Raw genomic sequence first — 113,897 nt, 5'->3', positions numbered from 1 at the left:
GGACCTCCCTGGCGTGCCGGTCTACGGTGCCGGGTTCATCGCCGCGATCGACCTGCTCTCGGATGCGCGCAGTCATCTCGCCTGGTGGCAGGGTGCGGAGCGCAAGCAGCTGGTCCTCGCATCACAATCGGTGAACAAGGAGAACATCGACTACAGCGCCCTCGAGTGGTATCGGGTGCCGATGTCGACCGGCGACCCTCACGTCGCCGGTCCCTACGTCGACTATCTCTGCAGCGACGAGTACACGATCACCATCGCGGCGCCCGCCGAGGTGAACGGCACCCGCATCGGGGTGGCCGGCCTCGATCTGCTCGTCTCCGCCGTCGAGCGCGAACTCACACCGAGGTTCACCGCGCTCGGGCACGAAGTGACGCTGACGAACGGCGTCGGCCGGGTCGTCGTCTCCACAGACCCGAGATGCGCCACCGGAGATTCAATCCGCGGCAGCCGACTCGAGGGGCTGCCTCGTATCGCCTGCGAAGGCGTCGCGCTCGACGTCATCGTCGAAGAGATCTGAGGGGGAATTCCGGATCTCTCTTGACACCCCGATCACGCGGGTGCACCCTGTTTACAGATCAACTCAGCGCCCGGGCGTCATGCAGGCATCGCCGCAGCACCGGGCGCTGAGTCTTGCTACGACCAGCTCTCAGTACGCGAGCAGCGCCGCCCTCGTCGCACGGGTGCGGATGAGCAGCGCACGTTCGTCCTCTGCGGCGAGCGGGTCGCGTCCGCTGATCGCCCGCTGACGGACAGCGGCAAGCGCCGCCGAATCCTTGATGAACTCGCGCATCAACGGGCGGCGATCGCCGCGCAGAGAAGCCGCCCACTGCAATCCGGTCTTGCGTCCGGCAGGGGTCGCGAGCATGGTCACCTCTTCCGGGGTGAACCATCCGGCAGCCGCGTACTCCCCCAGCCGCATCCGCGTCAGCCGGGATTCCTCCCGTCGCAGCGCGATGATCCCGAGGATGAAGCCGATGAACAGCGGCACCTGCAGGGTGAAGTACAGGCCGAAGAAGTCAGCGAAGGTCGCCGAGCCGTTCCAGAAACCGTGCAGCAGGATGGCGCCGAGCATTCCGAGCAGGCCGGCGCCGAGCGCCGCGCCCACCGGAGCATGCCGCCGCGCGGCCAGACCGATCGCGAAGCCGGTGAGCGCGGTGAACATCGCGTGGGCGAACGGCGACAGCAGCGCGCGCATCACGAACGTCACCGTGAGCTGCTCGCCGCCGCCCTCGATCAGGCTGATCGCGAAGTACTGGACGTTCTCGGTGAACGCGAACCCTGCGCCGACCAGAGCCCCGTAGACGACGCCGTCGACCGGGCCGTCGAAGGCACGGCGCGCGGTCAAGTAAATGAGGAGGACGCCGAGGCCCTTCCAGAACTCCTCGACGATCGGAGCCTGGATGACGGCAGCCACGGCGTCGGATCGCTGGCCGAAGAGAAGGGTCAGTCCGAGATCGAAGAGCAGAGTAAGCCCGATGGCGGCGATCGCGCCCCAGGCGACGGCGAAGAACAGGATGCGCTTCGGCTCCGGCTCCCAGCGGTCGATCAACCGCACCCCGAGGAAGACGATCGTCAGCGGAATGAGCGCGAGCACCATGCCGATACCGGATGCCAGCGCACCAAGCGCCCAGACGAAATAGCCGATCAGGGCGATCAGCAGAAAGCCGAGTGCACCGAAGAGCCAGATCGAGACCGTGCGGCCTTTCCTCGCCGGGACCGGCAGGCTCGGCAGGGACGGCGCCGGAGACGGGGCGGCGGGCGCCGGAGGTGCATAGTGCGTCGGCTGCGCGAGTGCCGATCCGTACTCCGGCTGCGGAGACCTCGGGGGCAAGTACGGCGACTGCGCATACTGCTGCGCAGAGTACTGCGCTGCTGCCGGTTGCGCCGGCGGCGGTGTGTACGACGGCGGCTGCTGCGGCTGGGACGGTCCTCCGGAACTCATAGCCAAAGCATATGGGGAACAAGCATTGCGCCCGCGGTCTGGCGAAGTCCTCCAGGAAGTTCGCGCTCGTCACCGGTAGCGTAGAGGTATGCGGTTCGCTCATCTGCGCCGTGCCGATTCCTCTCACATTGCTCTTGCAGTGGTGGAAGACGCCGATGCCATCCTCGTCTCCGATCTGATCCCCGACGCACCTGCGACCCTGCAGGAGCTCATCGAGGGCGGTGCTGACGCGCTCGACGCGATCAGGAGCGCTCTCCGCTCGAGCACCGCTCCGCGGCATCCGCTCGGCGACTTCGGTTATGCATCTGCCGTGCTCGCTCCCCCGGCCGTGCTCGCCGTCGGGCTGAACTATGCCGCGCACTCCAGCGAACTCGGTCTGAAGACCGACAGCGCGCCGACGGTCTTCACCCTGTGGCCGAACTCGCTGACCGGTCACGAACAGACGACGTCCTGGCCGCGGTCCCTGAGCGAATCAGTCGACTACGAGGCCGAACTCGGCGTGCTCATCGGCACACCGGCCAAGGATGTGTCCGCGGACCAGGCGCTGTCGTACGTCTGGGGTTATACGGTCGTCAACGACATCACCGCCCGCGACATCCAGTTCTCCGAGGCGCAGTGGTCGCGATGCAAGTCGTTCGACGGCTTCACTCCGACCGGCCCGTTCGTGGTCACCGCAGACGAGGTCGCCGACCCGCAGGATCTGCATATCTGGACGATCGTCGACGGCCATACCGTGCAGGATGCCTCCACCGGTCAGATGGTCCGCTCGGTCGCGACCTTGATCGCACACCTGTCCCAGTCGCTCACGCTGCTGCCTGGCACCTTGATCTCCACCGGCAGCCCCGGAGGCGCCGGCTACTCGCGCGATCCGCAGATCTTCCTCCGTGATCGCTCGACGGTCACCGTGGGCATCGACGGCATCGGCGAGCTCACAACGCACTGCCGCATTCTCGGCTGAGAACTTCGACGCACTCCGAGGCGGAAACGAAGAAGGGCGGATGCTGCACGCTGCAGCATCCGCCCTTCGTCATCGGGCCACTCAGATCTCGGTGAGATCCTCGGCAGCGATGATCGGGATCGCCGCCGTCACCGCTTCGAGTCCGGAGAGTCGGGCCGGCGAAAGCTGCTTGATGACCTCTTCGCGCGACATGAGCCCTGCTTCGACGACGAGGTCGGCGACGTTGCGATTCGTCAGCAGTGCCGCCTTGGCGAGTGCCGCCGAGGCCGCGTATCCGATGAACGGCGTCAGGGCGGTGATGACGCCGACCGACGCACCGACCATCGCGCCCAGACGGTCGCGGTTGGCGGTGATGCCGTCGACGCAGTTGACGCGCAGCGTCCACATCGCCTGACGCATCCAGGTGATCGACTGGAAGATCGAGTGCGCGATGACGGGTTCGAAGGCGTTGAGCTGCAGCTGACCGCCCTCGACCGCCATGGTCACGGTCATGTCGGCACCGACCACCGCGAACGCCACCTGGTTGACGACCTCCGGGATGACCGGGTTCACCTTGCCGGGCATGATGCTGGATCCTGCCTGCCTCGCCGGCAGGTTGATCTCGCCGAGACCTGCCTGGGGGCCTGAGGAGAGCAGTCGGAGGTCGTTGCAGATCTTGGACAGCTTGACCGCATTGCGCTTCAGCGACGAGGAGAAGGACATGAACGAGCCGGTGTCGCTCGTCGACTCGACGAGGTCGGTGGCTGTCTCGAGGTCGAGGCCGCTGATCTCGCGGAGGTGCTTGAGCACGACGGGCGCGTAGTCCACGTGCGTGGTGATGCCCGTGCCGATGGCGGTCGCGCCCATGTTGATCTCGAACATCAGCGACGCGTTCTCGCCGAGGCGGCTGTGGTCCTCGCCGAGGGTGGTCGCGAAGCCGTGGAACTCCTGGCCGAGCGTCATCGGCACGGCGTCCTGCAGCTGGGTGCGGCCCACCTTGAGAACGTCGTGGAACTCCACGGCCTTCCCGAGGAAGGAGCGTCGGAGGAGGTCGAGTTCGTCCAGCAGCGACTGCAGCGTCAGCGACAGGCCGATCTTCACGGCCGTCGGGTACACGTCGTTGGTCGACTGGCTGCGGTTGGTGTGGTCGATCGGCGACAGGAAGGCGTAGTCGCCCTTCTCGCGTCCGGCCATCTCGAGCGCGATGTTGGTGATGACCTCGTTCGCGTTCATGTTCGTCGAAGTCCCGGCACCGCCCTGAATCACGCCGACGGTGAACTGATCGTGGAACTCGCCGTCGATGACGCGCTGCGCTGCCCGGTCGATGAGATCTGCCCGCTCCGCGTCGAGGACGCCGATCTCCCTGTTCGCGCGCGCACTGGCCTGCTTGACCATCGCGAGGGCCCTCACCAGGTCGGGGTAGACCGAGATGGGGCGCTTGGTGATCGGGAAGTTCGCGTCGGCGCGGGCGGTGTGAATGCCCCAGTACGCGTCGACGGGGATCTCCATGCTCCCGAGGGAATCGGTCTCGGTGCGGGTCAGGGCAGGCGCGGCAGAAGCCATGTCACATCCTTGTGGGTGGTGGCGGGTGAGAGGAATTCGGGGGATGCTTCTATTCTACGTCGCTCCGCGAGTGGGTCTTGCGGGAGAACGCTTCGAGGCGCTCGGCAGGCGTCAGCCCGGACATATGCTCGAGCCACGCCTCGGAGAAGTAGTCACCGGTGGGAGCATCCGTCACCGGCACCACGGTGTGCGTGATCGTGTCCGGGTGCACGTGCACCAACTGGAACGACTGCGCGGCATCCATTCCGTTGACCGCGGATGCCGGCAGCGCGACGTTCATCGTGTAACAGGTGGCGGACGCCACGCTCACGGGAACGCCCGCGAAGGTGCCGTGTGCGGAGTAGTGGAGATGCCCCGCGAGGATGCCGCGGACGTCACTGCCGCGGATCACCTCTGCCAGTTCATCCTGATGCTGGAGTTCGAGGATGTCGAAGAGCGGGATGTGGCTCGGCAGCGGCGGGTGGTGCATCGCGAGAAGCGTGCCGTGCGGGGCGGGCTGACGGAGCTGCGCGGCGAGCCACGCCCGTTGCCCGCCGTCGAGGTCGCCATGGTGCCAACCGGGCACACTGGTGTCCAGGGCGATCAGCCGCAGCCCATCGAGATCCCAGACGCCGGTGACGGGTTCTTCGGTGGGAGCGAGATCGAGCAGCCCCTCCCGAAGCGCCGGGCGTTCGTCGTGGTTCCCTGCGACCCACACGACGACCGCGCCGAGCTCGGCAGCGACCGGTTCGACAGCATCGCGCAGCCGTCGATACGCCTCGGGCTCTCCCAGGTCGGCGAGGTCACCGGTGATCACGATCGCGGCCGGATTCGGATGCACGACCCGGATCGCTTCGAGCGTCCGTGCGAAATTCGCCTCGACGTCGTACCGTCCGGCGAGGCGGACTCCCCCTGCGAGATAGTGCGGGTCGCTGACGTGGATGATCACGTGGGATGCCGGCTCGTGACGACCGAAGACGTGCTCGCTGGCGGAGGGCGCAGACATGGCATCAGCCTAGGCGGCGAGACGGACGATCGCCTCGCCGCCTCCGGAATCACGCCTCGTGTCGACGAGCGTATTCCGAGAACACGACCCCTGAACCGAACACCGTCGTACTCACCTCCTCGAACTGCGCGGGGTGGTACGGACGGGGCCCGAACAGGGGGATGCCCTCACCGAAGAGCAGCGGGTACCTCTTCAGGACCAGCCGATCGATCTCGGGCGCCAGAGATGCAGCGAGCCGGCCGCCACCACAGAGCCAGATCGCCGCGCCTTCCTCCGATTTCAGCCGCCGCACCACCTCGGTCGGGTCACCTTCGGTGACCTCCAGGTTCTCCCCCGCTGCGGTGCGCGTCCGAGAGAAGACGATCTGCCTCAGGTGCCGATACGGGCTGGCCATTCCGCCGACCGCGTAGGTGTTCCATCCCATGAGCACAGTGTCGAACATCGAGTTCCCTTGAGGGATCCCCAGCGATTCGGCGAAGTCGGTCGGGATGGTGTCGGCGAATCGCCTGTTGATCTCGTCCACATGATCACCCACGACAGGGAATGCGTCGAACTCGCCGTTCGGCCCTGCGATGAAGCCGTCCAAGGTGACGGCCGCGTAGTACACCAGATCTCGCATGATTCTCCATTCACGACATGTGTAGTGAATAAAGAGATTACAGCACCTGTAGTGGTTGCGCTAGGGTGAGCTCATGGCAAAGAACGAGGCGAGACGCCGCACGATCACGGATGCTGGCCTCCGGGTGCTCGCGCACGACGGCTCCCGCGGACTCACCCATCGCGCGGTCGACCTCGAAGCCGGCGTGCCCACCGGGACGACATCGAACTATTTCCGCACCAGGGACGCCCTCATCGAGGGGCTGGTCGAACGCATCGGCGAGCGGCTGGCGCCGACCCCGGAGGATCTCGCCGCGCGCGCGTCATCCGTTCCGAGCCGAGCACTGTTCGCGGACTACCTCCGCGACATCGTGCGTCGGCTGAGCGACGATCGCGACGTGACGCTTGCGTTGTTCGAGCTCCGCTTGGAAAGCAGCCGACGTCCGGAGCTGGCTGCTGTGCTGGGCGCCTGGCAGCGATCGGGTCTGGATGCCGACGTCGATTTCAATGCACAGGCAGGCCTCCCCGGCGGGCGGCGGGAGATCGCGCTGTTCCACTATGCGATCGACGGGCTCCTGCTCGACCGTTTGACGACGCCGATCGATCCTGAGACATCGACCGACGATGTGATCGATGACCTCGTCGCGGGGCTCCTCGGCTGAACGCCGCAGACTGACCGTCGCTCAGTGCCCGAGGACGATGATCAGGATGCCGGTGACCACAGCGACGGCGCACAGGGCGAAGCATCCGTAAGCGCCGACGAGCGACAGACGTTTTTGCCCATCCGTGAGCGGGCTCTTCTTGGCGGCCTTCGCCGCCTGCTTCGCGGCGCGCTTGAGCTCTTTCTCGGAGATCACGGTGATCGCGTCGGTGAACTCGGCCGGACTCACGACCGGCGCGTGCCCGCTGCGCACCAGGAGGCGCAGTCCCACGGCATAGAAGGTGACGATCGCCGCGGCGCCGATGAGCGCGGCCGCGAACACTTGGATGAAGGCGAACCAGTTGATCACTTCGACTCCTCGTTCGTACCGTCGGCCGTGTCCGTTTCAGCCGGTGACGCCGCACGTGCGTCCGATCGCGCGGCGGCCTTGGCCTTCTTCGCTGCCGACTTCGCCTTCTCCCTGGCGTGCGCCCTGGCCTTGGCCTCGGCCTTGGCCCGCTCGAGGCTCTGCTGTCGACGAGTCGGCGGCGGGGCATCGGGAAGGTCGACGGCCATACCCGACTCGGCCACATCGCTCATCGCGTTCGCGTGGGTGACCACGTTGCGACGAGAGCGCAGGAAGAGGCCGATGATGATGGCGACCGCGATCACGGCGTCGATCGCAACACCCCAGTTGCCCAGCCACTGCACCAGCAGCGCGGCCATCGCCCCGACCGCTCCGGCAGCCGGGAGCGTGAGCAGCCAGCCGATCCCGATGCGTCCGGCGGTCCGCCAGCGGACGGTGGAGCCGCGGCGGCCGAGCCCCGAACCGATGACGGAGCCGGACGCGACCTGCGTCGTCGAGAGCGCGAAACCGAGGGCGCTGGAGGCGAGGATGGTCGCGGCCGTCGAGCTCTCCGCGGCGAAGCCCTGCGCAGGCTTGACGTCGGTCAGCCCCTTGCCGAGTGTGCGGATAATCCGCCAGCCGCCGAGATAGGTGCCGAGGGCGATCGTGAAGGCACACGCGACGATGACCCAGAATTCCGGCTCATGATGCTCGTCGGACTGCCACCCGATCGTGATGAGCGCGAGTGTGATGATGCCCATCGTCTTCTGCGCGTCGTTCGTGCCGTGCGCGAGGGCGACGAGGGACGACGTGAAGATCTGCCCCCAGCGGAAGCCGTCGCGACCGTCAGGCTTGCCGTCGTAGCGCCGCGTGATCGAGTACGCGATCTTCGTGGCGATGAAGGCGATGAGTCCCGCCGTGAGCGGCGCGATGAGCGCCGGCAGGATGATCTTCGACAGCACGATGCCGAAGTCGATTCCCGTGAATCCGACCCCGACGAGGGTCGCGCCGATGAGGCCGCCGAACAGTGCGTGCGAAGAGCTCGACGGCAGGCCGAGCAGCCAGGTGAGCATGTTCCACGTGATCGCGCCGATGAGTCCGGCGAAGATCAGCGGCAGGAACACCTCGGCGCCCATCTCGCGGATCGCGTCCTCGCGGACGATCCCGCCGGAGACGGTCTTGGCGACCTCGGTCGATAGGAATGCGCCGACGAGGTTGAGGACGGCGGCGAGAAGGACTGCCGTTCTCGGCTTGAGAGCACCGGTCGCGATAGGCGTGGCCATCGCGTTCGCGGTGTCGTGGAAGCCGTTCGTGAAGTCGAAGAAGAGTGCAAGTGCAATGACAAGCACGACGATGAGGGCTGCGGTTTCCACCGTTCACTTTCGGTCGATTCGAAGAAGAAGGGTGTCGACGTGATCGACGTGATGAACGAAGAGTTCACCGTGGGTTTGCCTTCCGTTAACCGGCCCCGGTAGATCCTCCCACCCTCCCCGATGCCGGTCAACTCGACCTGGGATAGCGTGGAGCGGTGACCAACGCTCCGATCGCAGACCGCCGCTCGCACATTCGAACCCACCACGGCCACACCTTCGAGGATCCGTACGAATGGTTGCGCGAGAAGGAGTCGTCCGAGGTGACTGCACACCTCGAGGCGGAGAACGCCCACACGGATGCCGAAACCGCACACCTGGCAGACCTCCGCGAGACGCTGTTCCAGGAGATCAAGGGCCGCGTACTGGAGACCGATCTCTCCGTGCCCACCCGACGCGGAGACTGGTGGTACTACGGCCGCACCGAGGAAGGCGCCCAGTACGGCATCCAGTGCCGCGCGGCAGCCGCACGCGACGACTGGACTCCCCCGCTGCTGGAGCCCGGGGTACCCGTGCCCGGCGAGGAGGTGCTGCTCGACGGCAACGTCGAGGCGGAGGGACATGAGTTCTTCGCCCTGGGGTCCTTCGCCGTCTCGGACGACGCCACCCGGTTGCTCTGGTCCACCGACTTCGAAGGCGACGAGCGCTACACGGTCCACGTGCGCGACCTCGTCACCGGCGAACTGCTGGCCGATGAGATCCCGAACACCGGCGGCGCTTTCTTCACGCCTGCCGGCGACGGCATCCTGTACACGACGCTCGACGATTCCTGGCGGCCCGACACCCTCTGGCTGCACCGCATCGGCACAGCGGTCGACGACGATGTGAAGCTGTTCCACGAGCCGGACGAGCGGTTCTGGCTGGGTGCAGGCATCACGCGCAGCCGGCGCTATCTCGTGATCGCCGTGGGCTCCAGCATCACCAGCGAAGAGCATCTCGTCGATCTGCGCGGTCCGATCACCGCTGAGCCGCGACTGGTGTGGCCACGCCGCGAGGGAGTCGAGTACTCCCTCGAGCACGCCGTCGTCGACGGTGACGACCGCCTGTTCATCCTGCACAACGACGGCGCGCTCGATTTCGAGCTCGTCTCGGTGCCGGCATCCGCCCCGCAGGGAGAGCGGCGTGTCATCGTCGCGCACGAGGCCGGCCGCCGCCTGCTCGGCATGGACGCGTTCCGTGATTTCGCGACGGTGGAGTACCGCAGCGAGGGGCTGGAGCGCGTCGGCCTGCTCGACTACACGACGGATGCCGTGGACGAACTCTCCTTCGACGAACCGCTGTACTCGGCCGGCGTCAGCGGGAACCCCGAGTGGCACTCGCCGTTCCTCCGTCTCGGCTACGCCTCGTTCGTGACGCCGGGCACGGTGTACGACCTGGACCTCGCCACCCGCAAACTGGTGCTGCGCAAGCAGCAGCCGGTACTCGGCGGGTATGACGCGGCCGAGTACGGGCAGAAACGCGAATGGGCGGTGGCATCCGACGGCACCCGGGTGCCCATCTCCCTGGTCTGGAAGCGCTCGTTCGGTGAGCCGGGCGCCGAACTTCGACCGCTGCACCTCTACGGCTACGGGTCGTACGAGCACTCGATCGATCCTGGGTTCTCGGTGGCGCGCCTCTCCGAACTCGACCGCGGCGTGATCTTCGCGGTGGCGCACGTGCGCGGCGGTGGCGAGATGGGCCGGCAGTGGTACGAAGACGGCAAGAAGCTGTCCAAGCGCAACACGTTCACGGACTTCGTCACCTGCGCCGAACATCTGATCGCCGCAGGAGTCACCTCCGCGGACCGCATGGTCGCCGAGGGCGGCAGCGCCGGGGGTCTCCTCATGGGCGCGGTCGCGAACCTCGCACCGGACAAGTTCGTCGGCATCCTGGCATCCGTCCCCTTCGTCGACGCGCTGACCTCGATCCTCGACCCCTCGCTCCCCCTCACCGTCATCGAATGGGACGAGTGGGGCGACCCGCTGCACGATGCCGACGTCTACGAGTACATGAGGTCGTACACGCCGTACGAGAACGTGCGATCTGACGCGACGTACCCGCGCATCCTAGCCGTGACATCTCTCAACGACACGCGCGTGCTCTACGTCGAACCCGCGAAATGGGTGGCCGCGCTGCGCGAAGCGGGTGCGTCCGATGTTCTCCTGAAGTGCGAGATGGTCGCCGGGCACGGCGGCGTCAGCGGGCGCTACAACTCCTGGAAGGAAAGGGCGTTCGAGCTGGCCTGGCTGCTTGACACCCTCGGCCTGGCGAAGGCCTGACCCCGGGCTGCTGAGATCAGGAGTTCCGCCCGAGATCAGGAAGATTCAGCAGGAATCATCCTGATCTCGGGACATTGTCCTGATCTCGGGCTGCGGCGACTTCTCCTCCACAGACGACTGTCGGGCTAATTTGATGCACATCCCGCCCGTTCAGCCCCGCGGAGTCGCGAGTACGCGGAGAGTGTACGGATGCTCCTCGAGGAATGGCTCCGCGCTCACGATGGCGCTGCGCACTCGTCAGACATATACGCTGCCGGGTTCAGCAAGCATGCGATAGCGGCGGGAGTCCGATCGGGGCGGATGCTGCGATTCCGACGATCCTGGATCGCGCTGCGTGAGTGTGACTCGGCGATCCTGGCCGCGATCGGCATCGGCGGGCGACTGACGTGCGTGAGCGCCGCGCGGAAACTCGGGCTTTGGGTCCCCACGCACGCTGGCGTCCACGTCGCGGTATCGCCTGGCGCGGCCCGGATCAAGACCGAAGGACTGCGTGTGCATTGGTCGACGGGCCCTGCGCCCGCTGCTGCGCGCGCAGTCGTCGATCCGCTGATCAATGTGCTCCACCATGTAGCGCGATGCCAAGAACTGGCTGCCGCCTTGGCGATCTGGGAATCGGCGCTCAACAAGAAGCTCGTCGACGCCGCGGTGCTCGAGCGCATTGAATGGCACAGTGAACGCGCGGACCACATCGTCGCCCTCTGCACGAACTTGTCCGACTCGGGACTGGAGACCCACTTCGTGGACCTGATGCGCGCGATCGGCGTCGCCGTTCAACAGCAGGTATGGATCGACGGGCACCCGATCGATGCGCTGATCGGCGATCGCCTGGTCGTTCAGCTGGATGGTTTCGCGCACCACAGCAGCCCGGCCGATCGCCGTCGTGACATTGAAGCCGACGCCCGCTTGCGCCTACGCGGCTACACCGTCGTGCGCTTCGACTACTACCAGGTGCTTTTCCAGCCGGACTTGGTCCAGAACGTCATCCGTGCGGCGATCGCACAGGGGCTTCACCGCGCCGCCTGACGGTATCCGTCCGCCTGAGATCAGGAAGACCGTCCCAGATCAGGAAGAATCCGCGGGAAACGTCCTGATCTGGGGACGTCGTCCTGATCTCGGCCGGGGCCAGGATCAGCCGAAGAGCGCCGCGGCCTCGTCGTAGCGGGCGCGGGAGACGGTGTTCAGCTCACCGAGGGCCTCGGCGAACGGCACACGGACGATGTCGGTGCCACGCATGGCCACCATCTGCCCCCAGGACTCCTCGACCAGCGCATCTGCCGCGTGCAGGCCGAGCCGAGTCGCGAGCACTCGATCGAACGCCGACGGCGAACCGCCGCGCTGGATGTGGCCGAGCACGGTGGAGCGGGTCTCGATGCCGGTGATGCGCTCGATCTCGGGGGCGAGGATCTCGCTGATGCCGCCGAGGCGCGGGCGGTTGAAGGCGTCCAGTCCCTTATCGCTGTACGCCTCATCCATGCCGGTGAGCGTGAAGCCCTCGGACACGACGACGAGCGGAGCCCTGCCGCGGTCGAACGCGCTGGTGACCAGAGCGGCGATCTCATCGATCGACATCGGGACCTCGGGGATGCAGATCACATGAGCGCCCGCGGCCATTCCGGCGTGCAAGGCGATCCAGCCGACATGACGTCCCATCACCTCGGCGACCATGCACCGCTGGTGCGAGTCGCCGGTGGTGCGCAGGCGGTCCATGGCATCGGTTGCGATGTTGACCGCGGTGTCGAAGCCGAACGAGTAGTCCGTGGCCTGCAGATCGTTGTCGATGGTCTTGGGGACCCCGAGCACGTTGATGCCGTCCTTCGACAGACGATCGGCGGCGGCCAGAGTGCCCTCGCCGCCGATCGCGACGATGCCGTCGATCTTGTGGCCGTACAGGGTCTTCGCGATGTTCTCGGCGCCGCCGCGCGCACCCTCGTAGGGGTTGGTGCGGCTGGTGCCCAGAATCGTGCCGCCGGCCTTGGAGAGCCCCTTCACCTCGTGTCGCGTGAGCGGGAAGAAGTCACCGTCCACGACGCCGCGCCAGCCGTTACGGATGCCGACGAACTCGATGTCGTACGTCGTCGTGCCCTTGAGAACGATGCCGCGGATGACCGCGTTGAGTCCGGGGCAGTCGCCGCCGCTCGTCAGGATGCCGATCTTCATGCTGCTGCCTTCTGACTTCGGGAAAGGGGAAAAGGCGACGCTGCCTGCCTCGACACTAGTGCCGAAGCGCCATCAGGCGCCATTCGAGACGCGCGAAAACCCCGGATCTTGCCGGCCAAGATCGACCGAATCGCCGATCTTCCCTCGAAGGGGATTTTTCGAAGGCATCCGCCCGTTAAGAAGCGTGCTTCTTAACGGGCGGACTGAGGTGTATTTCAGGAGGCGCCGAGCGCCTGACGCAGCAGGTGCATGAGCGCCGCGAGCTGCACCGGCTCGGCAGCCGCGTCATCCACGGCCTCGCCGTCGAGCGCACGCGCTGCCAGCCCCTGCTTCTGATCGATGAGCTCAGCGATCTTGGTGTCGATCGTGTGCGCGGCGATGATGCGCCAGGCGGTGACAGGTTCGTCCTGCCCGATGCGGTGCACTCGGTCGATCGCCTGCGTCTGTTCGGCGGCCGTCCAGCTGAGCTCCGCGAGGACGACGTTCGACGCCGCCTGCAGGTTGAGGCCGACGCCGGCCGCGGTGAGCGAGCAGACGGCGATGCCGACGGCAGGATCGCCGTTGAAGTCGTCGATCGCCTGCTGACGCGCAGTGGATGTCTGATCGCCACGGATCGACACCGAGCGGATGCCGACCGAGGCGAAGTGCGCCTCGGCCCGATCCATCACATCGATGTGCTTCGCGAAGAAGACGACCTTGCCGACCGAGCGCTGCAGCTGCGCCGCGTAATCGGCGGCGAGCTGAGCCTTGGCCTGACCGATTCGGCGCACCATCGTGAAGACGTTGTCTCCGCCGGTACCTGCGGCTTTCGACTCCTCGAGCTCGTTGTGCGCGACCAGGCGGACGATGTCTTCGTCGATCTCGCCAGGAGTACCGGTCCACAGGCTCTTCGATGCGGACGAGGTGCGCGCTTCGATGATGCGGCGGTACTTCGCAGCCAGCCGCTCCCCCAGTTCGCGCTCCGCCTGACGGATGCTGCGCCCGAACTCGTCGTCCAGCTGCACGGGGAGGTCTGCGATGAGCTTGTCCGGCAGGTCGGCCGCGACGTCCTTCTTCTTGCGGCGGACGATGCCCATCGAGATCACGGCCTCGCGAGCCTCCGGGTAGAAGGCTTTGTCCGCGGGAGTGAGGCCGGTCGCGTCCAGCTTCTCCATGAGCTCCGGACCCGGCTTCTCACCGGTGGTCCAACCGAGGAACCGCCAGATCGCGTCGAAGTCCTCGACGTCGTTGATCAGCGGCGTTCCGGTGAGCGCCAGCATCAGCGGGTTGCCGCCGGGCGTGCGCTCGCGGACACGGGAGGCCAGCGCCAAGACGTTCTGCGAGCGCTGCGACGACAGGTTCTTGATGAAGTGCGCCTCATCGACGACCATGCCCCGCAGTCCGAGCGAGCCCAGCCAGGACATGTGCCGGTCGAGGATCTCGTAGTTCACGATGAAGACGTCCGCGAAGGCATCGATGTCGTCGCCGTCACCTTGGATGACGGTGGCGCGACGCTGCGGTGTCCAGCGCTCCACTTCGCGCGCCCAGTTCATCTTCACGACGTTCGGGACGACCGCGAGCAACGGGTAGGCCCCGGCGACGGATGCGGCGAGTGCGGACTGCGCGGTCTTGCCGAGTCCTGGCTCGTCCGCGAGGAGGAAGCTGCGGTGGCCCGCTCGCACCTCTTCGAGGAAGCGGGACTGGTGCACCATGATCTCGAGGCCCTTGGGCGACAGGTGGTCGAACTCGGGTGCCGGCGGCAGATCCATGCTCGCCACGACTCCGCCGGCTCCGGTCTCGAACGACTTGTAGAGCGGCCCCATCAGCTCCCAGCCGTCGAGGCGGCGGCGCGGAGTACTCGTCGCCCGTGGCGTGAGGTCGGGCTCGAGGAACGGGTTGGCGAGCTGACGCGCTTCGACGGAGATCGGCGTGACCTGGCGCTCGGCGATCCCCGCCGGCACGACGGGCGCCTGCACGGGGGCGATGTCAACGATGATGAGCTCTTCCGGAGCGAGCTCGGCTCCGGATTCGAGGAGCCAGTCGCGCCGCATCCGCTTCGCGACCGGCGATGTCGCCTGATCAGCCTCGAGCAGCTGGATGAGGGACGTGTCCCGCGCTGCGGTCTTGGCGAGGATGGTCGCGACGCCGTCGAGCCGCTTGAGCAGTTCTGCGCGTGCGGGATCGCCGAGCTCGGCATCCGCCTTCACCCTGGCCCGCTCCTCGCGCACCAGGAACGCGATCACCTGGAACTTCACCCGGTTCGTCGGACCCAGCTTGCCGCGCTGCGACTTCGCTTCGATCTCGCGCACTTTGCGCGCGAGGATCGGGATGAGGGGGGCGTCGTCGTCGCGACGGGATGTCTTCTTGCGCCGCGTGGCGGCAGTTGCCGTAGTCGGCATGCTCCTCCTGAGCGTGAATGCCGAGGCGCCCGGGGCGCCTGAGCCGTTCTCGATGTCCGCGTGTGGCGTGTGCCAGGACCGTACGAACAGTAGACCTCATTCCCGCCGACGCACGAGTGACGTGCGATGTTCGCCGGGAACGATCGACAGTCTACGCCAGAATCGCCGTCCACTGCCGAGCGACGAGCCGAATCACGGCTGGCGGGCGAGCAGCACTTCGGCCTCGGCGACATCGGACGCCATCTGCGCCTTGAGCTTGTCGATGCCTTCGAACGCGACCATCCCCCGCAGGCGCTCGACGAACTCGACGCTCACGTCATGGCCGTACAGATCGAGATCGGTCTCGCCGAGGACATGAGCCTCCACCTGGCGTACGAGGACGTCGTCGAAGGTGGGGTTCGTCCCGACCGAGATCGCAGCCCGGTGGCGGATCCCGGTGTCATGGTCGACGAGCCAGCCCGCGTACACGCCGTCCGCCGGCACGAAAGCGTCGACGATCGTCGAAAGATTCGCAGTCGGGAATCCGAGTTCTCGCCCCCGCTTCAGTCCGTGCACGACCTCGCCGCGAACATCGACATTGCGGCCGAGGACGCGCGTCGCCGTCGCGACGTCTCCTTCGATGAGCAGCTCACGGATCCACGTCGACGACACCCGACGCTCGGATCCGGGCAGATAGACGTCGTCGACGACATGGACGGTGAAGCCGTGCTGCGGGCCGAGCGCGCGCAGGAGTTCGGGATCTCCCGCACCACCGCGACCGAATCGGAAGTCCTCGCCGACGAGCACCGTCGACACCCGGAGCGCTGCGACGAGGATCTCGGCGACGAACGCCTCGGCGCTTCGCGCAGCCATATCCTCGTCGAACGTGAGCAGAAGCGTCGCATTGAGGTCGAGCTCGCCGAGCAGCTCGAGCTTGCGTTCGACGGTGACCACGTTCTCAGGACAGCGATCAGGGCGCAGCACGGCGAGCGGGTTCCGGTCGAAGGTGACGGCGACAGCGCGGGCGCCGGATGCCGCAGCCTCCTCCTTCAGTCGACGGATGACCGCGCGGTGACCGGCGTGCACGCCGTCGAACTTCCCGATCGCCACGACGGAGCGACCGAAGTCGGCGGGAATCTGAGCGGGGTCACGGAAGACGATCACGCCGCCACCCCCGAGAGCTGCGGCGACGACACTGGTCGGTGCGTGCGCAACCACCAGATCCCGAACACCGGGAGAACCAACGGGATGAACAGGTAACCGACACCGAACATCGACCAGACGGTCTCGTGCTGGAAGAGCGCCGGCATCAGCAGGCTGAGCGTCCCGACGACGAGCACACCCGTGAGCTCGAACACGATTGCCACCCAGGCCACGGCGTACCAGCCGCTTCGTCCGGCGAGCACCAGCGCGAGAGTCGCCAGGATGTACACGACGGCCGCCACGGCGGACAGTGTGTAGGCCAGCGGCGCCTCGTCGAAACGGCGGATGATCTGCACGACGCTCCGCCCGGTCGCGGCAAGCGCCATCACGGCGTAGACGATCACGAGGACACGGCCGATACCGGTCATCCGAGGGGTGGGAACGGAGGAGCTCATAGCGCATTCCATCCTAGGTGCGCAGAGAAGGACTGGTCTCCGCGTCCTCGCCAGAGGTCAGGCGATCTGGATCGTCCAGATGACCTGCATCCGCCAGAGCATGATCGCGATGGCCAGGCCTGCGACGCCGAGGATCACGGTGCTCCAGCGGCTGCGCTCCATCAGCGCCCACAGGACCGCGCCGATCGGCAGCAGCACCGCGGAGACGAGATAGACCCAGTACTCGAGCAGATCACCGGTGGGCGGATTGCCTGCCAGGGGCGCGACGATCGCGATGACCACCTGTGCGACGAGGAGGATCTCGACGAGAGCGAGAGACCCGACCGAGAAGTCGCTGGGACGGCGACCGACGAGACCGAGAACGATGCAGAACACTCCGGCCGCGACGGCGACCGCGATCTGCGCGACGGTGAACCAGAGGATCACGACGCGACGTCCGGCATGTTCATGGCGCTCTTGAGGTCGGCGCCGCGCTTCTCGACGATGCCGACGAGCGCTCCATCCGGATCGATGGCCGCTGCGAGTGCGCCCGTGAGCCGTGCGGCCTGATCGGCGAGCCGTTTGCCGTGGCGCAGATCGCGGGCGTCGTCCGCGCTCACCGGGAGCGCCTCGAGGATGCGCGCGGCAGCATCGGCGGGGGTGAGCGTCGATGCTCCGGCCAGATCTTCGATCGCGACGGCATCCGCGACGTCGAAGGCGCCTACTCGAGTGCGGCGCAACGCCGTGAGGTGACCGCCGACGCCCAGTGCAGCGCCGAGATCGCGCGCCAGCGAACGGATGTAGGTGCCGGAGGAGCAGTCGACGACGACATCGAGGTCGAGGGTGCCGGAGCCTCTGCGCTCGGCGATGACGTCGAAGCGGGACACGACGACGTCGCGTGCGGCGAGGACGACCTCCTCCCCCGCACGAACCCGGTCGTACGCCCGGCGACCGTCGACCTTGATCGCCGACACCGAACTGGGGACCTGCGAGATCGCACCGGTCAGCGCGGCGACGCCCTCGGCGATGCGTTCCGGGGTGACGGCGGACCAGACCGACTCGTCGGCGCTCGCGATGATCTCGCCGTCGGCGTCGTCCGTGCCGGTCGTCTGGCCGAGCCGGATCGTCGCCTCGTAGGTCTTGTCCGCGCCGACGATATAGGTGAGGAGCCTCGTGGCCCCTTCGATCCCGATCACCAGCAGTCCGGTCGCCATCGGATCGAGTGTGCCCGCGTGCCCGACCTTGCGAGTGCCGAAGGCCTTGCGCGTGCGCGCGACCGCGTCGTGGCTGGTGATGCCCGCGGGCTTGTCGACGAGGAGGATGCCGGGCGAGACCATCCTCCCAGCCTATCGAGACCGCACCCCGGAGCCGTTCCTGTTCACCCGCAGACCTCGTACGACGGTTCTTCGCCGATCGTGACGGCGACCGACGATGCGCCAGTGACGCCGTCGCGGAACTCGAAGAAGACGTGCGCCTCACCGTCACCGGCGAGTCTGATCCAGCTCCCGTTGCCAGCCAGCGCCGCGCCCTCCTCCGCGTCGGGATACACGGCCAGGATCTCCTCCTCGGTGGAGCCTACCCCCAGCCCGTCCGCTGTCCGAGGACCGTCGACCGCCGTCGGGGTTTCGGCCGCTGTGTACACGGAGATCTCCCTGATCGGCGCCGTCGGGCTCTCCGGCCCCCGCACCAAGAACAGGCCGTGGCTCGAGTCAGCAGCGTTCCACCAGGCTGTCCATGAGCAATTGGCAGCGTCGTTGCTCCACGTGTCGGGAAGGGCACCGAGCGTGGTCGCAAAGTCCCCGCCAATCACGATCGGACCGATCCCGGCGTCACTGATGATCCATGTGCTCGGGTCCGTAGGATCGACTGAGGGTGTTGTCGTGTCCGCGCTCGCGCTCGCGCTCGGGCTGGGCTCTGGTTTCACGGTCTGGGATGCAGATGGCGTTTGCGTCGGCGTAGGCGCGCATCCGGTCAGCGCGAGGCCGAGGCCCGCCGCCATGACGAAAGCGATTCGCGTACCAATTTTCATCTTCTACCTCTACTTCTCCGGTCGTGGAGTGCACGGCGCACTCGCTTAGGCTGTCGGCATGCCTCCGACGTTGCACCGCGCCCCCACAGGTGTGCTGCCTCTGGCCGAATGGTATCGATGGAATGCCCGCGACCTCCCTTGGCGCCGCAGCGAATTCCATAACGATTTCGGCGCCTGGGGCACGCTCGTCAGCGAGTTCATGCTGCAGCAGACCCCTGTCAACCGGGTGATCCCGCATCTGGACGCCTGGTTGACGCGCTGGCCGACGCCCCGTGCCATGGCTGCCGCCACGGGGTCAGAGGTGGTGCAACAGTGGGCGAACCTCGGTTATCCGCGCCGCGCACTGTGGCTGCACCGCGCGGCGATCGAGATCGTGGAACGGCATGACGGAATCGTGCCGCGAGAGGTCGATGCTCTGCTCGCTCTCTCCGGAATCGGCGACTACACCGCGAGGGCCGTGGCTGTCTTCGCCTACGGCGACCGGCATCCCGTCGTCGACACCAACACACGCAGAGTGCTGGCGAGGGCGATCGAGGGAAAGGCGCAACCGGCGGCGGCCTCACGTCGTGACCTTGCCCTGATGGATTCCCTGCTGCCGGCGACGGATGCCGAATCGGGCGTGTTCAACGCCGCAGCGATGGAGCTGGGCGCGACGGTGTGCACCGCTCGCGCTCCGAAATGCGACCGGTGCCCGCTTCGCACGGGGTGCGCCTGGGTGGCGGCCGGCCGGCCGGAAACGCCGGACACTCGGCGGCGGCAGGCGGCGTACGAGGGTTCGGACCGGCAGGCCCGCGGCGCGGTGCTGCGGATGCTGCGCGAAGCGCTGCCGTCCGCAGTGCCACTGTCGTCCGTGATCGCTGATTGGCCGGATCCTCGGCAGCGCGACAGGGCGATCGACTCGCTCATCGCAGACGGCCTCGCCGAGGCATCCGAGGATCTGCTCTCGCTTCCGCGCTGATCGGCCGGGCGCCCGGGACCGCTCCGTCAGAGAAACTGATCCGTCCGGTGCGCCAGGGCGGTGAGCTCCACTCGGGTGCGGACGTCGAACTTCGCCAGCACCCTCCCCACGTGCACCTCGACCGTGCGGACCGAGACATTCAGTCGCTCCGCGATCTCCCGATTCATGGTGCCGCCGACGACCAGCATCGCCACCTCGAGCTCCCGCACCGTCAACTGCGTCTCCCACGCGCGTCGGCAGGCAGCCAGATGATCGTCCTCCGCACCGACGCCGCCATCCGCCGGTCCGAGCCTCTCGATGCGTCGTTCCATGGCGGCCGCCCAGGCGGCTGCGCCCGCATCCTCGAACAGGTTCCGTGCCGTTCCCAGGTGCCGTCGCCCGGTCATCCGCTCGCCGTGGATCACGGTGTGGATGCCGATCAACGCCTCCACCCTGGCTCTCGCGAATGGCGAGCGCAAGGCCCGCGCCTCGACGTGAACCTCCGCGAATTCCGCACGCCATCGTCCCTCCGGCGCGTCGATGACACGCGCGCATAACCGGCGAGCGCTGTCCTCCTCCCCCGGCTCGACTCTTCTGGGCGTTCGTTCTCGTGCCGCAGGGGCGACCTCGTCAAGCCCGGGAATGCCGAACACCGCCTCCGGAGCACCGCGATCCTGCCACAGCCGCAGGAATGCCGCGGCCTTGGCGAACGCACCATCCAGATACGCCTCGATGCCGCGATCCACCAGACGTTCCACGCGGAGTCCGGACGGCAGCGCAGCGGTCAGGGAGCGTGCGAACGGGCTCAGGGTGCCGAGAACGGCGAGGTCGAGGCGACGAGCGAGTGCCACGGCGAGTCCCGCGAACGGTATCGCCACCGGAGACACGACCGCTGCGGCGATCAGACACTGCCTGGCCTGTGATATATCCCCACGCCACGTCAGGAGGAGCGTCTCCGTCACCGCCCGATAGGCCTGCACGAGCGGGCTGTATTCGAACCCGGCGACGAAGGGATCGATCTCAGCGCCCATCGTGCCTTCTCCGTTTGCGAGGATCCGCAATCCGCCATCGATGTCGTCGTCCAGGGCAGCGCGCAGAGCGCCGAGCACACTGCCGGAGACCGGGCCGGTGCCTTCGGCGGCCGTTGTCTCCCGCTCCCCGACGAGCAACCAGCTCAGGGCGACGACCGGGTCGCGCAATCGGCTCTCCGCACCGACCCGCGCGCATCCGTCGCGCAGCGCATCCAGCCAGGACCGCATTCCGCTGCGGTCTCCTCGCTCGGCGCAGAGCACCGAGGCAAGGGCCGCCGCTCTCGTCCAGGCGTACCAATCGTCGTGATCATCCGTTCGCGGCCGGAGCGCCGTCGCATCGATGTCGGGCACGTCGCCGTGCAGATGCGCCAGGGCCACGACGAGGCCGCCCAGCCCCTGAAGACGGTAGCGCTCCGTGCCATCGGGGAAGAGGCTCCCCAGCCACCCGCTCGCCTCCGCCGCATAACCCGCTCCGATCGCCGCCGCGCCGGCCACCAGGCGTGCATCGTCGCGTTCGACCCCGACCGCGTGCGATGCCGCCTCAGCGGCGAGGAGGAGAGCGCGATCGGCGTCGCCGCCCTCGGACAACTCGCGCGCGATTCGGATCAGCTCGGATGCCGTCGAGGGATCGCCGCGCAGTGATGACCTGGCCCGATGCCAGTCCGCACTCACCTGCTCGCCCCTGCGGCCGAAGATCGCGCCCAGCCGTTCGTGCACATCCACCTGAACGGCCGATGCTGTCGTCTCTCGAAGCCAGATAGCGAGTCGCGGGTCCGCGAATCGAAATCGGCCGGCGTGGATGCTCAGATGCTGCCCCACCGGACCGGCGACGATCTCATGCGCGGACCGAGCCGCGAACTCGAGCACCGGATCGAGGCGATCCTCCAGACACAGTGCCGCCGCCAGCAGCAGATCCCGATCGAGGTCGGTGAACCTGAGGTCGGCGTACTCATTCGCGATCGGCGGCACCAGCGGAAGCGGCGCAGGAAGCGGCCTCAATCCGTGCCGTTGCTGGGGTGCGAGATGGGCCACGACTTCACGGACGGTCGGCAGGTCGGCGTTCAACTCGACCACGAGCGTTCTCAGCACATGCGGTGCCGTGCTCAACTCATGTTCGAGCAGATCATCGAGCATGTTCTCGATGATCTCCAGCGAAACGACCGTTCCTTCGGACGGGCGCCGTCGCCACATCTCCGGTGTCTTCACCTTGTCGACTCCCCCGGTGCGAAGAGTACTTCGCAGCTAGGCACAGGGTAGCAAAGCAGTCCCGTGCCTCTTCGGCACTGAGAAGAGCGCCCTGGACAGGTGTCCAGGGCGCTCGTCTCGTCAGGTCAGGCGGCTAGCACGCACCGACCAGACCCCATGCTCCCCATTCGACCGAACCGGGTGCCTCTCCCTGAGTCCACCACTTCGCGGTGTACTCGGACCCCTGGTACGAAGCGGTCGCGCCGCCCGTGTAGACAGCGGTCGGCGACCAGGCCGCGGCATCGCAGGCGCCAGGATCCGTCGGATCGGTCGGATCGGTCGGATCTGTCGGATCCGTCGGATCGGTCGGATCCGTCGGATCGGTCGGATCCGTCGGATCGGTCGGATCGGTGCTGCATGCCTCGACGAGCGCCCACACGGCGTTCGTGCCAGGAGTGTCACCCTGTGTCCACCACTTCGCGGTGTACTCCGATCCCGCGTGCGAGACCGTGGCGCCGCCGGTGTAGACGGCTGTCGATGACCATGCCGCGGCGTCGCAGGTGCCGGGATCGGTCGGATCGGTGGGATCCGTCGGATCCGTGGGATCCGTGGGATCCGTCGGATCGGTCGCTCCACCGGGTGCCGCAGCGCGGAGATGGTCGGCCAGGGTGCCGATGAGCTCGCCCTGGCGGTCGCCGGAGAGCTCCCACCACATACCGCCGCCGAGCTTGTGCTCCACGATGTACGCGGCCTTCTGCGCGACGCTGCGGGTGTCGTCGTAGCTCCACCACTGGTTGCCGTCGTAGCGCCACGAGGCGCCGATCGTCGCGTCGTAGTGGCCGGTGCCGAGGTTCTTCAGCTTGTCGTAGTCCTCGTTGCCCTTCTCCCACGTGCCTGGTCCGGCGCCCGTCGCCGGGCCCCATGCGTTGACCGAGGTGGCTCCCTGCCAGCCACGCCCGTACGCGGCGAGGCCCATGCCGAGCTGGGTCGGATCGATCCCGGTCTTGAGGTACTCGCGCACGCTCTGATCGACGCTGAACTGTCTCGCCTCCGCCCGGGTATCGGCCGGGTCGTCGTACAGGTTGCCCTGATGACCGGTGAGTCCGGCATCCCATGCGCCGTGCAGGTCGTAGCCCTGAATGTTGCCGAAATCGAGATAGTCGAACAGTTCGGGATCGTTCCAGCCTCCGGCCTCGATGTCGGCAGGATTCGCCGGCAGGAAGGCCGACAACTGATAGTCCTTTCCGGTCGTCACGGTCAGCGCATCCAGCTGCGTACGGAACTCCTTGAGCAGAGCCTTGAAGTTCGCCCGGTCGTTCGCCTCGTCGACGATGTTGCCGACCTCGCCGTTCTGCGAACCGGGCCACTCCCAGTCGATGTCGAATCCGTCGAAGACTCCCGCTGCCGCTCCCGGTCCGCCGCGCCCGTCGACGACAGGCAGGTTGCCCTTGATGTACAGATCAATGCAGCTGGAGACGAACGTCTTCCGGGTGGCGTCCGTGGCTGCTGCCGCCGAGAAGTTCTTCGACCAGGTCCAACCGCCGAGCGACAGCATCACGTTGAGGTCGGGGTTCTTCTGCTTCAGCTGCTTGAGCTGGTTGAAGGATCCCGCCAATGGCTGGTCCCAGCTGTCGGCGACGCCGGAGACCGAGTTCGCGGCCGTATAGCCCATCCCGAAGTCGGCCCAGGCGTCGCCTGCGCCGTCGGAGCCGTTCGGTCCTGTGCCCTGCGCCTTGTTCGCGATGAAGCACTTCAGCGTTTCGTGGTGGATGTTGCCGAAGGCATAGTTGATGTGCGTGAGGTCGGCGGCAGCACCGGAGACGTCGAGCTGCTTGGCCTGGAAGCCGCGCCCGTACACCCCCCACTGCGCGAAATAGCCGACGGTGCGATACCCGTTCAGGGCACTCGGCGCCTCGGCGGCCACGGTTTGGGGCACCGTGGCCGCCGCTGCCGGCACGGTGGCGACGGCGGCGAGCGCGGCGACGGTTGCCGCCGTCGCGAGCGTCGCCAGCGCGGCGGCGATGCCGCGCCTGGGTCGTTCAGGTCTCGTCATGATCTTCCTTCGTCTGGCGGATGCCGGAGCATCCGCATCCTGTCTTCTCCCGCCCTCGATGCTGAGATGCAGGAGGAGGTGGGGCGGCTGGGGGCCGCCCCACCAGGTCTCAACAGCGGATGCCGGCTCCCCAGACGTCCGCTGATCCGGGTGTGTCGCCCTGGGTCCACCATTTCGCGGTGAACTCGGAACCGCCGTGTGCGACCTTCGCCCCGCCTGTGTAGACAGCCGTGGCGCTCCACGCAGGAGCAGAGCACGTGCCCGGTGTCCCGCCGCCTGGCCCACCGATGCCGGGCTCGACCACCGTCACGTTCCGTGGCAGGTCGTACAGCGTCGCGTAGACGTTCTCGCCGATCGTCAGGCGCAGGTTGGAGATCTGCGCGATCGGAAGCCGCCAGCTGAGCTTGCTGAACGCGGATGCGCCCGGGGCGATCCCTCCGGAGGGAACCTTGATCGTGTAGGTGTGGAAGTTCCCGTCGAGCCCGCCGACGTTGTCGCCGGTGTGGTCGCTGTCGACCTTGACGATCCCCCAGCCGTTCTGCTCGCCCATCGCACCGGTGTCGCTGGTCGCCGTGTCGAACGTGATCGTCGCACCTGCCGGAATCGCCGTGGCGGAGTTGTTGGTGAACGTCACCTTCGGATTGATCGGATAGTTGTTGTCGCCCAGCGCGAAGTCGCTGAACTCCACGCCCAGATCGACGGCTTTGGTCGGCATCTGCTCATCTGCCTTGGCTGCACCGTATGGCTGCGACGCGGAGAGGCGATCGTGGAGCAACCCGACGAGAGTGGATCCCATCTCGTACTGTCCGGCCGCCTCGTCGTAGCGGTAATCGCCGGCGAGTTCCCAGATCATGACCCCGCCGATGCCGTTGTCCGCGACATAGTCGGCCTTCGCCTCGATCGCCTGGTCGGCATCACCGGAGAGGAAGGTCTTCGTGGTCGGGTTCCACCACCACTCGACCTTGGTCACCGGATCGAAATGCCGGGTGTAGGTGCCGGTGATCGTGGTCGGCGCGCCGTAGGACGCGGTGTAGTCACCGACGATCCCGCGCTCGAGGTTGAGCACATGCCAGATCGGGTTCGCGCCGGCACCCACCTCGCCGCCGCTCTTGTCGAGGTCGTGCCAGAGGTTGTTGATGCCCACGGCGCCGGCGCCGCACTTCGTCGTCCCGCCCAGACTCGGTCCGGTGCCTGGCGGACACTTGGTCTGGTCGGCCAGAGGCGCCGAACCGTAGAGTCCGTTGGTCCCGCCTTGAACGCCGTCCCAGCCGCGCGTGTAGAAGGGCACTCCGAGGTTGATGCGCCCAGCCGGCATCGCGCCGCGGAAGTAGTGGTACGCCCAGTCGGCGTTGAGGTAGCCGATTCCGCTGTAGGCGTTGTACACACCACCCGCGGCGAGTTCGGGGTCTTTTCCATCGTCGAACAGGGCGCCGTTGCCGCCGACGTAGTTGTTCCAGGACCCATGTAGGTCGTAGCTCATGATGTTGACGTAGTCGAGGTACGGCAGGATCTGGTGCACCTCGGCACCGCGCAGCAGCCATCCCGACGCCGGGGCGGCGACAGTCAGCAGATAGTGTCTGCCGTCCGCGGCACCGGCCGTGTCGAGTTTCTCGCGAAGCGTCTTCATCAGCGCCTCGTAGCCTGACCACAGCGTCGCTCGACGCGGCTCGGAGAAGGCGAAGTCATCAGGGTTTCCGGCCTTGCCGTTGCTGTTGGCGTACTCGTAGTCGATGTCCACGCCCTCGAATCCGTAGGTGCGGATGAACTCGACAGCCGAATCGGCGAAGGCATCGATCTTCGCCTGCGAGTCGGTCAACGCGTAGAAGCCTCCGTCCGCCACCCGATCACCCGCGGCATCGAAATGGCCACCGGTCTCCGCCCAGCCGCCAACCGAGACGAGCGCTTTGACGCCGGGGTTCTGCGCTTTGAACTTGTTCAGCAGGTTGAAATGGCCGTCGTAGTCGTAGGCAGGGTCCATCTCCGCTCCGGCGACACCCGGCCACGTCATGTCGGTGGCCGCGTTCCCGGCGGCATCCTGGTTGACCGAGACCTTGCCCTGCCCATCGATGTGCGCGAACGCGTAGTTGATGTGGCTGAGCTCGGTCCACGGAATGTCGCCGGCGAGGTACCGCGGGGTGCCGCCGGTACCGGTGCGCCAGGAGGTGAAGTAGCCGATCACTCGGTGCTCGAGTCCGTTGGGCAGGCGCTCGCGGCCGGCCTCGTCGTAGATCGTGCAGTACGGGACGTCGACGCCCGGCGTCTGGTAGAGCCCGTCCGGGCGGCACTTCTCGTCGGGGTTGTCCGTCCACACCGTGCCCTCATCGACCGGGTCTGTCGGATCAGTCGGATCGGTGGGATCGGTCGGGTCGGTGGGATCGGTCGGGTCCGTGACGCCGCAGGCACCCAGCGACTCCCAGGGTCCCCAGGCCTCGGTACCCGGCGTGTTGTTCTGCGTCCACCACTTCGCGCGGTAGTTGGCGCCGTCATGCGAGACCAGAGCGCCGCCGGTGTATGCCGACGCCGATGCCCACGCCGCCTCGCATTCGGTGTCAGCGGCTCCCGCCGGTCCGGCGGCCGCGAGTCCGGCGATCACCATCGCCGCGCTCAGTAGAGCCAGCGTCCTGAGCCGCCGCGGTGTTCTGTCAGTGCGCATGAGGCGTTTCCGTTCTTCGTCGGACAGCGATCCGCGGGTGATCGCGGTGATCCGACGCTATTGACCCCGCTCAGCGCCTCGCATCGGGGTTAACCACATGCATCCCTGATTCGCATCGACGGGACGGGACGTGTGCGCGAAACCAGCGCTCAGGCGTACTGGTTGGTGCGGTGCGCGAGGACCGTGAGCTCAGCCCGGGTTCGCACATCGAACTTGGCGAACAACCGTCCGATGTGCACCTCGACGGTCCGCACGGAGACATGCAGTCGTAGTGCGATCTCTCGATTGCTGTTGCCCTCGGCGACGAGCATCGCGACCTGCAGTTCGCGATCGGTGAGTACCGGTTCCCACGCCGCTCTGCAGGCCGCCAGCGGATCGGCGGCGCACACAGGAATCGGTGCGGTCGGCAGGCTGGAGCTCTCGGCCACCAGCTCTCCCAGGCGCACCAACCGGGCGTCAGCCGCAGACTTCCATGCTTCCGCGCCCGCTGTCGCGAAGAGACTCCGCGCTGCCTGCAGATGTCGGACGCCCGCTCCCAGATCGCCACGCGTCACGCAGGTCGTCCCGAGAAGCGCCTCGACCCGTCCGCGCTCGAACGGGGATCTGATGGTGCGGCTGGCATCGGCGGCAGCCTGATAGTCCTGTCCCCACGCGTTCGCACGCGCTGCACGGATCGCAATGCGGATGCGGCGTGCCGAGGTGATGTCCGGAGGCTCGATGAGTGTCGGAAGCATGACCGGACCCACCTCCTCCAGACCAGGAAGACCGAGGCATGCGCCGGGAGCGCCGTACTCGGCCCACAGTCGCATCTGCGTGGCTGCCTCATCGAAGCGACCAGCCAGATACGCGGCGATTCCGTCTTCGACGAGGTGATCGGTGTGCAGCGAACGAGGCAGAACCACCGTGAGAGCGGCCGACATGGCGCCGCGTCGTCCCGTCGTGGCAAGCTCCACCAGACGCGTCAACATGACGGCGAGACCGGCGAAAGGGAGCGCGAGCGGCACAGTCAGGGCTGCCCGCACGAGGACCTCGTGCGCAGCACGCACATCTCCCGACCAGAGTCGGAGCAGCGCCTCGACCGTCGCCCGATATGCGCCCACCACCGGACTGCGCTCGAACCCGCGCACGACGGCGTCGCCGCTGTCGATCCGATCGTCGCCTGCGAGGATGCGCAGGCCGCCGTCGGTGTCCCCCGAGACTCCGGCGCGCAGCGCCAGAAGGATGCTTCGGATGGGCTCTTCCCCGACGATGCCCGCGACGGCCTCGCCGGCGAGAAGGGTCGCCCAGGCGTCTGCCGGCCCGCACAGTGTGCCGCCGGCACGGCATGCGGCATCGGCCTCGCGGGTCAGCTCCGCCCACTTCAGACTCTCCGCGTCGGAGTTCCGCTCTGAGCTCAGCATCGCCACGATCGCGGTGAGACGCCCCCAATCGCGCCACGCTTCGGGGCTGCCGCCGGTCGGCCGGAGACGCTCCGTGTTGACGGGGGGCACCTCCCCGAATCGAAGCGTGTTCGCCACGACCAGCCCCGCTGCCGCCACGCTGTCGGGGCGCTCGCCGTTGCGAGAGTCCTCTTCGACGACGGCGCCGAGCAGGTCGGCTGCGTCGTCCACCCAACCGCCACGGAGGGCGGCAAGCCCGGCAGCGGAACGTGCCGCGACGAGGCCCTCCGGATCGGCGTGCCCTGCGGCTTCCCTCGCGACCGCGAACGCGCGCACGGCGTCGCCGCTCGCCGCAGCATGCCGTGACAGCTCCAGGAGCGGCCGCGTCAGGGCGGATTCGCCCTGCATCGTGCTCAGCGAGAGGTGCCAGAGAGCACGCCGATCATCGCCGAGCTCTTCGTACACGGTGTGCAGCGCTGCATGGATCTCCGTGCGCTCGGACAGGTCCGCGGTCTCATGCACCCAGATGCGCAACCGCGGGTCGATGAAGGCGAAATGTCCGGCGACGAGGAGCAATCGTGCGCTGAGCTCGCTGCTGATGATGTCCTCGATGGTGCGCCTGGAGACAGCGCGAAGAACGTCGGTGCGGTCGTCGACGCACACGGCGGCGGCGAGCAGCGCCCGTCGTTCCCACGGCGCCAGCACGACGTCCGCGAACCGTGCGGCGACGACCGGCGTCAGCGGAAGCGGGTCAGGCAGCGCGCGCGTTCCCCGTCGCTCTCCCGGGGAGAGCAGACGGGCGACTTCCGCGATCGTCTCGAAGTCGCCGTCGAGCTCGGCGAAAAGGCACGCGGCGACATGCGGGGCGATCAGCAGGCCGCTCTCCTGGAGAGACTCCAGAAGTTCCACGACCGGAGCCGATCGTCGACGCGAACGCGTCGCCCCTCCGGTTTCCGGGTATGTCGCAATCACCCTTGCCTCCGCTCACCTCATCGTCGCGTAGGACAAATGTTAGCAGCGCTTACAAAGGTGCGGTGGTGCGATCAGCCTTCTTCTTCGTCCAGCTCACGCGGCTTGACGTACGGGTCGGCATCTCCGGCATGTACGGCCGAAGCGGCGATTCCGGCGACGGCCGCGTCGCGCTCGCGCGCTTCACGCAGCAACGCCGCGATGTGGTCGGCGTTCTCCGGAAGTGCGTCCGGGATGAACTCGAGCGTCGGCACCAGGCGGGTGCTCAACTGCCGCCCGACCTCACTGCGCAGCATCCCCGTCGCTGATGCGAGCGCCGCACCGCTGGCGATGCGCTCCTCCTCGGTGCCGAGCACCGTGTAGAACACGGAGGCATGCTGCAGATCCCCGCTCACGCGGACGTCCGTGAGAGTGACGAAACCGAGCCGCGGATCCCGCAGTCCCTTCTCCAGCCGCTCGGCAAGGATCACACGGATGCGATCGGCGAGACGGGCCTGTCGTTCACCAGCCATTGTTCTCTTCCTCTCCACGAAGCCTTCGGGCGAGGATGCTCAATGCATCCCCGCCCGAAGCTATCGAACTGATCAGCCGCGAGGCTTCTCGACGAGTTCGATGGTCTCGATCTCGTCGCCGATCTGAATGTCGTTGAACTTGCCGAGGCCGATACCAGCCTCGTAGTCCGTGCGAACCTCGGTGACGTCATCCTTGAACCGCTTGAGCGACTCGATGGCGAGGCCGTCCGCGAGGACGACACCATCGCGGATGACGCGGGCCTTGGCGTTTCGCGTGATCGTTCCCGATCGCACGATGACACCGGCGATGTTGCCGAACTTCGAGGAGCGGAACACCTCGCGGATCTCGGCGACGCCCGACTGGACCTCTTCGTACTCCGGCTTGAGCATTCCCTTGAGGGAGCTCTCGACCTCGTCGATCGCGTTGTAGATCACCGAGTAGAACCGGATGTCCACGCCTTCACGAGAGGCGCGCTCGCGCGCCTTCGTGTCGGGGCGGACGTTGAAGCCCACGATGATCGCGTTGTCGATCGTCGCCAGGTTCACGTCGGACTCGGTGATCGCACCGACACCGCGGTGGATGATGCGCAGCTGCACCGAGTCATCGACCTCGATCTTGAGGAGCGACTCCTCCAGCGCCTCGACGGCACCGGACACGTCACCCTTGATGATGAGGTTGAGCGACTCGACCTTGCCCTCTTCGAGTGCACGGGTGAAGTCCTCGAGCGAGATGCGCTTGCGGGCCTTGGCCAGCTGCGCGTTGCGCTCGACCGCTTCACGCTTCTCAGCGATCTGGCGGGCCAGACGGTCCTCATCGGTGACGAGGAACACGTCACCGGCGCGGGGCACGGAGTTCAGACCCTGCACCTGGACCGGACGGGACGGGTAGGCCTCTTCGACCGCATCGCCGTTCTCGTCGAGCATCGCGCGAACGCGGCCGTAAGCCGTACCGGCGACGATCGAGTCGCCGACACGCAGCGTTCCGGACTGGATGAGCACCGTCGCGATCGAACCGCGGCCCTTGTCGAGCTTCGCCTCGATGGCGACGCCTCGTGCGGACTTGTTCGGGTTCGCGGTCAGGTCGAGACCGGCGTCGGCCGCGAGCAGCACGGCGTCCAGGAGTTCCTGGATGCCGGTACCGGCACGCGCCGAGACGTCGACGAACATGACGTCTCCGCCGTACTCCTCAGCGACGAGACCGTACTCGGTGAGCTGCTGGCGCACCTTGGCCGGGTTGGCGTCGGGCTTGTCGACCTTGTTCACCGCGACCACGATCGGCACGTTGGCCGCCTGGGCGTGGTTCAGCGCCTCGACCGTCTGCGGCATGATGCCGTCGTCGGCCGCGACCACGAGGATCGCGAGGTCGGTGACCTGGGCACCACGTGCACGCATGGCGGTGAACGCCTCGTGACCCGGGGTGTCGATGAAGGTGATGGCCCGCTCGATGCCCTCGTGCTCGGTCCAGACCTGGTACGCACCGATGTGCTGGGTGATGCCGCCGGCTTCACCCTCGATGACGTTGGTCTGACGGATCGCGTCGAGCAGTCGGGTCTTACCGTGGTCGACGTGACCCATGACGGTGACGACTGGCGGACGGATCTCGAGGTCTTCCTCGTTCTCCTCCTCCAGCTCCTGCTCGAGGTTGAGACCGAAGCCCTCGAGGAGCTCCTTGTCCTCGTCCTCGGGCGAGACCATCTGGATCTTGTAGCCGAGCTCGGCACCGAGCACCTCGAACGTCGCCTCGTCCAGCGACTCGGTGGCCGTAGCCATCTCGCCGAGGTTGAAGAGGATGGTGACGAGGGTTCCGGGCTGCACCGTGTAACCGGTCAGCGTCTCGATCTTGTCGGCGAAGTCCGCGATGGAAGCTCCGCGGCGCATGCGAATGATCTCGCCGTTGCCACGGGTGACGTTGACGCCACCGACGACCGGGGCGCTCCGCATCTCGAATTCCTGCCGCTTCGCCCGCCGCGACTTGCGCTGCTTGCTCTTGCCGCCACCCTTGCCGAAGGCACCAGCGGTACCACCGCCGGGACCACGGCCACGGCCACCGCCGCCACCGGGACGACCGGCGAAACCGCCGCCGCCACCGGGACGTGCACCGGGGCCGCCTGCGCCACCGGGGCCGCCTGCGCCACCGGGACGACCGGGGCCGCCTGGACGCTGCTGGAACGGTGCGCCACCGGGACGACCGCCACCCTGTCCGCCGCGCGGAGCGCCGGGACGAGCGGGACCGCCGGGGCGGGGTGCACCCGGACGCGGAGCGCCGGGACGCGGAGCCTGCGGACGCGGGATGTTGCCGGGCGTCGGACTCGGACGCTGGCCCATCCCCTGCGCCGAGGCGAAGGGGTTGTTGCCAGGACGCGGACCTGCCGGGCGCTGCCCCATCCCCTGCGCAGAGGAGAACGGGTTGTTACCGGGACGCGGGCCGCCGGGCGTCGGAGCTGCGCCGTCAGACTTCGGCGTCGCAGTGTCTGCCTTCGCTGCCGACGGAGCATCCTGCGCAGCCGGAGCGGCCGGAGCAGGGGTCTCAGCGACCGGAGCGGGCGCTGCGGGGGCGGGAGTCTCCGGAGCCGGCTTGGGGCCAGGCTTCGGTCCCGGGGTCGGGCCGGTCGGCTTTGCCGCACCGGGCGTTGCTGCACCGGGCTTGGCCGCGGCAGCCGGCTTGGCCGCGGCGGCCGGCTTGGCCGCTGCAGTCTCCGCAGGCTTGGCAGCACTGTCGGCTTCGATCGCCGCGCGCAGCTTGCGCGCCACCGGCGGTTCGATGGTTGAAGAAGGGCTCTTGACGAATTCGCCGAGCTCCTTGAGTTTTGCAAGAGCGACCTTGCTGTCGACGCCAAGTTCGGCGGCGATCTCGTGTACGCGTGGTTTTCCAGCCACAATTCTCCTGTCAGGGTCGGTCCACCCAGACAGGGCAGACCACTAGTCGCGGACGGGTCTCATTTCGAGCCGTTCACTTTGTTTCCATAGCCATTCAGCCGTTTCTCGATGGTCTGCGTGTCCAGTGGTGCGGACACACGGAGGGCTCGTGCGAAAGCGCGGCGCCGCAGGGCGGCATCCATGCATTCCCGCGTCGGATGCAGCCACGCGCCTCTCCCCGGCAGAACCGCACGCTCATCGATGATGAGGATGTTGTTCTGGGAAACCACCCTGAGAAGGGCGGAGCGAGAAGCACGGGTGCGACAGCCGACGCACGTTCGTACAGGTTCCATCTTACACCGCGCCGCCGAGGGTCTCCGCGCAGGCCATCGACTCAGTCCAGGACGCTGTCCGGCTGGATGTCGATCTTCGCTCCGGTGAGCTTGGCCGCCAGACGCGCGTTCTGGCCTTCCTTGCCGATCGCGAGCGACAGCTGGTAGTCGGGCACCAACGCGCGTACCGCCTTGGTTCCGGCATCCAGGATGAAAGCGCTGGTGACCTTCGCCGGCGACAGCGCGTTGGCCACGAAGGCCGCGAGTTCCGGGTTGTAGTCGACGATGTCGATCTTCTCCCCCGCCAGCTCCTCGGTCACTGCGCGCACCCGTCGACCGAGCTCGCCGATGCAGGCGCCCTTGGCGTTGATGGAGGGGTCATCCGACTTCACCGCGATCTTGGTGCGGTGACCGGCTTCACGGGCGAGTGCAACGATCTCGACGAGGCCGGCCGCGATCTCCGGGACCTCCAGCGCGAAAAGCCTGCGGACGAGCCCGGGGTGCGTGCGCGAGACCGTGATCTGCGGACCCTTCATCCCCTTGGCGACGCTCGTGACGTAGACGCGGATGCGAGATCCGTGCGTGTACTCCTCGCCGGGCACCTGCTCCTCGGGCGGGAGGATGGCTTCGACGGATCCGAGGTCGACGTGGATCATCCGCGGGTTCGGACCCTGCTGGATGACGCCGGCGACGATGTCGCCTTCTTTGTCCTTGAAGTCGCCGAGCACGACGTCGTCGGCGATGTCGCGCAGCCGCTGGCTGATGACCTGCTTCGCCGCGAACGCCGCGATGCGGCCGAAGTCGTCGGGGGTGGCGTCTTCTTCACCGATGATCGCGCCCTCTTCGTCCTTGACGACCTGGAGCACGGCGACGTGGCCGGACTTGCGGTCGAGTTCGACGCGGACGCCCTCCGGAGTGGTCCCGTCGGCGGCGACATGCTTCGAGTACGCAGTCAGGACGGCCTGTTCGATGATCGCGACGAGTTCATCGAAAGGAATCGCCTTCTCTTTCTCGATCCCACGCAGCAGACTCAGTTCGATGTCCATGACGACTCCCTATTCAGCTCTCGTCGGCGCTTGTTCACGCGCCGACATCCGTACAACGATACCCTGTGGCCACGACCCGGCGCGACGGCTGGGGCCGCTGCTCGCGGCGTCGACACCCCAGGAGGATCCGTGACCACGTTCGACACCATCGTGATCGGCGCCGGTATGTCGGGCACGACCAGCGCACGGATACTGGCGGACGCCGGCCACCGCGTGCTCGTCCTGGAAGCACGCGACCGGATCGGCGGTCGCATGCAGAGCGACCGCTCGGCGGGCTTTCCGGTCGATCTCGGCGCCTCCTGGATTCACGGGATCACCGATTCCCCGCTCTCGGATCTCGTCCAGACGCTCGGGATCCCCACGATCGAGTTCACCGTCGGGAGCTTCCAGGCCGGCGGGCGGCCGATCGAGAACTTCGACGGCGAGAGTGCACCGATGGATGCCGACGCCTCTGCTCGGTGGGTCGCGGATGTCGAAGCGGCCGACCTCGCGCTGGTCGACGAGATCGCACGGTCCGAGCCCGGCGACACGTATCTCGATGTGACCGAGCGCGTCCTGGACCGTACCGGATGGGCACCGGAACGCATCGACGAGGTGCGCGAGTTCTTCCGGCATCGGGTCGAGGAGCAGTGCGGGGCGTGGATCGGCGATCTCGATGCGCACGGACTCGATGAGGACGCGATCGACGGTGACGAGGTGATCTTCCCTCGCGGCTACGATGAGCTGCCGCACCGCATCGCCCAGGGACTCGACATCCGGCTCGGCCACGTCGTCACAGCGGTGAACCGCTCAGCCGACGGGGTGATCGTGTCGACCGATCAGGGTGAATTCACTGCCCACAACGCGATCGTGACCGTTCCGCTCGGTGTTCTCAAGGCGGGCGCGATCGAGTTCACACCCGCGCTGCCGGAGCACGTCGCCGGACCCATCGCACGACTCGGCATGGGCGTCTTCAACAAGATCTTCGTGCAGTTCCCCGAGCGGTTCTGGTCCGAGGACAGCTATGTGCTGCGCGCCCTCGGCGACGCCGGTGAGCACTGGCACTCCTGGTATGACGTCTCGGCGATCAGCGGGCACCCGACGCTGCTCACCTTCGCCGCCGGACCCTTCGGGCGGCATGTGCAAGGGCTCTCGGACGGTGCGGCGATCAGTGATGTGCTCGCCAGTCTGCGCGCCATGTACGGCGACGCCGTCGGTCAGCCGGTCGCGCATCGGATCACGCGCTGGGGCGACGATCCGTTCTCGATCGGCTCCTACTCGTACCTCGCCGTCGGTTCTTCGCACCACGACCACGACGCGCTGGCCGGTCCGGTCGACGGGGTGCTTCATTTCGCGGGCGAGGCGACCTGGGGCGATGAACCGGCGACGGTGGGCGCTGCGCTGTACTCCGGACGCCGCGCGGCGGAGAGGATTCTCGGCCGCACGATCGATCTGAACGAATTCGCCGCGCGCATCATCACACGCGAGCAGTCCGACGCCCGCTGAACTTCAGGGGGCGGTAGGCAGGGCGTTGATCGCGCCGATCAGCCGGTAGAGGGCGCCGACCTCGCGCCGCCGCAGCCGCAGGGCGAGCCGGGGCAGGTCAAGACGGTCATGGTCGAGCACCTCGGCCTGCACCGGCTCGATGCGCTCGATCGAGCCGTCGAGCAGCAGGTCGCTGAACTCCTCGTTGAGCGCGGCGACGTCGGCATCCGACGGCACTCCCCGCAGTCGCAGCACCAGCCGATCTCCGACCCAGCGCAGTGAGTCGTAGTTCCTCCAGAACCCGGTGATCTCAGCGGCAGCAGCATCGACCGAATCCGTCACCAGCACTCTGTCGAAATCGTTCGGCGAGATGACGCCGGCCGGTACCATCTGCTCTTTGATGAAGCGCTCGAGCCCCTGCCAGAAGTCGCCGCCGGGTTCGTCGAGGAGCACGATCGGCATCGGTTCGGCCTTGCCGGTCTGCTGCAGGGTGAGCAGCTCGAACATCTCGTCCATCGTTCCGAATCCGCCAGGGAGGCAGATGAAACCGAGGGACTCCTTGATCAGCATGAGCTTGCGAGTGAAGAAATACTTCATCTGCACGATGTGCGAGTCATCCGCCATCACGTCCGAGGGCTTCTCCTCGAACGGGAGACGGATCGACACTCCGATGGCGCGCTCCGTGCCTGCACCTTCGGCGGCCGCCTGCATGATCCCAGGACCGGCTCCGGTGACCACCATCCACCCCTGGTCTGCGAGGGCGGAAGCGACACCTCGAGCCTGCTCGTAGAGCGGATCGTCGTGCCGCGTGCGCGCAGAGCCGAACACCGTCACCTTGGGGATCTTCGAGTACGGCTGGAACAGGCGGAACGCATCGCGCATCTCCGCGAGCGCGGCCGACGCGATCTTCAGGTCGAGGCGCGATGTGCCGTCCTGGCCGAGCAGCACTCCGCTGCGCAGAATCCTGGTGATCAGGGACCGGTTGGTGCGGATTCCTGCTTCGTCCAGGACCTTCGCAAGTTCAGCATCCAGGGCATCCGAGGTCAGCGCGTCGCTCATGACCCCAGCCTGTCACGTCCTCCGGCGACAGGAGCGAGCGACCCGCAGACCCTCGGCGCGATGCCGAGGGTCTCGCCCTCAGCGCGCCGAGAGCCCGGCGACAGCCTCGGCGACCGACACGGTCTCCCGCTCGCCGGTGCTGCGATCCCACAGCTCGACCTGGCCGTCTGCAGCACCTCGTCCGACGATGACGATCTTCGGTACGCCGACGAGCTCCGCATCGCCGAACTTCACGCCGGGCGAGACCTTGGGGCGGTCGTCGTAGAGCACGTCGAGGCCCGCCGACTCGAGCTGGGCCGCGATGCCCTCCGCGACGTCGAATGCGACCTGATCGCGCCCTGCGGCGACCACGTGCACATCGAACGGGGCGACGGACGCCGGCCAGATGAGGCCCTTGTCATCGTTGTGCAGCTCGGCGATGATCGCGAGGATGCGGGTGACACCGATGCCATACGAACCCATCGTGACGGTGACCAGCTTGCCGTTCTCGTTCAGGACCTTCAGGCCCAGGGTCTCGGCGAAGAAGCGTCCGAGCTGGAAGACGTGGCCGATCTCCATGCCACGGGCGAGCTCGACCGGACCCGATCCGTCGGGGGCCGGGTCGCCGGCGCGGACGTTCGCGATCTCGATGATGCCGTCGGCGACGAAATCGCGGCCGGCGATGACCGAGTGCGCGTGCTTCTCGTCCATGTTCGCGCCGGTGATCCAGCTCGTCCCCTCGGAGACGCGGGGGTCCACGAGGTAGCGGATTCCGGTGGCGGACTCCTCGCCGAGCACGGCGCCGGTCAGCGACCACGGACCGATGTAGCCCTTGACCAGGAGCGGGTTGTTCTCGAAATCGTCTTCGTTGGCGGTGGAGACCTCTGCGGGAGCGAAGGCGACCTCGGCTCGCTTCTCGTCGACCTCTCGGTCGCCGGGGATACCGACGATCACCAGCTCACGCGTGCCGTCGACATGGGTGAGGGCGAGCACGACATTCTTCAGCGTGTCTGCCGCGGTGTACTCCCCCTCGAGGTTCGCGTTGCAGTGCGCGACCAGGGTGTCGATCGTGGGAGTGTTCGGGGAGTCGAAGATCACCGGCGCGGCATCCGCGTCGAAGGCGATCGCGTCAGGCACGGCTGTCGTGAAGGCCTCGACGTTGGCGGCGTAGCCGCCGGCGGAACGCACGAAGGTGTCTTCACCGACGGGAGTCGGGTGCAGGAACTCCTCGCTGCGCGCGCCGCCCATCAGACCGTTGTCGGCCGCGACGATCACGTATTCGAGGCCGAGCCGCTGGAAGATCCGCTCGTAGGCATCGCGCTGAGACTGGTAGCTGACCTCGAGCCCGGCATCCGATGCATCGAACGAGTAGGCATCCTTCATCGTGAATTCGCGCCCGCGCAGCAGACCGGCGCGGGGGCGCGCCTCGTCGCGGTACTTGTCCTGGATCTGATAGATCGTCAGCGGCAGATCCTTGTAGGAGGAGTAGAGGTCCTTCACCAGGAGGGTGAACATCTCCTCGTGGGTCGGCGCGAGCAGGTAGTCGGCGCCCTTGCGGTCCTGCAGACGGAAGATGCCGTCGCCGTAGGACTCCCACCGGCCGGACTGTTCGTAGGGATCGCGGGGCAGCAGCGCGGGAAAATGCACTTCCTGTGCGCCGGCATTCGCCATCTCATCACGGACGATGCTCTCGATCTTCGCCTTGACCTTCAGCCCCAGTGGAAGCCACGTGAAGACGCCGGGCGCGGCACGGCGGATGTAGCCGGCGCGCACGAGCAGACGGTGGCTGGTGACCTCCGCATCGGCGGGGTCTTCACGGAGCGTACGGAGAAAGAAGTTCGAAAGACGAGTGACCACGGGCCAAGTCTAGTGACCCGTGGCACCCGTCCTCGTTGAGTGCGGAGCGGCCGTAGCTCAGTTGAGCGCGGGGAGCCCTGTGGGCACGACGCCGCCTGCGTACAGGCTCGAGGCCAAGTCCTGAAGAGCAGTCAGGGCGACGCGTTGCGGAAGCGGACCGAACGAGATCCGCGCCACTCCGAGCGTTTCGTACGCAGATGCAGCGAGAGCGCCGGGGACACCGATCACACTGATCTTCCGCTCCCCGATGCCGTCGACGAGCTGGCGGGTCACATTCGCGTCCAGCAGACCCGGCACGAAGATGCAGGTCGCACCGGCGTCGAGGTAGGCACGTCCACGCTGGATCGCGTCGGCGATGCTCTCCTCGATCGGGCGGTGACCTGCGCGGACGAAGGCGTCGGTGCGGGCGTTGAGCACGAAGGGAACACCCTCGGCCTCCGCCGCCTTGACGACCGCTTCGACGTTCGCCACGGACTCGTCCAGCGGCTTGAGGCGATCCTCGATGTTCGCACCGACGACTCCTGCGGCGATCGCCAGGCGTGTGGTCTCCCCCGCGTCACCGTAGCCGTCGTCGAGGTCGGCCGTCACCGGGAACTCCACGGCCGCAGCGATACGGCCGACCATGTCGAGCATGATGTCGCGCGGAATGTTGCCGTCGGCGTATCCGAAGGTCGCGGCGATTCCGTGGCCCGCCGTGGCGATCGCCGTGGTCTCGGGAAGGCCGGCGACGGCTCGCGCCGACACGACATCCCACACGTTGATCACACGGAGGATCTCTGGTGCCTCATAGAGTCCGACAAGGGCCTGAGCTTTGGATGCTGTGGTCATGCGTCAACGCTAACGCGGCTCGGCGGGTTGCGGGGTGGATGACCGGTCTTCAGCCGGCAGCCTCGGTCTGCGGTCGTCGGCCTTCAGCCGGCGGTCAGCGGCGTGCCCGGCGGACCAGCGCGCCATACGCGCGCATGAGCTGCGGCACGACGAGATAGACGGCCAGCGGAACGACGACGATCGTCAGGACGAACGCGCGGAGCACGGGGTGCCATCCCTCGGCGAAGGGCGCGATGGCGAAGAAGCCGAGGGTGACGAGCGGGAAGATGGCGAGCCAGGTGATGATCGCCCGTACATGCACGGACGGCGGGCGTGGGGCATCGACCGGGGGCGCGATCTCGGTGGGGGCAGACTGGGACATGGGGGCCTTTCGGTGGTTGTCGGAGTTCACGCCGCGGCGGCGGCGTCGAGATTCAGTTGCAGAAGCCATCCGTTGATGGCGATGGCGGCGGCGCTTCCGGCACCCGCTGCGGTGATGACCTGAGCTGTGGGGGTGACGACGTTGCCCGCAGCCCAGATGCCGGGGACGCTGGTGTGGCCGAAGCCGTCCGTGCGGATGAGTCCACTGGTGTCGTCGACGTCGCAGCCGAGGGTTCGCGGGAGTCCGTCGCGTGGGCGTTGACGCGGTGCGATGAACACCGCGTCACAGTCGACGACCTCACCATCGGTGAGGGCGATCCCATCCAAGCCCCCATCATCACCCGTCAGATGAGACACGGTTTCGTCCACCACCTGCACGCCGAACGATGCGAGTCGATGCCGCTCCGTCTCGGAGAGTTCGATTCCGTTCGTGATGAACGAGACGCGGTCGCTGTAACTGCGCAGCAACGCCGCCTGCTTGATCGACATCTCGCGGATAACCCCGCCGACGACGGCGATATTCCGCCCCAGGACCTCATGGCCGTGGCAGTACGGGCAGTGATGCACGAGGGTGCCCCACCGCTCACGCACCCCGGGGAGGTCGGGCAGCTCATCGACGAGACCAGTGGCGATCAGGATCGCCCGCGCTTTCTCGCTAGACCCATCGGTCGAAACCACGAAGGTCCCGTCGCTTTCACGATCGATCCTCGTCACGTCGGCATGGCGAACGGATGCGCCGTACCGTGCCAGTTCGTCACCGCCTGCCGCGAGAAACTCGGCGGGAGAGAGGCCGTCGCGAGAGACGAAGCCGTGCATGTGAGGCGCCGGCGCATTCCGCTGTTCCCCGCTGTCGATCAACAGCACATCCACCTGCGCTCTGGCGAGCACGAGTCCCGCGCTGAGGCCGGCCGCTCCGCCCCCGATGATGATGACGTCGTGGCGATCGTTTGTTTTCATAGGGCCAGATTGGCCGCGCTCACCCTGAAGTCGGGAATTCTGTTGCCGAAAGTGGAACGGCGTGCTTTGCTCGACGGGTGAGCACGACGCAACGCATCGAGACCGAACTCAGCCAAGTCGCTCCGAGGCTTCGCCAGGCGCGTCAGAAGAGAGGCATGACGCTCGAGGAACTGGCGGTGGAGACCGGTATCTCCAAGAGCACACTCTCCCGTCTCGAATCAGGCCAGCGCCGACCGAGCCTTGAGCTCCTGCTTCCGGTCGTCGCAGCCCTGTCGGTGCCGTTCGACGAGATCGTCCGCTCCCCCCGCGTCGAGGACCCGCGCGTGACGCCGCGAGCGACTCGAGCGGACGGAAGAACTCTCACTCGATTGTCTGCTTCGAAGGGCGAACCGCAGGCGTTCAAGATCACCATCCCCGCAACAGAACGGCAACCGGTGCTTCGCACGCACACCGGCTACGAGTGGATCTACGTCTTGGACGGTCGGCTCCGACTCATCCTCGGTGACCACGACGTCGTGATGGGTCCCGGTGAAGTCGCGGAGTTCGACACCAAGAACCTGCACTGGTTCGGCTCGACCGGCGCAGGACCCGTCGAGATCCTCAGTTTGTTCGGCAAGCACGGGGAGCGGATGCACGTACGAGCGCGCACCCGCCCGGCTTCGGCCTGATCTGGGAACGGCGACCTCAAATGGTCCTCAAACGGACGCGCCGCGGGGCGTAAGTTGAATCGCCGTTCGGGAACTCACATCCTCTATCTCAGTGAGTGTTGTTCCTGGATGCCGTTAACCGCTCGCCCTAGTCAAGTTAGAGTCGCTGCATGCGAGCGCGTCCGACCGACCCAAGGGACCAGACGTCTCAAGTCGACGATCCGAGCTACCGTGTGTATTTCTGGGCTGATGATGCTGGCACAAAAGAGGAATGGGAGCTATCGGAGACTGACATCTCCGAGGTGCTGGACTGGATCTCCACGCGCGCAAATGGTCGCTCTCACAGTCTCTGGGCGGTGACGAGATCGGCGGGCCGTGTCTGCTTGATCCGTCTTCGCGGCATCGATCTTGATGCCCGTCGCGACTCCTGGCCGGCCTGGGCTGACGAGGCTCGCTAGCCGTACTATCCGACGGACTCTTCCTGATGCCGTACAGGCACAAGACGAAGGCCGGCGCGAACGGTCCGGTGCGCGCCATGTCGATCGGTCCCGCCTGAATCCCAGGCGCTATCGAGCCGCAGCCGTGCCCATGCCCGTGCCTCTCGATCGCGCCACAGACGATCGTTATGACCAACTCGTGTGGCCGACGCGCAATGCGAGACGGTGAGACGGGTGACCGGTGACGGGCGACGGGTGACGGGGTCGCATGATGGACGGCAGCGCGTCGAAACGTGGTTCCGGAGCACTCGTTCTCCTCGAATTCGAGTCGTTATCCAGCCGTGATCTGCTGCGCTGTTTTCTAGCCCTGATCTGGGGTTGGAATGTCGGTGGCCCCTGGTGTACTGGGGTTATGGCGGCGTTGATGGATGCGACAGTGGAGCAGGTGGCGACGCTGGGCGCGCTCACTGATTCTGTCGTGGAGATCGAGCGCACGATCAGTAGTCTGCAGGCGGCACGGGATGGTCTTCTCGCTCTCGGCTCCCGGGTCGCTCTTGATGTCGCCCAGCAGGCCGGGCACCCCGATTACGGCGACATGGCGTTGCGGGCGGTCGCGGCGGAGATGGGGGCGGCGCTGCGGGTCAGTGACCGGACGGTGCAACGACGGATGTCTGAAGCGTCGTTCCTGGTGGAGCAGTTCCCGTCGGTGTGGCAGGCGCAGGGTGCCGGGCGGATCAGCGCTGGACATGCCCGAGTGATCATCGACGCCGGCGCACACCTGGACGATCCCGCGGATCGGGATGCGTATGCGGAGCAGATGATCGGGTTCGCGGAGACGGAGTCCCCGAACCGGGTGGCTCGGATGGCCCGCCGGGTCGCGGAACGTTTCCAACCGCGGTCGATCGATGAGCGACACCAGGACGCCCGCGACCGGCGCGGCGCCTGGATGAAAGACCGGGCGGATGGGCAGGCGGAGTTCGGGCTGGTCGGCCCGGCCGCGCTCGTGCACGGCGCCTTCGACAGGCTCACCGGGATGGCGAAAGACGCGCAGGGTGCTCCGTCCGGCGACGGCGAGGGCATCGGAAACAATGAGGGTGCCGCCGATCCGCGGACGATCGATCAACTCCGTTGCGACCTCGCCCTTGACCTGCTGCTCACTGGGGCGCCCGCCGGTCACGACACCTCTGACGGGCTGCTCGCCGCGATCACCGCGCACGTGTCCGTGACCGTCCCGGTGACCACGCTGATCGGCACCGGGACCACCCCGGCGGAGTTGGATGGGCGGGTCCCGATCGACACCGCCACCGCTAAGGCACTTGCCGGGGCGGCATCCGGGTGGGATCGCATCCTCACCCACCCGATCACCGGAAACCTCCTCGCCGTCGACCGCTACCGGCCCAGTGCGCACCTCAAACGACACCTGAAAGCCCGCGATCAACGCTGCCGGTTTCCGACCTGCGGGCTCCCCGCCCGAGACTGCGACATCGACCACCATCAAGACGCCGCCCTCGGCGGTGCGACCACCGTGGACAATCTCGGCGACCTCTGTCGCCGACACCACGTCCTCAAACACCACTCCCCGTGGCACGTCGAACAACTCGACACCGGGGTCTACGCCTGGACCAGCCCCACCGGCAAGGTCTACCTCGACCGACCCCCACCCCAGAACACCGTCACCTTCACCGAAGACGACACCCCACCACCCTTCTGACGTCGAGTCGCGCATTCGCGCGCTTCGCCAGGGCATATCGTCGGGGCACATAGTGTGGGTTTCATGCCTCAACGCCGATCACATGTAGCTCCCTCCGCCGCACAGACCGAGCTGGCGGCGGCGCTCGCGACGCTGCGCGAGTCGCTGGATGCGCCCGTAGAGTTCCCTGCATCCGTTCTCGCTGAGGCCGAAGCCGCAACGGCACCGGTACCGGAACTCGATTTGCGTGACATCCCCTTCGCTACCCTCGATCCCCTGGGCGCGCGCGATCTGGATCAGGCGTTTCACCTCGAGCGCCACGGCTCCGGTTACACGGTGAGGTACGCGATCGCAGACGTGCCCAGCTTCATCACGCCGGGCGGAGCGGTGGATACCGAAGCACGCCGGCGCGGCCAGACGCTGTACGCCGCGGACGGCAGGATCCCCCTGCATCCGCCCGTCCTCAGCGAGGACCGGATCTCTCTGCTGCCCGAAGCCGACCGACCGGCGCTGGTGTGGACGTTCGAGCTCGACAGCGCCGGCGTCGTCACCGATTTCCGGCTCGAGCGCGCCCTCATCCGCTCACGCGTGCAGCTGGACTACGTCTCCACCCAACAATCGCTGGACCGCGGCGAAGAGGGGCCAGCCTCGCTCCTCCCGGAAATCGGTGCGCTGCGCCTGGAGCAGGAACGTCTGCGCGGTGGCGCGAGCCTGAATCTCCCGGACGACGAGGTCGTGCGAAACCCTGACGGCCGATACGCCATCGAACGGCGCCACCCGCTGCCGGTCGAGGAGTGGAACGCCCAGCTCTCGCTGATGACCGGGATGGCCGCAGCCTCTCTGATGCTGGAAGCCGGCGTCGGAATCCTGCGCACGATGCCAGAGCCCGATGAGAAATCGTTCGAATCCTTCCGCCGACAGACCGAGGCGCTCGGTCGCCCATGGACCACGGGCACCTACGGCGAGTACCTCCGCGCACTGGACCGGAACGATCCGATGACCCTGCCGGTGCTCGAAGCGGCCGCCATGCTGTTCCGCGGCGCCGGATATCTGCCGTTCGACGGCACATCGCCGACGGATGCCGAGCAAGCCGCGATCGCCGCCCCCTATGCGCACGCCACGGCACCGCTGCGGCGTCTCGTCGACCGCTGGGTACTGACGATCTGCCTCGCCGTCTCGAACGGGAAAGACGTCCCCGACTGGGCACGGGAGTCGCTCGACGAGCTGCCCGCCCTGATGCAGGCATCCGGGCAGCGCGCGTCGCAGCTGAACAACGCGACGATCAACTGCGTCGAAGCCGCGCTGCTGACGCCCTTGGTCGGGTCCGTGATCGAAGCGACAGTGATCGAGCTGCGGGAGGATCGAGCGACGATCCAGATCGCGGACCCTGTGGTGACGGCATCCGCTCCGGTCCCCGCAGGCGCAGCGCCCGGCGATGCGATCTCACTGCGACTGGTGCGCGCCGACATCGCGCGCGGAGAAGTGGAGTTCGCCCTCCCGAAAGATGGTCCTGGTGACCTGCCTCGTTGACTGGCAGGTGACTGGCGGGTGACTGGCGGCACAGTGGCGGGTCGATGACGTGGCCATGGCGGCAGGAGCTGAACGAGCATGATTTCCATGAACACGACACGAATCATCGAACTCCGCCAGACACAGGGCTGGACGCAGGAACGGCTCGCGAACGAGAGCGGCGTCGGCCTCCGCACCGTTCAGCGGCTGGAAGCAGGACAGGACGCGAGCCTCGAAACGCTGTCCCTTGTCGCCGAAGCGCTGCACGTCTCGGTGCGGGAACTGTTCACCGTCATCGACGACGCCGATCTGAGCAACCGTGTCGACTCGTTGGAGGACCGCAGAGTCGAACAGCAGACGGCACGTGACCGGATCAGCGGCGCCTGGCGATGGCTCTACATCGGTATCGGCATCGTCCTCACCTTCGTGAGCTTCACCTTCTCGTACGGACTGGTGCTGTTCCTCTCCTACTGGATCGGGGGCTACATCATCCTGGTCGCGATCCGCCGGATCTATCTCGAGCCGCACCTCGACATGAAGTTCCCCCTGTCCCGCGGGAAATCGAAGACGAAGGCCGCCGTCCGCTGAGCGCTGAGCGCTGAAGCCAGGGACGTAGGCTCGCATTCATGCCGAAGTCACCATACGTAGAGAAGCTCCGCGCACACATCGGCCATGATCTGCTGCTTCTCCCCGCTGTCACCGCCGTCATCCGTGACGGCGACCGGTTCCTGCTGGCACGGCCGCACGGGTCGAAGCTCTGGGGTCTGATCGGCGGTGGCATCGAGCCTGGAGAGAGCCCGGAGGATGCCGTCGCTCGCGAGGTCCTCGAAGAGCTGGGTGTCAGGCCCGTTGTCGGCAACCTCGTCGGAGCGTTCGGCGGGGCCGACCTGATCATCGACTACCCCAACGGCGACCGCGTCGGATACACCACGGTCGCATTCGAGTGCGAACTCCCTGCTCGTACTGAGCTGATCCTCGAGGAAGATGAACTCGTCGAAGTCGGCTGGTTCGAGCGATCCGCGATGGCAGATCTCCCAATGCAGCCCGGCGTCATGCGGATGCTGGGTGACGCGACCCGCAGTCGTGCGACTCCAGGCAGAGCGATCATCGAGAAGGCAGTCTGCTACGTCGTCTCCGACGACCACCTCCTGGTGTTCACCCACGACGACGTACCGCTCACCGTGACCGGCGTGCAGGTTCCTGCAGGCACGGTCCGAGCCCGAGAGTCAGCGGGCGACGCTGCCGTGCGAGAGCTCTTCGAGGAGACCGGACTGCGAGGGAGCGTCGTTCGTCCACTCGGGTCAGCGGACTATGACCTCGCCCCGACACGGTCTGAGATCGCCCGGAGACACTTCTTCCTGATGCGCGTCGATGCGACAGACATGCGCGCTTCGTGGGTTGCCGGAGAGACCGATCCGGAGGGCGGAGGTCCGGCCCAGACGTGGACCTGCCGCTGGATCCCGCTCGCGCAGGCACACGTCCTCGCCGCCGGCCTCGGCGCGAAGCTCGGTGAAATCATGACCCTGTCGAAGGACGAGCTCACGCCGCAGGCACCGCTGTCGTCGTCATCACCAGCATCTGCGGATCGTTGAGATCCAGCGACACCGAGATGGCCGAGAACTCCGCGAGCGACGCCACGTGCGTTCCGCCGCACAGAATCACAGCCTCACCCTCGGGGAGGTCGCAGTGCCACCGGCGGCGATCGACGATGGTGGGCCCATCGACCTCGATCCGGCTGCGGGCCGCGGATGCCACCCACACGGCGAGCTGCGCGTTGATGCGCTCCTCGCGCTCCAGCAGAGTCGCCGCGAACGTCTCCGTATCGAATCCGGCCCTGCGCAGGCTCTTGCCGAGCCGATACTCGTCGACGCTGCCATCATCGCCAATGCGGCTGGACTGATTCGCTCGACCCTCGAAATCGGGAGATCCCAGAGCGTCGACGCCCGGGTCCTTCCGCCACAGATCAGCGACGGCCAGATCCAAGGCGAGCGACGCCAGATGGCAGGCCGTGTGGCCGCGGCTGAGCGCAGCGCGACGCGCAGCATCCACTTCCGCAACAACCGTTGATCCCACGGTCAGCCAGTCCGGAGCATCCGTCGCGTCGATGCGATGCGCGACGAACCAGCTCCATCCCTCGCTCCCCCGTTTGATCGGGATCTCCGCACCGACGGCGAACTCGCCTTCATCGCTGCGCGCGGCCATCTCCGTCTCGGTGACGGACACTCGACCCACCTCGCCGACCAGCACACCTGTATCCCCCGGCTGATCGGGCCAGGTGTGATCGACGGGGTGGAAAGGCGTCGCATCCACGATGATCACCGCGCCATCCGGACGGCTTTCAGTCAGGACGACTTGCGCCTCGCCTCGCAGCTCTCCCGCGGCGAAGGTCACGATCGTATCGGTCACGGCACTGCTCTGCGTCATCGAATCCTTGCTCCACTCGTGGTCAACCGCCGCCGATCCAGTGCTCGAGCTGTTCGATCGGGGCATACCAGCCCAGATCCAGGATCAGTGTCTGCAGAGCCTTGTCGAGCCCCGCGATCACGGCGATTCCCACGATAACGAACAACACGCCGATCACCCGACGGAACCAGCCGCGGGGATCGGCCAGCCAACCGAGCCGACGCACCATGCGCCGGCCCAGCAGGCCCACCAGAAGCAGGGTGCCGGCCAGCCCTACCGCGTAGGCGACCACGTAGACCAAGCCCTCGGCGAACGAAACCGGCAGCACCGCGGCGACGATGAGCGCGTACGTGGGGCTGCAACTCGAGAAGACGGGACCGAGGGCCGCTCCGGTGAGCACGTCGCCCGCGATCCCCCGCCGTGATTGCGAGCTCTCGAGCATTTCGCCGCTGCGCTGCTGCAGGCGCAATCGCGCGGAGAGCCGGTCCCAGAGCACCGGAAAGAGCAGATCCACGCCGAGCAGGATGATGATCGTTCCCGAGATGATCTGCCAGACCGACGGCGGGATGCCGAGCAGCGCGGTCGTCGCCTTCAACGCAAGAGTGAACACGATGACACTCACGGCCAGGGAGGCGGCGATCGTGTACGGGCGCAGCCGGCTGCGCTTCTCGTCTCCGACGGCTGCTCCGCCGATGATGATCGGCAGCAGAGGCAGCACACACGGTGCGGCGACCGTCAGCACTCCGGCGGCCAGGCTCAGCAACAGGGACGCGGTCATCGAACGTCAGGGCGCCGCAGCGAGGAGTGATTCGATGGATGGCTCGTCGTACAGCACGGCGCTGGACAGCTTCTCCCCCTCGTCCCCGACGTACACGACCGTCGTCTGCAAGGTGACGCCGTACTTCTGACGCAGATCCACTCGATCGTCGTAGTCGACCTTGAACACGGTCACACCGTCGGGTGCGCCCTCGTTCCTGAGCTGCTCGTCGAGCGCACGGCACTGCGGGCACCACGTCGCATGGAAGAAGAGCACCTTGGTGCCGGGGGTGGCCTCGATCACCCCATCTCGGTAGTCCATGTAGACGCCCGTGATCGGCGCATCGTCCTCCGCAGACGGCTCGACGGCCGGAGCTACGGGCTCGGAAGGAGCAGGTTCGCTCGCCTCCACCGATGCGGGTGACGACGGCTCAGCGGACGGCATCGGCGCGCAGCCCGCGAGCAAGAGCGCGGTGATGGCGCCGGCCACGATGGCGATACGAGTCGCTGCACCGCGCATTGCACCTCCCGGAGAGATTCCGCTAACCGGTACGTTACTCCGCTCAGTGGTTCGGCGGGATGGTGAAACTGGCGAGCGTGAAGGTCAGACCGTGATGACCTGAGCGGAGCCGAGCGGAGAACCGGGCCCCATCTCGGCAGCGATGCGATTCGCCTCTTCGATGAGCGTCGCGACGATCTCCGCCTCGGGCACGGTCTTGATGACCTCGCCCTTCACGAAGATCTGTCCCTTGCCGTTGCCGGACGCGACGCCGAGGTCGGCTTCGCGCGCCTCACCCGGGCCGTTCACGACGCAGCCCATCACGGCGACGCGGAGCGGCACTGTCATGTCCTTGAGGCCCTCGGTGACATCTTCCGCGAGTGTGTAGACATCGACCTGAGCGCGACCGCATGACGGGCACGAAACGATCTCGAGCTTGCGCTCGCGCAGGTTCAGGGACTGCAGGATCTGGTGACCGACCTTGACCTCTTCGACCGGCGGCGCCGACAGCGAGACGCGGATCGTGTCCCCGATCCCCTCGGAGAGCAGGATGCCGAACGCGGTGGCGCTCTTGATGGTGCCCTGGAAAGCGGGGCCGGCCTCGGTGACGCCGAGGTGCAGAGGCCAGTCGCCGCGCTCGGAGAGCAGGCGGTAGGCCTTCACCATCACGATCGGGTCGTTGTGCTTGACCGAGATCTTGAAATCGTGGAAGTCGTGCTCTTCGAAGAGCGACGCCTCCCAGACGGCACTCTCGACGAGAGCCTCCGCTGTCGCCTTGCCGTGCTTCTGCAGGATTCGCCTGTCGAGGGAACCGGCGTTGACGCCGATGCGCAGAGAGACACCGGCAGCTTTCGCCGCCTCGGCGATCTTGCCCACGTTGCCGTCGAACTCGCGGATGTTTCCGGGGTTCACACGCACCGCGCCGCAACCGGCGTCGATCGCCGTGTAGATGTAGCGAGGCTGGAAGTGGATGTCGGCGATCACCGGGATCTGGCTCTTCATCGCGATGATCTTCAGAGCATCCGCGTCGTCCTGGTGCGGCACGGCGACGCGCACGATCTCGCATCCGGATGCCGTGAGCTCGGCGATCTGCTGCAGAGTGCCGTTGATGTCGGTGGTCTTCGTCGTCGTCATCGACTGCACGCTGACCGGGGCATCGCCCCCGACGAGCACCTTGCCGACCTTGATCTGACGGGTCTTGCGGCGAGGGGCGAGGACTTCGGGGATCTTCGGCATCCCAAGGTTCACTGCTGGCACACCCCAAGCCTACGCCGCCCGCATGCACGCGGGCTGGAAGCCGCCCATGTGACCTGACCCGTCATCCGGCCGAGCCGGGTACCGCTCGTGTGGTAGTTTCGGCCCATGCTCGCGAACGTCACCTGGTGGCCCGCCTCCTAGGCGGTGTGTTCGCGTTCCCACGAATCCAGACCGCCTCCGGGGCGGTCTTTTCGTTGGGCCGAGCCGGAGCACCGCACAGGAGACATCGATGACCCTCTCACGCCTCGCCGAGCTCACCGCAGATCCGGCGGCATCCTTCGTGCTCATCGCGCGCGACGGCGCCGACACCGTCGAGCTGCTCACCGGTGAAGTCTCCGACGTCGACCTCCTCGCCGACATCCCGCTCACCATCGACGGCACTCCCCGCGAGATCTTCGCCATGGTCCCGTACCGGCAGGTGCGCGAGCGCGGCTTCGTGGCGCAGGACGACGCGGCGCCCCTGCGCTGCCTGATCGTCGACGAGCACCTGGCCCTGCCGACCGCCGATCTCCTCGGCGAACTCCCGGAGGCGCCGATTCCGCTGCAGGACGCCGGCTTCGACATCAGCGACGACGACTACGCCACGATCGTCGAACGCGTCATAGCCGACGAGATCGGCCGGGGCGAGGGCGCGAACTTCGTGATCCGCCGAGACTTCACCGCGCGGATCGATGCCGACGACCGCACCGCCGCCCTCACCTGGTTCCGAGCGCTCCTCGCGCACGAGCGCGGCGCGTACTGGACGTTCCTCGTCGTCACACCGGGCCACATCGCTGTGGGTGCGAGCCCGGAAGCGCACGTCGTCGCTCGCGAGGGCATCGTCACCATGAACCCGATCTCCGGAACCTTCCGCCACCCGGCGGGTGGCGCCACCAAAGAGACGCTCATCGATTTCCTCTCTTCGACGAAGGAGACCGAGGAGCTCTTCATGGTGGTCGACGAGGAACTGAAGATGATGAGCGCCGTCTGCTCGGACGGCGGCCGCATCACGGGACCGCACCTGAAGGTGATGTCGCGTCTCACTCACACCGAATACATGCTCCGCGGACGCAGCCGCCTCGACCCGCGCGACATCCTCCGCGAGACGATGTTCGCCCCCACTGTCACCGGGTCGCCCATGCAGAACGCGTGCGCGGTGATCCGCCGGCACGAGCGCGCGCCCCGCGGCTACTATTCCGGAGTCGCTGCGCTGTTCACCCCGAACGCGGATGGCGGGCACGACCTCGACGCGCCGATTTTGATCCGCACCGTCTATCTGCAGAACGGCACCCTGCGCGTTCCGGTCGGCGCGACGCTGGTGCGCCACTCCGACCCCCACGGTGAGGTCAGCGAAACCCACGGCAAGGCCGCAGGAGTCCTGGGAGCCATCGGAGCGATCGACCGTGATCGCGTGGCCGAGGCGCGCAGCGATGCGGATGCTCCGACCGAGGAGCACGCGCTCGCGGACGACCCGGCGATCGCCGAGCTGCTCGCCTCGCGCAACAGCCGGCTCGCGGAATTCTGGCTGAACCCGCAGGACGATGGAGCACCCGGCCCCTTCACGGGGCGGACGGCGCTCGTGGTCGATGCGGAGGACCGGTTCACGACCATGCTCGCGCATCAGCTCCGGCACCTCGGTCTGGACGTCACGATCGCCGCCTGGAGCGAGGTCCGCGATCAGGATCTGGATGCCGCTGACCTCGTCGTCGCCGGCCCCGGACCCGGCGACCCCCGCGACGACGCCAATCCCCGGATCGCGCGCATGCGCGAGGTCGTCGCGCGACGCCTCGACCGCGACGCACCGCTGCTGGCCGTGTGCCTGAGCCACCAGATCCTCGCTGATCGGCTCGGTATCGCGCTCACCCCGCTGGACGCGCCGCACCAGGGCCTGCAGAAGTCCGTCCCGGTCTTCGGCGAGGACGCGTCGATCGGCTTCTACAACACCTTCACCGCCAGGGCGACGCCGGGAACGACGTCGATCATCGGAGCGGATGTCTCAGCCGATCCAGCGTCCGGAGACGTGTACGCGCTCCGAGGAGAGGGCTTCGCCTCCGTGCAGGGACACCTCGAGTCGATCCTGTCGCGCGACGGCATCCGCACCCTGGGGCGTCTGGTGTCGCACGCCCTGACCTGAACCTTTGCGGTCGTTGAGCGAGGAGCGCAGCGACGACACGAAACGCTCCCGCTACTGCAGGATGCTGATGGGCTTGAACACGTCGGCGACCAGCAGCAGCGCGCCCATGCCGATCAGCAGGGTCGCGACCACCACGGTCAACGGGACGAGTCTGGTCGCATCCACCGGAGCGGGAGGCGGACGACGGAACAGCTTCGCCCACACTCGGCGCACGCCCTCCCACAGCGCCACCACGACATGTCCGCCGTCCAGTGGCAGCAGCGGGATGAGGTTGAACACGAACAGCGCGATGTTGAGCGAGCCGAGCAGGCTCAGGAGCGTGGCGAAGCGGTTGAGAACGGGCGCCTCAGTGGCGGCCACTTCCCCGGCGAGACGTCCGACGCCGACCACGCTGAGAGGGCCGTTCGGGTCGCGCTCGCTCCCGGTGATGAGCGACGCTCCGACGTCCCAGAGACGCACCGGCAACGTCGCCACCAGAGTGGCGACGCGGGCGACATTGTCCATGGTGAGCTGCGGCCCCACCGGCAACGGCTGCGGAATCAGCCCCATCTGCGAGCCCATGCCCACGTAGCCGACCTCGCGGATGATCTCTTCGCCGTTCTCGTCGAGGACGGGCTGGCCGCTGGCGTCGGTGATCGTCCGCTCGGCCGCGATCGGCGTGATCGTCAGCTTCTCTTCGGCGCCGTCACGTCGAACGACGACGGCTAGCGACTCCCCCGGTGCAGCCTGCACGATGGCGGTCGCTTCGGCGAAGGTGGCGACCGGTTGCCCGTCGATCGAGACCAGAACGTCGCCGGGGAGGATCCCTGCGTCCGCGGCCGGCGATGCCGGGTCATCCGCCCGGCATTCCTTCTGCGTAGACCCCGCCGGCAGCACGCATTCGCTGACCGAGGCGATCGTGGTCGTCCCCTGCTGCAGGCCGATACCCGAAGCGAGCACGGTGAAGATGAGCACCGCCAGGATCAGGTTCATCAGCGGACCGCCGAGCATGACGATGACGCGCTTCCATACCGGAAGCCGGTAGAACACCCGATCTTCGGCGCCCTCCGCGATCGTCTCGTCGTTGGCCGAGCGGGCGTCCTGGATGAGCGTCCGGAACAGTCCGCGCGCAGGACCGGCATCCTTCGACGCCGGGTACATCCCCGACATCGAGATGAAACCACCCAGCGGCAGGAGCTTGAAGCCGTACTCGGTCTCGCCGAATCGCTTCGACCAGATGCGCGGCCCGAACCCGATCATGTACTGCCCGACGCGCACGCCGAACAGCTTGGCCGGCACGAGATGGCCGACCTCGTGCAGACCGATCGACAGACCGAGCCCGAGCAGCATGAACAGGATGCCGCCCACATACAGCAGGATTTCCACGTGCCCACGCTACTGCCCGATCCCTAGGAATCCGCCCGGCACCGTGCCGAGACGCGCATCCGATCCCCGTAGGCTGGTGAGGTGACTCCCCGCCAGCTGCGACTCCTGCGCGCAGCCTCGGCATCCACCGTCGCCACGCTCCTCGCTGCGGTGTCGCACACCCTCGGCGGCGGCGCGGCCCCGCATCCGCTTCTGGTGATCGCGCTCTCCGCGTTTCTCACCCCGCTCGCCGCCGCCCTGATCGGACCGAAGCAACGGCGAATCCGCGTGGCGACGACCGTCCTGGTCGCGCAGGCGGTGTTCCACCTCGTCTTCCTGCTCCTCGGCACCCCGAGCGACACCGACGTCGGTGTCGGCGGCGGCCACAGCCATCACCTGGACCTGTCGGCCCTGGGACCGATCGCGCCGTCCGTGGCACCCGATGCGGCGATGCTCGCGGCGCACATCGTCGCCGCAGCCCTCACGACCCTCCTCGTCTGGCACGGCGAACGGATGCTTCGCGGCGTCGCCCGATGGGTGCAGGCCGCGCTGCGTCGCGCGCTCCCCGTCGCGCCCGCCGAGCACAAGAGACCTCCGGCGCTGCACTCCACGCTGCGCCGGATCTCCGACACCGGCATCTCGGTCGTCGTCCTCCGACGCGGCCCTCCTGTGCTCTCCCGCGGCTGACCGCCGCACGAGCATCACCTCATTCCGCGGTTCGCGTGCCTTCGGCGCGCCCGCAATCGAGCACTCAGGAGAACACACATGTCCCGCACCATCCGCCGCGGCACCATCGCCACCGCAACCGCCGCCCTCACCGCCGGCCTCATCCTCGCGGCGCCCATCGCCGCGAGCGCCCACGTCGGGGTCAGTCCCGACGAACTCGTCGCCGGCGACCACGGCGTCCTCACCTTCTCGTTCTCTCACGGATGCGAGAACTCGCCGACGACTGCTCTGCGCATCACGATGCCGGAGGGCCTGGCATCCGTCGCACCCACCATGGACGGCGATTGGAGCATCGACGTCGAACGCGGCGACGATGGCCTGGTCAGTGCCGTCACCTACACGGCGATCACGCCGGTGCCGCACGACCTCCGCGGCGCGGTGAGCATGTCTGTCGGTCTCGAGGAGGACGGCCCGGAATCGCTGGCGTTCCCGGTCGTGCAGCAGTGCGTCGAGGGCAGCACCGAATGGACCCAGCTCGCCGAGGACGGCGAGGATCCGCACAGCCTCGACGCACCGGCACCGGTCGTCACCGTCGCCGCAGCGACCGCGGATCACTCCACGCACGACGCCGGCACGGCAGAAGATGCCTCGCAGACGCCTGCTCCCGAGCAGAGCGCCTGGGGCACGATCCTCGGCGCCGGTGGACTCGTGGCCGGCATCGCCGCGCTGGTCGTCGCCACGCTCGCGTTCCGTCGTCGAGTCTGACCGGAACGGACCCGTGAACCCGGTGCGACGTGCCGGGTTCACGGGCTCGCCGTGAGATCATGGATGCGCCATGTCGATTGAACAACAACCGAGCCTGCCCCCTGTGCTCCGCCCCGCGAACCCGCCGCGGCGTGAGCTCACCGAACTCGCCTCCCGATTCGCCCGCGAAGTGCGCGGCGACGCGAGCGGAGTCACCGTGACCGGCATCACCCTTGCCACGGCCGATCTCCGCCCCGGCGAGGCATTCGTCGCGATCCGAGGCGTGAACCGCCACGGCGCGGAGTTCGCTGCCACCGCTGCGGAGAAGGGCGCGGTCGCGGTCATCACCGATGAGGCGGGTGCCGCCATCGCCGCGCCGTCCGGTCTTCCGGTGCTCGTCGTCGACGATCCCCGCGGAATCCTCGGGGCTCTGAGCGCCTGGGTGTACGGCACCGGCGCCGACGATCCGCTTCCGCTGCTGTTCGCGACGACCGGCACGAACGGCAAGACCAGCGTCTCGCACCTGCTCGAAGGCATCCTCGATCAACTCGGCGCGGTCACCGGCCTTTCTTCGACGGCCGAGCGGCATATCGCCGGCGAGGTCATCGTGTCGCGTCTCACCACGCCAGAGGCATCCGAGATGCACGCGCTGCTCGCCCTGATGCGTGAGCGCGAGGTCGAGGCGGTCGCCGTCGAGGTCAGCGCCCAGGCACTCTCGCGCCACCGCGTCGACGGCATCCTGTTCGATGTCGCCGGCTTCACCAACCTCAGCCACGATCACCTCGACGACTACGCCGACATGGAGGAGTACTTCGAGGCCAAGCTGCCGCTGTTCCTGCCGGATCGCGCCCGCCGCGCCGTCATCTGCCTGGACTCCCCCTCCGGCGCGATCGTCGTCGAACGCGCAGGGATCCCGGCGGTCACCGTCGGCACGCCGTCGATCGCCGCCGATACCGAGGCAGCGGCTCGCGCCGACTGGGTCGTCGTCATCGACGAGGAACGCGCCACCGGCACGACGTTCACGATGTCTGGTCCGGACGCCCGCACGCTCACCACCACGGTGCCCGTCATCGGCCCCCACATGGCCGCGAACGCGGCGCTCGCGATCGTGATGCTGTTGGAGGGCGGCTACGCCTGGGAACGGATCACCGCGGCGCTGGAGCGCGACGGCGGCATCCGCGCCTACCTTCCCGGCCGCACCCAGCTCGTCTCCGGCGACCGTGGACCTGCGGTGTTCGTCGACTTTGGTCATTCTCCCGACGCCTTCGAGAAGACTCTCGCGGCAGTGCGCCGGGTGACGCCCGGACGCGTGCTGATGCTCTTCGGCGCCGACGGCGACCGCGACGCCAGCAAGCGGTTCGATATGGCACGCACGGCCGTCGAAGGCAGCGACATCCTCGTCGTCACCGACCACCATCCCCGATTCGAGAACCCGGAATCGATCAGGGCTACTCTGATCGAGGGTGCCCGCATCGCGCGACCGGATGCCGAGATCCACGAGTACTCGCCGCCGGAACGCGCGATCGTCGCTGCCGTGGGACTCGTCGGTGAAGGCGATGCGATCCTCTGGGCGGGTCCTGGGCACCAGGACTACCGCGACATCCGCGGAATGCGCACACCGTACTCGGCGCGTGAGCTCGCCCGCCGGGCCCTGAGGGCCGCCGGCTGGCCGGTTCCCGCGTCGCGCTGGCCGGTACCGTACTCCGACGAGGACTAGAGCCGGCTCAGGTCAGGCCGCGGCGATCAGCCGATCGGCCTTCTGTCGCGCCCAGACCTCGGCTTCGGCGAGCGACTCCACGGTGAGCTTCTCCGGGGGCTCATGCGCATCGACGACCCTCGCGATCGTGTCGACGATTCCGAGGAACGGCAGACGCCCCTCATGGAAGGCATCAACCGCCTGCTCGTTGGCCGCGTTGTAGACAGCCGGGAACGTCGCTCCTGCTCGGCCGACCGCCTTCGCCAAAGCCACGGCAGGGAATGCATCGTCGTCCAGCGGCTCGAACGTCCACGACGTCGCCTGCGTCCAATCCAGCGGGCGGCCCACTCCCCCGACGCGATCCGGCCAGTCCAGTCCGAGTGAGATCGGGAGGCGCATGTCGGGTGGCGACGCCTGGGCGATGGTCGAACCGTCGATGAACTCGACCATCGAGTGCACGATCGACTGCGGATGCACCACCACGGCGATGTCGTCGTACGCGATGTCGAACAGCAGATGCGCCTCGATGACCTCGAGTCCCTTGTTGACCAGCGTTGCCGAGTTGGTCGTCACCATCCGGCCCATGTCCCACGTCGGGTGCGCGAGGGCTTCCCCCGGCGTGACCTCGGCCATCTGCGCTCGACTGCGGCCACGGAACGGGCCCCCGGATGCTGTGACGACGAGGCGTCGCACCTCGTCGTGGCGGCCGCTGCGCAGCGCCTGCGCGAGGGCAGAATGCTCGGAGTCGACCGGCACGATCTGTCCTGGCGCGGCAGCGGCGAGCACGAGCTCTCCGCCGACGATCAGCGATTCCTTGTTGGCGAGTGCGAGCGTACGCCCGGCTTTCAACGCGGCGAGCGTGGACCCGAGGCCGATCGAGCCCGTGATGGCGTTGAGGACGACATCCGCCTCGACGTCGCGGACCAGTTGCTCGGCCTCCACCGCTCCGAGTGCGGTGTCTTCCACCCGGAACTGCGCCGCCTGCTCGCCGAGCATCTCGGCGTTGCTGCCGGCCGCGAGGCCGACGAGCTCGAACCGGCGCGGATTGGCGCGGATGACCTCCAGCGCCTGGGTGCCGATGGAACCTGTGGACCCGAGGACGATGACGCGACGCATGTCGCCAGCCTATTGGCTACTGCGGAGCCGCGGTGGTGGCGAGGATGTCGACGACGAAGACGAGGCTCTCCTTCTCGAGCTCGTGACCCGCGCTCGCGCCGTAGCCGTCCTTCGGGGGCATCACGACAACCACCTGCGAGCCGACCTTCTGACCTTCGAGCGCCATCCGGAAGCCGGGCACCACACCCGACGTCTGGAACTGGGTGGGCGTAGCGTCGCGACCCCAGCTGGAGTCGAACTCCTCGCCATTGGACCACTTCACACCGCGGTACTGCACGACCACGAGGTCGCCGGCACCGACGACCGGGCCGTCGCCTTCCTTGAGCAGCGCGACCTCGGTTTCGGCCGGCGCATCGCCGTCGGGAATCGTAATGGTGGGTGCGCCGTCATCGTCGAGCTTGACGGTCGGCATGCCCGCAGTAGGCTCCACCGGCTTGCCGGTGGCGACGGTAGGAAGCTCTTCGATGGCCTCTGCAGAGACGACGATGTTGGGCGAGCCCTCGCCGAGTGCGCTGCTGGGCACAGCGAGAGCAATTTGGGAGCCCAGGGGGTTGCACTCCAATGCCGCGATGAACAGCGAGGACTGGCTGGGATCCAACAGGATCGGCAGCAGTCCGTCTTCGCCGCGCTCCGACGAATCGAGAACGGCACCCGACGCGGCATCGATGATCTGGTAGCGCACGGACACGAGGTCTCCGACGGTGACGTCGTCGCCGTCGCCCTTTGCGACCACCGTCCGCTCGACGCCGGCGAACGGCGCGTCTGCGGGGACCGTGACCTTGAGGTCGGCTCCCTCACCGTCGAAGACGACGGCATCCGAGGTGGCTCCGGACTTGACGTCCACCGAGCACGCACTCTCCGGCTCCGGCGTTTTCGTGCTCTCCGGGGCGGCGCCACCGGCGCAGCCGGCCAGCAGGAGGGTCGCTGCGGCGACGGTGGACAGGACGATGAGCGGACGCTTGCGCACAGTGAGACCTCGGGATCGCGGGCGGGAGCCTCCATCCTCTCGCATCCCCCTTTGCCCCCGCTGGGAGGCGCGGCGCGTTTCTTCATTCCCACGCAGGCATGGATGCGGGGGTAATCTGCTCTGATGACCTCTGAGCAGTCCGTGGAGCCCGAGAAGTCGCCCGAAGAGACGACGAAACCGCGACACGCAGGGTTCACCTACGCACTCGGACGCAGCCTGATCAGCCCGCTGGCCCGCCTCATCTACCGACCGCGGGTCGAGGGCAAGGACAACGTCCCGCTGACGGGACCGGTCATCTTCGCGAGTAACCACCTCTCGTTCATCGACTCCATCGCCATTCCGGTCGCCGCTCCCCGGCCCGTGCACTTCCTGGCCAAGTCGAGCTACTTCGAGGGCACCGGCTTCAAGGGCGCCCTAAGCAAGACGTTCTTCGAGTCCATCGGCGCGATCCCGGTGCGCCGAGGTGCGGGGCAGGCGGCCTTGGATGCGCTCGATCTGCAGCGCCAGCTGCTCGAGGACGGTCTTGCCGTCGCACTGTATCCCGAGGGAACCCGATCCACGGACGGGCGTCTGTACAAGGGCCGCACCGGCGTCGCATTCCTCGCCCTCCAGACCGGCGCTCCGGTGGTACCGGTCGGACTCATCGGCACCGACAAGGTGATGCCCGTCGGAGCGAAGATGCCCTCGATGTCCGAGCGGATCACCGTTCGTTTCGGTCAGCCGCTGGATCTGTCACCGCATGGCCCCGCGACGAGCGGCAAGGCGCGACGCCTCGCCACCGACCAGATCATGGCCGCGATTCACGGACTGTCCGGTCAGGAGCTCGCCGGGGCGTACAACGAGGCACCGGCCCAGGGCACGATCGAGAAGATCAAGCAGGCCCTGCCGCACGAGCGCCGCTGACCTTTCAGCTCGGTGCCGTCACGGTCGCCTGGTGGCGGACCGGGAAGTTGACGGAGTTCGCGATGAAGCACCACTCGTTCGCCTGTGCATGCGCGCGTTCCGCCGCCTCGATCATGGATGCCTCGGCGACGACGACTTCGGGATGCAGCATGACCTCGACGAAGGCTCCCCCGCCCGCCCCGTTCTCGCGCATCACGCCCGTCGCCCTGTCGGTGTAGGACAGCACGACGACCCCCGCCGTGACGCAGGCGTGCAGATACGACAACAGGTGGCACTCCGAGAGCGAGGCCAGCAGCAGATCCTCCGGATTCCAGCGCGCGGTGTCACCCCGGAACGGCTTGTCGGAGGAGGCGAGGATGCCGGGCTTACCTGCGACGTCGAGAGTCACGTCACGCCGATAGTCCCGATAGCCGGAGGTACCGCTGCCGAGGTTGCCAGTCCAGGTGGCGGTGAGTTCGTAGTGGTGCTCTCCGAGGGGGCGGGGGGAAGTCTGCTCAGCCATGGAAACAGTCTGCCAGCTAGGCTTGGAGCCGTGATGGAGACTCTGACCGTTCAGGATGCCGTGGAACTCGCCGTCGTCGAACGGAGCGGGTTCATCGAGTCCCGTCATGTCGGCGCCGCTGTCGTGCTCTCGGCGGACGGAGAGGTCGTCGCGCGCTACGGCAACACCGAAGCCCTGGTGCTCCCCCGTTCGAGCCTGAAGCCGCTGCAGGCCGTCGCCTGCGTCACCGCCGGCGCGGTGCTCGAAGGCGAGCAGCTCGCCATCTCCACCGCGAGCCACACCGGCACGAACCGCCACGCCGCCGTCGTGCGCGACATCCTCACCGCAGGTGGCCTCACCGAGGACGACCTCGGCTGCCCTCTGGCGTGGCCCAGCGATACCGCCACCCGCGACGAGATGGTTCGCGAGCACGGCGCGCCCTCTCGCATCCGGATGAACTGTTCCGGCAAGCACGCGTCGATGCTGCGCGCCTGTGTCGCAACCGGCTGGCCGACCGAAGGCTACCTTGACCCCGCGCACCCGCTGCAGGCCCACATCCGCGAGGTCATCGAACGTCTGACCGGCGAGAAGGTCGCGCACACGGCGATCGACGGATGCGGCGCCCCGGTGTACGCGCTCACGTTGACCGGTGTCGCACGCGCGATCCACCGCATCGGCAGCGCATCGGACCGCTCTCCATTCGCCCTGCACCGTGTGGCCGGGTCTCTGGTGCGCGCCGTCCGCGAGCATCCCTGGACGATCGAGGGCCCGGAGCGCCCGGACACGATCGCGATCGAGACCCTCGGTGTCTTCGCGAAGGGCGGCGCGGAGGGCTTCATGGTGATGGTCGCTCCGAACGGGACCACAGTCGCCCTCAAGATGCTCGACGGCGCCGCTCGTGCGTCGACGGTGGTCGCGGCCACGCTGCTCGCCCGTGCCGGTGCGCTCAGCGATGCCGACGTCTCGAAGCTGTCCGCGTCTTTGTCGCTCGACGTGCTCGGCGGTGGCCGCCCGGTGGGTGTCATTCGCCCCGGCGCCGGGATCTGATCCCACCGTTTCGCCTCATCTCGGCGCGATCGACGGCGCGAACGCCGGCACGATCACGCGCCGCGGGGCCTGCGCGTTTCTGAGCGACCACGCTCGCCCTGCGTGCGTGCGAGCGTACGGAGGCAGTTCTCGCACGCCGGCGAGCTGCCGCAACTCGACCGGGCACTCCGCGCGGACGAGCACCTCTCCCTCGGCCCGGACTCGCTGCCACACCGCCCAGCAGCGCTGCCAGGTATCGGCATCGCCCACGACGATCAGCGGTTTCGACGTCCGCTGGACGTCGCTCGTCGCGAGAATCACGTCACACCAGGGATACGCATTCCGCAGCGCCGTGATCACGGCATCGGCACCGGGACTGACGACCCCGGTGATCACCGCCTCGGGTTCCCAGTGGTCACCCGCCTGTGCCGGGGAATCAAAGTGCACGACCGTCGGGCCCATCTGATCGTCGACCCAGGCGAATTGCACCTCCCGATCCCCGATGCGTGCACGCCCCGGGGCCCTGTCCCGTTCGTACCCCAGGGCCTCGCCACCTGCCGCCAGGTGCTCCACTCTGCTGGACATTCGCAACAGCGCCCTCGACGGGAGTGCCTCGACGAGTCGTGCAACTGCCCCCGCCGAGCGCGCAGCGGTGAGCACCACCGTGGCGCCCGAACCGGTGCGAAGAATCTGCTCCCAACGCTGCGCCATCACCTGCGCATGATCCAGCGGCAGGCCGGCGAGCTGTCGGTCGATGTCGTCGCAGAGCACCAGGGACCCGGCCCTCGGTGCGCGCTCGGCCAGTTCGGCAACGAGATCCCACGCCTGCTCGGGATCTGCGGGCACCAGCAGCGCATCCGGATGCTGGGCCGCGAGTGCGCGTATCGCGGCGGACTTCCCCGCGCCCGGGCCACCGAGGATCGCGACACCGCGATCGATGCCGAGCCGCAGCAGCTCCAGCGGCTGTGCCTGTCGATTCGGCTCGTCGGCGCGACCGAGGATCAGCACGTCCCCGACGGGCGGCGCATCGGACGTGAGCTCAGCGAGCGGCAGCAGACGCGGCAGTGGCGGCAGCCACGGGCTTCGCGGTGCTCCCGCCCCGGACCAGCGCATTCCGACGGCGCGCAGGTCGGCCGCTCCGGTGAGCGCCACGCGCAGCGCCACCGGATCCAGGTCCTGCGGACGGCGGGCGAACGCCAGGCCCCTGGACGCCGGTCCGCCCGGCAGTTCGGCCGCGGCATCCGTCCCGAGAACCAGCCTGCTGTCGGCGGCGTCACCGACCCGCAGGCTCAGTCGCAGCGGGCAGTTCGCCGCAAGCGCCTCTCTGATCACACCCGCCGCACGCTGGGTGCCGAGGATCAAGTGCATGCCGAGAGCTCGTCCGCGCGCCGCGACATCGGTGAACACTGCTCCCAGGTCTGGATGCTCCTGCAGAAGAGCTGCGAACTCGTCGACGACGATCACCAGCCGCGGCATCTCCACTTCGCGGATGTCGCGGGCGCCCGCGGCGGCCAGGACGGCTTCGCGGCGGCGCAACTCCGCGGTGAGGCTGGACACGCCCCGTCGCGCACCCGACTCATCCAGATCCGTGATCACCGCCGCGACCTGCGGGAGTTCACGCAGCGGCTCGAACGCCGTGCCGCCTTTGAAGTCGGCGAGGACGAAAGTCACCTCATCAGGTCCATGACTCGCCGCGATCGCCGTCACCCAGGTGACCAGCAATTCGCTCTTTCCGGTGCCGGTCGTTCCGGTCACGATCGCATGCGGGCCGTCTTCGACGATGTCCAGCAGGATCTCGTTTCGCTCTCCCCTCCCGATGACAGCGGGGAGGCCGACCGTGGAGTGCGGCTGGTCGAGGTCTCTCAGCGACACGGCATCCGGTACCACGTCGACGTCCTCGACTCGTGCGGAGCACTCCCCTGCGATGATCTCCGTCTGCGCGAACGAGAGGCATTCGACCGTAAGGCCCTGCACCCCCTGCGTCGTCCGCAGCGATGCGCGCTGCGGCTCGACACAGTCGATCACCGTCGTCACGCCCTCCGGAACTTCAGCATCGGGTGCGAGAAGCCAGAACACCGCATCCGCGTCGAGCCTCGGTGTGCCTGTACTCGCGACACCGGCCCGCAATGCACCCCGGCGCGCGCCGCGCACGTGGGGGAAACCGCCGAGACCCCGTCGATCGAGATCGCCGACGAGCGTGAGCTGCGCCGGGCTGAAACGCAGACACAGTTGTGTCACCAATGCACGGGCCGCTGCCGCGACGACCGGTTCGGTGCCGCGCAACGCCACGCCTCCGCCGAGCGGCACCGTGATCGGTGCATCGCTCAATGCGCCGCTGCGCGCCTGGAATTCGCGCACCCGGTCCCCGTCTCCCCCGGCGGTGCGAACGCCGCTCGAGATGACGCCCTGACCGACGACGAGCTCGGTGCCCGCATCCGGTGCCTGTGCGCCCCGCAGCGGCGGATGCACGAGACAGGTTGCCGCATCCGGATGCCGGTGCCGGAGCCGGTCCCGCTCCTCGCGCTGCCGCTCCTCGAGCTCCGCCTCCGCTCGGGTCCACGCCCGCGCCGCCTCGTCTTCGGTACGGCGACGATCACGTCGTCGACCGCGCGCGCCGTCGAGCAGGGATGCCGCGAGCATCAGGGGGCCGAGTGCCGCGAAGCAGAGCGCGAACAACGACCCGGTGATCAGCCAGAGCGCGACGCCACCGGCGATGGGCACCACGGCAGCGAGGATGGGCACCGGCGGGCGCCTGGCCGGAACCGGCGGGGACGGAAGTGCGATGGGCAGCGAATCCATGCCCACCATTGGACATCAGCGGAGACGCAGTATCCGCCCCGTCCACAGGGCCCGGCCGCTATTCGACGGTTTCTGCGTCTGTGGAGGAGGAGTCAGCAGTTTCTTCGGTCGTCTGCACGATGATGAGCGTCACGTTGTCCCGACCACCGTTCTCGAGAGCCGCGACCAGCATCGCGTCGACGGCATCGGCGGGATCGGCGTTCTCCCGCAGGAAGTGCTGGATGCCGTAGTCCGTGAGCTCCTTGGTGAGACCGTCTGAGCAGATCACGAAGCGATCGCCGGCACGCACATCGAGGGTGATGTAATCGGGGGCCGTCAGTTCGCTCGCCCCGACGGCACGCGTGATGACGTTGCTGTACGGGTGCCCCTCGGCTTCTTCCGGGCTGATCTTTCCCGCGGCGATGAGTTCCTGCACCACGGAATGATCCGTGGTGACCTGAAGCAGGCGGTCGTCGCGAAGGAGGTAGACGCGGGAGTCCCCGATGTTCAACGACACCCAGTGCGGCAGGTCGGCATCGAGATCGAGGAACACCCCGGTCAACGTCGTTCCCGTACCCTCATCGGTCGTCTCCGGATGGTCGGCGATATCGCCGACCGCGAGTTCCAGGGCACGCTCGATCGCGGCGCGACTGACGGGACCATCGGAGACCACCGTCTGCAGACGACCGATCGCGCTTCGGCTGGCGATCTCGCCGCCAGCGTGACCACCCATGCCGTCAGCGACGATGAAGAGCGGGAACTCGGCGAGGTAGGCGTCCTGGTTCGAGTCCCGACGACGCCCCTGATCGGTGACGCCTGCCCAGGAGAGCCGCATCTCATGGTCCGCGACCATGAGATTGCGCGTCTGGGTTGTCGTCTCAGCCACGTGCATCCTCCGAAATCCCTGCGGTCATTCGGGAGAGCGCAGGATACTCACACATCGTAGTAGAACTCCGCATCCGCCCTCATACCCGGGCTCCCGGATCTTCAGGAAGCGGGAAGAGTCCGTCGATGACCGCGAGGTCCGTCTCATCCGGTTGCCAGGCCGTGCCCGCTGCCGCATTCGCCTCCATCTGGGCGGCCGAGGTCGCCCCTGCGATCACGCTGGACACCGCAGGTTGCGCCAGCAGCCAGCCGAACGCCGCCTGCAGCATGGTGATGTCGCGGTCAGCGCAGAACCCGCGGAATTCTTCGAGTGCGTCCCAGGGTGCGTTCTCCCAGACGTGCCGACGCGTGGACATGATCCGACTCGATGCCGGTCCCCCGTCGCGTGTGAACTTGCCGGTGAGCAGTCCGTTGTGCAGCGGGAAGTAGGGGAAGAAGCCGAGCCCGTACCGCTCGGCGGCGGGGAGCACGTCGCGCTCTGCGGCGCGGGCGAGCAGCGAGTAGTGGTTCTGTGCCGAGATGAATCGGCCGGTGGAGCGCTCTCTGGCCGTGAATTCCGCCTCGGCTATCTGCCATCCGCTGAAGTTCGAGTGTCCGTAGTAGCGGATCTTCCCTTCTTTCACCAGCTCATCGAGAGCATCGATCGTCTCGGCGATCGGCGTCTCGAAATCGGGCAGATGCAGCTGGTAGAGGTCGATCCAATCGGTCCGCAGGCGACGCAACGACTCCTCCACCGCGCGGCGGACGTAGCGGCGGGAGCCTCGTCCCGCCGGGAAGTCATAGCCCATGTCGCGCTCGTGCCCGAACTTCGTGGCCAGCACGATGCGATCGCGACGTCCCTCCAGGGCTTGTCCCATCAGCGTTTCGCTGGTTCCGGCGACCGCGCCGTACATATCGGCGGTGTCGAGGAAGGTGATCCCGTTCGCGATCGCGGCATCGATGACCTCGCGAGTGCCGTCAAGGGTCTCGGTCGCGGTACCCGCACGTCCGAAGTTGTTGCAGCCGAGGCCCGTGGGCGAGACGAGAAGACCGGATGCGCCTACGCGGCGCTGCGACATCACCATGCCGTCCACGTTATCCCAGCGATCCACTCCGTCGGCGCGACAGGCTCTGCACAGAAAGAAGAGAGCCCCCGACCGAAGTCGAGGGCTCTCTCACAGATTGTCAGGCCGGGGGCGGCGTGGGGTTCACCGGCGGTGCGGCGGGAGGTGCCGGCGGTGCAGCCGGAGGAGCCGGCGGCGTGGTCGGCGGAACCGGCGGGACGCTCGGAGCAGACGTCGCCGGAGCGGACGGTGCGACGGGCGGTGCGTAGCCAGGCTGAGCGGGAGGTGCGTAGCCCTGAGGAGCCGGCGGCGCGTAGCCCTGAGGCGCTGCACCGTAGCCCTGAGGAGCGGCCGCAGCAGACGACTGAACCGGAATGCCCTGCCACACGGTCGAATCGGCCATGAAGCTGTTACCGGCCCACGGCGCGGGTGCGATGTTCGAGTTCCAACGCGACTTGTCGAACGCGTTGATGCCGAGCCAGACGATGCTGAGGAGCACGTACAGAACCACCCAGACGGCGTCCTTCTGCAGCTTCAGGCCGACGCGCCAGGCCGCGAGGGCCATCACGATCGCGAGACCGATACCGGTCAGGAAGTTCAGGAACGGGATGAACGAGACACCGAACAGGATCAAGACGACCCAGGGCGAGATGTCGCCGAGCTTCGCGAAGATCAGGGTGTTGTACACGGGCACCCAGGCGCGCCACTTGCCCTGAACACCTGCTTTCTCGAAGATCTTCATCATGAAGATGGACGCGATGACGTAGAACACGATCGCGAAGAGGAAGAGTACGAAATATACGCCGGCAAGCGCCGCGTAGACTGACGCGTCGTCTTGGTACATGAGTCTCACATTCCTTTGTCTGAGGAACGCAGTGCGCGTTCTTCCGCGAAACAACGGGGCTTCGCGTCACCACACTAGCGGGGTCGCTGTAACCGGGCAATCACACACGCGGAGAGAAATCCCCATCTGTTTTGCCGGTCAGTCGGCGACGACGAGCTCGAGCACTCCGCGATCTTCGGTCGTGCGCAGCATGATCCCCTGTTCTGCCGTCCACGTGCGCAGGGCGCGGAGCGATCGCAATCGAGGACGGGCTTCGGCCAGAGCGCGCACGAGTTGTCCCTTGGCCTTCTTGTTGAAGTGATTGAGCGCACGTGCGGTGCCCCCGTCGTCGGTGACGACGCGCACGTAGGCAGCGGGGACGGATGCAGGGATCGGCCCGAGCGCGACGTAGGCCTCGCTGCGCAGATCCAGCACGAAGGCGGGCTGTTCGCGCGCGATGGCTGCGGTCGTCGCATCGGCCCAGTGCCGACGCAACGCCGCGACTCCCGGCAGCGAGGTCCCTGCGGCGAGCCGATACGACGGAATCGCATCGAGCGCGCCCACCGGGCCGAACGGAGCGGAGTGGATCCACACATGCGCACCCAGCCAGCGTCGCGATGCGGCGGAGAGAGTCGCGGCATCCAGCGCGTCGAAGAGGACGCCCGTGTATCGGTCGGCGGCCGGCATCGTCGCCGAGGATCGCAGCATCCGATTGTGGGTGATGTCACCGAGTTGACGCTCGCTCAGTTTGAGCACGCGACGCGCCGCGACCTCGTCTGCCGCGAGATCGACGAGGGCATCGGCGACTGCTCTGCGCTTGTCGAGGAGATCGGGCAAAGGCAGAGAGCCCAGCTCGATCGCCGCGCCGGCTCCCCCGGCCCGCTTGGTCTCCGACGGCGGCAGCAGGATCTTCATGCGTTTTCCTCACGGGGACGCCGAAGCGCAAGGACCCTTCGGATCCTTGCGCTTCGGAATCGATTCGTTGCTAGGCGATGAGAGCCGCGTTGCCGGCGACGATCGTCAGGTTGCTGCCCTCCATGGAGAGGAATCCGTCCTGCGCGTTCGCGAGCACCTTGGTGCCGTCGGCCTGCGTGATCCGGACCTGTCCCTCGGCGAGGATGGCCAGCACCGGCTCGTGACCGGTCATGAAGCCGATTTCGCCCTCGACGGTCTTCGCGACCACGAGGGTCGCTTCTCCCGTCCAGACCTCCGCGTCTGCGGAGACGAGGCTGACATGCAGTGCCATGATCAGCCGTTCTCCTTCTGGATCTGAGCCCACTTCTCTTCGACGTCGGCAATGCCACCGACGTTGAAGAAGGCCTGCTCGGCGACGTGGTCGAAGTCACCGCGAGTGATCGCGTCGAAGGACTCGATCGTCTCCTTCAGCGGGACGGTCGAACCCTCGACACCCGTGAACTTCTTGGCCATGTAGGTGTTCTGCGAGAGGAACTGCTGGATGCGACGTGCACGCGACACGACGATCTTGTCCTCTTCGGAAAGCTCGTCGACACCGAGGATGGCGATGATCTCCTGCAGTTCCTTGTTCTTCTGGAGGATCTGCTTGACCGTCGTGGCCACGCGGTAGTGGTCCTCGCCCAAGTAGCGGGGGTCCATGATGCGCGACGTCGAGGTCAGCGGGTCGATCGCCGGGTACAGACCCTTCGACGCGATTTCACGCGAAAGCTCGGTGGTGGCGTCGAGGTGAGCGAACGTGGTCGCCGGAGCCGGGTCGGTGTAGTCGTCGGCCGGCACGTAGATCGCCTGCAGCGAGGTGATCGAGTGACCACGGGTCGACGTGATGCGCTCCTGGAGGACGCCCATCTCGTCGGCGAGGTTCGGCTGGTAACCCACGGCGGAGGGCATGCGACCCAGCAGCGTGGAGACCTCGGAACCGGCCTGCGTGAAGCGGAAGATGTTGTCGATGAAGAGCAGCACGTCCTGCTTCTGCACGTCGCGGAAGTACTCCGCCATCGTCAGAGCCGAGAGGGCCACGCGCAGACGCGTTCCCGGCGGCTCGTCCATCTGGCCGAACACCAGGGCGGTCTTGTCGAAGACGCCCGCCTCTTCCATCTCGTGGATGAGGTCGTTGCCCTCACGGGTGCGCTCGCCGACACCGGCGAACACCGACACACCACCGTGGTCCTGCGCGACGCGCTGGATCATCTCCTGGATGAGGACGGTCTTGCCGACACCGGCGCCACCGAACAGACCGATCTTTCCACCCAGCACATACGGGGTGAGAAGGTCGATCGACTTGATGCCGGTCTCGAACATCTGAGTCTTGGACTCGAGCTGGTCGAAGTTCGGCGCCTTGCGGTGGATGGGCCAGCGCTCGGTGACCTCGAGGACCTCACCGGGCTCGCCGTTGAGGACCTCGCCGATCACGTTGAAGACCTTGCCCTTGGTGACGTCGCCGACGGGGACCGAGATGGCCTCGCCGGTGTCGCGCACCTCCTGGCCGCGGACGATGCCGTCGGTCGGCTTCAGAGCAATGGCGCGGACCAGGTCGTCACCGAGGTGCTGTGCGACCTCGAGCGTGATCTCGGTCGACTCTTCGCCGATCGTGATCGTGGTCTTCAGCGCGTTGTAGATTTCGGGGATCGAGTCGTGCGGGAACTCGATGTCGACAACCGGACCGTTGACGCGTGCGACGCGCCCGACGACCGCGGTCGCGGGCTTGTCAGCCGTAGCGGTGGGGGTCATTTCTCGTCTCTTTCCTGAGGTTCTATTTGCTCGATGAGAGTGCGTCGGCGCCGCCGACGATCTCCGCGATCTGCTGCGTGATCTCAGCCTGGCGCGCGTTGTTGCGCAGGCGGGTGTAGTCGGTGATGAGCTTGTCGGCGTTGTCGCTGGCGGACTTCATCGCCTTCTGCGTCGCTGCCTGCTTCGCGGCGGAAGACTGCAGGAGGGCGTTGAACACGCGGCTCTGGATGTACACCGGCAGGATCGCGTCCAGCACGGTCTCGGCATCCGGCTCGAACTCGTACAGCGGGTAGACAGTGCTGCCCGCCTCCGAGTCGTCGGCCTCCGTGATCTCCAGCGGAAGCAGGCGCACGGACTCCGGCGTCTGCGTCATCATGCTGACGAAACGGTTGTACACGAGGTGGATCTCGTCGACCCCGCCGCCGTCGCCACCGCGGGAGAAGGCGTCGAGCAGCGTGTGCGCGATCTCCTCCGCCGTGTGGAACGAGGGGGTGTCGGTGTCGCCGGTCCACTGCGCGGCCGCTGCGATGCGACGGAACTGGAAGTATCCGACCGCCTTGCGTCCGATGAGGTAGAACACCGGCTCCTTGCCCTGCTCGCGCAGGAGCTCGGCGACCTCGAGACCCTCACGGAGGATCTGCGAGTTGAACGCACCGGCGAGACCGCGATCCGACGAGAAGATGACAACCGCAGAGCGGCTGATGTTCTCCGGCTCCCGGGTGAGCGGGTGATCCACGTTCGAGTGGGTCGCGACGGCGGATACGGCACGCGTCACGGCTCGCGCGAAGGGGGTGGACGCTTTGACGCGTGCCATCGCCTTCTGGATGCGCGAAGCCGCGATGAGTTCCATCGCCTTCGTGATCTTCTTGGTCGTCTGGGCAGAAGAGATCTTCTGCTTGTAGACCCTGAGTTGAGCGCCCATGTTTTCAGTACCTCACGCGATTACGCGCGACGACCCTTGACGATCTTCTCCTGGTTGACGTCCTCCGCAGCCGCATACTCCTCGTGACCCGGGGCGCCGATGGCGTGTCCCTTGCCACCCTGGAACTCCAGGATGAAGGCATCCGTCTGCTTCGTGAGCTCCGCGACCGTGTCGTCGTCCAGGACGTTGGTCTCACGCAGCGTCTCGAGCACCTTGCTGTTGCGACGCAGGTGGTCGAGCAGCTCGCGCTCGAAGCGCAGAACGTCTTCGACCTCGATCGTGTCGAGCTTGCCGTTGGTTCCGGCCCAGATCGAGACGACCTGCTCCTCGACCGGGTACGGCGAGTACTGCGGCTGCTTGAGAAGCTCGGTCAGACGTGCACCGCGCGACAGCTGACGACGCGAAGCCGCATCGAGGTCGGAGGCGAACATCGCGAAGGCCTCGAGCGAGCGGTACTGCGCGAGCTCCAGCTTCAACGTTCCGGAGACCTTCTTGATCGACTTGACCTGAGCGTCACCACCGACGCGCGAGACCGAGATACCCACGTCGACCGCGGGACGCTGGTTGGCGTTGAAGAGGTCGGACTGCAGGAAGATCTGGCCGTCGGTGATCGAGATCACGTTGGTCGGGATGTATGCCGAGACGTCGTTCGCCTTGGTCTCGATGATCGGGAGACCCGTCATCGAGCCCGCACCGAGCTCGTCGGACAGCTTCGCGCAACGCTCCAGCAGACGGGAGTGCAGGTAGAACACGTCACCCGGGTAAGCCTCGCGGCCCGGCGGACGACGCAGGAGCAGCGAAACGGCGCGGTAGGCCTCTGCCTGCTTCGACAGGTCGTCGAAGATGATGAGGACGTGCTTGCCGCCGTACATCCAGTGCTGACCGATCGCCGAACCCGTGTAAGGGGCGAGGTACTTGAAGCCGGCGGGGTCTGATGCGGGAGCAGCCACGATCGTGGTGTACTCCAGGGCGCCGGCCTCTTCGAGCGCACCCTTCACCGAAGCGATGGTGGAGCCCTTCTGACCGATCGCGACGTAGATGCAGCGGACCTGCTTGTTGACGTCGCCCGACTCCCAGTTGTCCTTCTGGTTGATGATCGTGTCGATCGCGATGGCCGTCTTGCCGGTCTGGCGGTCGCCGATGATCAGCTGACGCTGACCGCGGCCGACGGGGATCATGGCGTCGATGGCCTTGATGCCGGTCTGCATCGGCTCGTGCACGGACTTGCGCTGCATGACGCCGGGCGCTTGGAGCTCGAGCGCACGAATGCCCTCGGTCTCGATGGAGCCGAGGCCGTCGATCGGGTTGCCGAGCGGGTCGACCACGCGGCCGAGGTAGCCGTCGCCGACCGGCACCGAGAGGACCTCGCCGGTGCGGGTGACCTTCTGGCCGGCCTCGACGCCCTTGAAGTCGCCGAGGACGACGACGCCGATCTGGTGCTCGTCAAGGCTCAGCGCGAGACCCTTGGTGCCGTCGCCGAAGGTGACGAGCTCGTTCGCCATCACACCGGGCAGTCCTTCGACGTGCGCGATGCCGTCTGCCGCGTCGATGACGGTGCCGACCTCGGTCGCCGCGGCCCCGGAGGGCTCGTACGCAGCGGCGAAGTCCTTCAGCGCGTCACGGATGACGTCGGGGCTGATCGATAGTTCTGCCATTGTCTTCCCTTTGTATTAGAGAGTCTGCGCGGTTCCCCGCGCGAAAATCGTGTTAGCCCGCGAGCTTCTGGCGAAGATCGGCGAGACGTGCGGCGATGCTGCCGTCGATGACGTCATCGGCGATCTGCACACGCAGGCCTCCGACGACGGTCGGGTCGATGACCACGTTGAGCGACACCCGGCCGTCGTAGCGACGCGAGAGAGCGTCGCTCAGACGGGTCTGCTGGGCTGCGGTGAGCGCTTTCGCACTGTGCACCGTGGCCACAACGCGGCCGCGCTGGCTGGAGACGATGTTCATCGCCCGGCTCAGCAGCTGGCGCACGCGGCGTCCACGGGGCTGGCGGACCAGCGAGGCGACGATCAGTGCCGCGGGGGCGCTGGCGCCGTTCGCGAGCAGTCGATCGACGAGAGCGCCCTTGGCGTCCTCTCCCCCGAGCCGTCCGCCGAGCGCGAGCTCGAGCTCGGCGTTCGCCGCGATCACACGGGTGAAGGCGAACAGGTCACCCTCGATGTCCGCGTTCGCGTCGGCGATCGCCGCTGCCCGGATGGCGAGCTCCTCGATGCCGTCGATGAGCTGGTCAGCGTTCGACCAGCGCTCAGCGACGGCGACCTTGAGGACGTCCCTCGTGTTCGCCGAGTACCCGCCGAACACCGCTGCGACGACGTTCTGTCGCGCCGCGACCGGAGCCGCGGGGTCGGCGAGCGCGCCGCTCAGGTGGGACGACTCGCCCACGGCACGTGCGGCGGCGAAGAGCTCCCGCGCGGTGTCGAGCGTGACGCCGGACGCTGCGGCAAGCGCCTGAGTGGATGCCGCGAGTGCCTGAGTGGTCGCGCTGCCCATTACTGAGCCGCCTTCTCGGATGCTTCGAGGTCGGCGAGGAAGCGGTCGACGACGGCCGTTGCACGTGCGTCGTCGGAGAGGGTCTCTCCGACCACGCCACCGGCGAGGTCGATCGCGAGCGTGCCCACCTCGGAGCGGAGCGAGACGAGAGCGGCCTGGCGCTCTGCCTCGATCTGCGTGTGTGCGGTCGCGGTGATACGAGCGGCTTCGCTCGACGCCGCATCCTTCGCCTCGGTGACGATCTTCTTGCCGTCCTCACGGGCGGCTTCGCGGATCTCACCGGCCTCGGTGCGCGCCTCAGCAAGCTGACGCGTGTACTCCTCGAGTGCCGCCTCCGCCTGCTTCTGCGCCTCGTCGGCCTTGGCGATGTTGCCCTCGATAGCAGCGGACCGCTCATCGAGCATCGCCGTCAGCTTGGGAAGGGCGACCTTCCACACGACGACGAGGATGACGAGGAACCACAGGCCCGACCAGATGATGTCGTACCACGCGGGGATGAGCGGATTAGGTGTCTCTTCCGCCGCGAGTTTCGTGACAAGAGCGTTCAGCATCCTGTCTCCTTCAGAGGTCGGTGCGGATTACGGGAAGGGGATGAATCCGACGGCGATGCCGACGAATGCAAGCGCCTCGGTGAAGGCGATACCGATCCACATGAGGACCTGAAGGCGACCGGCCAGCTCGGGCTGACGGGCGACGCCCTCGATGGTCTTGCCGACGACGATGCCCACACCGATAGCCGGACCGATCGCTGCGAGGCCGTAGCCGACCGAAGCGAGGTGACCGTTGATGTCTGCGAGAACCGTAGTTGCGTCCACGGGTTTTTCCTTTCGTTGGGTGGGTGGCCTGGGCCGACCCGCTCAGTGTCTAGTGGCTTAGTGTTCTTCTGCGACCGCGAGCTGGATGTAGACCGCGGTGAGGACTGTGAAGACGTACGCCTGGAGGACGGCGACCAGAATCTCGAAGAGAGTGAAGGCGCCGCCGAAGGCGAGGGTTCCGACACCGAGTGCGGCCCAGCCGCCACCTGCGGTGAAGAAGAAGAACTGGGTTGCTGCGAAGCACAGCACCAGGAGCATGTGGCCGACGACCATGTTCATCAGCAGTCGGAGCATCAGAGTGACCGGACGGATGATGAAGGTCGAGAGGAACTCGATCGGCGTCACGATGATGTACACCGGCCACGGCACACCCGCCGGGAACAGCGCGTTCTTGAAGAAGCCCCCGGGGCTCTTCCTGATACCCGCGTAGATGAAGGTGACGTAGCTGACGAGCGCGAGCGTCAGCGGAACGGCCGCGATGCTGGTTCCGGCGATGTTCAGGAACGGGATGATACCGGTGATGTTCATGAACAGCACCATGAAGAAGATCGTGGTGAGGATCGGGAGGAAGCGGTCGCCGTCCTTGCGTCCGAGGAGATCGTGCGCGATGTTGCCGCGGACGAAGCCCAGGCCCATCTCGACGAGGCTCTGGAAACGTCCGGGGACGATGCGCATGTTGCGCGTGCCGAGCCAGAGGATCAGGACGACGGCGATCACCGAGAGGAGCTGCACAAGGTGAATGCGGTGCACGGGGATGCCCGCGACGTCGAAGAGGATCTCCGGGAAGAATTCGTTGATCGACGGTCCGTGGAACTCGCCGTCTGAGGCAAGTCGGGGGGTCAAGGTCGCAGCAAGATTAAACAGCGCGGGCTCCAGCTTCGGGGCACCGGTCAGAACCGGGGCGACGATGGTCGGTGTGCTTCACAGCGCAAGCGCTCGCGGGCGAGCGGCGGGCACGGTTCAACCCTATCAGAATCACGGAGTCTGCGAAGACGCTGAGCCGCCGTCGGACGGCTCCCCCGCACCCCGATTCGCCGCTCCTGGCGCGCGATCCTCCGGCACCTCTGTGGGCAGTGAGATGTCGCTCACGTTCGGCAGTCGCATCTTCGTCAGGACGAGGACGTCGATCACCAGGGACATCATGACACCGGCCACGATGGAGAGGAAGAAGGTCATCGGGTGGATCCAGGGCGCCCCGCTCAGCATGATCATCACCACGACGAAGACCCCGAGCTTGAGCAGCCATCCGCCGAGCACGATCGCGAAGAAGAGCTGCACGTAGATCGGGTCTCCGTACCAGCGGTTGGCCACCAGGATGCTGATCGCCGTGATCGCGAGGAACAGCGCAGCGAGGAGGACACCGAGCAGGCCGCTCACGAGGCCCTCGCCCTGCGCGAAGACGAAACCGAGCGCGCCGGCGATGACGGCGAGCACCGCCGTCGCGACACCCGACCAGATCAGGGTGCGGCGCAGGATCGGCGTGCTGGACACGGGGGTCGGGCTCATCAGGACTCCAGGGGTGACGGGTCGGGCTCGGCGGATGCGGTTGGCATCGCGCGGCGTGAGGGGATCAGGGTGATCACGAGGCAGGCACCGATGCCCACGACGCCGAAGGCGACACCGGGCAGATACTGCCCTGGCCAGTCCTCACGCGCGCCGACGTACATCAGCAGCACCGCCAGTGAGATCACCGCCGCCCACGCGTAGAAGATGAGCACGGCGTCGCGATCGCGATGCCCCAGATCGAGCATCCGGTGATGCAGGTGCTTGCGATCGGGAGAGAACGGGGACCTTCCGGCGCTCATCCGGCGGAGCACCGCGAGCCCGAAATCGAGCAGCGGCAGCAGGACGACGAGCACCGGCAGCAGGATCGGAATGAACGCGCCGAGCAGCTGCGAACGCCCCAGCTGCTCCGGGTCGAGGGCGGAGGGATCCAACTGGCCGGTGAGCGCGATGGCGGACGTCGCCATCAGCAGACCCAGCACCAGCGCGCCGGAGTCGCCCATGAAGAGCTTGGCCGGGCTCCAGTTGAACGGCAGGAACCCGAGGCAGGCGCCGATCAGGACCGCAGCGAGGAAGGATGCCAGGTTGAAGTAGCTGGAGGCTCCGGTGTCTCTGGTGAGGATGTAGGAGTAGGCGAAGAACACGCCGTTCGAGATCAGGCAGACTCCGGCGACGAGGCCGTCGAGACCGTCGATGAAGTTCACCGCATTCATCACGATGACGATCGCGAACATCGTCATCGTGATGCTGAACCAGCTGGAGAAGACGATGATGTCGCCGAACGGCAACGAGAGGATCTGCAGTCCACCGCCGACGGTGATGACGCCGGCCGCGAGGAACTGCGCGCCCAGCTTGATCATCCAGTCCAGATCCCAGAGATCGTCGATCACGCCGATCACAGCGATCAGCAGGGAGGCGCCGAGGATCGCCCACATGGTCTGCGGGCGGACCCACATGGTGTCGAAGAACGGATTCGCCGCGGAGAATCCGATCGCCGCGGCGATGCCGAGGAAGATCGCGACACCGCCGAGTCGGGGTGTCGGCGTGGTGTGCACGTCGCGCTCTCGGATCCCGGGGTACAGCTTGAAGCGCAGGCTCAGCCGCCAGACCGCCCAGGTCAGCGCGAATGTGATCGCTGCGGTCAGGATGATCGTGAAGAGGTACTGCTTCACGAATCCTCGTCCGAGGATGCGATCGGCTCCAGCAGGTCGCCGAGCACCTCGCTCAGCTGATCGCGGGTGACCACGCCGTCGCGGAGGATCCGCACCTGGCCCGTCTCGTCATCCGCGCCGCGTCGCACGAGGGAGGTCGCATCGACGATGGTCGAAGCGATGCCGTTCTTGCTCAGGCCGTCGGCGAGGTACACGGCGACGCTGTCGCCCAGCATCCGCTCGGCGTCGTACGCCGAGATCGCTGCGTCCTTGCCGGTGAGGTTCGCGCTGGAGACGGCCATCGGGCCGGTCTCGGCGAGCAGCTCCAAGGCGACGCGCCCCTCTGGCATGCGCACGGCGACCGTGCCCAGCGTCTCACCGAGGTCCCAGACCAGCGAAGGCTGCGCGGGCAGCACGATCGTCAGGCCTCCGGGCCAGAACGCGTCGACCAGCTTCTGGACCGCCTCAGGGACTTCTTCGACCAGGGCGTTCAGCGTCTCTTTCGTGCCGATCAGCACCGGTGGCGGCGCATCACGGCCGCGACCCTTCGCGTCGAGCAGCCGTTGCACGGCCGCCGGGGAGAATGCGTCAGCGGCCACGCCGTAGACGGTGTCGGTGGGCATCACGATGAGTTCGCCGCGACCGATCGCCTGGCGCGCATGGCGCATGCCGGTGAGCAGTTGCGCCGCGTCGGTGCAGTCGAAGATGGAAGACATGACCACTCGATTCTAGTTGGGAGTTCCTGGATGAGTAGGGCGCCGGGACTCAGGCCCGCAGGGCGGTCGTCGCACGGTCGCGATGTGTGAGGTCGCGATGCGTCGCTGCGGCGCGCCACCCGTCGGTGGTGAGGATGTCTCGGATGGCCTCGCCCTGCAGCTCGCCGTGCTCGATCACGAGGAGCCCGCCGGGCATGAGGAGCTGCCGGGCGCGGATGCTGAGCACTCGGACGATGTCCAGCCCGTCCGCCCCGCCGTACAGGGCCAGAGCGGGATCGAACAGGCGCACTTCGGGATCGCGCGGCACGGCGGCATCCGGAACGTACGGAGGGTTCGAGATCACGACCGCCGCCGTTCCCTCGAGCTCTGTGAACGCATCTGCGAGGTCCGCGTGCACCAGCGTCAGATTGGCGATGCCCGCGGTGTTGCGCTGGGCCCAGGCGTGGGCGTCTGCGGAGATCTCGGCGGCGAAGATCCTGGCGTGCGGCACCTCGGTGGCCATCGCCAGCGCGATCGCCCCGCTGCCGGTGCCGAGATCGATGCCGATAGGTTCCGGATCCGCGGCGTTCAACAGCGCGTCGATGGCGTACTGGACGACGATCTCGGTCTCGGGCCGCGGCACGAACACTCCCGGCCCGACGGCGAGTTCCAGATGACGGAACGGCGCCGTCCCGGTGAGATGCTGCAGCGGCTCGCGCCGTGCGCGCCGGGACACGAGGTCATCGAGCGCCGCCGCGGCCTCCTCGCTCACCCCGTCGCCGCGGATGATCGCCGCCTGCACTTCACCCCGGCGCAGCTGGAGGACGTGCGCGGCCAGCAGTTCCGTGTCGATCAGAGGATCCGGAACGCCCGCGTCGGCGAGGCGCTGCGCGGCGGCTCGCACGAGCGCAGCGAGAGAGGATTCGGGCATGGGTTCCAGCGTAGAGCGCAATTCGCCGTCACATTGGCCGTCGGACAAGGGCGCTCACCTAGGCTGGTGCCGCAGAGTCCCGTCTAGGAAAGGCCCTTCATGCCCGGCATCCACGCAGACATCACCACCGCGTTCGGAAACACTCCCCTGGTCCGTCTGAATCGGGTCACCGAGGGCCTGGGTGCGACGGTGCTCGCGAAACTCGAGTTCTTCAACCCGGGTTCCAGCGTCAAGGACCGTCTCGGCATCGCGATCATCAACGCGGCTGAAGAGGCAGGCACGCTCGCGCCCGGCGGGACGATCATCGAAGCCACCAGCGGCAACACCGGCATCGCGCTCTCGCTCGTCGGCGCAGCGCGCGGCTACACGGTGATCCTCACGATGCCCTCGTCGATGTCGAAGGAGCGCCGTGTGCTGCTCAAGGCGTTCGGCGCGCAGCTCGTCCTCACCGACCCGACGCTCGGAATGAAGGGCGCCATCGCCGAGGCCGAGCGCATCGCCGCCGAGACCCCTGGCGCGATCCTCGCCCGTCAGTTCGAGAATCAGGCCAACGCTGAGATCCACCGTCGCACCACAGCTGAGGAGATCTGGCGCGACACCGACGGCGACGTCGACATTTTCGTGGCCGGAATCGGCACCGGCGGGACCATCACCGGCGTCGGCCAGGTGCTCAAGCAGCGCAACCCCGACCTCAAGGTGATCGCCGTCGAGCCCACCGCGTCGCCGCTGCTCTCGCAGGGTACGCCCGGCCCTGCCAAGATCCAGGGCATCGGCCCGAACTTCGTTCCCCCGATCCTCGACACGACCGTGTACGACGAGGTGGTCACCGTCGAGTTCGAGGACGCGATCTCGACCGCTCGTGCCCTCGCGGCGAAGGAAGGCCTGCTGGTCGGCATCTCCAGCGGTGCGGCCGCATGGGCCGCACTCGCCGTCGCCGCACGCCCGGAGAACGCCGGAAAGAAGATCGTCGTGATCATCCCCGACACGGGCGAGCGCTACCTGTCGACCGCGCTGTTCGAGGACATCCGCGAGGACTGATGAGCGCCATCTCGCGAATGCGCGAGGATCTCGCAGCGGCCAAGCTGCGAGATCCCGCTGCTCGCTCGAGCCTGGAGATCGCTCTGCTCTATCCCGGGCTCCACGCGACCTGGGCGTACCGTGCCTGGCACTGGCTCTGGACGCACAGGGCGCGCTTCGTCGCCCGACTGGGGTCCCAGGCCACCCGCTGGCTGACCGGCATCGAGATCCACCCCGGCGCGCAGATCGGTCGGCGGTTCTTCATCGATCACGGCATGGGCGTGGTGATCGGAGAGACGGCCGAGATCGGCGATGACGTGATGCTGTATCACGGGGTCACCCTCGGCGGTCGTACGCGAGACTCCGGCAAACGGCACCCGACGCTCGGTGACGGCGTGGCCGTCGGCGCTGGCGCGAAGATCCTCGGCCCCATCACGATCGGCGCCGGATCCGTCGTCGGCGCGAACGCCGTCGTGACCAAGGACGCACCGGCGGACAGCATCCTGGTCGGAGTCCCGGCCAAGCCGCGTCAGCGAGTCGTCGGCGAGGACACCCGCGCCCTGCTCACTGCGCCCGATTTCTCGGACTACTCGATCTGAGAGCGGTCAGCGCGAGCGTGTGCCGCGGGCTTCTTTCTTGAGGAAGATCATCGGCAGCAGAATCGTGCCGAGCGCGGTGACCAGCCAGACGATCACGGACCCCAGGATCCAGCCCGAGATATCGACGATCCGCAGGCCACCGATCGGCAGCAGCACGACGACGACCAGGGCGATCAGCGTCGAGAAGATGCCGATCCCGCCGAGCAGCACCGGAGCGTAGCGGTCGGCCAGCTTGCTGATCAGCGGGCCCAGAATGGTCTGCAGGATCGCGAAGATCACGATGCAGATGACGAAACCCCACCATTTCGACCAGTCGATCTGGAAGCCCGCGAGCGCGAGGTCGGCGACGATGAGGCCGAGGCCGGCCGACACGAGATAGATGAGCGTGCGGAACAGGTGCGTGATCACGCGGCGAGCCTAGCGCTCCGCATGCGAACCTCGCAGAAGGACGCGCGGTCCGGCGTCAGGAGCCGACGGCGGCGAGGCGAGCCTCTTCGTCAGCCTGGATCGCGCTCTCGATGATCGGCTCCAGTGCACCGTCCATCACCTGGTCGAGGTTGTAGGCCTTGAATCCGGTGCGGTGATCGGCGATGCGGTTCTCCGGGAAGTTGTACGTCCGGATGCGCTCGGAGCGGTCCATCGTGCGGATCTGCGACTTGCGCGCGTCGGATGCCACGGCATCCAGCTCCTCCTGCTGCCGAGCCAGCAAGCGGGCGCGCAGTACGCGCATGCCGGCCTCTCGGTTCTGCAGCTGCGACTTCTCGTTCTGCATCGATACGACGATGCCGGTCGGCAGGTGCGTGATGCGCACCGCCGAGTCCGTGGTGTTCACGGACTGGCCGCCGGGTCCGGAGGAGCGGAACACGTCGATCTTGAGATCGTTCTGGTTGATCTCGATCTCGTCGGGCTCGTCGACCTCGGGGAAGACCAGCACTCCCGTGGTCGAGGTGTGGATGCGCCCCTGCGACTCGGTCGCCGGTACACGCTGCACACGGTGCACGCCGCCCTCGTACTTGAGGTGCGCCCAGACCCCCTGCGCCGGATCGGTCGATGATCCCTTGATCGCGATCTGGACGTCCTTGTAACCGCCGAGGTCGGATTCGTTCCGCTCGAGCAGCTCGGTCTTCCAGCCCTTGGATGCCGCGTACTGGATGTACATCCGCAGCAGATCGGCGGCGAACAGTGCCGATTCGGCGCCGCCCTCCCCCGCCTTGATCTCCATGATCACGTCGCGGGCGTCGTCAGGGTCGCGCGGGATGAGCAGTCGCCGCAGCCGCTCGTGCGCGGCCTGCAGACCCGCCTCGAGAGACGGCACCTCCTCGGCGAACGCCTCGTCTTCCTTGGCGAACTCGCGCGCAGCATCCAGATCGTCCGTCGCCGCCACCCACGCGTCGTAGGCCGCGACGATCCGGCTCAGCTCCGCGTAGCGGCGGTTGACCCGCTTGGCTCGCGCAGCGTCGGCGTGCACCGCCGGGTCGGAGAGCTCCTCCTGGACCCGGCGATGCTCGTCGATGAGAGTCTGGACGGACTCGAACACGTCAGCTCAGCGGATGTTGTTGTCGTGGCTGTGACCACCGGCGGTCGGAGCCGGCATCGACTTCTGCATCTGGATGAGGAACTCGACGTTCGAGTGCGTCTCCTTCAGCTTGCCGAGCACGACCTCGAGGGCCTGCTGCTGGTCGAGGCCCGCAAGGGCACGACGCAGCTTCCACGTGATCTTGACCTCGTCGGCCGAGAGCAGCATCTCCTCGCGGCGGGTGCTCGACGCGTTGACGTCGACAGCCGGGAAGATCCGCTTGTCGGCGAGCGAGCGCGAGAGGCGCAGTTCGCTGTTGCCTGTGCCCTTGAACTCCTCGAAGATGACCTCGTCCATCTTGGACCCGGTCTCGACGAGCGCGGTGGCGATGATCGTGAGCGATCCGCCGTTCTCGATGTTGCGTGCGGCACCGAAGAAGCGCTTCGGCGGGTACAGAGCCGAGGCATCGACACCACCGGTGAGCACCCGGCCGGATGCGGGAGCTGCGAGGTTGTACGCACGGCCCAGACGCGTGATCGAATCGAGCAGCACGACGACGTCGCGACCCAGCTCGACGAGGCGCTTGGCGCGCTCGATGGCGAGCTCGGCGACCGTGGTGTGGTCCTCGGCGGGGCGGTCGAAGGTCGAGGCGATGACCTCGCCCTTCACCGAACGCTCCATGTCGGTGACCTCTTCGGGGCGCTCGTCGACGAGCACGACCATGAGGTGGACCTCGGGGTTGTTCTGCGCGATCGCGTTGGCGATCTGCTGCAGGACGATCGTCTTGCCCGCCTTCGGCGGGGCGACGATGAGACCGCGCTGCCCCTTGCCGATCGGGGCGACGAGGTCGATGATGCGCTGGGTGAGCTTCTCGGGCGCCGTCTCCAGGCGCAGACGCTCCTGCGGGTACAGCGGGGTGAGCTTGCCGAACTCGACACGGGTCGCGGCGTCGTCGACGGACAGACCGTTGATGGAGTCGACCTTCACCAGGGCGTTGTACTTCTGGCGACCCGGCTGCTCGCCCTCGCGGGGCTGCTTGATGGAGCCGACGATCGCGTCGCCCTTGCGCAGGTTGTACTTCTTCACCTGTCCGAGGGAGACGTAGACGTCACTGGGGCCGGCGAGGTAGCCGGTGGTGCGGACGAATGCGTAGTTGTCGAGCACGTCGAGGATGCCGGCGATCGGGATGAGGACGTCGTCCTCGCCGATCTCCGTGTCGAACTCGTCGGTGGGCTCGCCGCCGCGGCGCTTGTTGCGCTGGCGGTTGCGGCTGTTCGCGGACTGCTCGGTCTCGGCGGGAGCGGGCTGCTGCTGCTGCTCCTGCGCGGTGCCGTTCTGACCACGTCCGCGGTTGCGGCTGCGGTTGCGGCCACGGCCACGGCCGTTCTGCTCGTCGCCGCCATCGGCGTTCTCGGATGAGCCGTCGCCGTTCGCCGGCGCGGCCTCCGCTGGAGCGGATGCAGGCTGCTCTGCGGCCGGAGCCTCGGCAGGAGCGTCCTGTGCCGGCTTCGCGGTGCGGCGTCCGCGACCGGTGGTCTTCGGGGCGGCATCGGCGGCCGGCTTCGCGGCCGGCTCAGCGGGAGCCTCTGCCGGCGCGGCGGGTGCCTCGACCGCAGCGGCCGGAGTCTCCGTCGCCTCGGCATCCGCCTTCTTGGCGCGGCTGCGACGCGGCGCCTTCGCCTTGGGTGCGGCCTCTGCCGTCTCGGCTGGAGCGGCAGGAGCCTGCTCGGGTGCCGGCGCGCTGTCTGCGGGTGCAGCGGCTGCTGCTGCCGCCTTCTCGGCCTTCGCCGCCGCAGTGGCGGTCGATGCGCGGCGCGGCGCGCGCTTGCGAGCCGGTGCGGCCGAAGCCGCGTCAGTGCTCACGGCTGCTGCCGGAGCTTCGGCGGCCGAAGTCGCCTGGTCGTTCTGGGTACCGGAGAAGTTCTCCACGAGTACTCCCTCATATGTCATGGGAAATGAGCGTTGTACGCACACAACGGGTGCTGCGCGCGATCGCACGGGCAGACGCTCAGCGTCCGCCAGCCGTGGCCATGAGGCCTTTGGGTTCACGTGCGGGTCATGCAGATTGCATTGGGGCCAGATTCACGTAGTTACGTGGAGCCCTCCGCTCGAATCCCCACTGTACCACCACGCACGTCGACCGCGAGCAGGAGGGCCTCCCACGGGGTGTCTGTGACGGAACTCGCGAGCTCGACGGCATCCTGTCGGCTGCCCGAGCCGTCCGCGAGCACGAGCACGCTCGGCCCCGCGCCGGAGACCACCGCCGCGAAGCCCGCGCGACGCAGCGCCTGCACGAGTCGCTGCGTCTCGGGCATCGCTTCGGCACGATAGTCCTGATGCAGGCGGTCCGCCGTCGCATCGAACAGGAGCTCAGGGCTCTGCGTGAGCGCGGCGATCAGCAGTGCGGAGCGCGAGACGTTGAAGACGGCGTCCTCTCGAGACACCTGCGGCGGCTGCAGCGACCGGGCGAGCGACGTCGACATCGTGTACGCGGGCACGAGCACGAGCGGCGAGACACCGCGATGCACGAGCAGCTTCTTGTGCTGGGCGCCGCGCTCACCCATCCACGCGATCGTGAGACCGCCGAACAGCGCCGGCGCGACGTTGTCCGGATGGCCCTCCATCTCGGTGGCCAGACGCAGCAGATCATCGTCGCTGATCTCGACGTCGCCGGCGAGCAGCCCCTTCGCCGCGAGTACACCTGCGGCCACGGCAGCGCCGGACGAACCGAGGCCGCGACCGTGCGGGACCCCGTTCTCGGCGACGATGCGCAGACCCGGCATCGGACGCTCCACGTCGGCGTAGACGTGGGCGACGGTGCGGACGATGAGGTTGGAATCGTCGCGAGAGATCTCGTCGGCACCGGAACCGGACACCTCGATCTCGAGCGCGCCGGCGGGCAGCGCCGTCACGAGGAGCGAGTCGTAGACGCTGAGCGCCAGGCCCAGCGTGTCGAAGCCCGGTCCGAGGTTCGCGCTCGTCGCCGGGACCCGCACCTCGACGGTGCGTCCCACTGCCACGGTCACTCGCCTTCCACGCGCAGGACGGAGACCACGCGCTCGACGACGGAGCTCTCGGAGAGAGCCGTGACGGTGTCGCTGAGAGCCTGGTCGGTCGCGCGGTGCGTGCCGATGGTGAGACGCGCGGTCGGCTCGTCCTCGCCCTCCACGGTCTGCACGACGGTGGCGACGGAGACGCCGCCGTCGCTGAGGATGCCGGCGACGGTGGCGAGCACGCCGGGCGCATCGGCCACTTCGAGCGTGATCTGGTAACGAGTGGTGACGTGCCCGATCGGCACGATCGGGAGGTTGGCCCTGGTGGACTCCCCGACGCCGACTCCGCCGGCGATGTGGCGGCGTGCCGCGGAGACGACGTCGCCCAGCACCGCGGATGCGGTCTGCACGCCACCGGCGCCGGCGCCGTAGAACATCAGGGAGCCCGCGGCCTCGGCCTCGACGAAGACGGCGTTGTTCGCGCCGTGCACGGAAGCGAGCGGATGCGACCGCGGAACAAGCGCGGGATAGACGCGCACCGAGATCGACTCGGCACCCTCGGACTCCAGCCGCTCGCAGACGGCGAGGAGCTTGATGACGAATCCGGCGGCACGCGCCTCTTCGATCATCGAGGCGGAGATCGAGGAGATGCCCTCCCGATGCACGGCATCCAGGGGAACGGCGGTGTGGAAGGCGAGGCTCGCGAGGATCGCCGCCTTCTGCGCGGCATCGTAGCCTTCGACGTCGGCTGTGGGATCGGCCTCGGCGTAGCCCAGCCGCTGAGCGTCGGCGAGCACGTCGGCGAAGTCGGCCCCCTCGGTCTCCATCCGGTCGAGGATGTAGTTGGTGGTGCCGTTCACGATGCCCATGATCCGTACGACGCGATCACCGGCGAGCGAGTCGCGCAGCGGTCGGATGATCGGGATCGCTCCCGCAGCGGCGGCCTCGTAGTACACCGAGGCGCCGACGCGGTCGGCCGCTTCGAAGAGCTCTGGTCCATGTGTGGCGAGCAGCGCTTTGTTCGCCGTCACCACATCGGCGCCGGAACCGATCGCCTGCAGGATGTTCGTGCGCGCCGGCTCGATGCCGCCGATCAACTCGATGACGATATCGGCGCTGAGGATGAGCGACTCCGCGTCGGTGGTGAACAGCTCCTGCGGCAGGTCCACCTCACGAGGGGCATCCGGGTTGCGCACGGCGATACCGGCCAGTTCCAGGAAGGCTCCGGCGCGGTCGGCGAGCTCGTCGCCGTGTCGCAGCAGCAGGGCCGCGACCTGGGAGCCCACGGCACCGGCGCCCAGCAGCGCCACCCGAAGTCGTCGGTACTCAGTCATTGTGCTCCTTCGGAGATATCTTCTGCATGAACGCCCGCGTCTCGTGCCAGGAGATCGTCGATGCTCTCGCCTCGGACGATCACGGTGGCCTTCCCGCCGCGTACGGCGATCACGGGCGGACGTGGAACGTGGTTGTAGTTGCTCGCCAACGATGCGCAGTACGCGCCGGTCGCCGGGACCGCGAGCAGGTCGCCGGGTGTGACGTCTCCCGGAAGGTACTCGTGGTCGACGACGATGTCACCCGATTCGCAGTGCTTGCCGACGACGCGGGTGAGCAGCGCTTCGCCGACGCCCGCGCGCGACGCCAGGCGCGCCGAGTACTGCGCACCGTAGAGGGCGGGGCGGGCGTTGTCGCTCATGCCGCCGTCGACGCTCACGTACAGCCGGGCGGCGCCCGACTCGACAGTGACGTCCTTCGTGGTTCCGACCTCGTAGAGGGTGACTCCGGCCGTGCCGACGATCGCGCGTCCTGGTTCGAACGCCAGAGCGGGCACGGGGATGCCGCGAGCGGCGCATCCTTCGGCAACGGCAGCGACGATGCCGGCTGCGAGTTCCGCGATCGGCGTCGGATCGTCGACCCTCGTGTAGGCGATGCCGAAGCCGCCACCGAGGTTCAGCTGCGGAACCGTGCCGCCGGCGAGGAGCGCGGCATGGAGTTCGAGCACGCGGGAGGCGGACTCGCGGAACCCGGCCACGCCGAAGATCTGCGATCCGATGTGGCAGTGCAGTCCGACGAACTCCAGGCCGGAGATCTCACGGATGCGGGCGACGGCCTTCTCGGCATCAGGCAGCGGGAAGCCGAACTTCTGATCCTCGTGCGCGGTCGCGAGGAAATCATGGGTCTCGGCATGCACACCGCTGATCACGCGGACCATGACGCGCTGGACGCGGTCGGTACGCGCGGTGATGGCTGCGAGGCGCTCGATCTCGATGGCGCTGTCGACGATGATCGTGCCGACGCCGACCTCGACCGCGCGTTCGAGCTCGGAGACGGACTTGTTGTTGCCGTGGAAGCCGATGGATGACGGAGTCACCCCTGCGGCGAGCGCGACCTCGAGTTCGCCGCGAGTGCAGACGTCGACCGACAGCCCCTCTTCGACGACCCACCGGGCCACCGCGGTGCACAGGAACGCCTTACCCGCGTAGTACACGCGCGCTGTCGTGTCGTGCTCCGCTGCAGCCGCATCGAAAGCCGCGCGCAGCGCACGGGCCCGCAGGCGTACCTCGTCTTCGTCGAGGACGAGCAGCGGCGTGCCGTACTTCTGAGTGAGGGTGGTCGAGCGAATGCCGGAGAGGATCAGCGTCCCGTCGGCGTCGCGGGCTGCGGATGCCGGCCAAACGCCCTCTGCGAGGTCGTTCGCGTCGTCGGGCACGACGAGCCAGTCCGGCGCGAGCGGGTTGGCAGGGGAAAGCACGGAGCACCAATCGTCGGACGGAGCGCGTCACGGGATCGCGCACTTCGAGGTTGCCCCCGATTCTATGGCACCGGCAGAAGCGCTTCCCTCACGGTGACGCCTCGCGTCAAGCCCCCTGCGACAGCCGCTCCGCGACTCCTAGGCTGAGCGGTGATGAACACCGAATCGCGCGCTCCGTCATCCTCGTCGCCCGGACTCATTCCGCGGACGACCGCCGCCGTCGTCCGCTGGGCGCTCGCACGCAAGCCTGTGCGGGCGGTGCTCCTCTACATCGAGCGGCACGGACCGATGCTCGCAGACAGCATCACGTACCGCACGCTGTTCAGTGTCTTCGCCGCGGTGCTGCTCGGCTTCTCGATCGCGTCGCTCTGGCTCTCGGGAAACGAAGCCGCGTGGAACGCGATCGTGAACGCCGTGAGCTCGGCCGTTCCCGGGCTGTTCGGCGAGGACGGGGTCATCGATCCGGAGGAGCTCCGTCGGGCGCCGCTCGGATTCTCGTTGACGGGAATCGTCTCTCTGATCGCATTGGTCGGCGCGGCTCTCGGCGCGATCGGCTCGCTCAGGACGGGGATCAGGGCGCTCGCCGACACGCTCGATGACGATGTGCTCTGGATCTGGGTGATCCTTCGCAACATCACGCTCGCTCTCGGCATCGCCGCATCCTTCGTGGCAGCTGCGTTCCTGACGTTCTCCGGACGCCTCGCTGTCGACTGGGTCACTGGAGTACTCGGAGTCCCCGCGGACTCCGACCTTGCCGGGTGGGGCGTCAGGGCGGTGTCGATGCTGGTGGTCTTCCTGCTCGACGTCGCCATGATCGCCGGTGTCTTCCTGGTGTTGTCCGGGGTTCGCCCCTCAGCACGTGCCCTCTGGCCCGGCGCTCTGCTGGGTGGGGCCGGAATGCTCGTGCTCCAGGAGCTTTCCGGCCTCTTCGTCCGTGGCGCATCAGCCAACCCGCTTCTGGCGTCGTTCGCGTCGCTGCTCGCACTGCTGATCTGGTTCAACCTCACCGCACAGGTGACGCTGTTGTCCTGCGCGTACATCATCACCGGCGTCGAGGAGGAGCGCGACCGCGTTCATGAACGCTTCGGTGCGCAGACGTTCGCGCAGCGCGGGGTGCAGCGGGCCGAGCGCGCTGTCGGATTGGCCACAGCGACGTTGCGCGCGGCGCAGAAGGCCGAACGCGCCGAACGCGCAGGCATGCACGTCGAAACCGGCTCCGATGGAGAACGTCCGTGACGCAGGCGCGTCACGCCACGTCGACGAAGATCGGGTTGGCGTAGAACCACGTGTCCTTCCACGGGTCGGCGTCGCTGTCGCCGTGGACGATGGGTCCGGTGGGATCGACGGCGGCGCCGTGGTATCCGGCCCCGTTGCGGTTGCCGTCGCTTCCGCGGAACCGGACGTAGAACGGCCGATCGACCCGCTCGAAGACGTGCGTCAGGGTGAACGTGCCGCGGGTGCCCGTCGTGTCGAACTGCCGTACGACGCGCGTCTCGGGGGCGCGAACCGTGTCGGCGTCCGAGACTGCGCCCGTGACCGGACCGGCGATGAGGTCGACGTGAGCGAGCTCGGGGAGGATCCCCGCCGCATTCACGTAGTCGGTCGTCGTCACGGTGATCGTCACCACCACATCCTGCCCGCGTCGCGCAGCGAGTCGACCGCCGAGAGTGACGCCGCGACCCGCCGCGTTGCCCCAGCCGCCGCCTGCTCCGTTTCCGCGGCCCGCACCCTTGCCTGGCATGTCGGCGCGGGCTCGCACGTCCAATCCGCCCAGCAGATGACCGTGATCCACCCACATGCGCCCGCGGCGCATCGCCTCGAGCACGCCCGCGTATGAGCGCGTCACGACGCCGGTATGAAGGCGCGAGAACTGTCCTGGCCAGAAGTCGCTGCCGCCTTGGGGAGCGCCGGTGTCCACCGGGTCGGGGCGCTTGCCGAGAACGGCCCATCGGTCGAACTCGCTCGGCAGACTCGCGTAGGGCTCGCCCGCCGGGTAATCGCCGGTCACCCATGTGTCCTTCACAGTGAGGTGGTTGTCGGAGTTCGATGTGATCCAGTAGGGCTTGCCTTCGGCCAACAATGCGTCCCAAAGGCCTCCGACCGTGGCAGTCGCCCAGTCGAATCCGCCGTACGGGCGGTAGGCGTCGGCAGGGTACCCTGGCCAGCTGTCGGGGCGCGGGGAGTTGACGTACTCGCCGCGCTGATCGCCAGGACCGGAATACTGGCCGACGGCCGAGCCCTGCGCCCCCGGGGCTCCTTCCATGCCGATCATGATGTCGGGGTCGGCATCGCGCCAGACTCGCAACTCGTGCGGAGAGTCGATGCCGAGCCGCATCGGGTGATTGGCGAGCGCCACCGCGTCGTCGATGACTCCGGCGCGCTTCTGCGCTCCGAGCCACGCGATCGCCTCGGCAGCCCGGCGCTCGAACTCGGCCGCCTGCGCCTCCCCCACTGGCTTGTCCCAGCCGTTGAGCTTGCCGTCCCATGCCAGCTCGAATGCCCGCAGTACTCGGGCGTCCGCGGGCCCGGGGGCGACGAGCACCGTGGCGTGCTCGGCCGCGGGGATGTACCACTCCAGCCCCTGGAAGATGAGCATGCCGCGCCTGTCACGCTCCAGCTGAAGCTGCTCGCGCGCTGCGGGGAGGCCGCGTTCAGCGTGGGCGAAGTTGCTGTGCTCGGTGAACGCGAGCCAGTCGACGCCGTAACGCTGCGCGGCGTCGAGCTGCTGGGTGACCCGGTACTTCGCGTCGTGGCTGAACTGCGTGTGCACGTGGTGGTCTCCCACCAACCAGGCGAGCTGCGGATCGCCGACAGGCGGCCGCATGGCGACGCTGGCCGCTGCCGACGAGGTGCTCGTCCCGCCGACGACAGCCGACAGCGCACCGGCGGCCAGCGCGATGCCGGCGGTCCGGAGCATGTCGCGACGCGAGAATCCGAGCCGATGCAGTTCGGCGTCCGCGTCGATCGGGAGGGCGCCGTGAGGGTCGTGATCGCACATGGGGGTATTCCTTCAGAGTGTGGGGACGCTCCGGAGGTTAATAACCGCAGATGGACAGCATGGAAACATCGGATGTCCTTCGGACAACCGCGGTGCCCGAAGGTGTGTCGTGCCTAGGGGCAGACGCCCGGATCCAGAAGCGCCGGATCGGTCGCGATCGCGCCGTTCACATCGACGTCGATCACTGCCTCGGTCCCCTCGATCTTCAGTCCTGTGAGCGTGAGGCCTGCCGGGAGCTGGTCGGCGATGCAGAGTTGCTGCGTCTGGGTGAACGGAGCGGCGAGCGAACCGAAACGATCGTTCAGCTGCTGCGCGTCGAGGACCACCCCACCCAGCGTCGCCGACACCGGAGTCATCGTCACATCGCCGTCCTTCGCGCCAGGAGTGAGGGTCAGAGACACGTCGATGCTCGTGCCGAAAAGATTGATCGAACCCGAGGCGATCGCATTCGGGGCTTCGAGTGCCAGCGACTCGATCGGCAGTTCGGAGCGCGCCAGGAGCGTCGTGAGCTCGGCCTGATCGATGCGCACGGTACCGTTCGCCGACGCGAGGTCGCCACCGCGCAGCGGGATGCCAGTGGCGGTGACGTCCGCCGCACCGGTGATGCCCTCCAGCGTCACGCGATCGCTCGAGAGGTGGAGCTCGTCGAGACGCCCAGCGATGAGCTGAGGCAGCAGGATGCCGCCCGCCTCGACGTCCAACTGCTGATCGGCCGGCAGGTCCAGCTGCTCGATCACCATGCCGCGGACGATGCCGGGAAGCACGCTGCGCGCGATGAACTCGGCGGCCACGACGAGCAGCGCCAGCAGCACGGCGAGGACGAGCAGCACCCACGGCCAACGACGGCGCTTCGCCGGCACCGCCGCATCCACCTTCCCGGGGATCACCAGCGTCGGATGCTCCACTGCCGAGTCCGGGTAGGGAAGAGTGTGATTGTCATCGCTCATGCTGACATCCTCCCCCACTGACGACCGACTACATGCGCTCCGGAGCCGAGACGCCGAGCAGGTCGAGTCCGTTGCGGAACACCTGACCTGCGGCGTCGTTGAGCCAGAGTCGCGTGCGGTGCACGTTCTCGATGGGGTCATCGCCCTGCGGAATGACCCGGCAGTTGTCGTACCAGCGGTGATAGAGCCCCGCGAGCTCCTCGAGGTAGCGGGCGACACGGTGCGGCTCGCGCACCTCGGCGGAGAACGCGACGATGCGGGGGAACTCCTGGAGCGCGCCGAGGAGCGCGCTCTCGGTCTCGTGAGTGAGCAACTCGGGGACGAACTCGGAGCGATCGACGCCTGAATCAGCTGCATTGCGGGCGACGTTGTGGGTGCGCGCGTGCGCGTACTGCACGTAGAACACAGGGTTGTCGTTGGTGCGCTTCTGCAGCAGCTCGGGGTCGAGGGCGAGCGGCGAATCGGCCGGGGAACGCTCCAGCGAGTAGCGCAGGGCATCCGTGCCCAGCCACTCACGCAGATCGTCCATCTCGATGATGTTGCCCGCACGCTTGCTGAGGCGCGCGCCGCCGACAGACACCAGCTGCCCGATGAGCACCTCGACGTCCTTGTCCGGATCGTCGCCGGCAGCGCCGGCGAGCGCCTTCAGCCGATGCACGTATCCGTGATGATCGGCGCCGAGCAGGTAGATCTTGTGCGCGAAGCCGCGGTCGCCCTTGTTCAGGTAGTACGCGGCATCGGCGGCGAAGTAGGTGTACTCGCCGTTCGAGCGGCGGATGACGCGATCCTTGTCGTCCCCGAAGTCGGTGGTGCGCACCCAGACGGCGTCGTCCTCGTCGAAGACGTGCCCCTGTGCGCGGAGGCGGTCGACCGCCTGGTCCACGAGGCTGCCGCCGTTCGCGTTCTGCAGGTGCAGGAGACGTTCGGAGAACCACACATCGAAGTGCACGTTGAACTTCGCGAGCGACTGCTTCTGCTCCTCGAGCTGGTACTCGTAGCCCAGCTCACGGGCGAGAATCAGCTGCTCGAACGCGGGCAGCTCGAGGAACTCGGGCCGCTCTTCGAGGATGCGAGCGGCGAGATCGTTGATGTAGCTGCCGACGTAGCCGCCTTCGGGTGTCGCGAGGCCGTTGGCAGCGGCGACGATGGATGCTGCGAAACGCTCCATCTGCACGCCGGCGTCGTTGATGTAGTACTCACGAGCCACCGTCGCACCGGAGGCGGCGAGCACGCGGGCGATCGCGTCGCCGAGCGCGGCCCAGCGCGTGTGCCCGATGTGCAGCGGGCCGGTCGGGTTCGCACTGACGAACTCGATGTTGATGCTGCGACCGGCCTGGGTGTCGTTGCTCCCGTATGCCTTTCCCGCATCGACGATCGTCTTCGCAAGCGCGCCGGCGGCACCGGCGTCGAGACGGATGTTGATGAACCCCGGTCCGGCGACCTCGGCGCTCGCGACGCCATCGACGTCGACGATGCCGACGACGATCTGCTCGGCGAGCTCGCGCGGGTTGACGCCGAGCTGCTTCGCGAGGCGCATGGCGATGTTCGACGACCAGTCGCCGTGATCGCGGTTGCGCGGACGCTCGAGCACCATGTCTGCTGCTGTCAGCTCGAACGGCTCACCGGGTCGTCGCTCGCCGGCGATCGGAGCGAGGACGGCGAGGAGGGCTTCGGCGAGCGTTTCAGGATTCATAGGTGACCCAGTTTACGTCCCCGCTCGCGCGCGAAATCGCGGAACACTGCGCGCTGGAATTTGTGTGTGAGGTCCGGTGATCTACTCTCATCCCATGACTGTGCCGTCAGCGCCTCGAACCGCCCGCACTTTCGGCCTTGCCGCCGTGGTGCTGGCGGTCGTTTTCCTAGCCGTGCTCGGGGTGTGGCGGCCGTGGACTCCGCTGCCGGCTGCGGCTCCGGTCTCGGCAGGCGAGGAGCCGGTCGTGATCGCTCCTGCGCCGCTCATCCTGCCCGAGCATCCGCGGGTCCTCGTCTTCGGCGACTCCTGGACATATGGCGCCGCGGCGACCGAACCGACTCTCGGGTACGCGTATGTCCTCGCACAGCTGCTGGACGGCGAAACGATCGTCAACGGTGTCCGCGGCAGCGGGTACCTCAAGCCCGGCTGGGACGGACCCGCTTTCGGTGAGCGGATCGCGGCGCTCGATCCGGCGTTGAACCCGGATCTGGTGATCATCCAGGGTTCGATCAACGACCGGGCTCAAGGCGCGGCCGGTTATCGTGAGGCGGTGACGGCGGCTTGGGATGCGCTGGCCGCGCTGTACCCGGAGGCATCGATCGTCGTGCTCGGGCCTGCTCCGCATGAACTCCCCGTCGGGGCGGCGACGGCTCGCATCGATACTGATCTCGGTGCCCTCGCCGGTGCGCGCGGCTGGTGGTACATCTCCCCCATCGCCGAGGAGTGGATCACCGAGCAGAACTACCTCGACATCATCGACGTGGACTTCGGCCGGAAGCATCCATCGACCGACGGGCATCGCTACCTGGCGGAGAAGGTCACCGCCGCGCTCACGGGGTTGATGGAGGCGCCGGTGACCGAGGCCGGCGAGTCGGAGACCACCCCCGAGCAGTGATATTGTCGATCGGTACGCCTCCGTAGCTCAGGGGATAGAGCGCCGGTTTCCGGTACCGTAGGTCGGGGGTTCGAATCCCTCCGGGGGCACATATGTGAAAGAGGGCCGTCCATCTGGACGGCCCTCTTCGCGTGCCCGCACCTTACGATTGCGACGTGTGGTGGTCGGAAGAAGAGTGGGCGGCGCTCATCGATCCTGTCGAGTGCGGCATGTGCGCGGATGCCCATCTGGACGAGAACCCGCACAGCGTGCTGGTCGCGTCGACTGAGACCGCCCATATCCGGATCGCGCGGAATCAGTCGCACCGCGGCTACTGCCTGGTGATCCTCCGCGACCACGTCACAGACATCGGCGACCTGACGTCGGAGCAGCTCAACGGGTTCTGGTCCGATGTGCAGCGCGCCGGGCGGGCGATCACGACAGTTTTCGCGCCCCGCAAGATCGACTACCTCGTCATGGGACACAGGATGCCCCATCTGCACTGCCACCTGCTACCGCAGCACTCCACAGATGACCCCTTGCGCAATGTCGACATCTCGGATGGCCCAGAGTTTTCCTCGTCGAGGGCGCTCCACGACGACGCGCGCGCTCTCCGGGATACCTGGGACCGCAGCGGACTGCCTCGCAGTTCTTGAGTGGCGCTTCTCAGGCGACTCCGCTGGTTCCCAGGAGCGTTCCGATCGCGAATGTGACCCCCAGAGCGATCGCCCCGCCGAGGACCACCCTGATCGTCGGTCCGAGAGCGGGGTTCCCTCCGATCTTCGCGCTGATGAAACCGGTGAGAGCAAGCGCCAGCAGCACCACCGTGAATGCAACAGGCACCCGCATCTCAAGGGGCGGGAGCAGGATCGCCAGCAACGGAAGCAGCGCACCGAGCGCGAAGGCGAGGGCGGACGCACCGCCCGCAGCCCAAGGACTGACGACCTGACTCTCGGTGATGCCGAGTTCCGCTTCAAGATGCGCGGTCAGTGCGTCGCGTTCGGTGAGTTCTTCCGCCACGAGCCGCGCCGTCGCCGGGCGCAGCCCTTTCGCTTCATAGATGCCTACGAGCTCTTCGAGTTCGGTTGCAGGATCATCGGCCAGCTCGCCGCGCTCCTTCTCGATCAAGGCTTGCTGACTGTCCCGCTGACTACTCACCGAGACGTACTCCCCCAGCGCCATCGAGATCGCGCCACCCACAAGACCTGCGACACCTGCGGTGATCAGCGGTGCCGAGTCCGTTGTTGCTCCGGCGACACCGACGACGAGAGACGCGACCGACACGATGCCATCGTTCGCACCCAGCACACCTGCCCGAAGCCAGTTCAGGCGCCCCGCAATGTCGCCGCGGTGGGGTTCGCCCCCGTGGGCCCGGGATGGCAGCGGCACGGAAGATTCCATGGGCACATCATGGCACCCTCCCCACGATCTGAGGCCGTCATTGTTGATATAAATTGTGCACAATTGAATTGCGTGCAATACTGTTTGACATGACCGTGACCGACGAGATGGTGTGCTTCTCCCTGTACTCCGCTGCGCGCGCCACCACTCAGGCGTACCGCACTCTTCTTGCCCCCTGGGGGTTGACCTACCCGCAGTACCTCGTGCTCGCGATCCTCTGGAACGAGGGCGAACAGAGCATCCGCTCGCTCGGCGACGCGATGCAGCTCGACTCCGGCACACTCTCCCCCTTGGTCCGCCGCCTCGAGCACGCAGGATACGTTTCCCGCGCCCGCCGCACCGAGGACGAGCGGGTCGTGACCGTACAGCTCACGCAACAGGGCAGGGCGCTCCGCGCAGAGGTGGCGCCCATCCGCACTCGAATCGCAGAGCTCGCCGGAATCCGGGACGACGCGCACCGGCGTCGACTCATCGGCGAGTTGCACGAGCTCACCGCCCTGCTCCAGGGCGCATCCACAGCACCTGCACCCGAGGCCAACGCACGCCAGGGTGCCAGCGAATGACCGCAGCACCGAAAGGAATCCACACAATGGAAGCTCTCTACACCGCCGAGGCGCTGGCCACAGGCGCCGGGCGCAACGGCCGCGTCGCCACCAGCGAAGGCCGCCTCGACTTCACCCTTGCGGCGCCCAAGGAACTCGGCGGCAGCGGAGACGGCGCGAATCCCGAGCAGCTCTTCGCCGCCGGATACGCCGCGTGTTTCCACTCCGCACTTCAGAGCGTCGCCCGCGCGCAGAAGGTCTCGATCGCCGATTCCTCGGTCGGTGCGCGCGTGCAGATCGGCTCGAATGGAAACGGCGGCTTCGGTCTCGCCGTTCAGCTCGAAGTCGTCATCCCCGATCTCCCGAACGAGCAGGCACGTGCGCTCGCTGACGCCGCCCACCAGGTCTGCCCCTACTCCAATGCGACGCGCGGAAACATCGACGTCGCCATCACCGTCTCCGACGACTGAATCACGCGGAAGGAAGCACACCATGCGAGCACTCATCCACCCCTCCTTCGGCGAAGCCGACGAGGTCCTCTCCGTCCAGGACCGCCCCGTTCCCGAGCCTGGAGCAGGGCAGGTCCGCCTGCGCATCGTCCTCTCCCCCATCCACAACCACGACCTGTGGACGATCCGCGGCACCTACGGGTTCAAGCCGGAACTGCCCGCGGCATCCGGAACCGAAGCGCTGGGCGTCGTCGACGCACTCGGCGAAGGGGTCGAGAACCTGACCGTCGGACAGCGCGTCACGACCGGCGGCACATTCGGCGCCTGGGCCGAATACGTGGTGACCGGCGCCGCGGGGCTCATCCCCGTCCCCGAATCCCTGTCTGATGAGAGCGCAGCCCAGCTCGTGTCGATGCCGTTCAGCACGATCAGCCTGCTGCACTTCCTCGACGTCAAAGAAGGCGACTGGATCGTCCAGAACGCGGCCAATGGCGCCGTCGGACGGATGCTGGCGCAGCTCGGGGCCGCTCGCGGCGTCAACGTGCTCGGTCTGGTACGCCGCTCCGCCGGGATCGAGGAGCTCCGCGCACAGGGCATCGAGAACGTCATCGCCACCGACCAGAACGACTGGCGGGAGCAGGCGGCGCAGCTGACCGGCGGCGCCCCGATCGTCGCGGGTGTCGATTCTGTCGGCGGCGCCGCAGCCGGCGAGGTCCTCTCGCTCCTCGCCGAGAACGGCACGCTCGTCGCCTTCGGCGCGATGAACTCGCCCACGATGGAGATCGCCTCCTCGGACGTCATCTTCAAGCAGGCCACGGTCAAGGGGTTCTGGGGCAGCAAGGTCATCCAGCAGCTCGAGCCCGCGCTGCGCGGCGCCCTGTTCGGCGAGCTCATCCAGCGCGTGACCGAGGGAACTCTCACCCTGCCCGTCGCCGGCGTCTTCGACGCGGCCGATGTCGCCGACGCCGTGCGCATGAGCATGACGCCTGGCCGTGTCGGCAAGGTCCTGCTGCGGTTCTGAGCGTCAACGTTTCATAGGGGCTGGGGCGCATCGCGCTCCGGCCCCTTTGTCGAGCGCTGGCGCAGCTCGGAGCCGCATCTGTTTCCCATGTCGAAGCACGCTCACGAACACGTTCCTTGGTTGCCGCGTCACTTCGGACGCCCGTCCGACTCCTTCAAGGAGTGATTGATGTCCCGGCACGCGAGACGTCAAGCAGGTGCAAACGACCATGGGAGAGAGCCCGCAATGAAGCAGGAAATCAGCAGACGCACGATCGTAAAAGGGGCGGCGTGGTCCCTGCCGGTCGTCGCAGTGGCGATCGCCACTCCGATGGCTTCAGCCAGTCTGAGCTGTGACGCGCAGCTCGCTGAGCCCGGCGCCTACACGCCATTGACCGTGACGACCGACGTGCTCGAGATGCCGGAGTACCGAGAGACCACCTCATCGGCCCTGCTCGCGCGCGCATTCGCAACCGACAGCACGATCAAGCTTCGGTCCACCATCGTGTATGCGGGTTCGATCGCCCTCCCGGTGGGTGGAGAGATCACGCTCGCCCTGTCGCTCGACCCGACCAGGACGTGGACGAACAGCAGCGCGGTGGTGACTTCCGGTGCCGCATTCCTCACGGCGCCGGTGTACGACCAGAGTCCGACCGGCCCCATCAATACGGGTTGGAATCAGCAGGCCGCGGTCAGGTATGTCACAGTCGCGCCCCTCCCGCAGGGTGCGACGATCATCGTCGATTGGCAGCTCTCGGTAACGGGCAGCAACCCCGATTCGGCCCCATACGCGCATACCCGCACGCGGTTCCCGAACCCATGCGACCCTGCGGGAACCCGCATCGACCGCACGCTCGTCGGACACGAGTCACAGGGCATCGTCACGTCGCCACTGGCCGGCGTGACCGGCTTGGCCCCGTGGCGTTTCGCGCCTCGAGATGACTGGGAGACGGTGCCGCCGCCCACTCCCTGAGCGCGCGACTACTGGGGTGCCGGAGACAGAGCATGATGACCGTCGTGCTCTGCCTCCGGCACGTCTGCGTGTCGGCAGCCCAACGACGCGCGTCATCCGGCTCGAGGTCAGGCGAGAACCCGCGTCACTTTTCGGGTCGTTCTCACTCCTATGCCAGTGAAGCGTTTTTCGTTCGATTCGAAGGGGATTGATCCAATGCACGAGAAGAACACAGAAGTCCCGCAGGGCGGCCCGTCCCGGAGGGCGGTCGTGCGTGGCGCGGCCTGGTCTCTGCCTGTCATCGCGGCCGCTCTGGCGACGCCGATGGCGGCAGCGTCCGTCACCTGCACCACGACCATCAGCAGCGGCGCGGCCGTCTACTCACGACTCAGCGCCACTTCGTCTGTGTTCACCTGGGTCAACCTTTTCGGAGACGGCAAGGACCTCACGCTGACCCTCGCGGCTGTACCCAATGGCGCGAGCAACATGACCATCAACACGACGAACAATCTTCGTCTGGACGCGTCCACGCAGGGCGGCGAAGCACAGCCCAGCGTGCATCTCGCGCTCGACACTGCCGACCTCCGCAACCTCGGCGGTGGTCAGCGTGTGACGTTCAGTTTCGCCCTGGCCGGCGCGCCCGTGACGGTCAACAACCTGTCCTACAAGATCAAAGACATCGACGGCTTTCAGGCACTGGACGGTCGTGGCGGCGCAGAGCGCGTCTTCGTGTCCGACGGCTCCGGCAGTTACAACTCCGACTGGATCGAAGGCGCAGGAACAGGCACCGAGCCGTGGCGTCCCTCCACCGCCTCGCCGAATCCCGAGGTCGCCGCCGGCAGTGCTGCAGGCAACGTCAATGTCGCGGTCGCGTCAGTCAGCGCATTCAACCTCACCTTCGTCGCCAACAACTCAGGGCGCGCCATCGGTGATCGTCCGCCCCAGAACATCTGGGTCGGGCCTTTCACTTTCACCGCGTCGAACCCCGCATGCACGCCGTGACCCGCGTGTAGCAGCCTCAGTGAGACGTCGGTTCGACCCGAGCGAGTGATCCTCCTGCCATCTCGGTGGTGGGAGGATCACTCGCTGAGCACGTCACACCTCCGGCGTCTCGGCCCACGGGCATCCACAGCGACGTCACCTTTCCCGCTCGATCCACTCCTTATTCATGGGTACGTCGCTGGGTCACCCGTCTCCGACCGGCACGACCCGACGGTGCGGCTCTTCGCATTGACCGGCAGCGCGACTCGAGGCGTCGCCGCCGGCAAGTCTGGGGTCCGGAGGGCCGCACCGCACACGAAAACCGTCTCGATTGCTCCCAATCGGAGAATTCTTCGCGATCTCGCGTCACTTCTCGCTGCTCATCGACTCCTAAGAGGAGGGTAGGGTGACGGGAGGTCACCCCACCGGCGCTCCGGTGTCCCGGCGCGTGATTGGGGAGAGGGCAATGGAAGATTCTCGTAGCGACGCCGAACTGCTCACGGCGCTGCGTGCCGGTGATGGTGATGCCTATGCATCGCTGTGGAAGCGCCATGTGGGTCCGGCCTATCGATACGCAGAACGCCTGTACCGGTCTCGCGCCGACGACCTCGTCTCCGACTCGTTCCTCGCGATCTACCAGCTGGTCACGACATCGTCGAAGGGTCCAGAGTTCGCGTTCCGGTCGTACCTGAAAGCGGTCATGCGGAACACCGCGATCCGCTGGTCCAAGGAAGCCAACCATGTCGTCGAGGCCGTCAACCTCGAAATCATCGATCATCGCGACGCACTCAGCATCATCGAGAACGAATCGAACGCCGGCGACCTGCTCAGCGCTTTCCAGACACTCCCGGAACGCTGGCAGCGAGTGCTCTGGCTCGCCGAAGTCGCCGAGACCGGGCGACCGGAGATCGCTCGCGAGCTGGGCATCAAGCCGAACGCCGTCTCGGCGCTGCAGCGCCGCGCGCGCACCGGGCTCAAGTTCCAGTGGCTGTCCCAGCAGATCCCGACCGCGCTGAGAGACGACACCGAGCATGCCGCGCGGCTGATCCCCCGCTACCTCACCGACCTGAACGATGCCGAGGCCACCACTGAAGTGACCGCGCACATCGAAACCTGCGAAACCTGCGATGAGCTGCTCCACGGAATGCGGGGAGCCGCTGCGCGCCTGCAGAGCACGACCCTCGCGGCCGTGGGATTCGGCGCTCTCGGTACCGTCGTTCCGGCTGCGGCGTCGCTCTCTTCGGGCGTCGCAGTGACGACCGTCGCGATGGCCGCCGGAACAGGGATCGGCATCACCACCGGAATCCTCGCCACTGGCGTGAGCGTGCTGACCATCGGCGGCCTGATCCTCACGTCCTGGCTCACCGGTCTACCCACAGCAGAGCCGGCGGCGAAGCCGGCTGACGCCCTCACCACAGAAGTCCCAGCGGTCATCACGGAGAATCTCCCCGACGTCATCACCCCTGACCTGGTGAGCGTCCCGGCGCTTCTGCCGACACTGCCGCGCATCGGGCGCTGGAATGACGATCCGAACATCGACTCGATCGACCTCATCTCCGACCCCGCGCTGCTGCCCAACCTCCCGACCCGGCCTTCGCCCGATGTCACCATCCCGCTTCCCGGGGAGGGCCAGTCGGAGACGCTCACCCCCGGCGTCACCACGCCGAGCGCCTATTCCGACTATCTCGCCCCGGTGATCACGGGCAAGACGACACCCGGCTCCAGCATCGCCGTCGAGGTCGCAGGGGCGCGTTACTCCGCTCCCGTCGCAGAGGACGGCTCGTGGAGCTTCGATCCGCGCGGACTCCAACCGAGCGCGGGAACGCATTCGTACCGGGTATGGGCGTATGACGCCACCACCGAGTCCCCGATATCGACAGGTGAGTTCACCGTGCTCCCGATCGTCGTCGAAGGGTTCGAAGGGATCACCGGTTTCGAGGACATGCTGGCCTCGGAAGCGTCGACCACCGGGCTCGTGATCGCCGTGACCGGCCCCGCCAACGGCACCATCTATGTCAGCACGATGGAGGGGCATTCCGCGATGATCCCCCTGGATGCCACCGGACACGCGGTCAAGCGGCTGCGCATGAACTCCTGGGGATGGTACTACTTCACCTTCCGCGCCCTCGACGACGAAAGCTATTGGGGTCCGGCCGCCGAAGCCGCGCTCGACGTCTACGACCCCGACGTGCTGCATTCCCCGTGGGGCCCCGACGCCGAGGAAATGACGTTCGACTTCACCACGCCCTGAACTCCCGCCCGGGAGGCCGCGATCGGGCCGCCTTGTCATGCGATGTGGGGCTCGCTATTGAAGGGTCGCCATGATGCTCACGCCGATGACGAGGCAACCGGCCACGATGATGCCCCAGATTGGCGCTCCCGCGATCTCCTTGCCTATCCAGGGGGTGTGTTCATAGCCGTGACGACTCCTGCGCCGTCGCTTACGGCGCACCTTGATCGGTGCCGTCACCTCCACGAGATCTCGAGGAGCGGAGGTTGAGGAAGGAAGCGGAGAGTTGATGTCGTCATCCGTTCTCTGGAGGTGTAGCGACCTGTCGCCAGGGTCGTCAAGCGAGGGTGTGTCCTGGTGGGGACGTCGCGGGTGACCGCGGCTTCAGGTGCTTGGGAGAGAACCAGATCAACCCCACCAGGACGTCACCGGTCCGGATCGTCCTGACGGAGGGTCCATGTTGGTCGGTGCATCCGCGGATCCAGAACGCTGGGTTGCCGTTCCATCTCCACATCAATAAGGAGTGCAGGATCCGCGAATGGTGACGCCGACGAAGCTCGTTTCTCGATCCTTGAGAGAAGGCCAGGACTCAGAGCGCTCCAGCCCGCTGTGTCGGTGCCCCGAGGCACACTGTCGGGTATGAAGATCACACTCGCGCAGCCCGCAGGACTGGTCGTCAGTCCCGCATTCAGTCACGTCGCCGTCGTGCCTCCCGGCGCGACGACGATCTACGTCGGCGGCCAGAACGGCGTGGACGCCACCGGCTCGGTGGTCTCACCGGATGCGGTGAGCAGTCGCTCCGCGCCGTCGAGAACGCCCGCATCGCCTTGGAGTCCGCAGGGGCGGGCCTTGACGACGTGATCAGCTGGACCGTCCTGATCCATCAAGACGCGGATCTGCGGGCCGCGTACGGTGCGGTCGCCTCGAAGCTCGCACGCGATGGCGCCCCTCCCCTCGTCACCGCTGCGATCGTCGTCGGTCTCGGCGTTCCCGGCGCGCTGATCGAAGTGAGCGCCGTCGCCGCCGTCATCCGCGACTGAACCCGGTCGGTCAGCTGATCGCGACACCGATCGCCGTGACGATCACAGCGAGCAACGGCAGGCAGCCCTGCATGATCGCGGCACGCGCCTTACTGCGGTCCGAGAGGATCAGCACGAGCGCGGCCGCCAGCATCATTCCGGTTCCGGCGAAGACGAGGGTCAGACCGATGGCGGCCAGCCCGGAGATGAACAGCGCGATGCCGAGAAGCGTCGTCAGGGCGAGGAACAGGTTGTAGAAGCCCTGGTTGAAGGCCAACTGCTTCATCGTCACGGCATCCGCCTCACTGGCGACGCCGAAGATCTTGCGCGTCTCGGGCTCCGTCCACCTCAGCGACTCGAGGGCGAAGATGAAGACGTGGAAAGCGGCGGCGGCCGCGGCGAGGATCAATCCGACGATGAGCATGGGCTGATTCTCCCGCCTCAGCGCCGCGTCACCAAACATTCAGACCAGGAAGATCGGCAGCAATCCCGGATTGTGGCCGTGCACGAGCACTGCGAACACCACCGCATCGAACAGCAGATGCACCGTGACCACGTACGCGAGCGAGTGCGTCCGCAGGAAGATCCACCCCTGCAGCAGCGCGAAGGGGATCGTCAGCAGTGGCCCCCACTCGCGGTAGCCGAGTTCCCACAGGAACGACACGAAGACGACGGCCTGCAGCACGTTCGCCGCAGCATCGGGGAAGTGCCGTCGCAGCAGTGCGAATACGGTGCAGATGAAGAAGAGTTCATCCCAGATGCCCACGGCCCCGACGCCGACGAACAGGCGCGCGATGAGTTCCGGCGAGTCGACCACCGGCCAGTTCTGATAGACGCCGCTGGTGATGAAGTAGAACGGCAGGATCAGCCACCCCAGCACCAGGACGGCGATGAGCCATCCCCACTGCAGCCGGCCCCAGCGCCTGCCGGTGCGCCAAGGGAAGCTGATCGCACGGTCCCGGAACACGAACCTCGAGATGAGATACGGCACGGCCACGGCGCCGCCGAGCGCCAACGTGAAGCGCAGCATCGCGAGGTTGTCGAGCTCCGCCGCCAGGGGAATGACACTGACGATGAGCATCCCGAGACCGATGAGCGAGAGATCCCGCGTCAGCGACGGACCGGATGCCATCGCGCGCCCCCGCTCGATCGCCCAGGCGCCGCCGATGCCGAGAGCCAGCAGCACCCACCCGAGCCAGGCCCACTGCACCACGAAGAACGCCGGGGCCGCAGCGCATACGAGCGCGGCCGGCACCACCGCGGGCCAGAGCGCCGTCGTGCGTCGCGATGAGATCACGCCCGCGTCTTCCGCCGGTACACCAGATCGCGGATGTCGCGGCCCTTCGCGATGCCCTTCTGCTCGAATGCGGTCATGACTCGACCCACGAAGCGCTCCGCCCATTCTCCGTCGAAGGCGCGCTCGAACAGCGGATCGGCATCCAGCACCTCGCGCATCTGGAGCGCGTAATCCTCCCAGTCGGTGGCGAGACGGAGCAGCCCGCCGTCGCGCAACGCGCGCGCAACCGTCTCTCCGAAACCGGGCCGCACGAGCCGCCGCTTGTTGTGCTTGTTCTTGTGCCACGGATCGGGGAAGAAGATCCACACCTCGGCGGCCGCCCCTTCCGGCAGGTACGACGACAGCACTTCCGGCGCGTTCGCCTCGACAAGCCTCAGATTGCGAGCTCCCTCGCGGTCGGCATCCAGCATGGTGCGGGCGAGTCCCGCGCGGAAGACCTCGACCGCCAGGAAGTCATCGTCGGGGCGCGACAGCGCGGCGGAGACGATCGCGTGCCCCTGCCCCGAACCGACCTCGACGTAGAGGGCACCAGAGCGTCCGTACTCGACCGCCGGATCGAGCCGGGCATCCGGGTGCACCGACGTCTCGGCGGCGCCGCGCGGCACATCGAGCAGATAGTGGGTCGCGAGTTCGGCGAAAGCCCGCTCCTGTCCCTCGGACATCCGTCCACTGCGGCGCACGAAAGACACCGGTTCGTCACGGAAGATGCGGGGTTCAGGCATGGTTCCAGGGTAGTCGCGTGACATCCTGCACTTCCCCTGGCGCTTCTCAGACGGGTGTCGTGACGAAGTCGATGAGTTCCTCGACCCGACCCAGCAGCGCCGGTTCCAGGTCGCGATAGGTGTGCACCTTCGACAGGATGTGCTGCCACGCCCGTGCGGTGTCGGCCTGGGTCTCGTGGGGCCAGCCGAATGCGCGGCAGATGCCGGTCTTCCAATCGGTGCCGCGCGGGATCTCCGGCCAGCGGGCGATGCCGAGCGCCTGCGGGGTGACGCACTGCCAGACGTCGATGAACGGATGTCCCACGATGCGCACGTGGCGACCGTGCGGGCCCCGCGCGACCGCATCGGCGATCCGAGATTCTTTCGATCCGGGCACCAGGTGATCGACCAGAACGCCGTAACGACGGGTCGCGCTCGGCGGTTCCGCGGCGAGCAGATCGTCCAGGAGGTCGACTCCCTGCAGGAACTCGACGACGACGCCCTCGACGCGCAGGTCGTGACCCCACACCTTCTCCACGAGTTCGGCATCGTGCCTGCCCTCGACCAGGATGCGGCTGGGCAGTGCGACCTTGGCGCGCTGGTCGCCGACCGCGAAGGAGCCGGATGCAGTGCGTCGGGGTGCCTGCGCCTTGGGTGTCGGCACCGTCAGCCGCACAGGCGCTCCGTCGATGAGGAACCCCCCGCCGAGCGGGAAGAGCCGCTTGCGACCGGCGCGGTCCTCCAGCTCCACGACGCCGCCCTGTACGCGCGTCACCGCGCCGCAGAATCCGTCGTCCGCGACTTCCACCACCATGTCGAGTTCGGCCGGTACCTGAGGCACCGGCTTCGCGGCACGTTCGCGCCACCCGGCGGCGAGCACATCCGAGCCATACCTGTCGTCCATGCTCTCCAGCGTATGTGTCTCCGCTGACGGCGAACGGCGATCCCCCTCCGGATGCTGTCGCGTGTCGGCCTGTGTGCATAGACTCGTGGCATGGGGGCACGGCAGCCAGTCGGAGGGAACACGATGAGGACTCGCTGGGTCACGATGGCCGCGCTGGCGCTGGCTGCAGCACTCGGAGCGTTCTCCGCCACAGCGGCGTCCGCCACCGATCCGCTCACGCTCGACTCCGGGTATGTGACGGATGACGTCGGCGTATTGAGCGCCGGCGAGCAGGACGCGGTCGAAGCGCGGCTGCTGCAGCTCACCGAGAACTCCGACGCCGATCTGTTCGTCGTGCTGGTCGACAGCTTCACCTCGCCCTCCGACTACGTGCAGTGGGCGGACACCGTCGCCGACAACAACAACCTCGGCCCTGAGCAGTATCTCCTCGCGATCGCCGTCGAGCAGAGCGCGTATTACATCTCGGCCGCTCAGGGCGGCCCGCTCAGCGACGGCAAGCTCGACGCCATCGAGGACAAGATCCAGCCCCTGCTGGCTCAAGGCGACTGGGATGGGGCGATCATTCTGGCGGCCGATGAGATCCAGGGCGATGGCGGTGCCGGTGCTCTGCGCGTCGGTCTGGTCATCGCCGGGATCGTGGCCGCAGCGCTCGTGATCTGGCTGATCGTCAAGCTCGTCGCACGATCCCGCCGGAACGCCGCGATCCGTGAGCGTGGCGCCATGCCGGAGGCCCCCGATCCGAACGATCCGTTCTCGACGTTGACCGACGCGCAGGTCGAGACGCAGGCCGGCTCCGCCCTCGTGCAGGCGGACGACGCGATCACATCCAGTCGAGAGGAACTCGGCTTCGCCGTCGCCCAGTTCGGTGAGGGTGCGACCGCCGCATTCAGCAGCGCTGTGGACACGGCGAAGGCGAAGATGTCGGAGGCGTTCGACCTCAGGCAGAAACTCGATGATGAGATCGAAGACACCGTCCACGACCGACGCGCCTGGCACATCCGCATCATTCAGCTCTGCGACGAGATCGACGACGTCCTCGATGCCAACACCGAGGCATTCGACGCGCTGCGAAAGCTGGAACAGAACGCCCCGCAGGAACTCGAGCGGGTGCGCTCCGAGCGCGCGGCTCTGCAACCCGTGCTCGCCGGAGCCGCCCCGGCGCTCTCGGCGCTGTCCGCGTCCTACGACGCCACCGCGTTGAGCACTGTCGCCGACAACCCCGCCCAGGCGCAGGAACGTGCCGCGCTCGCCGATCGCTCGATCGATGCCGCGGGAGCAGCGATCGCGGCAGGCAAATCCGGCGAGGCTGCGTTCGCGATCCGCACGGCCGAGCAGTCCGTCGCCCAGGCCGCACAGCTCTCGCAGGCGATCTCGGCGCTCGGCACCGAGCTCGCGGCCATCGAGACGCAGGCACAGGCTCTGGTCACCGAACTGCAGGGCGATGTCGCCACGGCTCAGCAACTCCCCGACGCCGGTGGCACCATCGCCGCCGCGACAGCGGCGACCACCGACCTGCTGCGACAGGCTCAGGCGAACCTCAGCGGTTCGGCACGCAGTCCGCAGCGCACGCTCGAGGCACTGGCAGCCGCGAACACGCAGATCGACGCCGCGATCGCGCAGGGCACCCAAGCCGTGGAACGCGCGCGTCGCGTGCAACAGATGCTCGAGCAGACGCTTTCGCAGGCGAATTCCGAGATCCGCGCCTGTCGCGAGTACATCGAGACCCGCCGCGGCACCGTCGGCTCCACCGCACGCACGCGGCTCTCGCAGGCTGAGACCTCGCTCACTCAAGCGTTGAACCTGCGGGCCACCGACCCAGAGGCCGCGCTCACCGAGGCCGGCCGCGCGGTCGAGCTGGTGCGCCAAGCGACGTCTTCCGCCCAGGCCGACGTCGAGGCGCAGAACCCGCAGCGATACCCGAACGACAACTGGGGCGGCGGCGGCCTGTTCGGCGGTTCCAGTTCCGGCGGCGGCTCCGGACTCGGCGGCGACATCCTGGGCGGCATCATCGGCGGTCTCCTCTCCGGTGGAGGAGGCGGAGGCGGCTCTTCGCGCAGCAGCAGCTGGCGCTCCAGCGGAGGCGGGGGCTTCCGCAGCTCCGGCTTCGGCGGCGGCGGACGCTCCAGCGGAGGCCGCAGCGGACGCTCCGGAGGCGGACGCTTCTGACCCGCATAGAAACCGAAATTATGATCTCGACGAAGACCCTCTGAAAGGAATCACGCATGATCAAGCAGTCCATCTTCGGACGTATCTCGACCCTCGTCCGCGCGAACATCAACTCCCTCCTGGATTCTGCAGAAGACCCGCAGAAGATGATCGATCAGCTCGTCCGCGACTACACCAACAGCATCGCGGATGCCGAGTCGGCCATCGCCGAGACGATCGGAAACCTGCGTCTGCTCGAGCGTGACCACGAGGAAGACGTGCAGTCGGCGACCGAGTGGGGCAACAAGGCCCTCGCCGCGAGCCGCAAGGCCGATGAGATGCGCAACTCCGGCGACGCGACCGATGCCGACAAGTTCGACAACCTCGCGAAGATCGCACTTCAGCGCCAGATCAGCGCGGAGCGCGAGGCCACCGGCGCCGAGCCGCAGATCGCCGCTCAGACCGAGATCGTCGACAAGCTCAAGAGCGGCCTGAACGGCATGAAGGACAAGCTCGGCGAGCTCAAGAACAAGCGCAGCGAACTGCTCGCACGCGCCAAGGTCGCCGAGGCGCAGACCAAGGTGCACGACGCCGTCTCGTCGATCAACGTCCTCGACCCGACCAGCGAGCTGGGCCGGTTCGAAGACAAGGTCCGCCGCCAGGAGGCCATCGCGCAGGGCAAGACGGAGCTGGCTGCGTCCAGCCTCGACGCCCAGTTCGAAAGCCTCGAGGATCTCGGCGAGCTCACCGAGGTCGAGGCCCGCCTTGCCGAGCTGAAGGCCGGCAGCAGCGCCCCGCGTCAGGCCATCGAAGGCTCCTGATCGCATCCGGCGGATGCTCCGGGCCGATGTGTCCGGGGCATCCGCCCTTCTCTTCTCCGGAGGCACTCATGGTGCGGTTTCTCGTCGTTCCGCAGTGGCAGGGTTCGCCCGCGCCCCGCGCGATGCTCCTCGTCGACGGCGCCTCGGCGATCACCGGAGACCTTCCCCGCGCCGCGACGACGGTGCTGGATGTTCCCGTGGAAGCAGGAGAGTCGCTCGGAACCGGTGTCCGCCGGCTGAGTGCGCTGCTGCGCACCCGCGAACTCGTCCGCGAGCACGGCGGCGCGGACACGGTCGTCATCGGCGGCGACTGCAGCGTCACCGTGGCGGCCCTCGCGGCACTTCCGTCCGGGACGGAAGACCTCGCGGTGGTCTGGTGCGATGCCCACCCCGATCTGCACACGCCGGAGTCCTCGCCGTCCGGCGCGTTCTCCGGAATGGCCCTGCGCGCGGTGCTCGGCGAAGGAGAGCCGCAGCTCGCCCTCTCCCCCGGCGTTCCGCGGGCACGCATCGTCACGGTCGGCGTACGAAATCCTGATGATGGCGAGATCGAGCACCTCGATGGCCTCAGCCGACTCTCCGTCGCCGACCTCGATCAGGTCGACGCCCTCGCCGAGGCTGTGGCCGCCACCGGCGCTTCCCGCGTCTGGGTGCACATCGACGTCGACGTCCTCGATCCCGCAGACATCGTCGGTGTCTCGTCACCGGCACCGTTCGGCATCAGTCCGGCCACCCTGGGTGCGGCGATCCGACGGTTGCGCGAGCGGGTGCCGTTGGCCGGCGCGACGATCGCGGGTTTCGCCCCCAGCACGCCCGCCGCTGCCGTCGACGACCTCGGTGCGCTGCTGCGCCTGGTCGGAGCGGTGGCGTGACGCCAGATTGGCGCCCCGCAGCGGATGCCTCTCTGGCCCGCGGGCGACGTTTCGATCGCCGCATCCCCTCATTCCTGCTCCGTTCGCCGATCAGCCGCGTCGGGTACTGGTGGGGCACCGCCGTCGGCTGGATCTGGGGCGGACTCTGGAGCACCGGCCCGGTCGAGCGACGTGAAGGGCTGTGGGTGTTCCGCGGCATGCCGAGCTGGACGTTCAATCGCGGCGGCGTGTGCGTCGGCGAATGCTTCCTCACGGGTGACGACCGTCCGAGCGATGCCGTGCTGCGGCACGAAGCCGTGCACAAGAAGCAGTGGCAGCGGTACGGGTTTCTGATGCCCGTCCTCTATCTGTTCGCCGGTCGTGACCCGCTGCAGAACCGTTTCGAGATCGAAGCCGGTCTGGAAGACGGCAACTACGTGCGCCGTCGCCGCTGAGAGCGTGACGGATCAGCGCGCGGCTGGCAGCAGACCGAAGCGCTCGGGTGCGTAGATCGTCGTCGCCTCGACTGCGAGGTGCCCTGTGAGGTGCTCGACGATGTCGGCGGTGCCGAGGTATCCGCCGAGGAGGGTGACCCGGGTCTCGAGCTCATCACCGCAGAGCATCTCATCGGCCCAGGCGCACGTCGCGCGTGACAGCGCCTGACCGGGCGCGCAGGAACGGCCGGTGCCGGGCGCTCCCGAACGATCTCCACGAGCGAGCCAGGTGACGGTCATGCGCGCGGGAGCATCGATCACGCCGATGTCTTCCTTTTCGGGCACCTCGATGAAGATGCGTCCGGAAGCGCAGAGCGGCAGCGTCGCCAGGAACACCTCGAGATCGGCGAGCGAGTGCTCGTCTGCCGTCACCAGGTGGTGAGCGCGTCGACGGGCAGCACGGCGCTGTGCGCGCGTGGTGACGGTGTCGAGGGAGGTGTTCATGGTGCCTCCATGATATCACCTGGCGAAGGGTTGCCTAACCTTTGTCGACGGTTCCTTCGATCGGCTCGACGAGCGCCGTGTACAAGGCGGCCAACTCCTCGGCACGCATCCCGTTGGCTCGCAGGTAGTCGGCCGCCGATCCCCATCTGCCGTCCACACGCTCCAGCAGTGACCGCATGACCGCCGCAGGAGACTCGGTCGCGAGTGCGACGGCGTGCACCGCCTCAGGATGCTGTGCGCGAATGTAGGCCGCGATGCGCCGAGACCGTTCGACAGGAAGCTGCGACTCCGTCAGTGCGTAGTCGGCGATGATCGCTTCACGATCGGCCTCGACCGCGGCGAGCGCGAGCGCGACCGTGACGCCGGTACGATCCTTGCCGACCGTGCAGTGCACGAGAGTCGACTCCCCCATCGCGATGATCCGGATCGCCGCGACCAGACGCTCTCCGCTCTCTTCGAGCAGGTGCACGTAGAGATCTTCAAGGCTGGTGTCCGCTTCGAAGAACGAGCGCACCGATCCGAGGAACAACGGCAGGTGCGTGGTGTCAGGACCGGGGATGTCCGTCGGTTCGGCCGCGACCTCCTCGCCGTCTCTGAGGTCGACGATGTGCCGGACCCGCGTACGCAGCGCGTCGGCGCCCGCCGACGTCACGCCCGCGAGCTGCCCTGAGCGCAGCAGCACTCCGGAGCGGATGCGGCCACCGGCCGCCGGCATCCCGCCGACATCGCGCACATTGGTGACGCCTTCGACGTCGAGGATCGTCATGAGCGGGCATCCGCCCCCTGGGTCTGGAGCGCACGAGGAGGAACCGGATAACGCCCCGCCACGACGATGCGGTTGAAGGCATTGATCGATACGCATGCCCAGCTGAGCGCGGCGTACTCCTTCTCGGTGAAAACGGCGCCGACACGGTTGTAGACCTCGTCGGAGATCCCTTCCTCGGCGATGAAGGTGAACGCCTCGGCGAGTTCCAACGCCGCGCATTCGCGCTCACTGAACACACCGCTCTCACGCCAGGTGGGGATCTGCGTGAGTGTGTCCAGGTCGATGCCTGCAGTGACCGCGCGATCGACGTGGATCCGTGCGCAGTACGCGCAACCGTTCAACTGAGAGCAGTGGATCATGACGAGCTCTTTGAGCCGGTCATCGATGCCGTTCTCACGGCAGATCTCGCCGACAGTCTTCGAGAAGGCATCCAAGGCGTGATACGCGGCCGGTTCAGTCTTGGAAAGGTGCACTCGCGTCTCGCTCATGCAACCAGCATATTCGCTGCGCTGGTTCTCGGATCGGGAGACCCAAGATCGCGTTGATGCAGCCTGAGAACCGATTGCCCTCTATGAGGATCAGATCGACAAGTTATATCTCTGACCAGATTGTCATCTTGCTCTCGCATTTCTTGGTTCGATCGCGCAGGAGCAGAATATGGACGTGACGACCGACAACTCTGAGTTCAGCTATCTTCCTGCGCAGGCGGGAACTCTGAGCGTTCCCGTTCCTCCCGTGGAGCGTCTGACCCTTCCGCTCCCGGACGGACGAACGGTCAGCGCTCTCCGCTACGGAACGGATGCTCCTCGCGTCACGCTCCTGCACGGAGCCGGCCTCAATGCGCACACCTGGGACACGACGGTTCTCGCTCTGGGACAGCCGACGCTCGCGATCGATCTCGCCGGCCACGGCGACTCGTCGTGGCGCACGGACGCCGACTACACCCCGCGCACCCTCGCGGCCGACGTGGTGGCAGCGCTGGAGGCCTGGACGGACATCCCCCAGCTGATCGTCGGTCAATCGCTCGGCGGGCTCACGGGAGCCGCGGTGGCCGCCGCTCGACCTGAGCTGGTCCAGGAGCTCATCATCGTCGACATCACTCCGGGGATCGATGTCAGTGCGGGTCCGGCTGCCCTCCGCGAGTTCTATGCCGGTCCCACCGATTTTGCGACCCGCGCCGAACTCGTCGATCGCGCGATGGCGCTCGGCTTTGGCGGCACGAAGGCCGAGACCGAACGCGGCGTCTTCCTCAACACCCGTGTACGCGACGACGGCCGAGTGGAATGGAAGCACCACTTCGCGCACCTCGCCGCCCATGCGCTCGCCGCTCACGACGCCGGCACCGCCGCTGCACCCTCCCTGCTGCACGAGACGGGCTGGGATGACCTCGCCGGCGTCGCAGCTCCCGTCACGCTGGTTCGGGCGGTCCGGGGTTTCGTCCAAGAGGCGGATGCCGAGGAATTCCAGCGCCGGCTCCCGGAGGCGCGTGTGACGGCGATCGACGCCACCCACAACGTGCAGGAGACCGGCCCGGTCGAACTCGCCACTCACATCCGCGCGTCCCTGACCGCTGCATCCGGATTGTGACGCCGGATTCCCTCCGTTCGCCCCGTCCGCCCCGTCACATCCCTAGGCTCGACCTACACCCGGCATCCGCCGCTCCGAGAGGATCGCACCCATGTTCCGACGCACCCGACGCATCGCGCTGATCTCCGCGCTCGCGGCCACCGCCGTGATCCTCACCGCCTGCACCGGATCGCCCCAGCCCGTCGCCACCTCGACGGGTAAGCCGGACGCCGATGCGTCCCTGGCCGTCGGGCTCGTGCTCGAGCCGACGAACCTCGACATCCGGCACACCAGCGGCGCCGCGCTCGAGCAGATCCTCATCGACAACATCTACGAGGGCCTCGTCACCCGCACGCAGGACAACAAGATCGAGCCGCGACTCGCATCCGAGTACGAGGTGTCCGACGACGGTCTGACCTACACGTTCACGCTGAACGAGGGCATCACCTTCCACAGCGGCACCGCGCTCACCGCCGCCGACGTCGTGGCCTCCTATGAAGCCGTGCGCACCGATGCGACCCTCCAGGGCAACGCCGACTTCGCAGCCGTCGCCTCGATCACCTCCCCCGATCCGACGACCGTCGAGATCGTGCTCACCGCCCCGAACCAGAATTTCCTTTTCGCGCTCACCGGGCCCGCAGGGCTCGTCTTCCAGACCGGCGACACCACCGATCTCAAGACCGCGGAGAACGGGACGGGCCCGTTCACACTGACCCGGTGGAACAAGGGCAGCTCGATCACGTTCGCCCGGTTCGACACGTACTGGGGTGAGCCCGCCGGCGTCGCCGAGGTCGAGTTCCAGTACGTCCCCGACTTCACCGCGGGTGTGAACAACGCGCTGGACGGCGGCGTGCAGGTCCTGACCGCTGTCGACCCGAACCTCGCCTCGCAGCTCGAGAATTCCGGCGACTTCACCCTGACGACGGGCCGCACGACGGACAAGGCCACCTTGGCGTTCAACAACGCCAAGGCACCGCTCGACGATGTGCGCGTGCGCGAAGCGCTGCGATTGGCGATCGACCACGAAGGGCTCGTCGAGGCCGTCGGAGCGGGCACGACGCTCTTCGGTCCGATCCCGGAGCTCGACCCGGGATACGAGGATCTGTCGGATGTCGTCTCCTACGACCCCGAGCGCGCCAAAGCACTGCTCGCGGAAGCCGGCCAGAAGGATCTCGAGCTGACTCTCACGATCCCGTCGTTCTACGGCACCACGGTTCCGAAGGTGCTGATCTCTGACTTCGCCAAGGTCGGCGTGACCCTCGAGGTCGATTCCGTCGAGTTCCCTGCCTGGTTGGAGGACGTGTACGGCAACCACGACTACGACCTCAGTTTCGTGCTGCATGTCGAGCCGCGCGACGTGGGCAACTTCGCGAACCCCGAGTACTACTTCGGTTACGACAACGCGGAGGTGCAGCGTCTGTACGCGCAGGCTCTGGCCGAGGTCGACCCGGACAAGTCCGCCGAGTTGCTCGCGGAAGCAGCCCGCCTCATCTCCGAGGACCACGCCGCGGACTGGCTGTACAACGGCGCGACGATCACGGCCGTGAGTCCCGAAGTGACCGGCTTCCCGAAGGATTCGATCAACTCGCGCATCAACCTGGCCGGCGTGACCGTGCTGTCGGAGAAGTAACCGGCTCCTTCATGATCCGCTATCTGCTCGTCCGAGGAGCCCTGCTGATCGCGGGGCTCCTCGTCTCGAGCGTGCTCATCTTCCTCACACTGCGGGTCTTCCCCGGTGATGTGGCGCAGCTCATCGCGGGGACCCAGGCCTCCCCTGCGCAGGTCGAGGCGCTGCGCGAGGCGCTCGGTCTGAACCAGCCGTTGATCGCGCAGTACGCCGACTGGATCGGCGGCATCTTCCGCGGCGACCTCGGCACCTCGCTGCTGACCGGCGCCTCGGTCGGCGAGGAGCTGTTCCTGAAATCGCAGGTGACTGTGCCGCTCGGGATGATGGCGCTCACGATCGCCCTCCTGATCGCCGTGCCGTTCGGCATCCTGGCCGCGGTCCTGCGCGGCCGCCGAGGCGGCACCGCACTCAGCGTGGGCGCACAGGCGCTGGCTGCCGTCCCGGTGGTGTGGGCGGGGATGATGCTCGTCGTGGTCTTCTCGGTGTGGCTGGATTGGCTCCCCCCGCAGGGCTTCCCTCGTACCGGCTGGTCGACACCGGGGAAGGCGGTCGAGGCGCTGCTGCTGCCGGCGCTCACGATCGGCATCGTCGAGGGGGCGATGCTCATGCGCTTCGTGCGCAGTGCGACCCTGCAGGCCGCAGGACAGGACTTCGTCCGCACCGCGGCAGCCAAGGGCCTCACCCGCACCCGGGCACTCATCCAGCACGGCATCCCCGCCGTCGGCCTCTCCATCATCACCGTGCTCGGCCTGCAGGTCGCCGGAATCATCGTGGGCTCCGTCGTCATCGAACAGCTGTTCACGCTTCCGGGGATCGGACGGATGCTGGTCGCCGATGTCGGCACCCGAGACCTCATCAAGGTGCAGAGCGAGCTGCTCGTGCTCACCGGTTTCGTGCTGATCGTCGGCTTCCTCGTCGATCTCTCCCATCATCTGATCGATCCGCGCCAGCGGGAGGCCGCATGATGCCCCGTTGGACCAGCAGGCTGTGGTCGACGACCACGGGCCGCTTCGGCCTCGTCGTCGTCGGCGTGATCGTCGTCATGGCGCTCGTCTCGTCGGTGTGGACGCCGTTCGATCCGCAGGACTCCGACGTCCGCAACCGCTGG

Annotated in this window: 105 protein-coding genes, 1 tRNA gene and 1 pseudogene (2 of these 107 cut by a window edge); 39 read left to right on the top strand and 68 right to left on the bottom strand. The window is 67.3% G+C overall.

Annotated elements, in window-relative coordinates; genetic code table 11:
- Positions 1-517, top strand: the 3' portion of a protein-coding gene (locus MRBLWH12_RS03380) for a cache domain-containing protein (RefSeq protein WP_363546110.1). The gene continues 191 nt to the left of window position 1, outside the view; 517 of the gene's 708 nt are visible here — the last part of the coding sequence; its start codon lies beyond the left edge, outside the window; the stop codon is at positions 515-517.
- Positions 518-646: 129 nt separating this feature from the next.
- On the opposite strand, the gene MRBLWH12_RS03375 is transcribed toward MRBLWH12_RS03380, so the two are convergent.
- Positions 647-1,942, bottom strand: a complete 1,296-nt coding sequence (locus MRBLWH12_RS03375; RefSeq protein WP_363546108.1) for a PrsW family intramembrane metalloprotease — start codon at positions 1,940-1,942, stop codon at positions 647-649.
- 88 nt (positions 1,943-2,030) lie between these two features.
- On the opposite strand from MRBLWH12_RS03375, the gene MRBLWH12_RS03370 reads away from it, so the two are divergent.
- The gene (locus tag MRBLWH12_RS03370) at positions 2,031-2,900 is read left to right on the top strand and encodes a fumarylacetoacetate hydrolase family protein (protein ID WP_363546105.1); all 870 of its coding nucleotides are present in this window, start codon (positions 2,031-2,033) and stop codon (positions 2,898-2,900) included.
- Positions 2,901-2,981: 81 nt separating this feature from the next.
- Here the strand turns inward: MRBLWH12_RS03370 and MRBLWH12_RS03365 are convergent, their stop codons facing one another.
- The 3 genes from MRBLWH12_RS03365 to MRBLWH12_RS03355 are packed head-to-tail and all read right to left on the bottom strand — an operon-like array spanning position 2,982 to position 6,046.
- Positions 2,982-4,442, bottom strand: coding sequence for an aspartate ammonia-lyase (locus MRBLWH12_RS03365; RefSeq protein ID WP_341975133.1), 1,461 nt, complete (start codon positions 4,440-4,442; stop codon positions 2,982-2,984).
- A gap of 49 nt (positions 4,443-4,491) precedes the next feature.
- The gene (locus MRBLWH12_RS03360; RefSeq protein WP_363546102.1) at positions 4,492-5,427 is read right to left on the bottom strand and encodes a phosphodiesterase; all 936 of its coding nucleotides are present in this window, start codon (positions 5,425-5,427) and stop codon (positions 4,492-4,494) included.
- A gap of 49 nt (positions 5,428-5,476) precedes the next feature.
- Positions 5,477-6,046, bottom strand: a complete 570-nt coding sequence (locus MRBLWH12_RS03355; protein WP_363546099.1) for a dihydrofolate reductase family protein — start codon at positions 6,044-6,046, stop codon at positions 5,477-5,479.
- A gap of 73 nt (positions 6,047-6,119) precedes the next feature.
- On the opposite strand from MRBLWH12_RS03355, the gene MRBLWH12_RS03350 reads away from it, so the two are divergent.
- Complete coding sequence (locus tag MRBLWH12_RS03350) at positions 6,120-6,686, top strand: TetR/AcrR family transcriptional regulator (protein ID WP_341975135.1); 567 nt, start codon at positions 6,120-6,122, stop codon at positions 6,684-6,686.
- Positions 6,687-6,707: 21 nt separating this feature from the next.
- On the opposite strand, the gene MRBLWH12_RS03345 is transcribed toward MRBLWH12_RS03350, so the two are convergent.
- Both MRBLWH12_RS03345 and MRBLWH12_RS03340 read right to left on the bottom strand, forming a co-directional pair.
- Positions 6,708-7,034 (bottom strand): peptidase, encoded by a 327-nt coding sequence (locus tag MRBLWH12_RS03345; RefSeq protein ID WP_341975136.1) that lies wholly within the window; start codon positions 7,032-7,034, stop codon positions 6,708-6,710.
- A complete protein-coding gene (locus tag MRBLWH12_RS03340) occupies positions 7,031-8,383 on the bottom strand; it encodes an inorganic phosphate transporter (protein ID WP_341975137.1) in 1,353 nt (450 codons plus the stop codon). Before MRBLWH12_RS03340 ends, MRBLWH12_RS03345 begins: the two co-directional genes overlap by 4 nt.
- A 155-nt stretch (positions 8,384-8,538) precedes the next feature.
- Between MRBLWH12_RS03340 and MRBLWH12_RS03335 the strand changes: the two genes are divergently transcribed.
- Both MRBLWH12_RS03335 and MRBLWH12_RS03330 read left to right on the top strand, forming a co-directional pair.
- Positions 8,539-10,638, top strand: coding sequence for a S9 family peptidase (locus tag MRBLWH12_RS03335; RefSeq protein ID WP_363546094.1), 2,100 nt, complete (start codon positions 8,539-8,541; stop codon positions 10,636-10,638).
- Positions 10,639-10,827: 189 nt separating this feature from the next.
- Positions 10,828-11,661, top strand: a complete 834-nt coding sequence (locus MRBLWH12_RS03330) for an endonuclease domain-containing protein (protein ID WP_363546091.1) — start codon at positions 10,828-10,830, stop codon at positions 11,659-11,661.
- Between the two features lie 105 nt (positions 11,662-11,766).
- On the opposite strand, the gene MRBLWH12_RS03325 is transcribed toward MRBLWH12_RS03330, so the two are convergent.
- The 7 genes from MRBLWH12_RS03325 to MRBLWH12_RS03295 all read right to left on the bottom strand — a co-directional run bounded on the left by MRBLWH12_RS03325 (position 11,767) and on the right by MRBLWH12_RS03295 (position 18,371).
- Complete coding sequence (locus MRBLWH12_RS03325) at positions 11,767-12,795, bottom strand: 6-phosphofructokinase (RefSeq protein ID WP_341975140.1); 1,029 nt, start codon at positions 12,793-12,795, stop codon at positions 11,767-11,769.
- A 215-nt stretch (positions 12,796-13,010) separates the two neighbouring features.
- On the bottom strand, positions 13,011-15,173 hold the full coding sequence (locus MRBLWH12_RS03320) for a DEAD/DEAH box helicase (RefSeq protein WP_363546087.1): 2,163 nt from the start codon (positions 15,171-15,173) through the stop codon (positions 13,011-13,013).
- 192 nt (positions 15,174-15,365) lie between these two features.
- On the bottom strand, positions 15,366-16,316 hold the full coding sequence (locus MRBLWH12_RS03315; protein WP_363546084.1) for a bifunctional riboflavin kinase/FAD synthetase: 951 nt from the start codon (positions 16,314-16,316) through the stop codon (positions 15,366-15,368).
- A complete protein-coding gene (locus MRBLWH12_RS03310; RefSeq protein ID WP_363546082.1) occupies positions 16,313-16,750 on the bottom strand; it encodes a hypothetical protein in 438 nt (145 codons plus the stop codon). Before MRBLWH12_RS03310 ends, MRBLWH12_RS03315 begins: the two co-directional genes overlap by 4 nt.
- Positions 16,751-16,807: 57 nt before the next feature.
- Positions 16,808-17,176 (bottom strand): hypothetical protein, encoded by a 369-nt coding sequence (locus MRBLWH12_RS03305; RefSeq protein ID WP_363546079.1) that lies wholly within the window; start codon positions 17,174-17,176, stop codon positions 16,808-16,810.
- Positions 17,173-18,066 (bottom strand): tRNA pseudouridine(55) synthase TruB, encoded by an 894-nt coding sequence (gene truB / locus MRBLWH12_RS03300; RefSeq protein WP_363546076.1) that lies wholly within the window; start codon positions 18,064-18,066, stop codon positions 17,173-17,175. The genes MRBLWH12_RS03305 and truB overlap by 4 nt, the downstream gene beginning before the upstream one ends.
- Positions 18,067-18,107: 41 nt before the next feature.
- Positions 18,108-18,371, bottom strand: a complete 264-nt coding sequence (locus tag MRBLWH12_RS03295; protein ID WP_363546074.1) for a hypothetical protein — start codon at positions 18,369-18,371, stop codon at positions 18,108-18,110.
- A 445-nt stretch (positions 18,372-18,816) separates the two neighbouring features.
- On the opposite strand from MRBLWH12_RS03295, the gene MRBLWH12_RS03290 reads away from it, so the two are divergent.
- Positions 18,817-19,716 (top strand): A/G-specific adenine glycosylase, encoded by a 900-nt coding sequence (locus MRBLWH12_RS03290; protein WP_363546071.1) that lies wholly within the window; start codon positions 18,817-18,819, stop codon positions 19,714-19,716.
- Between the two features lie 26 nt (positions 19,717-19,742).
- On the opposite strand, the gene MRBLWH12_RS03285 is transcribed toward MRBLWH12_RS03290, so the two are convergent.
- From MRBLWH12_RS03285 to nusA, 8 genes are all read right to left on the bottom strand, one after another.
- Positions 19,743-21,932 (bottom strand): helix-turn-helix transcriptional regulator, encoded by a 2,190-nt coding sequence (locus tag MRBLWH12_RS03285; RefSeq protein ID WP_363546068.1) that lies wholly within the window; start codon positions 21,930-21,932, stop codon positions 19,743-19,745.
- A gap of 133 nt (positions 21,933-22,065) precedes the next feature.
- Positions 22,066-23,964: a glycosyl hydrolase family 18 protein gene (locus MRBLWH12_RS03280; RefSeq protein ID WP_363546065.1), complete on the bottom strand. Its 1,899-nt coding sequence runs from the start codon at positions 23,962-23,964 to the stop codon at positions 22,066-22,068.
- Between the two features lie 109 nt (positions 23,965-24,073).
- Complete coding sequence (locus MRBLWH12_RS03275; RefSeq protein WP_363546062.1) at positions 24,074-26,617, bottom strand: glycosyl hydrolase family 18 protein; 2,544 nt, start codon at positions 26,615-26,617, stop codon at positions 24,074-24,076.
- 149 nt (positions 26,618-26,766) lie between these two features.
- Positions 26,767-28,905, bottom strand: coding sequence for a helix-turn-helix transcriptional regulator (locus MRBLWH12_RS03270; protein ID WP_363546059.1), 2,139 nt, complete (start codon positions 28,903-28,905; stop codon positions 26,767-26,769).
- Positions 28,906-29,039: 134 nt separating this feature from the next.
- On the bottom strand, positions 29,040-29,477 hold the full coding sequence (gene rbfA, locus MRBLWH12_RS03265) for a 30S ribosome-binding factor RbfA (RefSeq protein ID WP_341975148.1): 438 nt from the start codon (positions 29,475-29,477) through the stop codon (positions 29,040-29,042).
- A 72-nt stretch (positions 29,478-29,549) separates the two neighbouring features.
- Positions 29,550-32,354: a translation initiation factor IF-2 gene (infB, locus tag MRBLWH12_RS03260; RefSeq protein WP_363546057.1), complete on the bottom strand. Its 2,805-nt coding sequence runs from the start codon at positions 32,352-32,354 to the stop codon at positions 29,550-29,552.
- Positions 32,355-32,413: 59 nt separating this feature from the next.
- Positions 32,414-32,686 (bottom strand): YlxR family protein, encoded by a 273-nt coding sequence (locus tag MRBLWH12_RS03255; protein ID WP_341975150.1) that lies wholly within the window; start codon positions 32,684-32,686, stop codon positions 32,414-32,416.
- Between the two features lie 41 nt (positions 32,687-32,727).
- Positions 32,728-33,711, bottom strand: coding sequence for a transcription termination factor NusA (gene nusA, locus MRBLWH12_RS03250; RefSeq protein ID WP_341975151.1), 984 nt, complete (start codon positions 33,709-33,711; stop codon positions 32,728-32,730).
- 129 nt (positions 33,712-33,840) lie between these two features.
- On the opposite strand from nusA, the gene MRBLWH12_RS03245 reads away from it, so the two are divergent.
- Positions 33,841-35,196 carry a flavin monoamine oxidase family protein gene (locus MRBLWH12_RS03245; protein ID WP_363546052.1) on the top strand — a complete coding sequence of 452 codons (1,356 nt, stop codon included), beginning with the start codon at positions 33,841-33,843 and terminating at the stop codon, positions 35,194-35,196.
- A 3-nt stretch (positions 35,197-35,199) separates the two neighbouring features.
- Here MRBLWH12_RS03245 and MRBLWH12_RS03240 read toward each other — a convergent pair whose 3' ends face one another.
- The 5 genes from MRBLWH12_RS03240 to MRBLWH12_RS03220 form a co-directional block, all read right to left on the bottom strand.
- Positions 35,200-36,234 carry a TIGR00730 family Rossman fold protein gene (locus tag MRBLWH12_RS03240; RefSeq protein ID WP_341975153.1) on the bottom strand — a complete coding sequence of 345 codons (1,035 nt, stop codon included), beginning with the start codon at positions 36,232-36,234 and terminating at the stop codon, positions 35,200-35,202.
- Between the two features lie 78 nt (positions 36,235-36,312).
- Positions 36,313-38,070, bottom strand: a complete 1,758-nt coding sequence (locus MRBLWH12_RS03235; RefSeq protein ID WP_341975154.1) for a proline--tRNA ligase — start codon at positions 38,068-38,070, stop codon at positions 36,313-36,315.
- A gap of 57 nt (positions 38,071-38,127) precedes the next feature.
- Positions 38,128-38,898, bottom strand: a complete 771-nt coding sequence (locus MRBLWH12_RS03230; RefSeq protein ID WP_363546049.1) for an isocitrate lyase/PEP mutase family protein — start codon at positions 38,896-38,898, stop codon at positions 38,128-38,130.
- Positions 38,899-38,992: 94 nt separating this feature from the next.
- Complete coding sequence (locus tag MRBLWH12_RS03225; RefSeq protein WP_341975156.1) at positions 38,993-39,259, bottom strand: hypothetical protein; 267 nt, start codon at positions 39,257-39,259, stop codon at positions 38,993-38,995.
- A 26-nt stretch (positions 39,260-39,285) separates the two neighbouring features.
- Positions 39,286-40,215, bottom strand: a complete 930-nt coding sequence (locus tag MRBLWH12_RS03220; RefSeq protein WP_363546046.1) for an NAD(P)/FAD-dependent oxidoreductase — start codon at positions 40,213-40,215, stop codon at positions 39,286-39,288.
- A 77-nt stretch (positions 40,216-40,292) separates the two neighbouring features.
- Between MRBLWH12_RS03220 and MRBLWH12_RS03215 the strand changes: the two genes are divergently transcribed.
- From MRBLWH12_RS03215 to MRBLWH12_RS03195, 5 genes are all read left to right on the top strand, one after another.
- On the top strand, positions 40,293-40,883 hold the full coding sequence (locus MRBLWH12_RS03215; RefSeq protein WP_363546043.1) for a helix-turn-helix domain-containing protein: 591 nt from the start codon (positions 40,293-40,295) through the stop codon (positions 40,881-40,883).
- Positions 40,884-41,723: 840 nt separating this feature from the next.
- Positions 41,724-43,010 carry an HNH endonuclease signature motif containing protein gene (locus tag MRBLWH12_RS03210; protein WP_363546040.1) on the top strand — a complete coding sequence of 429 codons (1,287 nt, stop codon included), beginning with the start codon at positions 41,724-41,726 and terminating at the stop codon, positions 43,008-43,010.
- Positions 43,011-43,073: 63 nt separating this feature from the next.
- On the top strand, positions 43,074-44,519 hold the full coding sequence (locus MRBLWH12_RS03205; protein ID WP_363546037.1) for an RNB domain-containing ribonuclease: 1,446 nt from the start codon (positions 43,074-43,076) through the stop codon (positions 44,517-44,519).
- Between the two features lie 87 nt (positions 44,520-44,606).
- Entirely contained in the window at positions 44,607-45,086 is a 480-nt protein-coding gene (locus MRBLWH12_RS03200; protein WP_363546034.1) for a helix-turn-helix domain-containing protein, read from the top strand.
- 38 nt (positions 45,087-45,124) lie between these two features.
- On the top strand, positions 45,125-46,090 hold the full coding sequence (locus MRBLWH12_RS03195) for an NUDIX domain-containing protein (protein ID WP_363546032.1): 966 nt from the start codon (positions 45,125-45,127) through the stop codon (positions 46,088-46,090).
- Here the strand turns inward: MRBLWH12_RS03195 and MRBLWH12_RS03190 are convergent.
- The 4 genes from MRBLWH12_RS03190 to ispG form a co-directional block, all read right to left on the bottom strand.
- On the bottom strand, positions 46,038-46,922 hold the full coding sequence (locus MRBLWH12_RS03190) for a hypothetical protein (protein WP_363546029.1): 885 nt from the start codon (positions 46,920-46,922) through the stop codon (positions 46,038-46,040). The genes MRBLWH12_RS03195 and MRBLWH12_RS03190 overlap by 53 nt on opposite strands.
- Positions 46,923-46,944: 22 nt before the next feature.
- Complete coding sequence (locus tag MRBLWH12_RS03185; protein WP_363546027.1) at positions 46,945-47,679, bottom strand: cytochrome c biogenesis CcdA family protein; 735 nt, start codon at positions 47,677-47,679, stop codon at positions 46,945-46,947.
- 6 nt (positions 47,680-47,685) lie between these two features.
- Complete coding sequence (locus MRBLWH12_RS03180) at positions 47,686-48,177, bottom strand: thioredoxin family protein (protein WP_363546024.1); 492 nt, start codon at positions 48,175-48,177, stop codon at positions 47,686-47,688.
- An 84-nt stretch (positions 48,178-48,261) separates the two neighbouring features.
- Positions 48,262-49,413 (bottom strand): flavodoxin-dependent (E)-4-hydroxy-3-methylbut-2-enyl-diphosphate synthase, encoded by a 1,152-nt coding sequence (gene ispG, locus MRBLWH12_RS03175; protein WP_363546021.1) that lies wholly within the window; start codon positions 49,411-49,413, stop codon positions 48,262-48,264.
- A 229-nt stretch (positions 49,414-49,642) separates the two neighbouring features.
- Here ispG and MRBLWH12_RS03170 point away from each other — a divergent pair, with 229 nt between their 5' ends.
- Positions 49,643-51,526, top strand: a complete 1,884-nt coding sequence (locus MRBLWH12_RS03170; RefSeq protein ID WP_363546018.1) for a chorismate-binding protein — start codon at positions 49,643-49,645, stop codon at positions 51,524-51,526.
- A gap of 51 nt (positions 51,527-51,577) precedes the next feature.
- Here the strand turns inward: MRBLWH12_RS03170 and MRBLWH12_RS03165 are convergent, their stop codons facing one another.
- The gene (locus MRBLWH12_RS03165) at positions 51,578-52,891 is read right to left on the bottom strand and encodes a M50 family metallopeptidase (RefSeq protein ID WP_363546016.1); all 1,314 of its coding nucleotides are present in this window, start codon (positions 52,889-52,891) and stop codon (positions 51,578-51,580) included.
- A gap of 81 nt (positions 52,892-52,972) precedes the next feature.
- Here MRBLWH12_RS03165 and MRBLWH12_RS03160 point away from each other — a divergent pair, with 81 nt between their 5' ends.
- From MRBLWH12_RS03160 to MRBLWH12_RS03150, 3 genes are all read left to right on the top strand, one after another.
- Entirely contained in the window at positions 52,973-53,557 is a 585-nt protein-coding gene (locus MRBLWH12_RS03160) for a hypothetical protein (RefSeq protein WP_363546014.1), read from the top strand.
- 78 nt (positions 53,558-53,635) lie between these two features.
- A complete protein-coding gene (locus MRBLWH12_RS03155) occupies positions 53,636-54,301 on the top strand; it encodes a YcnI family protein (RefSeq protein ID WP_341975170.1) in 666 nt (221 codons plus the stop codon).
- Positions 54,302-54,371: 70 nt separating this feature from the next.
- Positions 54,372-55,997, top strand: coding sequence for a Mur ligase family protein (locus MRBLWH12_RS03150; protein ID WP_363546011.1), 1,626 nt, complete (start codon positions 54,372-54,374; stop codon positions 55,995-55,997).
- Between the two features lie 12 nt (positions 55,998-56,009).
- Here MRBLWH12_RS03150 and dxr read toward each other — a convergent pair whose 3' ends face one another.
- Together dxr and MRBLWH12_RS03140 are read right to left on the bottom strand one after the other, a co-directional pair.
- Complete coding sequence (gene dxr, locus MRBLWH12_RS03145) at positions 56,010-57,092, bottom strand: 1-deoxy-D-xylulose-5-phosphate reductoisomerase (RefSeq protein ID WP_363546008.1); 1,083 nt, start codon at positions 57,090-57,092, stop codon at positions 56,010-56,012.
- A 16-nt stretch (positions 57,093-57,108) separates the two neighbouring features.
- Complete coding sequence (locus tag MRBLWH12_RS03140) at positions 57,109-58,059, bottom strand: FKBP-type peptidyl-prolyl cis-trans isomerase (protein WP_363546005.1); 951 nt, start codon at positions 58,057-58,059, stop codon at positions 57,109-57,111.
- A gap of 123 nt (positions 58,060-58,182) precedes the next feature.
- Here MRBLWH12_RS03140 and MRBLWH12_RS03135 point away from each other — a divergent pair, with 123 nt between their 5' ends.
- Complete coding sequence (locus MRBLWH12_RS03135) at positions 58,183-58,962, top strand: lysophospholipid acyltransferase family protein (protein ID WP_363546002.1); 780 nt, start codon at positions 58,183-58,185, stop codon at positions 58,960-58,962.
- A 4-nt stretch (positions 58,963-58,966) separates the two neighbouring features.
- On the opposite strand, the gene MRBLWH12_RS03130 is transcribed toward MRBLWH12_RS03135, so the two are convergent.
- Complete coding sequence (locus MRBLWH12_RS03130; RefSeq protein ID WP_363545999.1) at positions 58,967-59,464, bottom strand: OsmC family protein; 498 nt, start codon at positions 59,462-59,464, stop codon at positions 58,967-58,969.
- A 33-nt stretch (positions 59,465-59,497) separates the two neighbouring features.
- Here MRBLWH12_RS03130 and MRBLWH12_RS03125 point away from each other — a divergent pair, with 33 nt between their 5' ends.
- On the top strand, positions 59,498-60,490 hold the full coding sequence (locus MRBLWH12_RS03125; protein WP_363551291.1) for an asparaginase: 993 nt from the start codon (positions 59,498-59,500) through the stop codon (positions 60,488-60,490).
- 15 nt (positions 60,491-60,505) lie between these two features.
- Here MRBLWH12_RS03125 and MRBLWH12_RS03120 read toward each other — a convergent pair whose 3' ends face one another.
- From MRBLWH12_RS03120 to prmC, 17 genes are all read right to left on the bottom strand, one after another.
- A complete protein-coding gene (locus MRBLWH12_RS03120; protein ID WP_363545996.1) occupies positions 60,506-63,268 on the bottom strand; it encodes an FtsK/SpoIIIE domain-containing protein in 2,763 nt (920 codons plus the stop codon).
- Positions 63,269-63,326: 58 nt separating this feature from the next.
- The gene (locus MRBLWH12_RS03115; protein ID WP_414684916.1) at positions 63,327-64,139 is read right to left on the bottom strand and encodes a PP2C family protein-serine/threonine phosphatase; all 813 of its coding nucleotides are present in this window, start codon (positions 64,137-64,139) and stop codon (positions 63,327-63,329) included.
- Between the two features lie 73 nt (positions 64,140-64,212).
- The gene (locus MRBLWH12_RS03110) at positions 64,213-65,196 is read right to left on the bottom strand and encodes an aldo/keto reductase (RefSeq protein ID WP_363545990.1); all 984 of its coding nucleotides are present in this window, start codon (positions 65,194-65,196) and stop codon (positions 64,213-64,215) included.
- Between the two features lie 100 nt (positions 65,197-65,296).
- Positions 65,297-66,019, bottom strand: coding sequence for a large exoprotein (locus tag MRBLWH12_RS03105; RefSeq protein ID WP_341975179.1), 723 nt, complete (start codon positions 66,017-66,019; stop codon positions 65,297-65,299).
- 138 nt (positions 66,020-66,157) lie between these two features.
- The gene (locus MRBLWH12_RS03100) at positions 66,158-66,913 is read right to left on the bottom strand and encodes a YaaA family protein (protein WP_363545987.1); all 756 of its coding nucleotides are present in this window, start codon (positions 66,911-66,913) and stop codon (positions 66,158-66,160) included.
- Positions 66,914-66,983: 70 nt separating this feature from the next.
- A complete protein-coding gene (locus MRBLWH12_RS03095) occupies positions 66,984-67,244 on the bottom strand; it encodes a F0F1 ATP synthase subunit epsilon (RefSeq protein ID WP_341975182.1) in 261 nt (86 codons plus the stop codon).
- A gap of 2 nt (positions 67,245-67,246) precedes the next feature.
- Positions 67,247-68,701: a F0F1 ATP synthase subunit beta gene (gene atpD / locus MRBLWH12_RS03090; RefSeq protein WP_341975183.1), complete on the bottom strand. Its 1,455-nt coding sequence runs from the start codon at positions 68,699-68,701 to the stop codon at positions 67,247-67,249.
- Positions 68,702-68,723: 22 nt separating this feature from the next.
- Entirely contained in the window at positions 68,724-69,623 is a 900-nt protein-coding gene (locus MRBLWH12_RS03085; protein ID WP_341975184.1) for a F0F1 ATP synthase subunit gamma, read from the bottom strand.
- Between the two features lie 20 nt (positions 69,624-69,643).
- Entirely contained in the window at positions 69,644-71,278 is a 1,635-nt protein-coding gene (atpA, locus tag MRBLWH12_RS03080; RefSeq protein WP_363545982.1) for a F0F1 ATP synthase subunit alpha, read from the bottom strand.
- A 52-nt stretch (positions 71,279-71,330) separates the two neighbouring features.
- A complete protein-coding gene (locus MRBLWH12_RS03075) occupies positions 71,331-72,119 on the bottom strand; it encodes a F0F1 ATP synthase subunit delta (RefSeq protein ID WP_341975186.1) in 789 nt (262 codons plus the stop codon).
- Positions 72,119-72,670: a F0F1 ATP synthase subunit B gene (locus MRBLWH12_RS03070; protein ID WP_363545979.1), complete on the bottom strand. Its 552-nt coding sequence runs from the start codon at positions 72,668-72,670 to the stop codon at positions 72,119-72,121. The genes MRBLWH12_RS03075 and MRBLWH12_RS03070 overlap by 1 nt, the downstream gene beginning before the upstream one ends.
- A gap of 27 nt (positions 72,671-72,697) precedes the next feature.
- On the bottom strand, positions 72,698-72,934 hold the full coding sequence (gene atpE, locus MRBLWH12_RS03065; RefSeq protein WP_042541851.1) for an ATP synthase F0 subunit C: 237 nt from the start codon (positions 72,932-72,934) through the stop codon (positions 72,698-72,700).
- Between the two features lie 57 nt (positions 72,935-72,991).
- Positions 72,992-73,777 carry a F0F1 ATP synthase subunit A gene (gene atpB, locus MRBLWH12_RS03060; RefSeq protein ID WP_363545976.1) on the bottom strand — a complete coding sequence of 262 codons (786 nt, stop codon included), beginning with the start codon at positions 73,775-73,777 and terminating at the stop codon, positions 72,992-72,994.
- A 132-nt stretch (positions 73,778-73,909) separates the two neighbouring features.
- Positions 73,910-74,440, bottom strand: coding sequence for a hypothetical protein (locus MRBLWH12_RS03055; RefSeq protein WP_363545973.1), 531 nt, complete (start codon positions 74,438-74,440; stop codon positions 73,910-73,912).
- Positions 74,440-75,609: an MraY family glycosyltransferase gene (locus MRBLWH12_RS03050; protein WP_341975191.1), complete on the bottom strand. Its 1,170-nt coding sequence runs from the start codon at positions 75,607-75,609 to the stop codon at positions 74,440-74,442. The genes MRBLWH12_RS03055 and MRBLWH12_RS03050 overlap by 1 nt, the downstream gene beginning before the upstream one ends.
- The gene (locus MRBLWH12_RS03045; protein ID WP_341975192.1) at positions 75,606-76,304 is read right to left on the bottom strand and encodes an L-threonylcarbamoyladenylate synthase; all 699 of its coding nucleotides are present in this window, start codon (positions 76,302-76,304) and stop codon (positions 75,606-75,608) included. Before MRBLWH12_RS03045 ends, MRBLWH12_RS03050 begins: the two co-directional genes overlap by 4 nt.
- Before the next feature lie 49 nt (positions 76,305-76,353).
- Entirely contained in the window at positions 76,354-77,214 is an 861-nt protein-coding gene (prmC, locus tag MRBLWH12_RS03040; protein WP_363545969.1) for a peptide chain release factor N(5)-glutamine methyltransferase, read from the bottom strand.
- A 99-nt stretch (positions 77,215-77,313) separates the two neighbouring features.
- On the opposite strand from prmC, the gene cysK reads away from it, so the two are divergent.
- Positions 77,314-78,252: a cysteine synthase A gene (cysK, locus tag MRBLWH12_RS03035; protein WP_341975194.1), complete on the top strand. Its 939-nt coding sequence runs from the start codon at positions 77,314-77,316 to the stop codon at positions 78,250-78,252.
- Complete coding sequence (epsC, locus tag MRBLWH12_RS03030; protein WP_363545966.1) at positions 78,252-78,830, top strand: serine O-acetyltransferase EpsC; 579 nt, start codon at positions 78,252-78,254, stop codon at positions 78,828-78,830. The genes cysK and epsC overlap by 1 nt, the downstream gene beginning before the upstream one ends.
- 6 nt (positions 78,831-78,836) lie before the next feature.
- Here the strand turns inward: epsC and MRBLWH12_RS03025 are convergent, their stop codons facing one another.
- The 6 genes from MRBLWH12_RS03025 to lysA all read right to left on the bottom strand — a co-directional run bounded on the left by MRBLWH12_RS03025 (position 78,837) and on the right by lysA (position 86,088).
- A complete protein-coding gene (locus tag MRBLWH12_RS03025) occupies positions 78,837-79,238 on the bottom strand; it encodes a hypothetical protein (RefSeq protein WP_363545963.1) in 402 nt (133 codons plus the stop codon).
- Positions 79,239-79,293: 55 nt separating this feature from the next.
- Entirely contained in the window at positions 79,294-80,367 is a 1,074-nt protein-coding gene (gene prfA, locus MRBLWH12_RS03020) for a peptide chain release factor 1 (RefSeq protein WP_341975197.1), read from the bottom strand.
- 6 nt (positions 80,368-80,373) lie between these two features.
- Positions 80,374-82,275 carry a transcription termination factor Rho gene (rho, locus tag MRBLWH12_RS03015; protein WP_414684913.1) on the bottom strand — a complete coding sequence of 634 codons (1,902 nt, stop codon included), beginning with the start codon at positions 82,273-82,275 and terminating at the stop codon, positions 80,374-80,376.
- A 161-nt stretch (positions 82,276-82,436) separates the two neighbouring features.
- The gene (gene thrB / locus MRBLWH12_RS03010; protein WP_363545958.1) at positions 82,437-83,372 is read right to left on the bottom strand and encodes a homoserine kinase; all 936 of its coding nucleotides are present in this window, start codon (positions 83,370-83,372) and stop codon (positions 82,437-82,439) included.
- Entirely contained in the window at positions 83,369-84,673 is a 1,305-nt protein-coding gene (locus MRBLWH12_RS03005) for a homoserine dehydrogenase (protein WP_341975200.1), read from the bottom strand. Before MRBLWH12_RS03005 ends, thrB begins: the two co-directional genes overlap by 4 nt.
- On the bottom strand, positions 84,670-86,088 hold the full coding sequence (gene lysA, locus MRBLWH12_RS03000) for a diaminopimelate decarboxylase (protein WP_363545954.1): 1,419 nt from the start codon (positions 86,086-86,088) through the stop codon (positions 84,670-84,672). The genes MRBLWH12_RS03005 and lysA overlap by 4 nt, the downstream gene beginning before the upstream one ends.
- A gap of 153 nt (positions 86,089-86,241) precedes the next feature.
- On the opposite strand from lysA, the gene MRBLWH12_RS02995 reads away from it, so the two are divergent.
- On the top strand, positions 86,242-87,324 hold the full coding sequence (locus tag MRBLWH12_RS02995; protein WP_363545951.1) for a YihY/virulence factor BrkB family protein: 1,083 nt from the start codon (positions 86,242-86,244) through the stop codon (positions 87,322-87,324).
- Between the two features lie 10 nt (positions 87,325-87,334).
- Here MRBLWH12_RS02995 and MRBLWH12_RS02990 read toward each other — a convergent pair whose 3' ends face one another.
- The 3 genes from MRBLWH12_RS02990 to argS form a co-directional block, all read right to left on the bottom strand.
- Positions 87,335-89,086: a PHP domain-containing protein gene (locus tag MRBLWH12_RS02990; protein ID WP_363545949.1), complete on the bottom strand. Its 1,752-nt coding sequence runs from the start codon at positions 89,084-89,086 to the stop codon at positions 87,335-87,337.
- A 113-nt stretch (positions 89,087-89,199) separates the two neighbouring features.
- Positions 89,200-90,033, bottom strand: coding sequence for a DUF2993 domain-containing protein (locus MRBLWH12_RS02985; RefSeq protein ID WP_363545947.1), 834 nt, complete (start codon positions 90,031-90,033; stop codon positions 89,200-89,202).
- Positions 90,034-90,061: 28 nt separating this feature from the next.
- The gene (argS, locus tag MRBLWH12_RS02980) at positions 90,062-91,726 is read right to left on the bottom strand and encodes an arginine--tRNA ligase (RefSeq protein WP_363545944.1); all 1,665 of its coding nucleotides are present in this window, start codon (positions 91,724-91,726) and stop codon (positions 90,062-90,064) included.
- 94 nt (positions 91,727-91,820) lie between these two features.
- Here argS and MRBLWH12_RS02975 point away from each other — a divergent pair, with 94 nt between their 5' ends.
- From MRBLWH12_RS02975 to MRBLWH12_RS02965, 3 genes are all read left to right on the top strand, one after another.
- Positions 91,821-92,621, top strand: coding sequence for an SGNH/GDSL hydrolase family protein (locus tag MRBLWH12_RS02975; RefSeq protein WP_363545941.1), 801 nt, complete (start codon positions 91,821-91,823; stop codon positions 92,619-92,621).
- Positions 92,622-92,637: 16 nt separating this feature from the next.
- Positions 92,638-92,710: transfer RNA gene (locus tag MRBLWH12_RS02970), tRNA-Arg, on the top strand.
- A 66-nt stretch (positions 92,711-92,776) separates the two neighbouring features.
- Positions 92,777-93,256 (top strand): HIT family protein, encoded by a 480-nt coding sequence (locus MRBLWH12_RS02965; protein ID WP_363545938.1) that lies wholly within the window; start codon positions 92,777-92,779, stop codon positions 93,254-93,256.
- A 10-nt stretch (positions 93,257-93,266) separates the two neighbouring features.
- Here MRBLWH12_RS02965 and MRBLWH12_RS02960 read toward each other — a convergent pair whose 3' ends face one another.
- Complete coding sequence (locus MRBLWH12_RS02960; protein WP_363545935.1) at positions 93,267-94,001, bottom strand: VIT1/CCC1 transporter family protein; 735 nt, start codon at positions 93,999-94,001, stop codon at positions 93,267-93,269.
- Between the two features lie 89 nt (positions 94,002-94,090).
- Between MRBLWH12_RS02960 and MRBLWH12_RS02955 the strand changes: the two genes are divergently transcribed.
- The 7 genes and pseudogenes from MRBLWH12_RS02955 (at position 94,091) to MRBLWH12_RS02925 (ending at position 101,194) form a co-directional block, all read left to right on the top strand.
- Positions 94,091-94,564, top strand: coding sequence for a MarR family winged helix-turn-helix transcriptional regulator (locus MRBLWH12_RS02955; protein WP_363545932.1), 474 nt, complete (start codon positions 94,091-94,093; stop codon positions 94,562-94,564).
- A 26-nt stretch (positions 94,565-94,590) separates the two neighbouring features.
- Positions 94,591-95,013, top strand: a complete 423-nt coding sequence (locus tag MRBLWH12_RS02950) for an organic hydroperoxide resistance protein (RefSeq protein ID WP_341975211.1) — start codon at positions 94,591-94,593, stop codon at positions 95,011-95,013.
- A gap of 22 nt (positions 95,014-95,035) precedes the next feature.
- Complete coding sequence (locus MRBLWH12_RS02945) at positions 95,036-96,013, top strand: zinc-binding dehydrogenase (RefSeq protein WP_363545929.1); 978 nt, start codon at positions 95,036-95,038, stop codon at positions 96,011-96,013.
- 225 nt (positions 96,014-96,238) lie between these two features.
- Entirely contained in the window at positions 96,239-96,964 is a 726-nt protein-coding gene (locus MRBLWH12_RS02940) for a hypothetical protein (RefSeq protein WP_363545926.1), read from the top strand.
- 195 nt (positions 96,965-97,159) lie between these two features.
- Positions 97,160-97,945, top strand: a complete 786-nt coding sequence (locus MRBLWH12_RS02935; protein ID WP_363545923.1) for a hypothetical protein — start codon at positions 97,160-97,162, stop codon at positions 97,943-97,945.
- A 445-nt stretch (positions 97,946-98,390) separates the two neighbouring features.
- A complete protein-coding gene (locus tag MRBLWH12_RS02930) occupies positions 98,391-100,175 on the top strand; it encodes a sigma-70 family RNA polymerase sigma factor (protein WP_363545920.1) in 1,785 nt (594 codons plus the stop codon).
- 618 nt (positions 100,176-100,793) lie between these two features.
- Positions 100,794-101,194 (top strand): annotated as a pseudogene (locus MRBLWH12_RS02925) (RidA family protein).
- 10 nt (positions 101,195-101,204) lie between these two features.
- Here the strand turns inward: MRBLWH12_RS02925 and MRBLWH12_RS02920 are convergent.
- From MRBLWH12_RS02920 to MRBLWH12_RS02905, 4 genes are read right to left on the bottom strand one after another with little or no spacing between them, the layout of a single operon-like run.
- Positions 101,205-101,597, bottom strand: coding sequence for a DUF1304 domain-containing protein (locus MRBLWH12_RS02920; protein WP_363545918.1), 393 nt, complete (start codon positions 101,595-101,597; stop codon positions 101,205-101,207).
- Positions 101,598-101,636: 39 nt separating this feature from the next.
- Entirely contained in the window at positions 101,637-102,470 is an 834-nt protein-coding gene (locus tag MRBLWH12_RS02915; RefSeq protein WP_363545915.1) for a CPBP family intramembrane glutamic endopeptidase, read from the bottom strand.
- Complete coding sequence (gene trmB / locus MRBLWH12_RS02910; protein ID WP_363545912.1) at positions 102,467-103,192, bottom strand: tRNA (guanosine(46)-N7)-methyltransferase TrmB; 726 nt, start codon at positions 103,190-103,192, stop codon at positions 102,467-102,469. Before trmB ends, MRBLWH12_RS02915 begins: the two co-directional genes overlap by 4 nt.
- A 46-nt stretch (positions 103,193-103,238) precedes the next feature.
- The gene (locus MRBLWH12_RS02905) at positions 103,239-104,075 is read right to left on the bottom strand and encodes a DUF3097 domain-containing protein (RefSeq protein WP_363545909.1); all 837 of its coding nucleotides are present in this window, start codon (positions 104,073-104,075) and stop codon (positions 103,239-103,241) included.
- A gap of 123 nt (positions 104,076-104,198) precedes the next feature.
- Between MRBLWH12_RS02905 and MRBLWH12_RS02900 the strand changes: the two genes are divergently transcribed.
- The 4 genes from MRBLWH12_RS02900 (at position 104,199) to MRBLWH12_RS02885 (ending at position 108,347) form a co-directional block, all read left to right on the top strand.
- Positions 104,199-106,241, top strand: coding sequence for a TPM domain-containing protein (locus MRBLWH12_RS02900; protein WP_363545906.1), 2,043 nt, complete (start codon positions 104,199-104,201; stop codon positions 106,239-106,241).
- A 56-nt stretch (positions 106,242-106,297) separates the two neighbouring features.
- Positions 106,298-107,041 (top strand): PspA/IM30 family protein, encoded by a 744-nt coding sequence (locus tag MRBLWH12_RS02895; protein ID WP_363545903.1) that lies wholly within the window; start codon positions 106,298-106,300, stop codon positions 107,039-107,041.
- A 68-nt stretch (positions 107,042-107,109) separates the two neighbouring features.
- The gene (locus MRBLWH12_RS02890; RefSeq protein ID WP_341975224.1) at positions 107,110-107,913 is read left to right on the top strand and encodes an arginase family protein; all 804 of its coding nucleotides are present in this window, start codon (positions 107,110-107,112) and stop codon (positions 107,911-107,913) included.
- On the top strand, positions 107,910-108,347 hold the full coding sequence (locus MRBLWH12_RS02885) for a Fe-S oxidoreductase (RefSeq protein WP_363545900.1): 438 nt from the start codon (positions 107,910-107,912) through the stop codon (positions 108,345-108,347). The genes MRBLWH12_RS02890 and MRBLWH12_RS02885 overlap by 4 nt, the downstream gene beginning before the upstream one ends.
- 12 nt (positions 108,348-108,359) lie before the next feature.
- Here MRBLWH12_RS02885 and MRBLWH12_RS02880 read toward each other — a convergent pair whose 3' ends face one another.
- From MRBLWH12_RS02880 to MRBLWH12_RS02870, 3 genes are read right to left on the bottom strand one after another with little or no spacing between them, the layout of a single operon-like run.
- Entirely contained in the window at positions 108,360-108,830 is a 471-nt protein-coding gene (locus MRBLWH12_RS02880) for an SIP domain-containing protein (RefSeq protein ID WP_363545897.1), read from the bottom strand.
- A 34-nt stretch (positions 108,831-108,864) separates the two neighbouring features.
- The gene (locus MRBLWH12_RS02875; protein ID WP_363545894.1) at positions 108,865-109,596 is read right to left on the bottom strand and encodes a tyrosine-protein phosphatase; all 732 of its coding nucleotides are present in this window, start codon (positions 109,594-109,596) and stop codon (positions 108,865-108,867) included.
- Complete coding sequence (locus MRBLWH12_RS02870; RefSeq protein ID WP_341975228.1) at positions 109,593-110,084, bottom strand: carboxymuconolactone decarboxylase family protein; 492 nt, start codon at positions 110,082-110,084, stop codon at positions 109,593-109,595. The genes MRBLWH12_RS02875 and MRBLWH12_RS02870 overlap by 4 nt, the downstream gene beginning before the upstream one ends.
- A 169-nt stretch (positions 110,085-110,253) precedes the next feature.
- Between MRBLWH12_RS02870 and MRBLWH12_RS02865 the strand changes: the two genes are divergently transcribed.
- The 4 genes from MRBLWH12_RS02865 to MRBLWH12_RS02850 form a co-directional block, all read left to right on the top strand.
- Positions 110,254-111,183, top strand: a complete 930-nt coding sequence (locus tag MRBLWH12_RS02865) for an alpha/beta fold hydrolase (RefSeq protein WP_363545891.1) — start codon at positions 110,254-110,256, stop codon at positions 111,181-111,183.
- 91 nt (positions 111,184-111,274) lie between these two features.
- Positions 111,275-112,792, top strand: coding sequence for an ABC transporter substrate-binding protein (locus MRBLWH12_RS02860; protein ID WP_363545888.1), 1,518 nt, complete (start codon positions 111,275-111,277; stop codon positions 112,790-112,792).
- Between the two features lie 11 nt (positions 112,793-112,803).
- Positions 112,804-113,754 carry an ABC transporter permease gene (locus tag MRBLWH12_RS02855; protein ID WP_363545886.1) on the top strand — a complete coding sequence of 317 codons (951 nt, stop codon included), beginning with the start codon at positions 112,804-112,806 and terminating at the stop codon, positions 113,752-113,754.
- A protein-coding gene (locus MRBLWH12_RS02850; RefSeq protein ID WP_407358357.1) for an ABC transporter permease crosses the window boundary here: on the top strand, positions 113,751-113,897 show its start. Its footprint extends 723 nt past the window's final position; only the first 147 of its 870 coding nucleotides appear in the window; the start codon lies at positions 113,751-113,753; its stop codon lies off the right edge, out of view. The genes MRBLWH12_RS02855 and MRBLWH12_RS02850 overlap by 4 nt, the downstream gene beginning before the upstream one ends.

The organism is Microbacterium sp. LWH12-1.2 (assembly GCF_040675825.1).
GTDB lineage: Bacteria > Actinomycetota > Actinomycetes > Actinomycetales > Microbacteriaceae > Microbacterium.
This window is presented reverse-complemented; position numbering and strand designations above follow the sequence as displayed.

Excerpts from the sequence above, each read along its gene's own strand:
- MRBLWH12_RS03070 (WP_363545979.1), bottom strand. The coding sequence starts at position 72,670 with ATGCTGAACGCTCTTGTCACGAAACTCGCGGCGGAAGAGACACCTAAT.
- argS (WP_363545944.1), bottom strand. The coding sequence starts at position 91,726 with ATGAATCCTGAAACGCTCGCCGAAGCCCTCCTCGCCGTCCTCGCTCCG.
- MRBLWH12_RS03005 (WP_341975200.1), bottom strand. The coding sequence starts at position 84,673 with ATGACTGAGTACCGACGACTTCGGGTGGCGCTGCTGGGCGCCGGTGCC.
- MRBLWH12_RS03330 (WP_363546091.1), top strand. The coding sequence starts at position 10,828 with ATGCTCCTCGAGGAATGGCTCCGCGCTCACGATGGCGCTGCGCACTCG.
- MRBLWH12_RS03200 (WP_363546034.1), top strand. The coding sequence starts at position 44,607 with ATGAACACGACACGAATCATCGAACTCCGCCAGACACAGGGCTGGACG.
- MRBLWH12_RS02875 (WP_363545894.1), bottom strand. The coding sequence starts at position 109,596 with ATGACGATCCTCGACGTCGAAGGCGTCACCAATGTGCGCGATGTCGGC.
- MRBLWH12_RS03190 (WP_363546029.1), bottom strand. The coding sequence starts at position 46,922 with ATGACGCAGAGCAGTGCCGTGACCGATACGATCGTGACCTTCGCCGCG.
- MRBLWH12_RS03130 (WP_363545999.1), bottom strand. The coding sequence starts at position 59,464 with ATGGCTGAGCAGACTTCCCCCCGCCCCCTCGGAGAGCACCACTACGAA.
- rbfA (WP_341975148.1), bottom strand. The coding sequence starts at position 29,477 with ATGGCTGGTGAACGACAGGCCCGTCTCGCCGATCGCATCCGTGTGATC.
- MRBLWH12_RS03095 (WP_341975182.1), bottom strand. The coding sequence starts at position 67,244 with ATGGCACTGCATGTCAGCCTCGTCTCCGCAGACGCGGAGGTCTGGACG.
- MRBLWH12_RS02920 (WP_363545918.1), bottom strand. The coding sequence starts at position 101,597 with ATGCTCATCGTCGGATTGATCCTCGCCGCGGCCGCCGCCGCTTTCCAC.
- MRBLWH12_RS03255 (WP_341975150.1), bottom strand. The coding sequence starts at position 32,686 with ATGGAACCTGTACGAACGTGCGTCGGCTGTCGCACCCGTGCTTCTCGC.
- MRBLWH12_RS02975 (WP_363545941.1), top strand. The coding sequence starts at position 91,821 with ATGACTGTGCCGTCAGCGCCTCGAACCGCCCGCACTTTCGGCCTTGCC.
- MRBLWH12_RS03195 (WP_363546032.1), top strand. The coding sequence starts at position 45,125 with ATGCCGAAGTCACCATACGTAGAGAAGCTCCGCGCACACATCGGCCAT.
- MRBLWH12_RS03275 (WP_363546062.1), bottom strand. The coding sequence starts at position 26,617 with ATGCGCACTGACAGAACACCGCGGCGGCTCAGGACGCTGGCTCTACTG.
- MRBLWH12_RS03375 (WP_363546108.1), bottom strand. The coding sequence starts at position 1,942 with ATGAGTTCCGGAGGACCGTCCCAGCCGCAGCAGCCGCCGTCGTACACA.
- MRBLWH12_RS03105 (WP_341975179.1), bottom strand. The coding sequence starts at position 66,019 with ATGTACCAAGACGACGCGTCAGTCTACGCGGCGCTTGCCGGCGTATAT.
- MRBLWH12_RS03110 (WP_363545990.1), bottom strand. The coding sequence starts at position 65,196 with ATGGTGATGTCGCAGCGCCGCGTAGGCGCATCCGGTCTTCTCGTCTCG.
- MRBLWH12_RS02955 (WP_363545932.1), top strand. The coding sequence starts at position 94,091 with ATGACCGTGACCGACGAGATGGTGTGCTTCTCCCTGTACTCCGCTGCG.
- MRBLWH12_RS02950 (WP_341975211.1), top strand. The coding sequence starts at position 94,591 with ATGGAAGCTCTCTACACCGCCGAGGCGCTGGCCACAGGCGCCGGGCGC.
- MRBLWH12_RS03355 (WP_363546099.1), bottom strand. The coding sequence starts at position 6,046 with ATGCGAGATCTGGTGTACTACGCGGCCGTCACCTTGGACGGCTTCATC.
- MRBLWH12_RS03220 (WP_363546046.1), bottom strand. The coding sequence starts at position 40,215 with ATGAAAACAAACGATCGCCACGACGTCATCATCATCGGGGGCGGAGCG.
- MRBLWH12_RS03370 (WP_363546105.1), top strand. The coding sequence starts at position 2,031 with ATGCGGTTCGCTCATCTGCGCCGTGCCGATTCCTCTCACATTGCTCTT.
- MRBLWH12_RS03205 (WP_363546037.1), top strand. The coding sequence starts at position 43,074 with ATGCCTCAACGCCGATCACATGTAGCTCCCTCCGCCGCACAGACCGAG.
- MRBLWH12_RS03120 (WP_363545996.1), bottom strand. The coding sequence starts at position 63,268 with ATGGATTCGCTGCCCATCGCACTTCCGTCCCCGCCGGTTCCGGCCAGG.
- MRBLWH12_RS02855 (WP_363545886.1), top strand. The coding sequence starts at position 112,804 with ATGATCCGCTATCTGCTCGTCCGAGGAGCCCTGCTGATCGCGGGGCTC.
- MRBLWH12_RS03365 (WP_341975133.1), bottom strand. The coding sequence starts at position 4,442 with ATGGCTTCTGCCGCGCCTGCCCTGACCCGCACCGAGACCGATTCCCTC.
- MRBLWH12_RS03135 (WP_363546002.1), top strand. The coding sequence starts at position 58,183 with ATGACCTCTGAGCAGTCCGTGGAGCCCGAGAAGTCGCCCGAAGAGACG.
- truB (WP_363546076.1), bottom strand. The coding sequence starts at position 18,066 with ATGGTCTCGCCCGGCATCCTCCTCGTCGACAAGCCCGCGGGCATCACC.
- epsC (WP_363545966.1), top strand. The coding sequence starts at position 78,252 with ATGAGCGCCATCTCGCGAATGCGCGAGGATCTCGCAGCGGCCAAGCTG.
- MRBLWH12_RS03310 (WP_363546082.1), bottom strand. The coding sequence starts at position 16,750 with ATGAGCTCCTCCGTTCCCACCCCTCGGATGACCGGTATCGGCCGTGTC.
- MRBLWH12_RS02905 (WP_363545909.1), bottom strand. The coding sequence starts at position 104,075 with ATGGACGACAGGTATGGCTCGGATGTGCTCGCCGCCGGGTGGCGCGAA.
- MRBLWH12_RS02880 (WP_363545897.1), bottom strand. The coding sequence starts at position 108,830 with ATGAACACCTCCCTCGACACCGTCACCACGCGCGCACAGCGCCGTGCT.
- dxr (WP_363546008.1), bottom strand. The coding sequence starts at position 57,092 with ATGCGTCGCGTCATCGTCCTCGGGTCCACAGGTTCCATCGGCACCCAG.
- MRBLWH12_RS02960 (WP_363545935.1), bottom strand. The coding sequence starts at position 94,001 with ATGGAATCTTCCGTGCCGCTGCCATCCCGGGCCCACGGGGGCGAACCC.
- MRBLWH12_RS03350 (WP_341975135.1), top strand. The coding sequence starts at position 6,120 with ATGGCAAAGAACGAGGCGAGACGCCGCACGATCACGGATGCTGGCCTC.
- MRBLWH12_RS03055 (WP_363545973.1), bottom strand. The coding sequence starts at position 74,440 with ATGAGCCCGACCCCCGTGTCCAGCACGCCGATCCTGCGCCGCACCCTG.
- MRBLWH12_RS02945 (WP_363545929.1), top strand. The coding sequence starts at position 95,036 with ATGCGAGCACTCATCCACCCCTCCTTCGGCGAAGCCGACGAGGTCCTC.
- atpD (WP_341975183.1), bottom strand. The coding sequence starts at position 68,701 with ATGACCCCCACCGCTACGGCTGACAAGCCCGCGACCGCGGTCGTCGGG.
- MRBLWH12_RS02935 (WP_363545923.1), top strand. The coding sequence starts at position 97,160 with ATGCACGAGAAGAACACAGAAGTCCCGCAGGGCGGCCCGTCCCGGAGG.
- MRBLWH12_RS03045 (WP_341975192.1), bottom strand. The coding sequence starts at position 76,304 with ATGTCTTCCATCTTCGACTGCACCGACGCGGCGCAACTGCTCACCGGC.
- MRBLWH12_RS02890 (WP_341975224.1), top strand. The coding sequence starts at position 107,110 with ATGGTGCGGTTTCTCGTCGTTCCGCAGTGGCAGGGTTCGCCCGCGCCC.
- MRBLWH12_RS02870 (WP_341975228.1), bottom strand. The coding sequence starts at position 110,084 with ATGAGCGAGACGCGAGTGCACCTTTCCAAGACTGAACCGGCCGCGTAT.
- MRBLWH12_RS03125 (WP_363551291.1), top strand. The coding sequence starts at position 59,498 with ATGGAGACTCTGACCGTTCAGGATGCCGTGGAACTCGCCGTCGTCGAA.
- MRBLWH12_RS02895 (WP_363545903.1), top strand. The coding sequence starts at position 106,298 with ATGATCAAGCAGTCCATCTTCGGACGTATCTCGACCCTCGTCCGCGCG.
- MRBLWH12_RS03185 (WP_363546027.1), bottom strand. The coding sequence starts at position 47,679 with ATGACCGCGTCCCTGTTGCTGAGCCTGGCCGCCGGAGTGCTGACGGTC.
- MRBLWH12_RS02860 (WP_363545888.1), top strand. The coding sequence starts at position 111,275 with ATGTTCCGACGCACCCGACGCATCGCGCTGATCTCCGCGCTCGCGGCC.
- MRBLWH12_RS03325 (WP_341975140.1), bottom strand. The coding sequence starts at position 12,795 with ATGAAGATCGGCATCCTGACGAGCGGCGGCGACTGCCCCGGACTCAAC.
- MRBLWH12_RS03240 (WP_341975153.1), bottom strand. The coding sequence starts at position 36,234 with ATGAGCGACGCGCTGACCTCGGATGCCCTGGATGCTGAACTTGCGAAG.
- MRBLWH12_RS03100 (WP_363545987.1), bottom strand. The coding sequence starts at position 66,913 with ATGAAGATCCTGCTGCCGCCGTCGGAGACCAAGCGGGCCGGGGGAGCC.
- MRBLWH12_RS03115 (WP_414684916.1), bottom strand. The coding sequence starts at position 64,139 with ATGCACGTGGCTGAGACGACAACCCAGACGCGCAATCTCATGGTCGCG.
- atpA (WP_363545982.1), bottom strand. The coding sequence starts at position 71,278 with ATGGCAGAACTATCGATCAGCCCCGACGTCATCCGTGACGCGCTGAAG.
- MRBLWH12_RS03360 (WP_363546102.1), bottom strand. The coding sequence starts at position 5,427 with ATGTCTGCGCCCTCCGCCAGCGAGCACGTCTTCGGTCGTCACGAGCCG.
- cysK (WP_341975194.1), top strand. The coding sequence starts at position 77,314 with ATGCCCGGCATCCACGCAGACATCACCACCGCGTTCGGAAACACTCCC.
- trmB (WP_363545912.1), bottom strand. The coding sequence starts at position 103,192 with ATGCCTGAACCCCGCATCTTCCGTGACGAACCGGTGTCTTTCGTGCGC.
- MRBLWH12_RS03170 (WP_363546018.1), top strand. The coding sequence starts at position 49,643 with ATGACCCTCTCACGCCTCGCCGAGCTCACCGCAGATCCGGCGGCATCC.
- MRBLWH12_RS03320 (WP_363546087.1), bottom strand. The coding sequence starts at position 15,173 with ATGCCGACTACGGCAACTGCCGCCACGCGGCGCAAGAAGACATCCCGT.
- MRBLWH12_RS03180 (WP_363546024.1), bottom strand. The coding sequence starts at position 48,177 with ATGCGCGGTGCAGCGACTCGTATCGCCATCGTGGCCGGCGCCATCACC.
- MRBLWH12_RS03230 (WP_363546049.1), bottom strand. The coding sequence starts at position 38,898 with ATGACCACAGCATCCAAAGCTCAGGCCCTTGTCGGACTCTATGAGGCA.
- MRBLWH12_RS03290 (WP_363546071.1), top strand. The coding sequence starts at position 18,817 with ATGCCTCCGACGTTGCACCGCGCCCCCACAGGTGTGCTGCCTCTGGCC.
- MRBLWH12_RS02930 (WP_363545920.1), top strand. The coding sequence starts at position 98,391 with ATGGAAGATTCTCGTAGCGACGCCGAACTGCTCACGGCGCTGCGTGCC.
- MRBLWH12_RS02990 (WP_363545949.1), bottom strand. The coding sequence starts at position 89,086 with ATGTGCGATCACGACCCTCACGGCGCCCTCCCGATCGACGCGGACGCC.
- MRBLWH12_RS02900 (WP_363545906.1), top strand. The coding sequence starts at position 104,199 with ATGAGGACTCGCTGGGTCACGATGGCCGCGCTGGCGCTGGCTGCAGCA.
- MRBLWH12_RS02865 (WP_363545891.1), top strand. The coding sequence starts at position 110,254 with ATGGACGTGACGACCGACAACTCTGAGTTCAGCTATCTTCCTGCGCAG.
- MRBLWH12_RS02940 (WP_363545926.1), top strand. The coding sequence starts at position 96,239 with ATGAAGCAGGAAATCAGCAGACGCACGATCGTAAAAGGGGCGGCGTGG.
- MRBLWH12_RS03150 (WP_363546011.1), top strand. The coding sequence starts at position 54,372 with ATGTCGATTGAACAACAACCGAGCCTGCCCCCTGTGCTCCGCCCCGCG.
- MRBLWH12_RS02985 (WP_363545947.1), bottom strand. The coding sequence starts at position 90,033 with ATGAGCGATGACAATCACACTCTTCCCTACCCGGACTCGGCAGTGGAG.
- MRBLWH12_RS03280 (WP_363546065.1), bottom strand. The coding sequence starts at position 23,964 with ATGACGAGACCTGAACGACCCAGGCGCGGCATCGCCGCCGCGCTGGCG.
- MRBLWH12_RS03225 (WP_341975156.1), bottom strand. The coding sequence starts at position 39,259 with ATGTCCCAGTCTGCCCCCACCGAGATCGCGCCCCCGGTCGATGCCCCA.
- MRBLWH12_RS03085 (WP_341975184.1), bottom strand. The coding sequence starts at position 69,623 with ATGGGCGCTCAACTCAGGGTCTACAAGCAGAAGATCTCTTCTGCCCAG.
- MRBLWH12_RS03075 (WP_341975186.1), bottom strand. The coding sequence starts at position 72,119 with ATGGGCAGCGCGACCACTCAGGCACTCGCGGCATCCACTCAGGCGCTT.
- MRBLWH12_RS03155 (WP_341975170.1), top strand. The coding sequence starts at position 53,636 with ATGTCCCGCACCATCCGCCGCGGCACCATCGCCACCGCAACCGCCGCC.
- prmC (WP_363545969.1), bottom strand. The coding sequence starts at position 77,214 with ATGCCCGAATCCTCTCTCGCTGCGCTCGTGCGAGCCGCCGCGCAGCGC.
- MRBLWH12_RS02995 (WP_363545951.1), top strand. The coding sequence starts at position 86,242 with ATGAACACCGAATCGCGCGCTCCGTCATCCTCGTCGCCCGGACTCATT.
- MRBLWH12_RS03210 (WP_363546040.1), top strand. The coding sequence starts at position 41,724 with ATGGATGCGACAGTGGAGCAGGTGGCGACGCTGGGCGCGCTCACTGAT.
- nusA (WP_341975151.1), bottom strand. The coding sequence starts at position 33,711 with ATGGACATCGAACTGAGTCTGCTGCGTGGGATCGAGAAAGAGAAGGCG.